We start from the raw sequence: 115,343 nt of genomic DNA on the forward strand, positions 1-115,343 counted from the left end.
GACGCCAAAACATCTATCGCTCAACTTCTCTCACTTTCATCAGGGCTTCTTCGCTTAACCGTACGCGTTGTGATACTTTCGGAGCAATGTTGATATGGAATGAGAGCCATTCAGCGAGGCTGGCACGAATTTTAAACTGACGACAATCAATGAATTTATTTTGAGGAAAGCTATGTCATCATATTTATTTACTTCTGAATCCGTATCAGAAGGACACCCAGATAAAATTGCCGATCAGATTTCTGACGCGGTGTTAGACGAAATTTTAAAACAAGATCCGAAAGCCCGCGTGGCCTGTGAAACCTATGTAAAAACAGGTATGGCGCTTGTGGGCGGTGAAATCACCACTTCAGCTTGGGTGGACATTGAAAATCTTACCCGCCAAGTAATTTGTGATATTGGTTATAAGCACTCTGATATGGGCTTTGATGGCCATTCTTGTGCGGTGTTAAACGCCATTGGCAAACAATCTTCCGACATTAATCAAGGGGTGGATCGCGAAAGCCCACTCGATCAAGGGGCAGGCGATCAAGGCATTATGTTCGGCTATGCAACTAACGAAACCGAAGTGCTAATGCCTGCGGCGATTACTTACGCGCACCGCTTAATGGAACGTCAAGCACAAGTGCGTAAAAACGGCACATTGCCTTGGTTGCGTCCTGATGCGAAAAGCCAAGTAACGCTAAAATATGAGAACGACAAAATTGTGGGCATTGATGCAGTGGTGCTTTCCACTCAGCACGCCGACAACGTAAGCCAGCAAGAGATTTATGAAGGCGTGATGGAAGAAATCATCAAGCCTGTGTTGCCAAGCGAATGGCTCGGTAAAGACACCAAATATTTCATCAATCCAACAGGACGTTTTGTGATTGGCGGCCCAATGGGCGATTGTGGCTTAACAGGACGTAAAATTATTGTGGACACCTACGGCGGTGCAGCACGCCACGGCGGTGGTGCGTTCTCGGGTAAAGATCCGTCAAAAGTGGATCGCTCAGCCGCCTACGCTGCTCGCTATGTGGCGAAAAATATTGTTGCCGCTGGCTTGGCAGATCGTTGCGAAATCCAACTTTCTTATGCTATCGGCGTGGCAGAACCTACTTCAATTATGGTGGAAACCTTTGGCACGGGCAAAGTGAGCAACGAATTATTGGTAAATTTAGTTCGAGAGTTTTTCGATTTACGCCCTTATGGCTTAATCAAAATGTTAGATTTAATCCAACCGATTTACCGCCAAACCGCCGCCTACGGACACTTTGGCCGCGAACAATTCCCGTGGGAAAAAACCGATCGTGCCGCAGAATTGCGTTCGGCTGCTGGGTTAAAATAATTCTCAAATTCTCGCACCAAGAGCAGTACCTTGTATAAGGTATTCGCCAAACTACACATTTCCGAGGTTGATGATTGAGTTCATCAACTTCTGCTTGGGTTTCCGCATTGTTCCATTGATTTCTCTTTTGTCGTTTTGAAGAGCATCTTCGTAACAACCTATTTATTTCTTTATTCCCCACGGCTAAAACTGATAGAGCAAAGGAAAATCAATAATTTAGTCGCATTAAGTTGTAAACAAAAAGCGGTTTAAAACCTTCGAGAAACTTAAGGAAACGCTACATAAATACATTCATTATTACAACCATAAACGTATTCAAGTAAAATTGAAAGGACTAAGCCCCGCAGAATACAGCACTCAGTCCTTGAATTAAAAAACATCTAATTTTTTGAAGTCAGAGGATTTTCATCGCTCTTTTCATAGGCTAACTAGAAATTAGGCATAATACATTTCAAATTCCACTGGATGCGGAGTCATATTTAAGCGTTCAACTTCTTTTCGTTTCATTGCAATAAAAGCATCCACAAAATCTTTACTGAACACGCCGCCTTTAGTTAAGAATTCATAATCTTGTTCTAAGGCATTTAAGGCTTCTTCTAATGAGCCTGCCACTGCTGGAATTTCTTTTAATTCTTCTGGTGGTAAATCATAGAGGTTTTTATCCATTGCATCACCTGGGTGAATTTTGTTGATAATACCGTCTAAGCCTGCCATTAATAATGCAGAGAAAGCTAAATATGGGTTTGCCAATGGATCTGGGAAGCGTGCTTCGATACGGATCGCTTTCGGGCTAGTTACCGCTGGAATACGGATAGATGCTGAGCGGTTACTTGCTGAATAAGCCAATAACACTGGTGCTTCAAAACCCGGAACTAAACGTTTATACGAGTTTGTTGATGGGTTGGTAAAGGCATTTAACGCTTTTGCGTGTTTGATAATTCCGCCGATGTAGTAAAGTGCGGTTTCTGAAAGTCCTGCGTATTTATCCCCTTGGAAGATATTTTTGCCGTCTTTACTTAACGACATATTACAGTGCATTCCAGAGCCGTTATCGCCTGTGATTGGTTTTGGCATAAAGCACGCGGTTTTACCGTGTTCTAAGGCAACATTTTGTACTACATATTTGTAAATTTGGGTTTCATCCGCTTTTAAGGTGAGCGAGTTAAATCTCGTGGCGATTTCGTTTTGCCCAGCCGTTGCCACTTCGTGGTGATGTGCTTCAACCACTAAGCCTAGCTCTTCTAAGATTAAGCACATTTCAGAACGAATGTCGTGTGCGGTGTCATTTGGAGCAACGGCACAGTATCCCCCTTTAGTTAATGGGCGATAACCATTATTGCCGCCTTCGTAGGCTTTGTTGGTGTTCCAAGAGGCTTCGATGTCATCAACCACATAAGAGTTACCATTCATTGCTGAGCCAAAACGCACGTCATCAAATAAGAAAAACTCTGGTTCTGGACCAAAGAAAACATCATCAGCGACGCCCGTTGAACGCATATAATTTTCCGCACGAATTGCGATCGAACGCGGGTCGCGATCATAGCTTTGCATTGTGGTTGGTTCATAGATACTGCAACGGAGCGATAAGGTAGGAATTTGTGCGAAAGGATCAACAACAGCGGTTTCGGCGATTGGCATTAAAAGCATATCGGCTTTATTAATGGCTTTCCAACCTTCCACTGATGATCCATCGAACATTTTACCATCTTCAAATAAGTCTTCATCAATTAAGCTTACTGGGATAGACACACCATGTTCTTTACCTTTGATGTCGGTAAAGCGAAGAAGAACAAATTTAATATCATTCTCTTCAATAAGTTTAAATACATTCGCTACGGCTTCATTTGACATAAGATAATCCTCTTAAAATAATGATTGTTAGAATTTAGATGTTGTGTATGATAAAGCACAGAGTTAAAATATCACATCACTTACAAATTTCAAGGGTATTTTAAAAATTTTAATTTATATCAAACAAAAGAAAAAAAAACCTCAATTTTTAACACCGCACTTTATAAAATTTTTAATATATCGACCCTTTGAGTAAATAATTTCTAATGCAAGCTTGTCTTCTTCTATAATCATTATTAGTAGCGACCATCAGTAAAACGTTGTATAATCTGCGACCTTTCGAGTAGTCTTCGCACAAATGTGCCGACAATTACATTTACACAAATCACAAATTGACAAACAAATGACAGAAACCATTGATATAAATAAATTGCGTAATATCGCAATTATCGCTCACGTTGACCACGGAAAAACCACCCTCGTTGATAAACTTTTACAACAATCTGGCACGCTAGAAGCCAGCCGCTCAGACGCAGACGAACGCGTAATGGATTCCAACGATCTAGAAAAAGAGCGTGGCATTACTATTCTTGCAAAAAATACTGCCATTAACTGGAATGATTACCGCATAAATATTGTAGATACCCCCGGACACGCCGACTTCGGCGGGGAAGTTGAACGCGTACTTTCAATGGTGGACAGTGTGCTATTAGTGGTTGATGCCTTTGATGGCCCAATGCCACAAACCCGTTTTGTAACACAAAAAGCCTTTGCACACGGATTAAAACCGATCGTCGTCATTAATAAAGTGGACAGACTAGGTGCACGCCCTGACTGGGTGGTGGATCAAGTTTTCGATCTTTTCGTCAATCTTGGTGCAACTGATGAACAATTAGATTTCCCGATTATCTATGCTTCCGCCTTAAACGGCGTGGCAGGGCTTGAACACGAAGATCTCGCTGAAGATATGACTCCATTATTTGAAGCCATCGTAAAATACGTCGAGCCACCAAAAGTGGAATTAGATGCCCCATTCCAAATGCAAATTTCACAGCTTGATTACAGCAATTATGTAGGCGTAATCGGCATTGGACGCATTAAACGTGGCACAGTAAAACCAAATCAAACCGTTACTATTATTGATAGCGAAGGTAAAACCCGCAACGGTAAAATTGGACAAGTATTGGGGCATTTAGGTTTGCAACGTTACGAAGAAGATCTCGCACAAGCGGGTGATATTGTGGCAATCACAGGCTTAGGTGAACTCAATATTTCCGATACCATTTGCGATATTAATAACGTGGAGGCCTTACCTGCCTTGAGTGTTGATGAACCAACCGTAACCATGTTCTTCTGCGTAAACACCTCGCCATTCTGCGGTAAAGAAGGGAAATTCGTCACTTCACGCCAAATTTTAGAGCGTTTAAACAAAGAACTCGTGCATAACGTGGCATTGCGTGTGGAAGAAACGCAAAACCCTGATGAATTCCGCGTTTCAGGACGTGGTGAGCTTCACCTTTCCGTATTAATTGAAAATATGCGTCGTGAAGGCTATGAATTGGCGGTTTCTCGTCCGAAAGTTATTTTTAAAGAAGAAAACGGGCATAAACAAGAGCCGTTCGAGCAAGTTACCATTGATATTGAAGAACAACATCAAGGGGCGGTAATGGAAGCCTTAGGTATCCGCAAAGGAGAAGTGAAAGATATGATCCCTGATGGCAAAGGGCGTACCCGTTTAGAATACGTTATCCCAAGCCGTGGATTAATTGGCTTCCGTAATGAATTTATGACGATGACTTCAGGTACAGGGCTACTTTACTCCACATTCAGCCATTATGATGACGTTAAACTAGGTGAAATCGGTCAGCGTAAAAATGGCGTGCTGATTTCAAACGGCACTGGCAAAGCACTTGCTTATGCCCTTTGGGGATTACAAGAGCGTGGTAAATTAATGATCGATCACGGTGTAGAAGTGTATGAAGGGCAAATTATTGGTATTCACAGCCGTTCAAACGATTTAACAGTAAACTGTTTACAAGGGAAAAAACTCACCAATATGCGTGCTTCAGGAAAAGACGATGCCATTGCATTAACTCCCCCTGTACGTTTCACCCTTGAACAAGCTATTGAATTTATTGATGACGATGAATTAGTGGAAGTAACCCCAACTTCAGTGCGTATTCGTAAGAAACTACTCACTGAAATGGAACGCAAACGTGCAAATCGCACAACAAGTAATATATAATATTTATATATTCAACGCACCTCGGAGATTTTCTGGGGTGTAACTTCGCTAAAGTTATTTTATTAGACTTATTTATTAATGAGCAAAATAATAGATTTAGACTAAAAAATATCGAAGATATAATATCGATAATAGGCTATAAAAGAATGAAAAACATTACTGAACAATTATCTGAGGCTATAGATGACATTCGGTTGTCCTTAAAAAATAATTATTTTTGGCGTGCTTTAGCTTGGAATGATATCCTTAACCGGTATCGAAGATCGACCTTAGGTCCTTTGTGGATTACGTTAAGTATGACCATTACTATTGGTGCAATGGCACCTTTGTACGCTTCATTTTTCGGAATGCCGATTAATGATTTCTTCCCTAGACTAGCTTTAGGAATCATTACGTGGGGGTTACTTGCTTCATCGATCAATGAGTTTACAAATACGTTCCAAGAAAGTGCAAATTACTTGAAACAAATAAAAATTTCATTTTCTATTTTTATTTTTAGGGTTATTTATCGACAACTGATTGTTTTCTGCCATAATCTGATTATTTATCCATTAGTAATGTTAATATTTTGGAAGCCTATTAATATTAACTTTCTATTTGTAATACTTGGCATTTTTCTAGTCACTCTAAATTTATTTTGGATTGGCTTATGCCTATCTATATTCTGTGCTAGATTTAGAGATATGTCTCCGATTATTAACAGCATTGTACAGTTGTTGTTTTTTATTACACCAGTTATTTGGGATCCTTCTATGTTATCAGCATCTAAGCAATTACTCGTTCATCTTAACTTCCTAGCTACGCTATTAGATCTAATTAGACAACCTCTATTAGGTGTAATACCATCAACTTTCTATTGGGTAAGTGCTTTATTAACAGCAATTATTGGAAATGGAATTGCTTTACTTATTTTTGCCAAAAAACTTAAACGAATTACTTATTGGTTATAATTAATAGGGGGTGATATGCATATTATTTTAGATAATGTTTCCGTTAGATTTCCTATTTATGATGCCAAACAACGTTCTTTTAAGCAAAGTCTAATAAAAGCAGCCACTGGTGGAAATATAAAAAGGGGAAAAGTACCAGAAGTAGAAGCCTTAAGAAATATTTCCTTCGCATTGAAAGAAGGGCATAGAGTTTCTCTCATCGGACACAATGGCTCTGGTAAGACGACTTTATTACGAGTACTTGCCGGAGTATATGCTCCAATAGAAGGAAAAATTCATATAAAAGGTAAAGTGACATCTCTATTAGACTCAATGCTTGGTATGGATCAAGAAGCTACAGGAATAGAAAACATTAAACTTAGAAGTTTATTTTTAGGGATACACCCAAAAAAAATAAATTCACTTATAGATGATATCATTGAGTTTAGTGAACTTGGTGAGTTTATCCATATGCCAGTTCGAACATATTCGAGTGGAATGATCTTAAGACTCGCATTTTCAATTACAACGAGTATCTCTCCCGAAATATTACTAATGGATGAATGGATTAGTGTTGGAGATGAAAAGTTTAAAATGAAAGCGGAAGAACGTTTAAATAAATTTATCAACCAAGCCGGTATTTTAGTTATGGCAACCCATGATAAAAAACTGGCTGAACGGACTTGTTCTACCCATATACATTTAGAACACGGTGAAATCATTAAATCAGACCTTCTTTAACTTATTTTAATTTAAGATAATGAAAAATATTCAATACAAAGGTTTTGTCTTATCCTTACAAAAAGATGAACTTAGAAGAAAAAATTTTTATCAACAAGTGTCGAGCTTAGATAGTAATCATATTCAATTTGAAACTTTCTATGCTATTGATGCTAAAAAAGATGAAGATAAAGCCTATATTGATGAGCATTTTGATTTCGCTAAAGCAAAAAAGTTATATGGTCGTGATGTTAGTTATGGTGAAGCTGCTTGTTCGCTATCTCATATAAAAATATATGAACAAGCACTATCTCAACAATCTTATTTAATTGTTTGTGAAGACGATGCAAAATTCAATAAAGATTTCCCTAAATTAGAAAGGATTCTGAAACAATCTGATTTTGATATTATTATTTTTGGAGAATCCAAAGCCCCATCTTTTAAAGGAAGCCGGAAATATCGATTAGCTTATCCTTTACAATTTAAACCTTATAGGTTCGAAAATTATAAGCTAGGTTGTATTTATGGCTTCTATACTCCTGGTACTGTTGGTTATGCAATTAATGTTAATGCATTGAAATATATCATCCAACTTGTTCAAAAAACTAAAGTTTACTGGCTTGCTGATGATTTTCAAGAAATCATCAATCAAGTTAATGATGAATATAACTACAAGATATCTATCGCACATCTTTTTCCTCGATTAGTAATAGAAGACTTGAGTATTCAGTCTCATTTGGAAACTGAAAGAGTTCAATTACAAAAACAAATAGCGAATAATAATTTATCCTTATTTGCTTATTTAAAACATAATATATCTCTACTGAAAGCATATCTAAAGAAAAGACATATAGCTTATAATGATGCAAGGAAAACAAAATGAAATTTTCGATTATTATTCCGTTTTATCAAGCTGAACATCATATTTTGGTATCATTGACATCCTGCTTAAACCAAACATACCAGAATTTTGAAGCTATCTTTATAGATGATGGCTCAACGGATAATACTTCATCGATTATTGAAAGCTATATGGCATCTGAGCCGCGTATAAAATTATTCAAACATCCTAAGAATATGGGAACTTTTTGGGCTAGAAAAACGGGTATAGAAGCTGCTACCGGAGAATATATCCTTTTTTTAGATTCCGATGATGAGTTAACAAAGGATGCCTTAGCTTCTTTATTTTCTCACCCTAAATCAGATATTGTTATGTTTCAATATTTAAAAAAAAATTGTTTACAATCTCCAAAAATGATAGGGGGGGGGGTAGAAGAAGCCTTACCTTATTTAACTTCTTCTCAAGAAATCACAGATTTCACCAATATTCAATCACATAATGCCCTCTTAACGGCTCTACTACAAAATCGAAATATCATAAATTGGTCCGCCGCTGGAAAACTGTACAATGCAACCTGTTTGAAAACCGCAATCAAAAAATTGGCTTTTATTAATCGTAAATTTATTCTTGCCGAAGATTTGCTTATTTATATGGCTATGTTAATGGAAACAAACAGTTTTTCATTTATAGATAACGTGTTTTATATTTATCATTTCAATCCTTTATCTAGCACTCACGAAGGTAATAGCATCAGCCTTAAAATTAAGCAACTTTCCCTTGCTCAAACCTATCTATTGACCTATCAAAAGCAATTCAAGAATGAAATTACCTCTCAAGATAATAGGCTTATCGAATACTTTCTAGAATGCTCTTTCGTGGAAATTTATACTTACCTTCAAACCACGATAAAAAACAAAGCTAAATTTATTTTCTATTTATCAAAATATTTTCTTTCAATAACTAACGATATGAAGAAACGATTCATTGTTTTTTCATATCGAAAATGTAAACTGTCTAGAAAATAAAAAAGATTATATAAATTTTTGGGGCTGTCCTAGATAACAACTAAAAAATCTATTTAGGTTAGAATGAACCAATGAGAAAAAGTCGTCTAAGTCAGCACAAACAAAATAAACTCATTGAGCTATTTGTTGCAGGTGTTACTGCAAGGACAGCAGCAGAGTTAGTCAATGTAAACAAAACGACTGCCGCATATTACTTTCATCGTTTACGCCAACTCATCTATCAAAACAGCCTTCACTTAGAGATGTTTGAAGGTGAAATTGAAGCCGATGAAAGTTATTTTGGCGGTGCTCGCAAAGGCAAACGTGGTCGTGGTGCGGCAGGGAAAATTGCGGTATTCGGGCTTCTCAAGCGCAATGGCAAGGTTTATACCGTTGCGGTTCCAAATACGCAATCTGCCACCTTGTTACCCATTATTCGGGAGCAGGTAAAGCCTGATAGTATTGTTTACACCGATAATTATCGTAGTTATGACGTGCTTGATGTGAGTGAATTTAGTCATTTTCGTATCAATCACAGCACACATTTTGCTGAAAATCATAACCACATTAACGGAATTGAGAATTTTTGAAGCCAAGCAAAACGCCATTTACGCAAATTTAATGGTATCCCAAAAGCGCATTTTGAGCTTTATTTAAAGGAATGTGAATGGCGTTTTAATTACAGCAACATAAAAAGTCAAATTTCTATTTTAAAACAATTGGTTAAAGGGAGTTTAGTCTAGTTATCTAGGACAGCCCCAAATTTTTTAAAAATTTTCTTGAATATATTATTTGAAGTTGGTTCTTTTATATTCTCAATTTCTTTTAAAAATATACCTACTCGTCCATATTTCGTACGAAAAACAGGCATTCCATTATCAATAATATTATTAAAGAAATTACTTATAATTTCCTCATAATCTAGATAAGGATATCTATTGAGTAAGTTAGCCTTAAGATAACTAGTATATAATTCAGGATCATTATCTACCTTGATAACATAATCAACAGCACGATCTAAGCTATCAAAATCACTAATATCAATAAACGCCTCTGGGTTAAAATCTTTAGCTACTAATCTATTTCCCCAATAGATAGGTACTGTATTCACAATACAAGGTTCTATAATTTTCTCTGTGGTGTACCCACTTACCATACTATTCTCAAAGGCAATATTGAATTTATATCCTTTAATGAATTCTAATTTATCTTTTACTGGTTCTCCTACATTATTTTTATAACCGCCTCCTGAGGCGATTTCTTTATACTGATTGAGTAAATTCCAAAATCGATCTCGAATAGGATCGGCATACAGACTATTACTTACAACGATGCTACAAAATTTTCGTTGAATAAATGACTCTAAATGGGAATCTATATCAGCTTTACTTCTTTCTGCTGCTAGCATTCTAGCCTTTTGTAAATTAAATAAAGGCAATCTCAAATGGCGATTAGAGAACTCTAAGTAATGCTATGAAATAGCATAGTCACAAAAATTAAAATTAGGCACATCATTTTCACCACTACAATATAACTTAGTATAATTATTAAACTCGAAATGTTTATTACCAAAGCAAGAATAGATTAATAGATCAGGTTCGCCATTTTCAATAATTTCGATATCTCCTCTTCTAGTCAATATATCAGTGATAATATTATCATAACAATTAAACCCATTCCAAAAATCAACAAATCTTACTTTTATACTCATTTTCTTTCCTGTTATTTTCTATAACTATCCTGATTTAATAAGAACCATTCATATGTTTTCTTTATGCCTACCTCCAATGGCGTTTTATATTTCCAACCTAAATTAGATAAACAAGTGACATCTAATAATTTTCTAGGTGTACCATCAGGTTTACTTGTATCCCAAACAATATCGCCTTGATAACCTATGATTTTTGCGACTAGCTCTGTTAGATCCCTAATCGAGCAATCTTGCCCTGTTCCTACATTAATATGACTTAACATAGGGCTAGTATGATTTTGATATAAAGACTTATCCAAATTCATCACGAAAATACTCGCCTCAGCCATATCTTCAACATAAAGAAACTCCCGCATTGGCGTTCCCGTTCCCCAAGCCTCTACTATTGGTTTTTTCTGAATCTTAGCTTCATGAAAACGTCGAATCAATGCGGGTAAAACGTGGCTACTTTCTAGATGAAAATTATCATAAGGTCCGTATAAATTCGTTGGCATAACGCTACGATAATCTCTACCATATTGCCGGTTATAACTTTCACATAATTTTATTCCTGCAATTTTCGCAATGGCGTAAGGTTCATTCGTTGGCTCTAATCCACCTGTCAATAATTCATTTTCCTTAATCGGTTGATGAGCAAACTTAGGGTAAATACAGCTAGAACCTAAAAATAATAATTTCTGCACACCACATAAATGAGCAGAATGAATAACATTCGCTTCAATCATTAAATTCTCATAAATAAAATCTGCAGGAAAATTATTATTAGCCTGAATTCCTCCTACTTTAGCTGCTGCAAGATAAATTTCATCAATATAATTATCAGAAAAGAATTCTCTAACTTGAAGTTGATTTGTAAAATCAACTTCATTACGTGTACACGTAATGACGCTAATCTCGTTATTCTGCCTAAGGCTCCTATATATTGCGGAACCAACCATTCCATTATGACCAGCAACAAAAACCTTTTTCATCATTACCTCATTAAAGCTCTAAAGATACCGGACATTCAAAACCATTCTTACGCAAAAACGCCACTTTTCTTGCTATTTTCAAATCTTCTTCAACCATTTCTAAACACATTTCTTTGGCACTAATTTGCGGTTCCCAGCCAAGCAGTTCTTTAGCTTTCGTAGCATCCCCCAACAAAGTATCTACTTCTGTAGGTCTAAAATATCTCGCATCTATTTTAATAATGACATCCCCTACATTCACGGCAGGAGATAAGCTAGAATCAACGCCAGAAACAATACCAATTTCATTCACCCCTTCGCCTTCAAACCTTAAAGCAATTCCTAATGCTTGTGCAGCCCATAAAATAAATTCTCTAACACTATATTGTTTTCCTGTTGCGATAACAAAATCTCTAGGCTTATCTTGTTGTAACATCATCCATTGCATCCTAACATAATCTTTTGCGTGTCCCCAATCTCGCAATGAATCTAAATTTCCCATATATAAACAAGAATCTAATCCTTGAGAAATTGCTGCTAGACCTCTTGTAATCTTTCTTGTCACAAAAGTTTCGCCTCTTCTAGGTGATTCATGATTAAATAAAATTCCATTACAAGCATATATACCATATGCTTCTCGATAATTAACTGTAATCCAATAAGCATAAAGTTTTGCAACAGCATAAGGAGAGCGGGGATAAAAAGGCGTGGTTTCTTTTTGTGGTATTTCTTGAACCAAACCATATAATTCAGATGTACTTGCTTGATAAAAGCGAACTTTTTTCTCAAGCCCTAAAAAACGAATTGCTTCAAGCAACCGCAATGTCCCTATAGCATCAACATCTGCCGTATATTTTGGCGATTCAAAACTCACCGCAACGTGGCTCTGGGCCCCTAAATTATAAATCTCATCTGGACATATTTCGGCAATAAGTCGAGTTAAATTAGATGTATCCGTTAAATCGCCATAGTGAAGCTGTAAATTAATATTCTCAATGTGAGGATCCTGATAAATATGATCTATTCTTTGAGTATTAAAGGTTGATGACCGCCGTTTTATTCCATGTACTTCATATCCTTTTTCAAGCAAAAATTCTGCTAAATAACTACCATCTTGTCCCGTAATACCTGTAATTAATGCTTTCTTTTTCATAGAGCCTCATATAATAAAAAGTATATCCTAATTATACACTATTCTTATTCTCCAAAAAGAGGTAAAATAAGGAGAAATATAAGAATAATGCTTTATTGAAGAAATAATTAGAATGGATAGAATGGAACATTCAATCACTCAGATTCAGCCCGTCATTTTATGTGGTGGTGAAGGGAAAAGATTATGGCCCTTATCTACTATGGAAGTGCCTAAGCAATTTCTAGCATTACATAACCAATACAAAATACATATTTACGTTTAGAAAATTTAGCACAATCTTCATTAGGTAATGTACTGCCATCTCTCATAATAACAAGTGAAAAACACAGCCCTTTAATTCTCCCGCAATTAATGGAATTAGGGGATTTCATTAAAAATAATCAAGTTATTTTAGAACCTATAGGAAAAAATACCGCACCTGCTCTAACGCTAGCCGCACTCAATGCTAAAGCTAAAAATAATGATCCTATTCTAATTATCTGCCCAGCCGATCATTTAATTATAAATAATGAGAATTTTATACAAGCAGTTAATCAAGCAATTGACTTAGCAAAAGATGATCATATAGTCACTTTAGGCATTCGACCAACTAAGCCGGAAACAGCCTATGGCTATATTCAAGTGCATAAAAAAGCCTCTTCTTACTTTGATGTTCAACAATTCGTAGAAAAACCAAATATTGAACGAGCAAGACAATATTTATCTGCTGGTAACTATTTTTGGAACTCTGGAGTTTTCATTTTAAAAACATCAATCTGGTTGAAAGCAATTCGTCAATTTTGTCTCGGAATATATCATTTTGTTCGTGCTGCATATCAAAATAGAGTCGAGAAAAGCATAGAAAACATTACCTTTATTTATCCAAATCAAGCGGATTTTGAAAAATCTGAATCTCAATCTATCGATTATGCCGTCATAGAAAAATGTATTGAAGCTAATTTTTCTATGAAAATGATCGAATTAACATCTCAATGGGATGATCTCGGATTATTTGAATCAATTTGGAAAATTAGGGATAAAAATAGAGATGGGAATGTGTTAGAAGGGAATATCTTAGTAAAGAATTGTCATAATAACCTTGTTTTATCACAAAACACGAATATTCTTATAGAAAATATTGATGACCTAATTATAGTAGAAACATCAAACGGCATATTAATAAAAAGAATGAATGAGAATAATACAAAATAAACTGTGAAACAAAATTAGCTAAAATCCCCATCCTATTCCTAATTTATTAATAATAAGTTGTAGAAGATCGGCTTGCTCTTCTACATAACCATAATTCAAAATAAATTTTCTATTTCTACTCTTCCATCACTACCACTTTCAAATATTGAAAAATCTCTCGATAAGCTTTGGCTGGTTTTTCTTGGGCTTTTTCTTTTTGTGCAGCACGGATCAAATTGCGTAGATGCTGGCGATCCACAGCGGGGTAATCATTAACCACCGTATTTAAGAGAGCATCGTCTTTGCTGATAAGTTCATCGCGTAAATGTTCTAATTTGTGCAACAAGGCTTGTTGCTGGCTGTGTTTATTTTCAATTTTGTCTAAGGCTTCTTGGATTGGCTCGACATCAATTTGACGTAGTAATTTGCCTATATACTGTAATTGACGGCGTTTGGCTTCTTTTTGTAAACGTTGTGCCAATGTCACCGCATCGAGAATATTTTCTGCGAGAGGGATTTTCTCTAATTTTGCTGGCGTTAAATTGACTAATTTTTCGCCAAGTTGTTTCAGGGCTTCGGCATCGCGTTTAATTTCGCTTTTGCTGACCCAAATAATTTCTTCTTGTTCTTCCTCTTCCCAGTCAAATTGTTCTTTTCTGCGTTTTGCCATTATTTTTGTCCTAAATCACCATTGAAAGCCTGTAGTTTAGCACAATTTTTGCTGAATTAGCGAGATGAGGAAAAATGGGATAAAATACCGCAAATTTTGATAAGAGGTTAAAAAAATGCAACAAAATCCGACCGCACTTTTAACACAGCAAGAACAAGAATTACGTGAAGCGGTGAGCTATGCCATTGATATTGCAACAAAAGCGGGGGCAAGTGCCGAAGTTGCCGTAACAAAAGTGAATGGGCTTTCTGTTTCTACCCGTTTGCAAGAAATTGAAAATGTGGAATTTAATAATGACGGAGCATTGGGCATTTCCGTTTATTTGGGGCAGCAGAAAGGTAATGCGTCCACCTCTGATCTTCGCCCTGAAGCGATTAAAAATGCTGTCGATGCTGCCTTAACGATTGCAAAATATACTTCACCTGATGATTGTACGGGGCTAGCTGATCGCGAGTTAATGGCGTTTGATGCGCCCGATCTTTCGTTGTATCACCCCGCTGAGATTGACGTGGATCAAGCTGCCGCACTGGCATTGAAAGCAGAAAAAAGTGCGTTAGATTATGATCAACGCATTGTGAATAGCGAGGGGACAGCGTTTAATTCGCACATCGGCGTGCGAGTGTATGGCAATAGTTATGGAATGTTACAGAGCTATTTGTCTAGCCGTTATTCTCTTTCTTGCTCAATGATCGCGGGAGAGGATAATCAGCTTGAACGCGATTATGAATATACCATTTCCCGCTATCCTGATCAGTTATCCACGCCTGAATGGGTGGGGGAAAATGCGGCGAAGAAAGCCTTATCGCGTTTAAATCCGCAAAAAATTGCCACACAAGAAGTCCCCGTAGTGTTTCTCAATGATGTGGCAACGGGATTGATTAGCCATTTAGCCGCGGCGATCAGCGGTGGCAGTTTGTATCGCAAAGCCAGTTTTTTATTGGATTCTTTGGGGCATAAGATTTTGCCTGATTGGTTTCATATTAGCGAACGCCCACATCTTATCGGCAAGCTCGCCTCTTCCCCCTTTGATAGTGAGGGTGTGCGAACAAGGGATATGGAAATCATCGAACAGGGGATTTTGCAAACCTACCTTTTAACCAGTTATAGCGGAAAGAAATTGGGAATGCCAAGCACGGGACACGCGGGCGGGATTCATAATTGGCTAGTTAAGCCAAATTTACAAGGCGGATTGACCGCACTTTTAGAAAAAATGGGAACGGGCTTACTCGTTACTGATCTAATGGGGCAAGGCGTGAATTTAGTTACGGGGGATTATTCTCGTGGTGCTTCGGGCTTTTGGGTGGAAAACGGGAAAATTCAGTATCCCGTGGCGGAAATTACCATTGCAGGGCAATTACCCGAAATGTTCCAACAAATTGTTGCGGTGGCTGATGATGTGGAGCATCGTTCTAATATTCAAACGGGATCGATTTTACTGGAACGAATGAAAGTATCGGGAAATTAATTTTTACAAATGAGAATAATTCTTATTGACATTTATTTTTGATTTGCTAGAATGAACGCGTTTGTTAAGTATTACAGAAATGAATCTTCATTTTGAGATGCTCCAAACAAGTAGAGTAGAAAGTAAATTCGTTAGGGTATTTAAAAAGCTGAGACTTAAATCTCAGCTTTTTTTTGTTACAATCTTGCCGTTTTAAACGAAAATCACACCGCACTTTGTAACGTGTGGCGAAAGGTAAATTAATGATGAAAAAACATTATGTTGATGTGCTTATTTCAGAGCAAGAAGTACGTTCAAGAATTCTTGAATTGGGGAACGAAATCACGGGCTATTACCAACAGCAAAACGTAGAAAAACTCATTGTGGTTGGGCTGTTGCGTGGTTCATTTATGTTTATGGCGGATCTTGTGCGTGCGATTAATTTGCCTGTGGAAGTGGAATTTATGACCACTGCAAGCTATGGCAGCGGAATGACGACAAATCACGATGTGAAGATCAGCAAAGATCTTGACGGCGATATTAAAAACGAACAGGTGTTGATCATAGAAGACATTATTGATACGGGATACACCTTGCAGAAAGTGCGTGAAATCCTCAAATTACGCGATCCTGCATCATTAAGGATCTGTACATTATTAGATAAGCCTTCTCGCCGTGAAGTTGAAGTTCCCGTTGATTGGGTTGGTTTTACGATTCCGGACGAATTTGTAGTAGGCTACGGCATTGATTACGCTCAACGTTATCGAAATTTAAGCTATATTGGTAAAGTCATCCTACAAGAATAGTGCTAAACCAGCTTGTGTTCACCTCACAAGCTGGTTTTACATATCCGTATTTTTATGACCAAGTAGCTTCTCTAGACCAATTTCACAACTTTTAGCCTGTAATTCTTCCCCCATTTCCAAAATCTCTTTTTTGCCTTGCTCAAATTTATTCCTAATTACTCCTAACTGCATATGAGTACTTGGCTGCTTTTCTGCTTCAGTAATAAGATCCTCAATTTCTTGAAAAAATTTTACACATTGTTGTATAGGAGAATGAAAGTGTCCTGATTGCTGTATAGCAAAAAGAGGTTCCCCCAAAAAAAACGACATAATTCCTATTGTTCCAATTAAAAAACGTTTCATATTCAAACGACCTAATTTAACCCAAACATATAAATGCAAATAATGGCAAAATTTTATCTTAAAATCTAGTTCTCAATATTTTTCATTCCAAGAACACATATAAAAATGTTTACTTATCAAAACCAAAGAAAACCATAATTTGATTATGATCAAAAAATAATACAGTAATCCTCTACTCCCATTTTTGATATAAATCTAAAAATGTGATCCATCTTGCATTATTCACTATTTTTTATCCTCACTTTTAGTAGTAGAATACATAGCGACCTTGAGTTATCTATAATAATTCGCTAACTAAGCAAAAACCGATGAAGATAATTCAATTTCAGTAATAACTTAAAGGAATACCTTTAAGAAAATTGGGGGATGATTACTTAGTAATCATTAATAAAAAACTTGTAGCATTTACAAGGAGTCGAGATGTTAGACGTTGTTGAACTCTCTAGATTGCAGTTTGCATTAACTGCACTCTATCACTTTTTGTTTGTGCCATTGACTTTAGGGCTATCCTTTATCCTTGTGATTATGGAAACCCTTTATGTGGCAACAGGCAAAGAAATTTATAAAGATATGACAAAATTTTGGGGGAAGTTATTCGGTATTAACTTTGCTCTAGGGGTAACGACTGGGATTACAATGGAATTCCAGTTTGGGACAAACTGGTCGTATTATTCACACTATGTGGGTGACATTTTCGGTGCCCCATTAGCGATTGAAGCCTTATTAGCATTCTTCCTAGAATCAACATTTGTTGGATTGTTCTTCTTTGGTTGGGATCGTTTATCAAAAGGAAAACATTTACTTACAACTTATTGCGTAGCATTTGGTTCAAATCTCTCTGCAATGTGGATTTTAGTAGCCAACGGTTGGATGCAAGCACCAGTGGGATCAGAGTTTAACTTTGAAACAATGCGAATGGAAATGACTAGCTTTATGGATCTTTGGTTAAATCCTGTGGCTCAAAGTAAATTTTTACATACCCTATCCGCTGGTTATGTTTCAGGAGCATTCTTTGTCTTAGCCATTAGTGCTTATTATATTTTGAAAGGTCGTGATATTGGCTTTGCTAAACGCTCTTTCTCTGTCGCTTCCGTATTCGGTATTATCGCTGTAGTTTCTGTGCTAATTATGGGAGATGAATCTGGTTATGAAATCGGTCAAAAACAACCAATGAAATTAGCGGCAATGGAAGGTGAATGGCATACTGAACCTGCACCAGCTAACTGGAATATGATTGTTGTGCCAAATCAAGCAGAAAGACATAATGATTTTGCCTTACAAATTCCTTACGCTGCAGGGATTATCGTAACCCGCTCATTGGATAAAACCTTTGCAGGGATCAACGATATTTTAGTGGTGAATGAACAACGTGTTCGTCAAGGTATGGTGGCTTATGGTTTGCTTGAGCAATTAAGAGCAGAGAAAAAAGCAGGTCAAGTCAATGAAGAAACCAAAGCACAATTTGATGCAGTGCGTGGTGATCTTGGTTATGGCTTACTATTAAAACGCTATACAGACAAAGTCGTTGATGCAACAGAATCACAAATTAAACAAGCAGTAGCCGATACAGTACCTAATGTCGGACCCACTTTCTGGTCATTCCGTATAATGATGGCTGCTGGCGGTTTAATCTTAATTTTAATGCTTGCTGCAGTAATTCAAAATGCACGTAAAACTGTAGGACGTAGTCGATTATTATTAAAAGCCTTATTATGGGGGCTTCCACTACCTTGGTTTGCAATTGAAAGTGGCTGGTTCTTAGCCGAATACGGCCGACAACCTTGGGCGATTTACGATACATTACCAGTTGGCGTAGCCGCATCAAATTTAACCACAGGAGATCTTTGGTTCTCTATTGGTTTAATCTGCACTCTTTATACCATTTTCTTAATAGTAGAAATGTATTTAATGTTTAAATATGGTCGTCTTGGTCCAAGTGCATTAAAAACAGGCCGTTACTATTTTGAACAATCATCTAAATAATCAGGAGCCTAACTATGATTGATTACGAATTTCTACGTTTTATTTGGTGGGTTCTCGTTGGTGTATTACTAATTGGCTTTGTAGTAACCGATGGATTTGATATGGGAGTTTTGACACTTTTACCATTTGCTGGGAAAAAAGAAGTGGAAAAACGCATTATGATTAACTCCATTGCTCCTCATTGGGATGGAAACCAAGTATGGTTACTCACTGCTGGAGGAGCAATGTTTGCCGCTTGGCCATCAGTATATGCCACTTCTTTTTCTGGCTTTTATATTGCAATGATCCTTGTTTTAGGTGCACTATTTTTCCGTCCAGTAGGTTTAGAATACCGTGCTAAAATTGATAACCCTACATGGCGTAAAGCTTGGGATTGGGGCTTATTTATTGGCGGATTTGTGCCATCAGTCGTATTCGGCGTGGCTTTTGGTAACTTATTACAAGGTGTACCATTCTATTTCAATGATATGCACCAAATTTTCTATACTGGCTCATTCTTTGAATTACTTAATCCATTTGCTTTACTTTGTGGATTAATCAGCTTATCAATGTTAGTGACACAAGGTGGTGCGTGGTTGCAATTAAAAACCACTTCCGAATTGCGTGAGCGTGCTCGTGTGATTACCCAAGTGGGTGCAATGGCAACTTTAATCACCTTCGTGTTGGCGGGCATTTGGCTTTATTTCAAAGATGGCTATGTAGTAACCAGCGTGGTTGATCACAATGCACCATCATCACCACTCAATAAACAAGTGGCGATTGAAGCAGGCGCTTGGTTCAAAAATTATTTTGATGCCCCAGTGTTATTCCTCTTCCCAGCTTTAGCCGTTGGCGGTGCGTTATTGAATGTGCTTGCTTCTAAAGCAAATCGCTGTGGTTTTGCCTTCTTATTTTCTTCATTGACAATGGCTGGCGTGATTTTAACTTGCGGTATCGCAATGTTCCCATTTGTAATGCCGTCAAGCTCTCACCCTGATATGAGCCTCTTAATGTGGGATTCAACATCCAGTAAATTAACTCTCACATTAATGTTAGGCCTTGCCTTAGTGTTTGTAGTAATTTTACTGTCTTACACCATTTGGTCATATATCAAAATGTTTGGTCGCTTAGATAGCGATTACATTGAAGAAAATAAAAACTCATTATACTAAGGAGCAACATTATGTTTTATGTTTTATGGGTAGTGGGCGTTTTATTTGCCATTATGCTAAGTGTGGTGGTTACCATCAGTATTGAAAAGACTGGCAAATTTGATGAGTAAAGAATGATCCATCAAGCGTATTCTTTTGTTAATAAGGGCTCGTGGCGAGCCCTTTCATTCATTTTAGCGATTGGCTTAACCCTTTGCTTTTTCTTTAATGTGAATGAGTTTGCCACCGCATTAAGAAGTGCTTCGCCTTACTGGGTAATATTAATTTTGTGGGCAACCGTTATTTTATGGATTCACGGCATAGGCTTTGAAATCAAAGCGACAATTTGGCAATGTCTTTTTTTTCCTTATCTTGGTTATGCCGTCGCCCTTATCACGTTTGGGCAAAATCTTCTTCATTAAAACAAATTCACCAAAACGAAAGTGCGGTCAATTTTTGCAAGGTTTTTTCGCAATGAGAAAGCCATCGTATAAAACAAAATTGCCTCTCGTAGATTGGACAATACCACCGCAGTGGGGATTGGGCGATTATTTTGCATAGACGAGTAAATATCATACCCTTTCTACGGCGTATCAATCGCCATTGGCAATTTCTACCCAAGAACGGTTTTCTACAACATCATTGACGAAGCGATAAAATCCTTTTCTTTTATGACCGCACTTTATTGCTTGCTAATCCACCACAAGCACTCTACAATACGCCAATTTTCAACCCTAAAAATCGTCGTTAAAATTCACGATAACGCGGAGTTATGTTGAAATCTAACGGCAATAATATTGAGCCATAATGCAAGACAATTTAATGCCCATTCGAGTGTATTATGAAGATACTGATGCAGGCGGTGTGGTGTATCACGCACGCTATTTGCATTTTTTTGAACGTGCAAGAACAGAATATTTACGACAACTCGGCTTTTCGCAACAGCATTTGCTGAATGAACGGAATTACGCCTTTGTTGTCAAAACAATGCAAATTGATTATCGTCTTGCTGCCAAGCTAGATGATTTATTAATGGTGGAAACGAAAGTCAGTGGCATCAAAGGGGCAACGATTTTGTTTTCACAACAAATCAAACGAGATAACGTAGTGATTTGCACGGCTGAAGTGAAAGTGGCTTGTGTGGATCTCAGCAAAATGAAACCCGCGGCAATCCCTGAGGAAACCAAAGCCGCATTTAAGGCATAAATTTATTTTCTTTAGTTTTCAAAATGATAGGGGATTTGCTTACCTTATTTTGAACGCTAACGAGGATATATCCGTGTTTTTGGGAGCGATTTAATGACCAGTGAATTAAACTTTTTGGAACTTTTTTTGAAAGCAAGCGTTGTTGTTCAACTTGTAATTGTGATTTTAATTGCCTTTTCGATTATCTCGTGGGCGATCATTATTCAACGTAGCCGTGTATTAAGTAAAGCGTTGAAAGATTCTGCCACCTTTGAAGATCGCTTTTGGTCTGGCGAAGATCTCAACAAATTATATGAAGGGCTGTCTAATCGTCGTGATGGCTTAACGGGCAGCGAGCAAATTTTTTATGTGGGCTTTAAAGAGTTTTCACGCTTGCAAAAAGCGAATCCATACGTGCCAGAAGCCATTATTCAAGGAAGCTCACGAGCAATGAATTTGGCAATGAACCGCGAAGTAGAAGAAGTCGAAAATCGCATTCCTTTCCTCGCCACCGTGGCTTCACTTAGCCCTTATATCGGCTTATTTGGTACAGTTTGGGGGATTATGCACGCCTTTATGGCATTAAGCGGTGCAAAACAAGCCACCTTGCAGATGGTCGCCCCAGGGATTGCAGAAGCCTTGATCGCAACAGCGATTGGCTTATTTGCTGCCATTCCTGCGGTAATGGCTTACAACCGTTTAAGTTTACGCGTGAATAAACTTGAGCAAAATTATGGCAACTTCATTGACGAATTTACCACAATTTTACACCGTCAAGTTTTTGGCAAACATCAATAAGTTTCGCCGTAAAAGTGCGGTCAGTTTTTAACAAGTTTTTTAGAGGCAATTATGTCATACCGTCGTAAACGTCGTAAACGTCGTGATATTAAATCAGAAATCAACATCGTCCCTTTCTTGGACGTTTTGCTGGTTTTAGTGCTTATTTTTATGGCAACCGCCCCCATCATCTCGCAAAGCGTGCAAGTGGAATTGCCCGATGCGGTAGAAAGCCAAAGTGTTTCCAATGAAGATAAAATCCCCGTTATTTTAGAAGTATCGGGCATCGGGCAATATAGCCTTTCCATTAACGGCGAGCGGAGCGAAAACCTCAGTGAAGAGGCAGTTACGCAAATGGCTAAGCAAGAATATGACAAAGACAGTAATACAATGTTCTTGGTTGGCGGAGCGAAAGATGTGCCTTATGAAGAAGTGATTAAAGCACTGAATTTACTTCATCTAGCAGGGATCAAATCTGTTGGATTAATGACAAACCCAATTTAAGGTAAGTAGGTCTATTGTGCGTAATCATCAACGAAAGAACGATATTGGCTCAATTACCCTTTCTCTTATTCTGCACATTATTTTATTTGGTTTGCTGATATTTGGCTCGCTTTATTACAAAATGGATATAATGGGTGGCGGCGAAGGTGATGGCGAAGCAATCAGTGCCGTAATGGTGAACACGGGGGCAGCGGCTCAAGAATGGGGGCGTTTGCAACAGCAGAAAAAAGGGCAAGCAGAGAAGCCAACTCAGCCGAAACAACAAGAACCCGATCCGCAAGCACAAAAGCAAGCCTTATTGGAAGAGCAGAAACGCCAACAAGAGCTTGCTCGCCAGAAGCACCTTGAGGAACAGCGACAAAAACAAATTGAGCAACAAAAACAGCTTGAAGCTCAGAAGCAACAAGAGCGTCTAGCTGAACAGCAAAAACAACGCGAAGAACAAGCTCGCATTGCTTTAGAAAAGCAGCAAGAAGCTAAAGCCAAACAAGAGACGGAAGCCGCAAGATTAAAAGCCGAAGCAGAGGCAAAACGCCTAGCCGCACAGGCAAAAAAAGCGGAAGAAGAAGCCAAAGCAAAAGCGGTGGAAGAAGCCAAAAAAGCTCAGCAGAAAGCCGAACAAGAAGCGAAGCTAAAAGCGGCGGCGGAGGCTGACGCAAAAGCGAAAGCCGAAAAAGCAGCCGCAGAGGCGAAAGCGAAAGCCAAAGCCGAGGCAGACGCAAAGGCAAAAGCCGAAGCGAAAGCTAAGGCAGAAAAAGCCAAAGCAGAAGCGAAGGCAAAAGTGGAGGCGGAAAAACGTAAAGCTCAGCAAGCGGCATTAGATGATTTTCTTAATGGCGGTGATATTGGCGGAAGTGCAACGGTTGGCAGTAATACGAATAATGCAGGCAGTCAAGGTAACGGTGCTGCGTCAGGTGCCGGTGATGGTGTCAAAATTGGTGATCGTTATGCAGGCGTGATCAAAAAAGAAATCCAGCGTCGCTTTTTGACAGATCCTAGCTTTAGAGGAAAAGTTTGTCGAATTCGCATTCAACTGGAACGCGATGGTACGATTTCTAACTACCAGCGTGTTTCTGGACCTGATGATATTTGTTCCGCAGCAATGATTGCTGTCGCCAGAACGAAAAAAGTCCCCGCTGCTCCTTCAGAAGCTATTTATAGTAAATATAAAGCACCAATTATTGATTTTGATTGGAAATAATTGGCGTGAATAAGTAAACCCAAGGTGAATTAAATGAAAGTGATCCATAAAATGACAAAATTCATAATGATGGCGTACTTATTATTAGCAAAGGTTGCCGTTGCTAATGATGAAGTTCGTATCGTTATTGATGAAGGAGTGGATGGTGCTCGTCCAATCGCAGTTGTACCATTTAAGTGGAATGGTGTGGATTCAATGCCAACCGATGTAGCTGACATTATTTCAGCAGATTTACGCAATAGCGGAAAATTCAATCCGATTTCTGTATCAAAAATGCCACAGCTGCCTACTTCGGCTTCAGAGGTCAATCCTGAAGCTTGGTCATCTTTGGGCATTGATGCCATTGTTGTTGGTCAAGTTACACCAAATAGTAATGGGTATAGTATTGCTTACCAGCTTGTTGATACGATTGGTGCTTCGGGCATTGCTGGAGCTGTTTTAGCTCAAAATCAATATGCTGTACCTGCAAGTGCAATCCGTTTTGGTGCTCATACAGTGAGCGATGAAGTATTTGAAAAGCTCACGGGCATTCGGGGAGCATTTAGGACAAAAATTGCCTATATTGTACAAAAAAATGGAGGTTCAAAGCCTTATCAAGTGCGAGTTGCGGATTACGATGGATATAATCAATTTATCGTAACACAAAGTTCACAACCATTAATGTCACCAGCTTGGTCGCCAGATGGCAATAAATTAGCCTATGTTTCTTTTGAAAATCGCAAATCTCAACTCGTGGTGCAAGATTTGCTTTCTGGATCTCGCCGCGTGGTGGCATCTTTCAAAGGGCATAATGGTGCACCTGCTTTCTCTCCTGATGGTTCAAAACTAGCTTTTGCATCCTCAAAAGATGGAACATTGAATATTTATGTAATGGATTTAGCTAGCGGGCAAATTTCGCAATTAACCCGTAGTTCGGGAAACAATACAGAACCTTCTTGGTCACCCGATGGGCAGTCTATCATTTTTACCTCAGATAGAAGCGGTTCTCCACAAGTATATCAAATGAGTGCTAATGGTAGTGAAGTAATAATATTGAGTGATGGTACACGAACTTATAATGGACAGATTTCTTCTGATGGAAACATATTAATTATGATCTCCGCTGATCATATTATGAAGAAAGACCTTAAAACAGGTGAAACAACAATGCTAAGTTCAACATTTTTAGATGAAACGCCAAGCTTATCGCCTAACGGAACTATGATTATTTATAGTTCTACACAAGGCCTAGGAAAGGTGCTACAATTAGTTTCGGCTGATGGGCGTTTTAAAGCACGTCTACTAGGAAGTGATGGGCAAGTTAAATTTCCAGCTTGGTCCCCATATTTACATAAAAACTAGGAGAAGTTTAATGAAAAACTTTAAAAAATTATTGATTGTAGCTGGTAGTGTTGCTGTATTAGCTGCTTGTAGTTCATCAAAACATACCGAAACTGTTGCTCAAACTTTCGGTGGTTACTCTGTTCAAGATTTACAACAACGTTACAATACCGTTTACTTTGGTTTTGATAAATACAATATCGAAGGCGAATATCAACAAATTTTAGATGCCCACGCCGCTTATTTAACAGCGACTCCAGCATCTAAAGTATTAGTTGAAGGTAATACTGACGAACGTGGTACCCCAGAGTACAACATTGCATTAGGTCAACGTCGTGCCGATGCGGTAGCTAACTACTTATCTGCAAAAGGCGTTCAAGCTACTCAGCTTTCAACTGTTTCTTACGGTGAAGAAAAACCTGCTGAGCTAGGTCACACCGAAGCAGCCTATGCGAAAAACCGTCGTGCGGTACTTGCATACTAATTTCTTATTTTTCCCAAAAACCGAGTTTTAACACTCGGTTTTTTTATATCCATCACCACAATTAGGCTCGAACAATCTCATTTGTTGTTTATTCGTTCAAATAAACAAAAAACTAAAAATTTTTATTGATTATTAAAATAAAAACAGTATCATAAGCCCCCGTTACGCAACAAGAATGTTGGGTCGTTAGCTCAGTCGGTAGAGCAGCGGACTTTTAATCCGTTGGTCGAAGGTTCGAATCCTTCACGACCCACCAATCAAATGTGACTTCCTAAAAAATTAGGGTCGTTAGCTCAGTCGGTAGAGCAGCGGACTTTTAATCCGTTGGTCGAAGGTTCGAATCCTTCACGACCCACCAAATACTCCTATCGTATTAGTCTAAGAGTTTTGATAAATTATCTTCGGTGAAATAATTATTTTTACAAATTGTTTTTGCGATCTGTATCGCAATAATAGTTTATTTTCATATTTAAAAATCCCCGCACTTGCTAAAGTAGAATATATAAAAGTGCGGTATAAAACATTAGTATTTTAGGTATGAATGTAAAAGGTTTTACATTGCTTGAATCATTGATTTCATTATTAATTTTAAGCATATTACTATTAATGGCATTGCCAATTTGGCAACAAAATCATAATGAAGCGGTGCTTGAAAAAGAGCAGCATAGGCTTTATCTTTTTTTACGTTATATTCAAAGTAGAGTCGAAAACTCTAATGACATATGGTTTTTAGTTGCAAATCGTGATCTCCTTAGTAAGAAATGGTGTATTTCTGCTCAAATAAAACAAGATAAAATCTGTAATTGTTTACAGCCCCAATATTGTTCCAATGAATTAATGGTTAATATTTATACGCCGATGTTCCCGCAAGAAACAATGATTATAAGTAAAAACTATTATCCTAAAGAAATGGCAAGACTGAGCGGTATTCGGAATACCGTGCAATCAGATTGTTTCCTTTTGCAAGCTGGGGATAAACGAACGCTTTTTTCATTTTTTAATGTAGGAAGTTTAAAATTAAAAGATATCTCTTCTTTGAGTGCTTGTGGAGATAAGTAAATGTATCGTCGTTATGTTAAAGGGCAGAGTTTATTGTCTTTAATGCTTTCTATTTCTTTATCTTCTTTCTTATTAATCATTATTTTTTCTTTTTATACCTATAGCCAAAAGCAAAACCAAGAAATGCGAATGCAATTATATTTACAAAATGAAATTGAACGCGTTCTTCAATTAATGGCGAAAGATTTACGGCGTTCTGGATTTCGGGCGGTTACAGAAAAACTGCAAGTTTCCAATTTTCCTTTTTTTGAATTGGATGACAAAGGAACAAGCGTATTGATTAGCCAAGTTTCAGGGGAGCCACTGGGAAGTTGTGTACTTTTTTTCTATGATTTAGATAGTTCTGGCTGTATTGGCTCAACTTATACCAAAGGGCTTTGCATTCAAGATGGAAAAAATCAAGTAAGAGAGATTGAACGTGAGTTATTTGGTTATCGCTTAAATAAAAAAATGTTAGAAACCCGTTTAACTTATAAAAATACGGTAAATCAGGAATGTTCTCAAGAACAATGTCGAACTTATACTCAGCAACCTGCATGCGAAAAAGGAGGATGGGTGGATTTATTTGATAACAAAGAAATTGCCATTTCTCAGTTTTTCTTACAATGGATAAAAGAAGGAGAATTAATTGAAGCCCATCTTATGGGATATTTAGTCAAACAACCGCATATCCAGTATAAAAGCCATATTGTTATTCCATTGCTTAATCAAGGTCGCTGATATGATTGTTCAAAAAGGGATTGCAACGCTTAGTTTACTAATTTTAATTAGCTCATTATTAATGATTACTATGTTCTTTAATCAAGAAATCTTGCATTTGTACTTAGCAATGAATGTACAAAAACAGCACTATTTCAAAAATGATTTAACTTTAATTGAGATGAGTAGAACGCAGGCGAGCCAAACCTGTGAACAATTACCCATTGATTATCCAAGCAGTATTTATCATCTTGTTTTCAAAAATACTGAAAAAAATGACCGCACTTCACATTTTTCTTGGTGCGAACGCATCTCACTATTTAGGAATATCCCGAATAAATCAATGAATGAAGGAGATTTTAATGTTTATTTCTCCCCCTCATCTCTTTCACTTTTTGCCGATAAGCTAAAGCAATTCGATAAAAACCACCATTCATTATATTGGTTTTCAACGCCTATGAAAGAATGGGATATCACAGGAAATATTAAAGCGGTTATTGTGTCAGAAGGTGATCTTATTATCCGCGGGCAAGGTGAAATTCGAGGGGCGGTGATTACAAAAGGGAAATTAATTATCAGCGATGAGATTAAGTTAATCTATAATAAAAACGTGATTAATGAGGTCGTAGAGCATTATCGTTTCTGGCGTTTAGCAAAACGGAGTTGGAATGATTTTGAAACCTTATAGATTGTTAAAATATAAAGGAATGAATTTGTTTTCTTTGCTGGTGACTTTAACGTTGTTTAGTGGTATTTTTCTTTCCGTTAATCAGTGGCTTTCACATCAGCGACAAAGTGCGGTGAGAATTTTCCAAGATTTACAAGCTTGGTCTATTGCAAATAATCAACAGCAGCGTCGGCTTATGGGGCTAGATTGCCAGTCTCAAATTGAACAGAACCACATTATTTTCCATATTTCTTGCGATGGAAATCAAGTTACAGTGCATTATCCCACTGGGAATGTACGTTTATAAAAGGATTGTCCGTGTTTACCGTTTATTATTCCAATTTGCTAGAAGTGCAAAAAGAAATTCTTTTACATTTAATGACTAGGGAACCTCTGGCAGATCACTTGCAATCAGAAGTTATTCTGGTACAAAGCCCTGGTATGGCTCAGTGGCTACAATGGCAGATTGCGGATAAACAGGGAATTTCAGCAAATTTGCAATTTCCTATGCCTTCTACCTTTATTTGGCAGCTTTATCGCGATAATTTACTGGATATTAGCCAACAAAATCAATTTTCTAAAGAGCAAATGGTATGGCGTTTAATGAGATTAATTCCACAACATTTATCGCAACAAGCGTTTTCCCCTTTGCGTCATTATTTACGAGCCGCTCCGCAATCGGTACAACAAAAACAGTATCAACTGGCTGAAAAGGTCGCCGATTTATTTGACCAATATTTAGTCTATCGCCCCGATTGGATCAATGCTTGGGAACAAGGTGATAACAATAAAATCATTCAACAAATTCTTTCACAACATAACGAAAATCAGGGGCAATTAGTTGAGCAAATTGAGCAGCATATTGAATGGCAAGGGATCTTATGGCGTGCGTTAATCGCCGAAATTCAGCAAGAAAATCAGAATGAAACACGCTGGCATCGTGCTTCTTTGCATCAACGCTTTTTGCAATTATTAGCACAAAAAGCGGTGGTAAAATTGCCGAAGCGAATTTTTGTTTTTGGTATTTCAGCATTACCCAAAGTCTATTTAGAAATACTCAAAGGCATTAGCGAGTTTTGTGAGGTGCATCTCTTTTTCACCAATCCTTGCCGTGAATATTGGGGAGATATTGTGGATCGCCAATATTGGCAAAAATTGCAGTTGCGTTCCCGCATTGATCATCAAAGCAAACAATCAAGCCCTTTATTTTCTAGCCAACAGCTCACTCAACTGAATAATGCACAATATGAGTACACCGCTGAACAGGAATTGTTACAGGTTGGAAATCCTTTACTCGCATCTTGGGGAAAGCAGGGCAGGGATTTTCTTTATCTTTTAACCGAACTGCAGGGGAATGAAATCAATGCCTATGTTGAACGGAGAGAAGACAGTCTTTTGCATCAAATTCAGCAACGAATTTTAACGCTAACGCCAACAGGAACAGAAAAATTAGCCCTTATTCCGCAAGACGCTTCTTTTTCTCTTCACGCCTGTTATAGTGCGATGCGAGAAGTCGAAGTATTGCAAGATTATTTGTTGCATTTATTTAATCAAGATTCTAGCCTCACACCAAAAGATGTTGTCGTGATGGTTGCTGATATTGATAAATATACGCCATATATCCGAGCCGTGTTTGGGCAAGGGGAGCCTCATATTCCGTATTCTATTTCCGATAATAAAATCGTTGAAAATAATGTCATAGTGTCTGCATTTCTGAAATTACTCGCCTTAAAAGAAAGCCTTTTTACCGCACAAGATGTGCTAGATTTCCTTGATATTCCAAGTATTCGATCTCGTTTTAATATTGAGCTGGAAGATTTACCTTACATTCATCATTGGGTAAAGAACTCAGGAATACGTTTTGGTTTAGAAAAATATGTTGGTACACAACAAGACAATTACAACGCTTGGAAAGCTGGGCTTGAACGTATGCTACTTGGTTATGCTATGCGAGAGGAAAATGGTATTTGGCAAGATAGTCTTGGTTTTGATAATAGTTATGGGCTAAAAGGGCAATTAGCGGGGTATTTGGCAGAGTTGATTGAGCAACTTTATCAATGGCACCAAACCCTTTGTATGGATCATCCTATTGAAAAATGGCAGCAAGCATTATCACAGTTAGTCGAAACATTTTTTCATTTTGATGAAACTAGCCAAGAGACGCAATGGTATTTAACCGATTGCATTGAACGCTTTATTGAGCCTTTAATGAACGTGAAATTTACACAACCGCTTTGTGCTGAAGTTGTTGTGGAAGCGTTGGCGGATTACTTGCAGGAAAATCCAAATAACTTGCGTTTTTTAGCAGGAAAAGTAAATTTTTGCACCTTATTACCTATGCGTTCAATTCCTTTTCGGGTGGTATGCTTATTAGGAATGAATGAAGGAGAATACCCACGCCAAACTACACCAAATAGTTTTGATTTAATGCAATATCATCACCAAAAAGGGGATCGTTTTAAACGTGATGACGATCGTTATTTATTCCTTGAAGCGTTGGTATCTGCACAAGATTACTTTTATCTCAGCTATGTTGGGCATTCAATTATTGATGACGCCCCCAAAGAACCTTCCGTATTGGTTAATCAGCTTATTGATTATATTGCAGAAAATCTTGTTTCAGATGAAGAGCCATCACAGCCGGATTCCAATGAGTATTGGCGAAACAAACTGATTACCCATCACCCAATGACGGCATTTAGCGAGAAAAACTTCGAAAAAAATCACCGCACTTTCTCTCATAAATGGTTGCCATTAGTCAATAAAACAATTCAAGACGAGCTGGGGTTTATCCAACCATTAAATAATTTAACTCAAATAAAAGACGTAGAATTAACCCAGTTAATCCGTTTTGTTCAGCACCCAGTAAAATTCTTCTTAGAACAGGTGCTTGGCGTTTATTTAAAAAATGATGAGCTAGCTTTAGCTGAAACAGAAAATTTTAGTTTAGATCATTTGGAATTATTTCATATCAATCAAACCTTATTGTATTTGGCTGATGATGAACTAGCGGATTTCTTTGCTCAATTGAAAATAAAAGGCATTATGCCAAGAGGAAATTTTGCTCAAGTGTATGAGCAACAAATTAGCCAAAATATTTTGGGAATTAAAGAGCAAGTCGCCGAATATTTAACAAAAGAAAGCATAAGCGTACCTATCGATCTCAGCTTTAACTTATCTACACAAACATTAATCTTAAACGGCGTATTAGATAAACTTTATCCTCTAGCTAATGGTTTGATGGAACGCGTTACTTGGCGTGTGGGTGGGAAAATCCGCGATAAAGATCTGATTGAAAACTGGATCTATTATTTAGTGCAATGTGCTACACAAGAAAATGTCGCCCCCTCCCATAGTTATGCAAAAGGTGAACAAGTGCGGTTTAAAATTCTGCCAAAAAGCACCGCACTTACCCAATTACAATGTTATCTTGAAGCCTATGTTCAAGCCCAACAATCCCCTTGCTTAGTGCTAACAACGAATCTTAGCCATTATTTCAAAGCACTCAAAAATGAAAAAGGCACAGATGATGAAGAAGCCATTCAACAAAAATGCTTTGCCATCTTGTACGAAAGCATTTACGGTAACGATTATGGCTTTAAGCAAGAAGATAAATACTGGCAACGCGTGCTAAGCGAACAAGAATTAGTGCAATTGGACTTAAACGCGATGAGCAAAACAATGCAAGATTGGTTTGGGTTAATGTTAGAAAGTTGCGAATAAAGAAAACCGCTGAAAATATTCAGCGGTTTTATTAACGTTAAGCGTTGAAATATTGTTGTAATAGCTGTGCGATCCCCGCTTCATCATTGCTCGTTGTGGTAAGCTTGGCTTGATGTTTGACTTCCTCTTCCGCATTACCCATTGCAACACCTAACCCTACGGTGGTGAGCATACTGATGTCGTTGTGATTATCACCAAAGGCGATGACCTGTTGTGGGGAAATTTTCCATTGGTGTAGCACCTCTAGTAATCTTGATCCTTTGGTGTTGCCCGCGTTGGCAATATCCACTCGATCCACCCACGACCATTCACAGCTAAATTGTTCTACGGGTAAATCCGCGATGACGTTTTCCATAATGGCTCGATTTGGTGCGCTGATGACGCATTTCCAAATTGGTGTATCGTGATTGATAACCTCTTGAATACTCTCTACTTTTCGCACAAGTGGGCGAACATTCTCAGGGCAACTCGCCACCCATTTTAGGAATTTTTCCATATGCGGATTGAGTTCCGCATAGTTCATCGCATTGCGGGAATACATCAATAAATGGCAATGATGTTTCGTTGCGGTATCCAAAATTTGCTGGGCTTGTTGCTGAGAAAGTGGATTAGCTGCCAACACTTCATCATTTTGCACATCATAAACATAAGTGCCGTTACAACAAATAATTGGCGTGTCTAGCCCTAGCTCCACATAATAGGGAATCACCACCGTGTGATGTCGCCCCGTGACCAACATTACTTTGATCCCCTGTTGTTTTAACTGAGCAATGGCTTGCTTATTTTCCGCTAAAATTTGCCCTTGCGAATTGAGCAATGTACCATCGAGATCAAAAGCCACAACTTGATAATTCATTTTTCTATCCTTTTCTTCAATGAGTTTTCATTGCCCATAATACGCATTTTTGCCGTGTTTACGCAAATAATGTTTGTCTAATAATTCCTGTTGCATTGGGGCGAGGTTTGGGTTGAGTTGACGGCTGAAAAGGTTCATATAAGCAATTTCTTCCAACACCACGGCATTATGCACCGCATTATCGGCATCCGTTCCCCAAGCAAAAGGCCCGTGCGAATTGACTAACACCGCTGGCACATCTTTCGCTTCGATTTGACGAGTGCGGAAGGTTTCCACAATCACTTTGCCCGTTTCCAGTTCATAGTCACCTGCGATTTCTTGTGGGGTCATTTGTCTGGTACAAGGAATGCTGCCGTAGAAATAATCGGCGTGGGTTGTGCCGAGAGGGAGCAAATCAAGTCCCGCTTGCGCCCATAGGGTGGCATGGCGAGAATGAGTATGCACAATGCCGCCGATTTCGGGGAATTGGCGATATAACTCAAGGTGGGTGGCTGTGTCGGAAGAGGGCTTTTTCGTTCCCCACACTCGCTCGCCCGTGTTCACGTCCACAATCACGATGTCGTCTGCAGTCATTGTTTCATAATCCACGCCAGAGGGCTTGATGGCGACCAGCCCTAAAGTGCGGTCAATTTCGCTCACATTTCCCCAAGTAAAGGTAACCAAATGATGTGTTGGCAAGGCTAAGTTGGCTTGCAAGACTTTTTCGCGTAATTCGGCTAACATTGAAATCCTCCTTCTAACATTTTTTGTTCTATCCAACGGCGTGCGTTGATAATTTCAGCAATCGGTTCATCGGCTTTTTCTGTCCACATTTCAATCAAAAATGCACCGCGATAATTCAGCTCTGCTAAGGTTTTAAAACAGGCGACAAAATCCACGCAGCCCTCGCCAAATGGCACATCACGGAACTGCCCTGCACAGCTTGGGGTAACTTTGAAGGTATCTTTCAAGTGAATAGCAGAAATTTTGTCAATGCCAAGTTTCAGCTCTTCTGCTACGTTGTCATTCCACGCACTGAGATTGCCAAGGTCGGGATAAACGGTGAACCAAGGGGAACGAAGCAAGTCGTCCCATTTTTTCCAACGGGTGATGGAACTCATAAATTGGGTGTCCATAATTTCCACAGCGAGGGTAACTTGATTGCTGGCGGCGAGTTCTACCGCCCATTCTAGCCCTTGTTGGAAGCGTTCGATTGTGCCGGCGTCTTGCTCTTCGTAATACACATCATAGCCCGCCAGTTGAATGGTGCGAATGCCTAAATCTACCGCCAACTGAATGGCTTTTTCCATGATTTCATAGGCTTTTTGCCGAGTGGCTTCATCGTGGCTGCCAAAAGGAAAACGGCGATGCCCCGAAAGGCACATTGAAGGAATGGTGATGCCTGTGTTGAGAACCGCTTGTACCAGCTCGAGGCGTTGGGCTTTCGTCCAATCAAGACGGCTTAGACGTTCATCGGTTTCATCAATGGACATCTCCACAAAATCAAAGCCACAGGCTTTCGCGATAGACAGCCTGTCTTGCCAGCTAAGATTTTTCGGTAAGGCTTTTTCATAAATGCCGAGTTTGTGTTTTCTCATTTGATTTCTATTCCTATTGGCTCTGGCAAAGGAAAAAATCAGATGAAATTAAGACCGCACTTTATGCGAGAATAATATCAAGCCCCGCTGCGGTTAATTGCTCAATGATTTGCGGATCTGCTTCTTTGCCAGTAATTAATAAATCAATGTTATGTAATTGGGTGAATAACATTCCTACTTGTTTGCCCAATTTTGAGCTATCAAGTAAAACAACATATTTTTCTGCTTTGGAAGAAAGCTGCTGTTCTGAGGTTGCAATAATCATATCGGTTTTGAATAAGCCATCACGGGTAAAGCCTTTACCGCTGGTGAACATAATATGAGCAGAATAGTTCGTTTCATTTTGTTGATTGAGCGATAAGGTGATGGATTTTTCTTTGTTATATTGCCCTCCCATAATGACGAGATCCGAATGCTGCTGTTCAATTAAATAATTGGCGAGAGGAATATAGTTGGTGATAATTTGCACCTTTTCTCCTGCTAATTGTTTGCCTAACAGCTGCATTGTTGAACCGCAAGTTAAAATAACGCTCTCACCGTTTTTGCACAGCTTTGCCGCAGCCTTGGCGATGCGTTGCTTCTCATCAAAATGATTAATGATATTTTCTTCTATCAAAGGGGTAATCATATTGATCGCTTCTGCACCATTGCGAATTTTTTTCAGCTTACCTTGCTGATCCAGCTTCGTAATATCTCGTCGAGCCGTTGCGGGAGAGATTGCAAGTAAATCCACAATCTCCGCCGTTGAAAGTGCTTTATGTTGTTCAAGTAAATTCAGCAGTTGCTTATGCCGATAAGTTTCGTTCATTATATTTTCCTTAATGCGTTCAGGCTGTTATTGCAATAATGAGCGAAATTCCCCAGTCCACACTGGGGATAACCAAAACTAAAGCATTGCTTTAAATTGAATATTTGGCTCTTGCTCAAAGCAATCATCAAAGCCTCTTGGATGATGGTATTCAATTAAATCTTTATCCCGTGGATAAACATATTTTCCGCCCACTTCCCAAATAAATGGGTGGAATTTATATTGTAAACGTTCTTTACGCATTTTCCACAAGGCAATGATCTCATCGGTACTTGCCATAAAGTTTGTCCAAATATCGTGATGCACTGGAATAATCACTTTACAGCGTAAACTTTCCGCCATACGGAGCAAATCGATTGAGGTCATTTTATCTGCGATCCCTACTGGGTTTTCACCGTAGTTGTTTAATGCTACATCAATATCAAACTCTTTACCGTGCTTCGCAAATTGGATTGAGAAGTGAGAATCTGCCCCGTGATAAATGTTTCCACCCGGTGTTTTGAACACATAGTTCACCGCTTTGCGGCCCATTTCTTCATCGCTTGGACAAAGTCCTTTTAATTCGCCCCCTTGTGCGTCCGCACCCTCCACTGGTAAAGTGACTAAACAAGTGCGGTCAAAAGAATCAAGGGCGTGGATTTCCACATCTTTAATTTTCACTACATCACCAGGTTTTACGGTGATTAGACGATCTTCAGGCACGCCCCATTTTTTCCACAATTCTGTACAATGCCAAGGGCCGACAAATTTAACGTGATCGAGTTTTGGATTATTCGCAATCGCCGCTGCCACGTTCACATCAATATGATCGCTGTGGTAATGGGAAGCCAAAATGAAATCCACTTCATTAATCGCAAAAGGATCAATCACCATTGGGGCAGCACGCAAGTTAGGTTGTAATTTACGCACTCCAGCCATATTTGCCATTTGGTGGCCTCTCACCATATCTTTCACTTTTTTGGTGGATTTCCCACGGCTACACCATAAATCCATACACAGATTTGCCCCGCCTGGGGTTTTGATCCACACGCCCACACAGCCAAGCCACCACATTGCAAAGTTTCCTTCAGGGACAACTTCTTGCTCAATTTCCTCATTTAGCCAAGTTCCCCATTCAGGAAAGGTTGAAAGAATCCAACTTTCACGCGTAATTTCATTCACATTTGCCATAATCGACTCCTTATTTCTTGAAATATTGATATTCGGGTTAGTAACAGATTTACGTTTTAAATCATTTTAAATCTTATTTAATCATAAATAATCAAAATAAATATGCAAAGAGAATTTTGTTGAATTTGTGATCTGTGTCATACTTTTCTGAAAAATAGTCGTCTTTCTGCTAGGGTTCTACTAGGGGAGAGGGGGTTTCTCCATTCAAACAGAAAATAAAGTGCGGTGTAAAAATGATTATTTTGATTTTTAAGATGAAAATAATTTGTGATCTTGTTCACAAATAATCAAATCCAATCTTTTTATTTGATTTTTATTGCGTATGATACGAACTAGGTTAGCTTGCGAAAGTAAGCCTTTTGATTAATGTAAAATGCGATAAGGTGGTAAATATATGGAAACCATAATGCACTATTTCGGGATTTTTAATACCCAAGTTTTATCTAAAGCCCCTTTCCTACTCGGGATTGTAGCGTGTTTGGGTTATATCCTATTGAAAAAAGACACCACAACCGTCATCAAAGGCACGATCAAAACCATTGTCGGCTTTATGATCGTGCAAGCGGGGGCGGGCTTTTTGGTCACCAACTTCAAACCAGTGATTGCTGGGCTTTCAAAATATCATAATCTCACCGGGGCAGTGATTGATCCTTACACCAGTATGCAAGCCACCATTCAAACAATGGCAGATAACTACGGCTGGGTAGGCTATGCGGTAATTGGGGCGTTATTCTTAAATATCCTGTTGGTGGTATTCCGCCGTTTCACAGGGATTCGCACCATTATGCTCACGGGGCATATTATGTTCCAGCAAGCGGGCTTGGTTGCTGTTTTCTATATGATCATCGGTGCGTCAATGTGGGAAACCGTGATCTACACCTCCGTGTTAATGGCATTATATTGGGGGATCTCTTCTAATATTATGTACAAACCAACCCAAGCGGTAACGGGCGGGGCGGGATTCTCCATCGGACACCAACAACAAATCGCCTCTTGGATTGCGACAAAATTAGCGCCAAAACTCGGCGATAAAACCGACAGCGTAGATCATATGAAATTGCCAAAATGGCTACATATTTTCCACGATAGCGTATCTGCTACCGCCTTGGTAATGACGGTTTTCTTCGGCATTATTTTGCTCTCCTTCGGCTTAGACAATTTGCAAGCAATGGCAGGCAAAACTCACTGGTCAATGTATATCCTTGAAATGGGGTTAAAATTTGCCGTAGCGATCCAAATTATCGTAACAGGCGTGCGTATGTTCGTGGCAGAGCTTTCCGAAGCCTTCAAAGGGATTTCTGAACGCTTGATTCCAAATTCTGTCCTAGCCATTGACTGTGCAGCGATTTACGCTTTCTCACCAAATGCAATGGTGTTCGGCTTTATTTGGGGGGCGATCGGTCAATTTGTTGCAGTAGGCTTATTGTTAGGCTTCCACTCGCCAATTCTCATTATCCTGGGCTTTATCCCAATGTTCTTCTCCAATGCCACCATCGGCGTTTTTGCTAACCAATTTGGCGGTTGGAAAGCGGTAATGAAAATCTGTTTCGTGATGGGGATCATCGAAGTTATGGGATCAGCCTGGGTCATTCATCTGTTAGCCACCCAAGGGGCAGAATTTAACGGCTGGATGGGAATGGCAGACTGGGCGTTATTCTTCCCACCGATTTTACAAGGTATCGTGAGCGTGCCAGGCTTCTTCTTTGTCATTCTCGCCCTCGCTCTTGTGTATATGTTCTTCGCCTCACGCCAGCTACGCGCTGACGAAGCCGCCGCGGCTGCCGCAGGGAAAACCCTCGAGCAAATGGACGGCTACGGCAATGATGAAGTCGAACAAGAGCTTGTAGCAGAAACCCAAGCCAACAGTGCAATGGGTGAAAAACCTGTGCGAATCCTTGCCGTCTGTGGCTCAGGACAAGGTTCATCAATGATGATGAAAATGAAAATTAAAGGCTACCTCGATAAACGCGGAATCCCAAATATTATGGATTCCTGTGCCGTTACCGATTACAAAGGCAAACTTGATGGCGTGGATATTATCGTCTGCTCCAAACACCTTGCCGATGAAATCAACGGCGGTGAACGCGTTGCGGTGCTTGGTGTGCAAAATATGCTAAATCCAAATTCCTTTGGCGATGAACTCCAAGCTTTAATTGAGAAATATCAACAAAAATAAGCGAAAAACTGACCGCACTTTTAAAAGTGCGGTATGATTTCAATAATGTTTTTTAAAGGAAATGCCTATGCTAAAAGAATCTTTAATCGAAAATCGTTCAGTCAAGCTCAACCAAACCGCCCAAAACTGGGAAGAGGCGATTAAAATCGGCACGGATATGCTGGTGGAATCAGGAGCGATCGAACCTCGTTATTATGATGCGATTGTCTCAATGGTCAAAGAAATGGGGCCTTATATTATCCTTGCTCCAGGGCTTGCAATGCCACACGCTCGCCCAGAAGAGGGCGTGAACCGCACCGCCTTCGCCCTTGTAACCCTCACCACACCCGTAGCGTTTGAAAGCGAAGAAGAGCCCGTTTCGGTGCTGATCACCCTCGCGGGTAGCGATTCCGATCAGCATATGCAAGGCATTATGGAAATCACCCAAGTGCTGGAAGATTCTGATCCAAACAGCCTCACAGGCGTTGATTTAGAAAAAATTCGCCGTTGTCAATCCGCCGAAGAAATCTATGCCGTGATTGATGCTGCCCTGAATAATCAATAAATTAAAGAGGAAATACTATGTCTAAACCTTTATTACAAATCGCCTTGGATTCCCTTTCCCTAGAAAAAGCCGTGGCAGATGCCAAACAAGCGGAAGAATTAGTGGATATTATCGAAGTGGGTACAATCCTCGCTTGTGCGGAGGGAATGAAAGCCGTCAGCACCTTGCGAGCCTTACACCCGAATCATATTTTAGTGTGCGATTTAAAAACCACCGATGGTGGTGCGATTTTAGCCAAAATGTCTTACGAAGCAGGGGCAGATTGGCTCACCGTTTCCGCCGCCGCTCACCCTGCTACCAAAGCGGCGTGTAAAAAAGTGGCAGATGAATTTAATGCTACCCACCCCGATCTCAAAGTGAAAAAAGAAATTCAAATTGAAATCTACGGCAACTGGACATTAGACGACGCGAAGCAATGGGTTGAACTCGGCGTAACTCAAGCCATTTACCACCGCTCCCGCGATGCCGAATTAGCTGGTAAAGGTTGGACAGAGGAAGACATTGAAAAAATGAAAGCCCTTGAAGCCTTAGGATTACAACTTTCCATTACCGGCGGTATCGTGCCTGAGGATATTCATTTATTCAAAGACATTAAAAACGCCAAGGCCTTTATCGCAGGGCGGGCTTTAGTCGGTGAAAAAGGCAAAGCCACCGCCCAAGCCATTCGAGCGGAAATTGAGAAATATTGGGTGTAGTTTCTAGTTACCAAAGCATTAAATATAGGGCTGCTTTCTAAATTCAGCCCTTTCATAAGCAAATTACACTTTGATTCCTTAAAATCTCAGAAAAAAATACCGCACTTTGATTTTAGAATAATTCTTTAAAATTGGAGTATTTTTTCAAAAAATACACTTACATATCTCTAATAGTACTGAACTAAACAGCCAAATCCTTTTCTAAAAGTTTTTCCGCCCTTTTTTCAATTCTGTGATATAACTCTCAGTAATGAAATATTACTTCATTTATCATATAAATATTAGGGGAATACCATTGCTTTGCACAGAGATTATCCTCCAAATCTCAATATTCCCCCTTTTAGGCGTTATATTCTATTTACTCTGCAAATCAATGAAAGGAGAATTGCAATGAAATTAAACAAACTTGCTCTTGCTACATTATGTTTAGGTCTATCTAGCTCGGTATTTGCCGCAGACTATAACTTAAAATTTGGTATGGTTGCTGGTACAAGCTCTAATGAATACAAAGCCGTTGAATTCTTCGCAAAAGAAGTGAAAGACAAATCTCAAGGTAAAATTGAAATTGCAATTTTCCCAAGCGCACAACTTGGTGATGACCGCGTAATGTTAAAACAGCTTAAAGATGGTGCATTAGACTTCACCCTTGCAGAATCTGCCCGTTTCCAAATTTTCTATCCAGAAGCGGAAGTGTTTGCACTGCCTTATATGTTAAAAAATTTTGATGTGGCGAAAAAAGCCGTGTTAGAAACAAACTTTGGTAAAAACTTATTCGCTAAAATCAATAAAGAATTAGACGTGAGCGTGCTTTCTATCGGTTATAACGGTACTCGCCAAACCACCTCAAACCGCCCAATTAACAGCATTGCGGATATGAAAGGCTTGAAACTTCGTTTGCCAAATGCGGCGACTAACCTTGCTTTCGCGAAATATGTCGGTGCAACCCCAACACCAATGGCGTTCTCTGAAGTGTATCTTGCGTTACAAACCAATGCGGTAGATGGCCAAGAAAACCCATTACCAACCATTCAAGCGCAAAAATTCTATGAAGTGCAAAAATACTTAGCATTAACCAACCACATTTTAAATGACCAACTTTACGTTATCAGTAATGAAACCCTTGATGAGTTACCAGATGATTTGAAAGCCGTGGTGAAAGAAGCCGCACTTAAAGCTGCAGATTATCACACAAAATTATTTGTGGACGGTGAAAATGAGTTAATCACTTTCTTCCAAGAAAAAGGCGTAACCGTAACAAAACCCGATCTTGCTCCGTTTAAAGCGGCGTTACAACCATACTACGATGAATACTTGAAAAAGAATGGTGAAGTTGGAAAACAAGCTGTAGCAGAAATCTCTGAGTTAGCTAAATAGCGGTTTGCTTACTCAATCTATTAAGCAATAACCTTAACGACAAGAGGTCAATATGAAAAAAACAGCATTACACAGTGCATTATTTGCTGCCATTGCAATGACAGCATTTGCTGCACAAGCAAGCCAATATCCAGATCTGCCTGTAGGGATTAAAAGCGGAACAGGGGCATTAATTGGAGATACCGTTTATGTGGGTTTAGGAACGGGTGGAGATAAATTTTATTCCCTTAATTTGAAAGAAAAAGATGCTAAATGGCAAGAACTGCCAGCATTCCCAGGTGGAAAACGTAATCAACCAGTTTCTGCTGGCGTAGATGGTAAGCTCTATGTGTTTGGCGGTTTCCAAGATACGGATGTGGCGAAAAATCAAGTGATTAATGATGCTTATCGCTATGATCCAGAAACAAACACTTGGACAAAATTGCAAACTCGCTCACCACGTTCAGCTGTGGGGGCAAGTGTAGCAGAAACGAACGGTAAAATTTATTTTGTAGGCGGAATTAACCAAGAAATTTGGAACGGACTTTTCCAAGACATCGCAGCCGCAGGTGGCGATAAAGACAAAGAAAAAGCCATTTTTGATCCTTATTTCAATTTACGCGTACAGGATTTCTTCTTCTCACCAGAAATTGTCAGCTACGAGCCAGCCACCAACACGTGGCGTAACGAAGGCATTTTCCCATACTCAGGACGAGCAGGGGCAGCTGTGGCAATTAAGGATAACAAGCTTCTTGTTGTAAACGGAGAAGTAAAAGCAGGATTGCGAACCCAAACCACGGAACTTGGTACAATCGGTAAAAATGGAGTTACTTGGAAAAAATTAGGTGATTTACCAACACCGAAAGGGCAAAAACAACAAGAAGGTATTGCAGGTGCAATGGGGGGCTACACCTACGGTAACTATATCGTAACCGGTGGGGCAAACTTCCCGGGGGGGTGCAAATTATCAAAATGGTATCACCGATGCACATCGCACTGGTGGGTTGAAAAAAACTTGGCATAGTGATGTTTATGCACTCAATGCCAAGAAAGGCACTTGGAAAATTATTGGTAACTTACCAGAGCCGATTGGTTATGGGGTAAGTGTCAGCTATGATAACAAAGTGCTATTAATCGGTGGTGAAGGTCAAGGAGGGAAAGCACTCACCGCAGTTCAAACAATGAGTTATGACGGAAAAAAACTGGTTGTTGAATAAAATGTACCGATAAACATAATCTAAAGCCTCGTCTAACGAGGCTTTTTTCATAAAATTCGCCAAAATTACACCGCACTTAAAAATATCCATTTATAGTCGTTTAAGTTCAAAATAAGACAAGGCAACAAGCCGCAAACAGTACAACTAGTACGGCAAGGCGAAGTAACGCAGTATTATTTTGAAATCAAACGACTATACTACAAATGTTACTCATTTCAAGGTAAACTATCGCTACGTTCAATTGACGAGAAAATTTATGCGTTTACTAATTTTTATTCTGATAGGCTTTGTCCTGCTGTTCCAATATGATTTTTGGTTTGGAAAAAATGGTTACTTCGATTATAAAAATATAGAAAAAGAAATCGCTCTTCACCAACAAGAAAGTGAAAAACTTTCCCAGCGTAATCAAATCATTGCGGCAGAAATTAAAGATCTTAAAGAAGGAGTGAATGCTATTGAAGAACGAGCCAGATTACAACACGAGATGGTAAAAAATAACGAAATCTTTTATCGTATTGTAAAAGAACATAAGTAAAGAGCATAAATAATGAAACATTCACTCCGTGAAATTATTGCAGTTGTCCCAGCAGCGGGTATTGGTAGCCGTATGCAGGCGGATAAACCGAAGCAATATTTAAAAATTCAGGGAAAAACCATTCTTGAGCATACCCTTGAAGTGCTAATTCACTACCCTGCCATTAGCCAAATTATTGTGGCGGTAACCTCTAGCGATCCTTATTTGGCGGAAATCAACTTACTCAATCATTCAAAAATTCAACTTGTTGAAGGGGGAAAAACACGAGCGGAATCCGTGCTAAATGGCTTACAACAAATTAAAAACAACGCGAACACTTGGGTTATGGTACACGATGCCGCACGTCCTTGTCTGACTCATCAAGATCTCGATAAATTATTACAAATCAACGACATCAATGGGGCAATTTTAGCCATTCCAGCCGTGGACACCATAAAACGCACAAATTCAAGCTTACAAATTCAACAAACAGAAGATCGCTCACAACTTTGGCTTGCTCAAACGCCCCAATTTTTCCCCGCTCAAACACTAAAACACGCCTTGCAACAAGCCTTAGCCAACAATTTCACCATCACAGATGAAGCCTCGGCAATGGAGTTAATGGGCTTTCACCCCTATCTTGTGGCAGGCAGAAGTGATAATCTCAAAATCACTCGCCCTGAAGATCTTGCCCTAGCGGAATTTTATCTTTCTCGGCTACCCACCTGACATAACACTTTTTATTGTATGAGAAATGTAATATTGCAATGGTAAGTGAAATAACTAAAAAGGTTTGGCTATTAATGCCAAACCTTTCGATGAGATAATCTTTAATGCGTTATGACGCAATTATAGCCAACCTAGATTTAACAAGAAATTCCACCAAGCGACCCCAATAGTACAATGAATGATTAGGCTTCCGAAGGCGACAATAGCACCAGCGATCCACCAAGATTTAATATCATTATAACCAGCACCAAAGGTAATTGGCCCCGGTCCACCACCATAGTGAGTAACGCTGCCGCCATAAGCATTCGCAAAGAGTAAACCAATGGTTAATAGCTCAACAGGAGCCCCCGCTACTTTACCGACGGTTGCAAATACGGGAACCATAGCTGCAACATAAGCACCGCCAGAAGCGAAAAGATAGCGAACTGCCACACTAGTAAATAAAATAGCAACAAGAGCTAATGTACTATTATCACCAAAATTAAGATATTGTTCGAAAACATTCGCTAACCATTTGAAAAAGCCTGCTTTATCAAGAATCGTTGACATACCAATAATGCCACCATACCAAATTAAGGTATTCCAACCAGCTTTATTTTTAAGAATGTCGTCCCAAGAAACAATGCTTAATACAACACATAGCACCATAACACTTAACGCGACAGTAGTTGCATTCACGCCTAGCGTATCAGCAAAAATCCAGCAGAGTAACGCTAACACAAATAAAATCGCTAATGCCTTTTCCCTAAAACTCATTGGCCCTAGTTCTGCTAATCCTTTGTCAGAGATTGCTTTATTATCCACTTGCTTTAATTCTGGTGGGGCGGTGAAATAACAAACTAAAGGAATTAAAAATAAACATAGCAATCCAGGAATAGAAGCGGCTAAGAACCATTGCAGCCAATCCATTTTAAAACCTAAAATCGGTGCCATCAAAGAAAGGGCTAACGCATTTGGAGCCATTGCTGTTAAGAAGATATAACTTGTTGATTTTACAACCATATATACATTCATTAAGAGGAAACGCCCCGCTCGTTTTGGACTTTCATTAGGCGTGGAACCTAAAGCAACAGCCACACTATTAATAATCGGGAAAATAATTCCTCCAGCACGAGCCGTGTTTGATGGTGTTGCCGGTGAAAGTAATAAATCCAGAAACATAGTAACGTAGCCTAAACGCAATGTAGTGTTTCCTAACCAACCAATAAGATGATAAGCAATGCGTTTTCCTAACCCCGTGATAACAAAAGCTGAACTTAATGTAAAGGCGGTAAAAATCAACCAAGTCGTACCTGATTGATAACCGCTCAATGCTTGAGATACCTTAACGAGTTTACTTGCACCTTCCGTATTCCCAATCACGATTGATGAGAGTGCTACCGCCGCTAACAAAATAACGGGTTCACCATAAGGTTTCAGTACAAGCCCAACAATCGTTGCGAGATAAATACCAAATAATCGCCACGCAATTAAAGGCAATCCGTCAGGGGCTGGTAAAATCCAAACCAGAATAGGAATGGCAGCCAATATTAATGTTTTATGAAGTTTTGTCATAATTTCCTCATTAATTAAAAAAAATAAAAAAGAAATAGGTCAGAGCAAGTAAATCAGCACAGCCACCTGCACTAATATTTTTTTCAACACATTCTTGATTGAAAGACGTTAATTCACGCACTAATCGTTCAGGGTACAGAGATAAATATGAAAGCGTTTGTTTAGCTCGGTCTTGAAACCAAGCAAGCCCTTCTATTCCACCACGATGAATAACATTACTATCCTGATTATTGGCAAATAACATTAATAATGTTTTCAATAACGCTTGATTTAAAGGAATGTGTTGATTTAACTGCTGTTGAAGATAAGGAAGAGAGCAATCACGAACAAGAGGAAAACCTAATTCCGCTTCGCCTCTTGCACCTTTTATACCATAACGCTGAAAAATTCTTACTCCAGCGGTAAGCTCATCACTTTCATTAAGTTCTTGGCTAATTCCACAACAAAAGTCAGCCACAATCATACAAATTTGCGTACTATTCATAGCTTGCTCTAATGTCCAACACCGCCCAATCGCCGCACAAGTTAAGCCAAATGCAAAAATACCACCTTTATGCGTGTTCACGCCTTGTGTTGCTTTAAACATAGCTTGTTCTGCCTCTAAGCCTAATTTTCTTAAGTGGGGAAGAACCTGCTGAGAGGGAAACGAAGCAGTGCGACAGCCTAGCCAAACAAACCGCTGCCAATACGATGTTAATGCGTTGATACTTTTAATAAAAGTATGTAAATCCATATCCTGATGGGATCCATTATTATCCCTATCAACAAGCCCTGGTTTTGGTGTCAAATTTGCTTCTTTCCATAAGGCTCGTCTTACTTTTTTGGCAGTAAAAAGACCTAATTGATGCTGTACCACACGTTGGAACATAGCGTTTTGCAATTCAGATAAGGAATGTTGTCTGCTTCTTGCACAAGATTTAGCATTCTCTCCGCAAATCAAGCAATCACGCGGTGGATAACCTAAATCATTACGAGCGATCAGATCGCCATTGGAATTAAAAATGTCAAAGTCCCATAATCGCCCAATGGGTGAAGTTTCTTCTAAAATGATCGTTTCTTGCTTTAAACGTTGAGCATCAATAGGTAAAACAAAAAAGGCTTCATCCCCACTTTCTATGCTACGAATAATAGATTTAGTCGGCTTTACATTAAGTTGTTTAAACAGGCTATTTAATCTACGCAATGCCTGTTTAAATACATAACTTAATAATGGATTACGCTTTACCGCACCAGGTGCTATCACCGTTACACTGAGTAATGTTTGGCGATACTGCTGGCACAATTCACGCTGTAATCTCGCACGTTGCTCTTTTCCATCAAGCAAAGCCATCAATGAAACAGAATCTCCTTGTTGGCTGAGTGCGTTTGTTAAGGAAGCGTGAAACCGACTAAACCCAGACATTATTCAGCCACCATCTCCGATTTAATTTGATAAACAACATCTATCACCGAACCATCCCGATAGCGGACAACCGCCACAGGCTTTTCGGTAAACTCAAGGGCTTTTGGTTTGCCTGTTAGCTGATAAGCTCTTTCACATAATTGCTCAATCGTAAAGAGCTGAATACCAAGTGCGGTCAATTTTTCGATTAAATCTGGTCGTTTAGGGTTTACTGCAACACCGTGATCGGTAACCAAAATATCAATATTTTCTCCCGGCGTAACGCAAGTAATCACATTTTCTACAACAGTTGGAATACGACCACGTACGAGCGGGGCTACAATAATTGCCACTTTTGCACAAGCTGCTGTATCGCAATGTCCGCCCGAAGCTCCGCGGATAATCCCATCAGAACCAGTTAAGACATTTACATTAAATTGAGTGTCAATCTCTAAAGCACTTAAGATCACAATATCAAGGCGTTCAACAGAGGCCCCTTTAGATCCAAAATTCGCATATTGATTCGCACTAATTTCAATATGATTTGGATTACGAGCAAGGGAATCAGCGGCATCTTTATCAAAACTTTGTACATCTAACAATGTTTTAATTAATCCCGCTTCGTGTAACGCCACCATACTGGAAGTGATTCCGCCTAAAGCGAAATCGGCACAAATATTTTTCCGCCGCATTTTATCTTCTAAGAATCGCGTTACTGCAAGCGACGCACCTCCACTTCCTGTTTGAAGCGAAAAGCCATCTTTAAAATAACCACTCGCGAAAATTACTTCTGCTGTTTTGCGTGCAATAAGAAGTTCGCGTGGATTTTTTGTCATTCTGGTCGCTCCGCCACCAATTTTCTTAGGATCACCAACTTGATCTACTTTAACGATAAAATCAACGCGATCTTGGGCGATACTAATAGGATGATGAGGATAATTTGCGATTTCTTCTGTCAATAATACAATCTTATCCGCATAATCAGCATCAACACGAGCATAACCCAGTGAACCGCAATTATTTTTTCCACTAAATCCATTTGCATTACCAAAATCATCACAAATCGGTACACCAAGAAAGGCAACATCAATGTGTAATTCACCACTTTGAATAAGGTGAACTCGGCCACCATGAGAATGAATAACAACAGGCTCTTCCATTAATCCATTAGAAATTTGATCGGCAAGTTCACCGCGTAATCCCGATGTATAAATTTTACGGATTACGCCATTTTTAATATGTTCAATAAGGGGAGAATGAATATCGGTTAAGGAACTAGAAGCAAGCGTCAGATTTTTAAACCCCATCTCAGCAATCTTGTTCATCACCATATTTACGATATAATCACCTGCTCGGAAAGCGTGATGAAACGATACCGTCATTCCATCTTGTAATCCACTGCGTGTAATCGCGGTTTCTAAACTATCACATAGCTTACGATCTCGCTGAATTCGTTCTAAGGCGGTTACTTTGGGTTCTTGCTGATAAATAGCCATTGTCTGATGTGAATGGAAATTTCCAATACGTTTTTCTCTATTATTCATAATTATTCCTCACGAATCCCTGATAAAGCTGCTCGCTGTAAAACAAGTTTTGCACGTTCAATAATCGGCGAATCTACCATTTTTCCATTCAAGGATACTACACCCAGTCCTTCTTTTTCGGCTTGTTCTGCCGCACTAATTACCCGTTTTGCAAAATCAACATCTTTCTGTGAAGGAGCATAGAGATTATGAATCAATTCAATTTGGCGTGGGTTAATTAAGGATTTTCCGTCAAAACCAAGCTGTTTAATCAATGAGGCTTCTCGCAAGAAACCTTCTTCATCATCAGCATTAGAGAATACCGTATCAAATGCCATAATTCCGGCAGCTCGGGCGGCTTGTAAAATCGTACAGCGGGCGAACAATAATTCCACACCATCAGGTGAACGTTCTGTTTTCAAATTCCGAACATAATCTTCCGCCCCTAATGCAATTCCAATCAAACGAGATGAGGCTTTTGCGATCTCATTTGCTTGTGTTACCCCTAATGGCGATTCAATCGCCGCTAATAGCTTCGTACTGCCAACAACTCGCCCACACTGCTTTTCAATTTCAGCAATCGCATTATCCATATCAACCACATCTTGAGCAGTATCCGTTTTAGGTAAGCGAACAATACCCACTCCAGCTCTAACTACCGCATTTAAATCATCAAGTCCAAATGCTGAATCTAAGGGATTTACCCGTACAACTGTTTCTATATCTTGATAAAATGGGTTTTTCAAAGCGTGTGCAACAAGCATTCTTGCACTATCTTTTTCTTTCAACACGACGGCATCTTCCAAGTCAAACATAATAGCATCGGGCTTATAAATAAAGCTATTACTTAACATTGCCGCGTTAGAACCCGGCACAAATAACATACTACGTCTTAATTTCATAATAACGCCTCCCATTGCACGGCTTCATCACTGCCTCGTAATAATGCCGTTTTCAATCTAGCTTGTAACACACAATCTAAAGCACCTTTATCATCAATAATTAACTGCACAGCATTAACACCAAGTTGCTTTAAAACAGTATGGATTGTTTCAAGAATTGCCTCACCAAATTGATTTGCCACCGAGCTATGTAATTCAATATCAATGGTTTCACTTGGTGCAACTCTGATCATTACATCGCTAGATTCCAATGTTCCAGCAACGGCTACCTTCGTTATACGCATAATTGCTCCTTAAAATAATTTTTGCATCTCAATAATAAATTAATCTTGTGTTTGAACGGCCAATCCTTGCAAAAAACTAAGTGTACTATCAGGCACAAAATGGGACAGTTCTTGCCAATTCTTCTGATCTGCAAGCTTACGAACAGTAGAGGCAGAAATGGCTTGCCCTTGATATGTTTTACGTTCAATTTCAACAACCTTAATTGGTGGTGCTGCCATTTCAGCTTCCTCTAGCCAGTAATGCATATTTTGATTATAGGCTGCCGTTAGCTGACAAAAAGGTTCTGTCCCGACAAATCGGTGGGTAATTCCAAGAGTTGGTGCGATATATCGACGGAACAGCTTCAAATCAATTTCCATATAACATTTATCAACTAATCCTTGATCTTTTAGAAAATAAGCTGGAAAGGTCGCACGCGAAATAATGTAACTTGAACTCGGGTGAATAATGGCGGTACGCAAATCGCCAATCCCCTTTTTTAATAAACGCAGGCGATCGGCATAAGCATAGCGGGAAGCATCTTCTTCCACGAGAAAAATATGAACATAATCACATTGCACCACGGCTTGTTCAATTAAATAGCGATGCCCCAACGTAAAAGGATTGGCATTCATTACAATAGCTCCTATCTTCTTACCCATTTTTCTTGCATTTCTTAATTGATTGCAATATTTCTGTAAACGCATCTTACTGTTTTCCATTAAAACGAGATGAGGATACGCAGTAGAAATGGTAAAAAAACCACATTGTGAAAATAAGAACTCATTTTCTGGTTTGGTATAAATGAAAAGGCGTGAATAACCAATATCGTAAGCTAGATTAATTAAATCTGTAGCAAGTTTTAATGCTAATCCTGTACCACGATATTCAGAAGAAATTGCAACACATTTAATAATATTGTGTGCAACACCACCACAAGCAATAATTTTATTATCTAATTCACTGTAATAAACTATAAAACGTAAAATTTGGTTATCTAACTCTAAATCATTATTTTCCAAAAATAAACGAATCTGTTCTATCTTTTGTGGTGAAGAAAATGAAACTTGTTCACTAAAATAAACATATTCAGGCATAACAACTCACAGTAAAACAATTTATTTAATGAACTAAGGGGAAAAGTCATTAATTACTTTGATGAAGTATACGGTAGATTTTCATAAAAAGGTATATATACAAATAAAAAAACCACTTATTCAACAATAAATTAACATAAATTAAAAGATTATTAACAAGCTTTTACACAATATTAAAATAGATAATATTATTCATATAAATATTTCTTTATACTATTATAAGTACATACGATTAAACTTATATTAAAATGCCAATAAAATAAGCTTTTATTTCAGCATTAAAACATTATTAATAATACCTTAACATAGTTAAGGTTATTCTATAAAATATATAACATTGCTAAAAGACAATATCTCTAGTAAATAAATATTTAAGTGAAGAAAAGAAATAGATTAAGAAATATACTTTACTCTATGTGTTTATTACCTAGTCCTGTTTTAATTAATTAAACTATTATTGGAAGGAATATGAAATGATATTCCATTTAGTTTTGTGAAGTTATTTAATCAATGGAGTTTATACTAAAACTGTACAAAAAATTATAATAATACTGCATTATTTCTAGAAGAAATAATGCCATAGTTTAAGCATTATCTAACGTCTATGTATAAAACTTTTATATAAGATAGAATAAAGAATTTATATGGCAGGGGCGGAGAGGCTCGAACTCCCAACACCCGGTTTTGGAGACCGGTGCTCTACCAATTGAACTACGCCCCTAAATGAAGTGGCGGAACGGACGGGACTCGAACCCGCGACCCCCTGCGTGACAGGCAGGTATTCTAACCAGCTGAACTACCGCTCCGCAAAATTGATAATTGGCAGTGACCTACTCTCACATGGGGATTCCCCACACTACCATCGGCGTTATAGCGTTTCACTTCTAAGTTCGGCATGGAATTAGGTGGGTCCGCTACACTATAGCTGCCAAAAAATTTTATTTTGTTAATTTACTTAAACAAAAATAAATTAACAAAATAAAACCTAGCGGTGTCCTACTCTCACATGGGAAATTCCCACACTACCATCGGCGTTACAGCGTTTCACTTCTAAGTTCGGCATGGATTTAGGTGGGTCCACTGCACTTTCGCCGCCAAGATAATTCTTTAAATTCTTTACATTCTTTATCTTTTCTATTCGTTCTTTACTTCTTTAACAAAAACAAGCCAAAACCCTTGAGCGTTGTATAGTTAAGCCTCTCGGGCAATTAGTACTGGTTAGCTCAACGGCTCACACCGCTTACACACCCAGCCTATCTACGTCGTCGTCTCCAACAACCCTTACTGACTTTAAGTCAGGGAGAACTCATCTTGAGGCAAGTTTCGTGCTTAGATGCTTTCAGCACTTATCTCTTCCGCATTTAGCTACCCAGCAGTGCCTCTGGCGAGACAACTGGTACACCAGTGATGCGTCCACTCCGGTCCTCTCGTACTAGGAGCAGCCCCTCTCAATTCTCCAACGCCCACGGCAGATAGGGACCGAACTGTCTCACGACGTTCTAAACCCAGCTCGCGTACCACTTTAAATGGCGAACAGCCATACCCTTGGGACCTACTTCAGCCCCAGGATGTGATGAGCCGACATCGAGGTGCCAAACACCGCCGTCGATATGAACTCTTGGGCGGTATCAGCCTGTTATCCCCGGAGTACCTTTTATCCGTTGAGCGATGGCCCTTCCATTCAGAACCACCGGATCACTATGACCTGCTTTCGCACCTGCTCGACTTGTCTGTCTCGCAGTTAAGCTTGCTTATACCATTGCACTAACCTGACGATGTCCGACCGTCATTAGCAAACCTTCGTGCTCCTCCGTTACTCTTTGGGAGGAGACCGCCCCAGTCAAACTACCCACCAGACACTGTCCGAGTACCCGTTTCAGGCACTTCGTTAGAACATCAAACGTTAAAGGGTGGTATTTCAACAACGACTCCACGATAACTGGCGTTACCGCTTCACAGTCTCCCACCTATCCTACACATCAAAATTCAAGGTTCAGTGTCAAGCTATAGTAAAGGTTCACGGGGTCTTTCCGTCTAGCCGCGGGTACACCGCATCTTCACGGCGATTTCAATTTCACTGAGTCTCGGGTGGAGACAGCCTGGCCATCATTATGCCATTCGTGCAGGTCGGAACTTACCCGACAAGGAATTTCGCTACCTTAGGACCGTTATAGTTACGGCCGCCGTTTACTGGGGCTTCGATCTGGAGCTTCTCTTTCGATTACACCATCAATTAACCTTCCAGCACCGGGCAGGCATCACACCCTATACGTCCACTTTCGTGTTTGCAGAGTGCTGTGTTTTTAATAAACAGTTGCAGCCAGCTGGTATCTTCGACCGGTTCAACCTTCGTGAGCAAGTCACTACAATCTACGCCGGCGCACCTTCTCCCGAAGTTACGGTGCTATTTTGCCTAGTTCCTTCACCCGAGTTCTCTCAAGCACCTGAGTATTCTCTACCTGACCACCTGTGTCGGTTTTCAGTACGGTTTAGTAAAGCCTGAAGCTTAGTGGCTTTTCCTGGAAGTGTGGTATCAGTTACTTCAGCACCTTAGTGCCTCGTCATCATCTCTCAGTGTTAACGGTGAGCCGGATTTGCCTAACTCACCCACCTACCAACTTAAACGACCATTTCCAACAGGTCGATAACCTAACCTTCTCCGTCCCCACATCGCAACTTTACCAAGTACGGGAATATTAACCCGTTTCCCATCGACTACGCTTTTCAGCCTCGCCTTAGGGGCCGACTCACCCTGCCCCGATTAACGTTGGACAGGAACCCTTGGTCTTCCGGCGAACGGGTTTTTCACCCGTTTTATCGTTACTTATGTCAGCATTCGCACTTGTGATACGTCCAGCAATCCTCTCGAACCACCTTCTTCCGCTTACACAACGCTCCCCTACCCAACAGACGTATCACTAATATCCCTCTTCGATTCTTTGCCATTACACTCAACGTGTTTTTCGCTTTACCCACTTGCTTCGCAAGTGGTTAATCGTTAAGGCGTATTAGTGATACGCCTGATGCCGCAGCTTCGGTACTATATTTTAGCCCCGTTACATCTTCCGTGCAGGCCGACTCGACTAGTGAGCTATTACGCTTTCTTTAAATGGTGGCTGCTTCTAAGCCAACATCCTAGCTGTCTAAGCCTTCCCACTTCGTTTCCCACTTAATATAGATTTTGGGACCTTAGCTGGCGGTCTGGGTTGTTTCCCTCTCCACGACGGACGTTAGCACCCGCCGTGTGTCTCCTGTGCATTACTCTTTGGTATTCGGAGTTTGCATCGGTTTGGTAACCCAGGATGGGCCCCTAGCCGAAACAGTGCTCTACCCCCAAAGGTATTCACACAAGGCTCTACCTAAATAGATTTCGGGGAGAACCAGCTATCTCCCGGTTTGATTGGCCTTTCACCCCCAGCCACAAGTCATCCGCTAATTTTTCAACATTAGTCGGTTCGGTCCTCCAGTTAGTGTTACCCAACCTTCAACCTGCCCATGGCTAGATCACCGGGTTTCGGGTCTATACCTTGCAACTCAACGCCCAGTTAAGACTCGGTTTCCCTTCGGCTCCCTTATTCAGTTAACCTCGCTACAAAATATAAGTCGCTGACCCATTATACAAAAGGTACGCAGTCACCCTTGCGGGCTCCCACTGCTTGTACGTACAGGGTTTCAGGTTCTATTTCACTCCCCTCACCGGGGTTCTTTTCGCCTTTCCTTCACAGTACTGGTTCACTATCGGTCAATCAGGAGTATTTAGCCTTGGAGGATGGTCCCCCCATCTTCAGACAGGATTCCTCGTGTCCCGCCCTACTTCTCGTAAGCTTAGTACCACAGCCTGGATTTTAAGTACGGGGCTATCACCCTGTGTCGCTTGCCTTCCCAGACAATTCCTCTATCTCTGCTGCTATTACTTACTGGCTCCTCCGCTTTCGCTCGCCGCTACTCACAGAATCTCGGTTGATTTCTTTTCCTCGGGGTACTTAGATGTTTCAGTTCTCCCGGTTCGCCTTACGAGGCTATTTTATTCACCTCGCAATGATAGGCTCTTCGCCTATCGGGTTTCCCCATTCGGACATCGTGGGTTAAACGCTTCTTATCAACTCACCCACGCTTTTCGCAGATTAGCACGTCCTTCTTCGCCTCTGATTGCCAAGGCATCCGCCCTGTACGCTTTCTCACTTAACTATACAACCTCAAGGATTTTTCCCCGAAGTTGTTCTCTCGCTGAGAACGCTTACTTGCTTTTGTTCAAGTAAGTCTTTTTACTCAGACTTTTTCAATTTAATCAGAAAGCAGTTCTATTACTCTCACCACTCCCTCATTAGCTTGAAAGTCTCTTCAGTTTTCAGCTTGTTTTTCTATTGTTAAAGAGCAAATTCGATAATTTTCATTATCATTGGTAAATATTCTCTCTTACTCGGTTATCTAATATGAGAATACTTAGCAATGATTTTATTAAATGGTATGATTTGGTGGAGATAAGCGGGATCGAACCGCTGACCTCCTGCGTGCAAGGCAGGCGCTCTCCCAGCTGAGCTATATCCCCAATTCTATTCCTAAACCGCCCCTCATTCACTCAATCATGGATATTGCCCAGCAATGAGTGGTGGGTCTGAGTGGACTTGAACCACCGACCTCACCCTTATCAGGGGTGCGCTCTAACCACCTGAGCTACAGACCCACAAGGGTACCGCAAGTGCGGTCTTTTTTTCGGTTTTTTTTTCGTTGCTTTCACAACGATACTGTCTATTTGCTATTTATTGTCTAACAACCATCACGACAATCTGTGTGAGCACTCATCTATTCTATTTGGTAAGGAGGTGATCCAACCGCAGGTTCCCCTACGGTTACCTTGTTACGACTTCACCCCAGTCATGAATCATACCGTGGTAAACGCCCTCCCGAAGGTTAAGCTATCTACTTCTGGTACAACCCACTCCCATGGTGTGACGGGCGGTGTGTACAAGGCCCGGGAACGTATTCACCGCAACATTCTGATTTGCGATTACTAGCGATTCCGACTTCATGGAGTCGAGTTGCAGACTCCAATCCGGACTTAGATGCACTTTCTGAGATTCGCTCCCCCTCGCAGGCTCGCTTCCCTCTGTATGCACCATTGTAGCACGTGTGTAGCCCTACTCGTAAGGGCCATGATGACTTGACGTCATCCCCACCTTCCTCCAGTTTATCACTGGCAGTCTCCTTTGAGTTCCCACCCGAAGTGCTGGCAACAAAGGATAAGGGTTGCGCTCGTTGCGGGACTTAACCCAACATTTCACAACACGAGCTGACGACAGCCATGCAGCACCTGTCTCTAAGCTCCCGAAGGCACTCCCGTATCTCTACAGGATTCTTAGGATGTCAAGAGTAGGTAAGGTTCTTCGCGTTGCATCGAATTAAACCACATGCTCCACCGCTTGTGCGGGCCCCCGTCAATTCATTTGAGTTTTAACCTTGCGGCCGTACTCCCCAGGCGGTCGATTTATCACGTTAGCTACGGGCACCAAGCCTAAAGCCCAATCCCCAAATCGACAGCGTTTACAGCGTGGACTACCAGGGTATCTAATCCTGTTTGCTCCCCACGCTTTCGCACATGAGCGTCAGTAGCTTCCCAAGGGGCTGCCTTCGCCTTCGGTATTCCTCCACATCTCTACGCATTTCACCGCTACACGTGGAATTCTACCCCTCCCTAAAGTACTCTAGTAAACCAGTCTGAAATGCAATTCCTAAGTTAAGCTCGGGGATTTCACATCTCACTTAATTTACCGCCTGCGTGCCCTTTAAGCCCAGTTATTCCGATTAACGCTCGCACCCTCCGTATTACCGCGGCTGCTGGCACGGAGTTAGCCGGTGCTTCTTCTGTGGCTAACGTCAAATCAGTGTGCTATTAACACACCAACCTTCCTCACCACCGAAAGAACTTTACAACCCGAAGGCCTTCTTCATTCACGCGGCATGGCTGCGTCAGGGTTCCCCCCATTGCGCAATATTCCCCACTGCTGCCTCCCGTAGGAGTCTGGGCCGTGTCTCAGTCCCAGTGTGGCTGGCCATCCTCTCAGACCAGCTAGAGATCGCAGGCTTGGTGAGCCTTCACCTCACCAACTACCTAATCCCACTTGGGCTCATCTTATGGCAGGTGGCAAAAAGTCCCACCCTTTAATCTTCCGATTCTATGCGGTATTAGCCATCGTTTCCAATGGTTATCCCCCTCCATAAGCCAGATTCCCAAGCATTACTCACCCGTCCGCCACTCGTCAGCATTGAAAGCAAGCTTTCAACCCGTTACCGTTCGACTTGCATGTGTTAAGCCTGCCGCCAGCGTTCAATCTGAGCCATGATCAAACTCTTCAGTTTAATCTTTCTCAATTCGTACACTAACAAAGCTCTGTGATTTCATTTAAAATCACGATGAATTTCAGTTACGCACTCATTGTTTATAAATCTTTAATTTTTTCAGAATTCAACAAGTGCCCACACAGATTGTCTGATTGATTGTTAAAGAGCAAAAAAGAACGACGCGAGGTGTACTTTCAAACTGTTTACAACGTCGCGTCGTTGTGTGCGGCATATTATAGGGATTTTTGAAATCGATGCAAGTCTTTTTTTGCAAAATTTTTTCATTTTTTTGTTGTTTGGTTATTCTTTCAACGCCTTGCAGTTTTATTAGCCGATTTTTGCTGGAGAAATGTAAAGTGCGGTCTAAATTTGGGGGGGGGTTGTACCGCACTTTTTATGCTATATAAAGTCATTGGGAAAATAGAAAAGAGCTTATGATGAAAATATGAAATATCCCATATTTTTTAGAAGAAATAAGCAATAATTTCAAGCTGGTATGAAAAAAGGTTTAGATTTTCTACCTAAACCTTTAATCAACTAGCAAAACTGCATCAACTCATTATAAAAATTAGTTATTTATTCCGCTTTTATGACGTTCTGCGACCTCTGCAAGTAGCGTTTGCAACTCGCCTTGTTGATACATTTCTAAAATAATATCGCAACCGCCAATTAGCTCGCCCTCAACCCATAATTGTGGGAAAGTTGGCCAATTTGCATAAGCGGGAAGTTCAGCACGAATGTCGGGATTTTGTAAAATATCCACATAACCAAAAGGCACCTTACAATTCATTAAGGCTTCTACCGCTCTTACAGAAAACCCACAAGAAGGGAATTTTGGTGAGCCTTTCATATAAATTAGAATAGGGTTTTCAGAAATTTGTTTTTTAATACGTTCTAAAGTTTCCATAATTATCCTCGTTTATCATTAAGTGGGCGAATTGTAGCATAAGCCCGTAGGGATACCAATAACTTGAGCAAAATAATCAACTATTACCAGCTTCCCCCTGCACCGCCTCCGCCGAAGCCACCTCCTCCGAAACCGCCACCAGAGCCGCCGAAACCTGAGCCTCCACCAAAACCGCTGAATCCTCCCCCACCATTGCGGCGGTTAAAGGTTGATGTGCGGCTAGGGCTGGCAGGGCTAATGTAAGGTGTTCGGCGACCACCTAATTCACCCAATAAAACAATCAACACAAATGCCGAGATCATTAATAATGGGATATATTGTGCCAGCCCCTCATCATCTTGTATTGCCGCTCCATATTCCCCTTTGCTTGCGGCAATAATGTAATCCAGCCCGCGATCAATGCCCAGCATATATTGCCCTTTTTTGAATGCGGGAGTAATGACATTACGGATAATTTGCGATAAAAACGCATCGGGCAATGCCCCCTCTAGCCCTTGCCCTGTGGCGATAAAAATTTTGCGATCCTTTACGGCAATTAGCATTAATACGCCATTATTCAACTGCTTACGACCAATGCCCCATTTATCACCAAGCTCAAAGCTGTATTGTGCAATGTCATAATTTCCCGTGCTAGGAATCAATACCACCGCAATTTGTGAGCTGGTTTCTTTCGAATAAGCAATCAGTTTATTTTCTAATAACTGCTTTTCCGATGGCATCAGTGTATTGGTGTAATCATTCACATAATGAAAAGGATTTGGTGGAGGGGGGAAATTCACTGCGTTGGCGGTTAAACTAAAAAAAATTAGCAAAAAAACCACCGCACTTTTCATTCGTTTAATCATTGATTATCACCTCATTATCGAGTTCATTACGATCATCGGGCTGAATTGGAAAATGCAAGGTTAAACGTTGTGCAATACGCTCAATCGTATTGACAACCCCTTGTGTATAGCGTTTCTGCTGGAAATCTTCCACCATCGCCACATATTGTTGCTGCCAAAACGCTTCCCCAACATATTGATGAATGCCCTCATCGCCAATAATAGCACATTGCTGATCTTTATAGGCGATATAAATCAGCACGCCATTACGAGCTTGGGTTTCGGTCATTGCAAGTTGCGTAAAAATCGACAATGCGTGCTGAATTGCGGAAAGTTGTGATTTGGGAAGATGCCGTTCAATGTAAACTCGCAATTCTGCGGAACTGCGTTGCTCGAGGCGGGCAATCGCCGCCTCAATTTGCTTTTTATCAAAAGGAAGTTTTGAAAAAATCGCCATAGAAATAACCGCACTTTAGTTAAAATTTACCACAGGTGCATTTTCTGCCCCAACTGTGGCTTTAAAATAAGGTTTTTCTTTGAAGCCAAAAATCATTGCCACCAATTTTGTTGGGAACTGACGAATTTTTTGATTATATTCGCGTGCTGCCTCATTGAATTTATCACGTGCAACATTAATACGGTTTTCAGTTCCCTCTAACTGTGCCTGTAAATTCATAAAGCCGTCGTGTGCTTTCAGCTCTGGGTATTTTTCCACCGTAACCAATAAACGAGATAATGCCGATCCCACAGAATTTTGCTCTTGTTGGAATTGTGCTAGCTGCTCTTGCGTCATATTAGCTGGATCAATTTTAATTTGGCTCGCTTTCGCACGGGCTTCAATCACGCCTGTAAGGGTTTCTTTTTCAAAATTAGCCTGCCCTTTTACGGTATTTACAATATTTGGAATTAAATCCGCACGGCGCTGGTATTGCGATTCTACATTTGCCCATACGGCATCAATTTTTTCTTCTGCTTGCACTAAGCCGTTGTAACTTCCCATTAACGTAAAGGCAACTACTACAGCCACCACCGCCGCGATTATCCATTTTTTCATTTGTTTTACCTCTCTATTTTCTAGATTGATGATATAACAAAAGACCTAAACTTTCGTTTAGGTCTTCTATATTATCAACGAATTAACGTGTTAAGAAATTACTCTTCACCTTTAACTGAGATTTCTACACGACGATCGTCTGCTAAACAAGCGATTAATGCTTTGCGACCTTTAACCGTATCACATTTCGCACCAGTTACTGGGTTCGCTTCACCATAACCTGTTGAAGAAATCACTTCTTGAGCAACACCTTTAGAAACTAAGTAGTTAGCCACAGTATCAGCACGACGTTGTGATAATTTCAAGTTGGCTGCTTCGCTACCAATACGGTCAGTATAACCAGCAACATCTACTTGTACTGATTTTAACTGTGCGATTTCACCATAAATACCGTCTAATACATTTTGTGCTTCTGGACGTAAATTTGCTTTACCAAATGCGAAAGTAACATCTGAATTTAATGCAAATGTTTTTGCAACAACCTTAGGTTCAACAACTGGTGCACTTTGACCAAAACGGTAAGATAAACCAGCAGTTACAGAACCGATGCTTGGTGTATAATCTACACGGCTACCATCTTTTTCCACACGTCCTACTTTATTTACCCATTGATATTCAACACGTAATGCAAGTTCTGGTAATGATGGTAAGTTATACTCTAAACCACCAGCGAATACTGGAGAAACTTTTAAGCTATGTTCGTGCGTCTGATTAGGAGCTGCTCTTTTAGTTGGTTTATAATCAGAACGAATCAACGCTGCTCCAACGCGAGCATAAACATCTAATCCTTCAAGCACTGGATAACTTGCTTTTAAGCTTAAGTGAGCTCCGTGATTTGTGTGTTTTATAACAGTTTCACCGCCTTGACGGCTTTTAGCACGCCCAAAGTCATCATAACCTAGCTCAACAGCGAAGTTATCAGTAATTTGGTAACCACCGAACACCCCATAAGTTACAGAATTACGCAATGTACCATCTGCATTTTGTGAGTTTTCAAATTGGTTTAAACCATCGTGGAAAGATGCCCAGCCCGCTTTTGCACCAGCATAGAAAGTGTTTGCTTGTGGTGCAGCTTGTGCTACTGACGCAGCAGTTAAACCAGCGATTGCTAATGCGATTGCAGTTTTTTTCATTTGGATGATCCTCTATGTTTTCATCAATAAATCTAAAATAAACGCTTTATTCAGCATAAACCTATACTTAAATAAATGCCAAACATACATAATATACTTCACTATATTACTTCGTTTAATCTTATCTACGGGGAAAGAATAATCCCATCCCCTATCATAGTTATACTTTTTTAGTTACCTCGACATTACAGGCTAAAACTAATCAAAGCGTGCGTATTATCGACCTGAAAAAACAGAAAATCAAACAATTTTTCTTCTTTTTGTTTATAATTTATACGAATACAATGCTAACTAGCATAATTTTTAAGCAAATTTTACCAAAATAAAAGGAAGCATTTATTGCAATGAAAGAATAATCACAATATGCTAGAATCCTGTTCATTATTCAATTAACCCTAATAGAGTAAGTAATAAGATGCTACCACGTTTAATAAATATTCCACAAATATCCCCTTTAGTATCTGACTATCTAGAAGAACTTAAACAACAACATTTTGAAGGCGATATTGCTTCAAATTATGCCGATCGCTTATCGCTTGCCACTGATAATAGTGTCTATCAACAACTCCCGCAGGCAATTTTATTCCCTAAAACCCTTGCTGATGTGGTTCGTTTAACCAAACTTGCCCAACGAGAGAAATATCAAAGTTTAACTTTTACCCCTCGCGGTGGTGGCACGGGGACAAACGGACAATCACTCAATAACAATATTATTGTGGATTTATCCCGTCATATGACACAAATTCTTGAACTCAACGTAAAAGAACGCTGGGTCAAAGTGCAAGCGGGCGTGGTGAAAGATCAACTTAATCAATTTCTTAAACCTTATGGCTTATTTTTCTCGCCTGAATTATCCACCAGCAACCGCGCTACCTTAGGCGGAATGATTAACACCGATGCCTCAGGACAAGGCTCGTTACGCTATGGAAAGACCTCCAATCACGTTTTAGGGTTACGTGCGGTACTAATAGATGGCGATGTGATTGACACTCAACCATTAAGCACAGAAAATTTTGCACAATCTCTCCAGCAACAGCCTCTATCAAAACGCAGCAAAACACTCCATCAGCAAATTTTTCAACGTTGTAAAGAAAAACGCGAAGTTATTTTGCGTGATTTGCCGCAGCTTAACCGCTTCTTAACGGGCTATGATCTAAAGAATGTCTTTAATAATGAAGAAACTGAGTTTAATTTATCTCGTATCCTCACGGGATCAGAGGGGTCGCTTGCCTTTATTTGCGAAGCTACATTAAACCTTACTCCCATTCCGCAATACCGCACGTTAATAAATATTAAATACCGCTCTTTCGATGCCGCGTTGAGAAACGCCCCTTTTATGCTGAAAGCTAACGCCCTTTCGGTGGAAACCGTAGATAGCAAAGTGCTAAACCTCGCCAAGCAAGATATTATTTGGCACTCTGTCCAAGATCTTTTAACTGAAGACGCGGAAAACCCAATTTTAGGCTTAAATATTGTGGAATATGCGGGCAATAGCAAATCAATGATTGAAAAACAAGTGGCTCGCCTTTGCACCCAGCTCGATGAAAAAATCGCTCAACAGCAAGATGACATCATCGGCTATCAAGTCTGCACCGATCTGCCTTCCATTGAACGCATTTATGCGATGCGAAAAAAATCGGTGGGCTTGCTTGGCAATGCCAAAGGGGCAGCGAAGCCGATTCCGTTTGTGGAAGATACTTGCGTCCCGCCTGAACATTTGGCGGATTACATCAGCGAGTTTCGAGCTTTGTTAGACGCTCACCAGTTAGAATACGGAATGTTCGGCCACGTTGATGCGGGCGTATTGCACGTTCGTCCTGCCCTTGATTTATGCGATATTGAACAAGTGAAATTATTCAAGCAAATTTCCGATCAAGTGGCAGAACTCACCCATAAATATGGCGGCTTAATTTGGGGCGAACACGGTAAGGGAATGCGTTCGCAATATGGCGAAACCTTTTTTACCCCCGAACTCTGGCAAGAATTGCGTTACATCAAAACCCTGTTTGATCCACAAAACCGCTTAAATCCGGGCAAAATTTGCACCGCACTTGAAAGTAGCCAATCGCTCTATTCTATCTTATCGCCAATGCGAGCAGATCAAGACAGACAAATCCCCGTACAAATGAAGCAGGAATTTGCAGGGGCGATGAACTGTAATGGTAATGGATTATGCTTTAATTTTGATGTGCATAGCACGATGTGTCCGTCAATGAAAGTAAGCAAAAATCGCCTTTTCTCACCGAAAGGACGGGCTGCGATGGTGCGTGAATGGTTGCGTTTACTCGCTAATCAAAAGGTTTCCCCTGAGCAACTGGATTTCCGCAAACAGAAAATGAAACTGTCTGATTTGGTTGAAAAATTTCGTGCCAGCGTAGGCAAATATCGTGGCGAGTATGATTTTTCTCACGAAGTGAAAGCGGCGATGGATACTTGCCTTTCGTGCAAAGCCTGTGCCAGTCAATGCCCGATTAAAATTGACGTGCCGAGTTTCCGTGCGAAATTTTTACATTTCTATCACCAACGCTACCCTCGCCCAATAAAAGATTATGTGGTATCGAATGTCGAACTGGTTGCCCCTTATATGGCAAAAGCCCCGCAATTTTTTAACTTTTTCACTGCGGCAAAAATCACACAACCCATCGCGAAAAAATGCTTGGGAATGGTGGATTTACCGCGATTAAGCCAGCCAAATTTGCAACAGCAGTTGGTTGAGCTGAATTATCAAGGGCTTTCCTTAGAGCAACTGGAACGCCTCAATGAGCGAGAAAAAGACAAAATGTTGCTGATCGTGCAAGATCCTTTCACCTCTTATTATGATGCCAAAGTGGTAGCAGATTTTGTCGCACTAACGCAAAAACTCGGCTATCGCCCTATTTTGTTGCCGTTCAAGCCCAATGGCAAAGCCCAACATATTAAAGGCTTCCTAAGTCGCTTTGCCAAAACTGCCAAGAATCAAGCGACATTTTTAAATCGAATGGCAAAACTTGGCTTGCCATTAGTGGGGGTTGATCCTGCCATTGTGCTTTCTTATCGTGATGAATATCGTGAGATTTTAGGCGATGAACGCGGTGATTTCCAAGTGCTAACCGCTCACCAATGGCTGAAAAATCAGCTTCCGTCCGAGCATTTCAGCCAAGCCGTAAAAAGTGCGGTGAAAAATGACCGCACTTTTTCTGATTGGTACCTTTTCCCTCACTGCACCGAAGCCACAGGTTTACCGAACAGCCCGAAAGAATGGCAAGAAATCTTCTCCCATTTTGGGCAAAGCTTACAGGTGGAAAACGTGGGCTGCTGCGGTATGGCAGGGACATTTGGACACGAAACGCAACACCTTGAGATGTCTAAGGCTATCTATGCCAGTTCTTGGGCAAAAAAACTTCACGGCAAAAACCCCGAACAATGTCTTGCCACAGGGTATTCTTGCCGTAGTCAAATAAAACGTTTTGCCAAATGGCAACCAAAACACCCCGTGCAGGCGTTACTCACCTTATTGAGCTAAAAATGATGAAAATTTGGAAAAAAACCTTTACTTTAGAACAACTTAATCAATTCAACGCCCAATGTGCTGTTGGACATTTAGGCATTCAATTTACCGCCCAAGGAGAAGATTGGCTAGAAGCCACAATGCCAGTGGATCACCGCACCACCCAACCAATGGGCTTTTTGCACGGCGGAATTTCCGCTGCACTGGCGGAAACCGTTGGCTCAATGGCAGGCTTTTGCTGTGTGGAAGAAAATCAAGTCGTTGTGGGGTTAGACATCAATGCCAGCCACCTCCGCCCTGTGCGTGAGGGGAGCGTTACCGCAAGAGCCACGCCAATTCGTCTTGGCAAAACTACCCAATTTTGGCAGATTGACATTAAAGATCAAGCCGATAGACTATGCTGTTTCGCAAAATTGACTTTAAGTGTGATTACTCAATGAAAATAAATAAAATTGGCGTTATTCTCGCCAACTTAGGCACGCCAGATGCCCCTGAGCCACAGGCAATTTCTCGCTATTTGTGGCAGTTTTTAACCGATCCCCGTGTGGTGGATCTGCCTCGTTGGAAATGGTGGCCCCTATTAAAAGGCGTGATTTTGCCCTGCCGATCCAAACGCGTCGCTGAAACCTATCGCAGTGTATGGACAAAACAGGGTTCGCCTTTGCTGGTGATCGCACAGCAACAAAAGCAAGCCTTGCAAAATTATTTTGATGAACGAGAACAAAATATTCTCGTAGAAATTGGAATGACTTATGGCAACCCTTCAATACAAAGTGCGGTGCAAAATTTACTCAAAAATCAAGTGGATAAAATCATTGTGCTACCACTCTACCCGCAATATAGCAGTACAACTACCGCTGCGGTGTTTGACAGTTTCGCCCACGCGTTAAAATCCGTTCGTGGCATCGTGCCGTTTGAATTTATTCATTCCTATCATCTGAATGAAAATTACCTTAACGCCCTTACTGCTTCCATTAAAGCCCAATGGCAAGACGATGAATTTTTACTGTTTTCTTACCACGGCATTCCGCTCCGTTATGAGCAAAATGGGGATTATTACCGTGAACATTGCAAACAAACCACCCTTGCTGTGGTAGATAAGCTAGGCTTAACGGAAAATCAATGGCAGCTTTGCTTTCAATCCCGTTTTGGACGTGAGGAATGGCTACAGCCTTATACCGATCATTTTTTACAAAATGCCACCAGAACTCAAGGCATTGAAAAAGTTGCTGTGATTTGCCCCGGCTTCTCCACCGATTGCTTAGAAACCCTTGAAGAAATTGAAGAAGAAAACCGCGAAATTTTTCTTGCTAATGGTGGGAAATCGTTCCGATATATCCCTGCTTTGAATGCTGAACCTCAGCATATTGAAATGGTAGCGAAGTTGGTTATAGAAAAAACAGCGTAATCTGCCACCCCATTACATTGCCTAAACGAATAAGAAACACGCCTATGAAAACATATCAGTGGGCGTGTTTCTTATATAAATGATTTATGAATTAAAATCTATACCCTAGTCCCATAAAGAACACAAATGGGTTTAATTTGATATCTACTTCATGATCTGCATTTAGTGCTTTAAATTTAGCTGTAGTTTTAATTTTTGTGTACCACATCGCTGTATTAAAATAGAGATTTTCTATCAGTTTAATATCAATCCCCAAATTCACTACAGGAGCAAACGAATGTTTTTTCACTTGTAAATTAGTGATTGCAGGATTTGTTGCTTTCGCTCCAAAGAATCTAGTGTAATTTACCCCCGCACCAACATAAGGGCGAGAACCCGCATCTTTATCTAAGAAATAATATTGCACATATAAACTTGGTGGAAGCTGTTTTAATTTCACCACCTCACCCAAATCTCGTTTTCCCGCCTCAAGTGAAGGCACATTTGCTCTAATCTTATGTGAAAATGGTGTTGCACCTAATAATTCCACACCAATATTATCGGTAATCATATAGGTCGCGGTCAGCCCTAGCTGAGCATTATCACTTACTTTTAAACCTACCTCTGTGGACGTTTTTGTTGTTGAATGAGAATTTGCACTTACAAATACGCCCCCAGATCTTAATAAGACGTCTCCCGCTTGATGTGCATTTGCTGATGCCCCAATAAAAATACTTGCCAAACCCAATGCTATAAGTGTTTTTTTCATAAAAAAATACCTCGACAATTAAATACCCTTACAAAATTTGTGCTTTTTGCACGTCGAAAATATATCACTTAGGCATTTATTTAGGGGCTGTCCTAGATAACAACTAAAAAATCTATTTAGGTTAGAATGAACCAATGAGAAAAAGTCGTCTAAGTCAGCACAAACAAAATAAACTCATTGAGCTATTTGTTGCAGGTGTTACTGCAAGGACAGCAGCAGAGTTAGTCAATGTAAACAAAACGACTGCCGCATATTACTTTCATCGTTTACGCCAACTCATCTATCAAAACAGCCTTCACTTAGAGATGTTTGAAGGTGAAATTGAAGCCGATGAAAGTTATTTTGGCGGTGCTCGCAAAGGCAAACGTGGTCGTGGTGCGGCAGGGAAAATTGCGGTATTCGGGCTTCTCAAGCGCAATGGCAAGGTTTATACCGTTGCGGTTCCAAATACGCAATCTGCCACCTTGTTACCCATTATTCGGGAGCAGGTAAAGCCTGATAGTATTGTTTACACCGATAATTATCGTAGTTATGACGTGCTTGATGTGAGTGAATTTAGTCATTTTCGTATCAATCACAGCACACATTTTGCTGAAAATCATAACCACATTAACGGAATTGAGAATTTTTGAAGCCAAGCAAAACGCCATTTACGCAAATTTAATGGTATCCCAAAAGCGCATTTTGAGCTTTATTTAAAGGAATGTGAATGGCGTTTTAATTACAGCAACATAAAAAGTCAAATTTCTATTTTAAAACAATTGGTTAAAGGGAGTTTAGTCTAGTTATCTAGGACAGCCCCTTTATTTTTTTGTGATACAGTTCAAATTTTTTAAAATTTTGTAAAAAAAAGTAAAAAAATTTATTTCCGCACTTTTCTTTTTGTTTCAAAATAGTGAAAATTTGATCTAGCACAAAAAATAGATTTCATATTTCTAAAAATAATAAACCGCACATTATGAATATAGAATATATGTAATCGCACAAGGTAATCCCTAGATAGTTATTGTATAATGCTCCTTTATTTTTAACAGGACAAAAGAATGAATATTAATTTCACTCAAATTTATCAAGATTGTCGAAATTTTATGCGTAATCAGCCAAGAACTACGCAACAATTTATAGTTTTATTTTTTATTAACTCTCTGCTGTTTTACTTCTTACTTTCAACATTTATGCCGATAATAAAGATGGAAAATGTAGCAGGAAAAGAATTACTACAGCTAAACAACATTGGTGTTGAATTTCTCGTTTTGGCTCTTGCACAACAATTAATTAGTCTATTTATCTCTTTTTGGGGAATCGCGACTTTTCATCATATTAGCACACAACAAACAGCCAATCTAAATCAAAGTGCCACACTCACTTTGCGTCGCTTTGCAGGCATTATTGCGATTAATCTCATTGCATTGATTCCTATAATGATCGGCTTTATAGAAATATTATTTTCAATACTTCAAAAACAATCCCCATCAATATTTTCTCTCATCGCAAGTGTGCTTGGCTTTGTTATTTTCGTACGTTTAAGCCTTGCTTCAACGGAATATTTAATTCACCCTGTAACCATTGTTCAAGCCTTAAAAAATTGTTGGTTCCGTGGCGTGAAACGTTCTTCACCTCTGTTTATTTACTGTTTATTCATTTATGTGGCGTTACCTTTTATTGTAAGACAAATTAGTTCGCTAAGTGATAACCTCATTTTTGAATTAATAACATTATTAATAAGTGCCATTATTAGCGTATTTAGCTTGCTCTTTACTTACCGTTTTTACACCTTATTTATGCAAAGGAATTAATAATGAAACAATTGTTAGAATTTATACCGCTCTTGGTTTTTTTTATTGTTTATAAATTAGTGGGAATCCGCGAAGCGGCGATTGCCTTAATTATCGCAACCTTAATTCAACTTACCCTGTTAAAACTGAAATACGGCAAAATTGAAAAACAACAGCTCATTATGGGAAGTGCGGTAGTTTTTTTTGGTGGTTTATCAGCTTATTTCAATGAATTAGAATTTTTAAAATGGAAAGTAACGGCGGTTTATGCCTTGTTTGCTTTGGCATTAATCATCAGCCAAGTGTTTTTTAAAAAACCGCTCATTCAGCAATTATTAGGTAAAGAAATTCAACTGCCTGATGCCGTTTGGAATAAATTAAATCTAGGCTGGGCAGGATTTTTTCTGTTTTGTATGATCCTAAATATCATCATCAGCCAATATTTTTCCGATGATCTTTGGGTGGATTTCAAAACCTTCGGCATTATTGGACTCAGCCTTATTGCAACAGTCGCAACAGGCGTTTATATTTATCGTTATCTTCCACAAACAGAGAATAAAGAACAATAGGAAAACATTATGTCTGCATTTATTGAAACCAAAACGGGACGCCAATCACAAGGCACATTGTTATTACGCACCCTTGCGATGCCTTCTGATACCAATGCCAACGGGGATATTTTCGGTGGTTGGATTATGTCGCAAATGGATATGGGCGGTGCAATTTTAGCCAAAGAAATTGCGCACGGCCGTGTGGTTACCGTGGCGGTGGATAGTATGACCTTTATCCGCCCGATTTCTGTGGGCGATGTGGTATGTTGCTACGGCCGCTGCGTGAAAGTGGGACGCACTTCATTGCAAATTAAAATTGAAGTGTGGGCGAAAAAAGTATCCAGCGAACCCATTGGTGAACGCTATTGCGTAACCGAAGCCGTATTCAGCTTTGTTGCGGTAGATAGCAACGGTCGACCGCGTGCAGTTCCAAGAGAAAATAACCCTGAGCTAGAAAAAGCCCTTGCGTTAATTGATGAAGCCTAAGAAAGGAGAAACTATGTATTACGCTATTTTTGCTCAAGACAAACCCAATACCCTTGCTCAACGCCTTGCGGTGCGTGAACAACATCTTGCACGTTTAAAACAATTACAAGCAGAAAACCGCCTTTTAACCGCAGGCCCAAATCCTGCCATTGATGACGAAAATCCCGGTGAAGCTGGATTTACTGGCTCAACAGTAATCGCCCAATTTGACAGCCTTGAAGCGGCACAACAATGGGCAAGCCAAGATCCTTATGTGGAAGCTGGCGTTTATGGCGAGATGATGATTAAGCCATTTAAGAAAGTTTTCTAAGCAAAAAATCGCAAAAATTCTCTCAAAAAACACCGCACTTTTCTTGTTTAGCGCAAGAAAGTGAAAACAAGAAAAGTGCTACCCCTAACGATAAAAGCAATAAGAGGAAACACAATGTCAAACTTTCTACAAAATTACCAAAAACATATTGATGAACGTGCGGCACAAGGTGTTGTACCAAAACCATTAGATGCCGAACAAACCGCACAGCTTATCGAATTATTAAAAAATCCCCCTGCTGAGCAAGCCGATTATCTCCTTGAGCTTTTTAAAACCCGCGTGCCAGCAGGGGTGGACGAAGCGGCTTATGTCAAAGCGTCCTTCCTTGCTGCAATTGTCAATGGCACGGCCCATTCGCCATTGATTAGCCCAGAAAGTGCGGTGCAAATTTTGGGTACAATGCAAGGCGGTTATAATATTGAACCCTTGCTGCAAGCCCTTGATAATGAAGTCCTCGCCCCTTATGCCGTCAGCGCCCTTTCTTCCACCCTTTTAATGTTCGATAATTTTTACGATGTAGAACAACGTGCCAAACAAGGCAACCCTTACGCGCAACAAATTCTTGAATCTTGGGCGAATGCAGACTGGTATTTATCACGTCCAAAACTAGATGAAAAGATCACCGTTACCGTATTTAAAGTGTCGGGTGAAACCAACACGGACGACCTTTCCCCTGCACAAGATGCGTGGTCGCGTCCCGATATTCCATTACACGCCTTAGCAATGCTAAAAAATGAACGAGAAGGCATTCAGCCTGATGACGCTGGCAACATTGGGCCAATTCAACAAATTAATGCGTTAAAAGAAAAAGGCTATCCACTTGCTTATGTGGGCGATGTGGTCGGCACAGGTTCATCACGCAAATCCGCCACTAACTCAGTGCTGTGGTTTATGGGAGAAGATATTCCTTACATTCCGAACAAACGTGCAGGCGGCGTGGTATTAGGCGGAAAAATTGCCCCTATTTTCTTCAACACCTTAGAAGACGCAGGCGCATTGCCGATTGAAGTGGACGTTAGCAAGCTCAATATGGGCGATGTGATTGATATTTACCCATACCAAGGCAAAATCTGCAAACACGATAGCGATGAAGTTTTGGCTGAATTTAGCTTAAAAACCAATGTGTTATTAGATGAAGTGCGGGCGGGCGGACGTATTCCACTAATTATTGGACGTGGGCTAACCCACAAAGCGCGCAAATCCCTTGGCTTACCTGATAATGATGTATTCGCCAAACCACAAGCCGTTGCGGATAACCACAAAGGCTTTACCCTTGCGCAGAAAATGGTCGGCCGCGCTTGTGGTGTAGAGGGCATTCGCCCGGGGCAATATTGCGAACCAAGAATGACTTCAGTCGGCTCGCAAGATACCACTGGCCCAATGACTCGTGATGAGCTAAAAGATCTCGCCTGCTTAGGTTTCTCATCAGATTTAGTGATGCAATCTTTCTGTCATACGGCTGCCTATCCAAAACCTGTGGACGTTGTTACCCATCATACCCTGCCAGATTTTATTATGAACCGTGGCGGTGTTTCCCTGCGCCCAGGGGACGGCGTGATCCACTCTTGGCTCAACCGTATGTTATTGCCTGATACCGTAGGCACTGGCGGCGATTCGCACACACGTTTCCCGATTGGTATCTCTTTCCCTGCGGGGTCAGGTTTGGTGGCATTCACTGCTGCCACTGGTGTAATGCCGTTAGATATGCCTGAAAGCGTGCTAGTGCGTTTCAAAGGGGAAATGCAACCAGGGATCACCTTGCGTGATTTAGTACACGCCATTCCATATTATGCGATCCAACAAGGCTTGCTCACCGTAGAAAAACAAGGCAAGAAAAATATTTTCTCGGGTCGTATTTTAGAAATTGAAGGGCTAGAACACCTGAAAGTGGAACAAGCCTTTGAGCTTTCCGATGCCTCTGCTGAACGCTCCGCGGCGGCTTGTACCATCAAATTAGATAAAGAACCGATCATTGAATATCTCAATTCCAATATCGTGTTGCTCAAATGGATGATTGCTGAAGGCTATGGCGATTCACGCACCCTTGAACGCCGTATCAAAGCAATGGAAAAATGGTTAGAAAACCCAGAATTGCTCAGTGCTGATCCTGATGCAGAATATGCTGCGGTGATCGAAATCGATCTCAATGAAATCAAAGAACCGATTTTATGCGCACCAAATGATCCTGATGACGCACGCCTACTTTCTGACGTGCAAGGGGATAAAATTGACGAAGTATTTATCGGCTCTTGTATGACCAACATCGGGCATTTTCGTGCTGCAGGGAAATTATTAGCCAAATTCAAAGACGTCATTCCTACTCGCCTTTGGATCGCACCGCCAACCAAAATGGACGCAAGCCTACTTACTGAAGAAGGCTATTACAGCATTTACGGCAAAAGTGGTGCACGTATTGAAATTCCGGGTTGTTCACTTTGTATGGGTAACCAAGCCCGCGTAGCAAACAACGCCACCGTGGTTTCTACCTCAACACGCAACTTTCCAAACCGTTTAGGACAAGGGGCGAATGTGTATTTGGCTTCTGCTGAACTGGCTGCCGTGGCGGCACTACTCGGCAAACTGCCAACGCCAGAAGAATATCAAGCCTATGTGGCGGATTTGCAACAAGATAAAGAAGATACTTATCGCTATATGAATTTTGATCAACTTAATCAATATACACAAAAAGCGGATAACCTAATTTTTAAAACACAGATATAACCACATCAAAGTGCTGTCATTATCTGACAGCACTAGCATTGGTCGTTATTGTGATACAACTAATCGCTGTGGATGAATAACACTATTTTTATCAAGCATTGCCACACCAATAAATTGCTCCTCAGCAGAATACAACCGCACTTGACCATAAATGCCTTGTGGATTATCAAACTTTATCCGTTGTCCAAACCCAACAGCTCGGCTTTGTTCGGCGGTTAAAGCCAACGCAGGCAAGGATTTCACCGCACTATCCATTGGCAATAAATGATGGTCGATCAAGCTTAAATCTTGCTGTTCGCTTAATGCTTGCAAGGCTTCTATGGTCATCATCGCTTGTTGTGGATAATCCGCGACAGCAAGGCGACGGAGCATTGTAACGTGTGCACCACAGCCTAGCACTTCGCCTAGATCGTCCACTAAGGTGCGGATATAAGTGCCTTTCGAACAATGCACTTCCAAGGTTAAATAAGGGGCTTGGTATTCGATAAATTTCAGCTCGAAAATGGTGATCGGGCGGGCTTCTCGCTCAACGGTAATGCCTGCTCGTGCGTATTCATACAAGGGTTTGCCCTGATGTTTTAAGGCGGAAAACATTGTCGGCACTTGCATTATATCGCCACGGAATTGTTCAAGTGCGGTCAAAATCTCTTCTATTTTTGACCGCACTTCTCGCGTTTCCGCCACTTGCCCGTCTGCGTCAGAGGTGTCCGTGCGTTCACCCAGTTTTGCGGTAACCAAGTAACGCTTATCGGAATCCAATAAATATTGCGAAAACTTGGTCGCTTCGCCTAAACAGATGGGCAACATTCCCGTTGCGAGCGGATCTAACGCCCCTGTATGCCCTGCTTTATTCGCCTGAAATAGTCGCTTCACCTGTTGCATAATTTGATTGGAACTCGCCCCTTGCGGCTTGTCCAATAAGAAGATGCCGTGAATGTCGCGACCTTTCTGTTTTCGATTACTCATTGTTTTCTTGACTGTTTTCTTGTGCTGGTTGGTGGCGTTTTTCATCATCACGAATCACTTCGCTCACCAAGTTAGACATTCTCATTCCTTCCACTAAGGATTGATCGTAGATAAAGCGTAGCTCTGGCACGATACGTAAGCGCATTGCTTTTGCCAAGAGCGAGCGGATATAAGGTGAGGCTTTTTCCAACCCTTTCATTCCACTTTCAATAATGCTTTCATCTTGATCAAACAAAAAGGTAACGAAAACTTTCGCATAAGCAAGATCGCGGGAAACTTCCACATCAGACACGGTTACCATTCCAATGCGAGGATCTTTCACTTCGCGTTGTAAAATCACCGCGATTTCTTTTTGTAATTCTTGTGCGACGCGATCGGAGCGTTTAAATTCTCTTGCCATTTTATTTTCCTATAAATAAAAACAGGATAATGATGTGATCGCGCGGCATTTAGCCTACGGCGAAAATCCTATCCTATTTACATTTGTGTGATTAATTTTTTATTAATAAGGAAAAGTGCGGTCAAAAAACACCGCACTTTTTGCCATTAAATTGAGCGTTTAATTTCAACCACTTCAAAGACTTCAATTTGGTCGCCGACTTTGACATCGTTGTAGTTTTTCACCCCGATACCACATTCCATTCCGTTACGCACTTCAGCAACGTCATCTTTGAAGCGGCGGAGAGATTCCAATTCACCTTCAAAGATTACCACGTTGTCGCGTAATACACGGATTGGGTTGTTACGTTTCACGACCCCTTCGGTTACCATACAACCTGCGATTGCACCGAATTTAGGGTGGCGGAAGACATCACGCACTTCAGCAAGCCCGATAATTTCTTGTTTAAATTCAGGTTGTAACATTCCGCTCATTGCCGCTTTGATTTCGTTAAGTAGTTCATAAATAATTGAATAATAACGTAAATCAATGTTTTCGTTTTCAATAATACGGCGTGCTGACGCATCGGCACGAACGTTAAAGCCGACAATAATCGCGTTTGAAGCCGCCGCAAGGGTGGCATCAGTTTCAGTAATTCCGCCCACACCTGAGCCAACCACGTTCACTTTCACTTCTGGTGTTGAAAGCTCTTGGAGGGCTTGAACGATCGCTTCAACCGAGCCTTGAACATCGGCTTTTACAATCACGTTCAATTCTGCCACATCGCCCTCAGCCATATTGCTAAACATATTTTCAAGTTTCGCTTTTTGCTGACGAGCGAGTTTCACTTCGCGGAATTTACCTTGACGATACAATGCCACTTCGCGGGCTTTTTTCTCATCACGCACCACCGTGGCTTCATCACCCGCTGACGGCACGCCCGATAAGCCTAGCACTTCCACAGGAATTGATGGGCCTGCTTCTGAAATTTCTTTACCGTTTTCATCACGCATTGCACGCACACGACCATATTCAAAGCCACAAAGTACAATGTCGCCTCGGCGTAATGTGCCTGATTGAACCAAAATGGTAGCAACTGGCCCACGCCCTTTATCGAGGTAAGATTCGATCACCACGCCCGTTGCCATTCCATCTTTCACTGCACTGAGTTCTAATACTTCAGATTGCAATAAAATCGCATCAAGCAATTCATCCACGCCCGTTCCTTTTTTCGCTGAAACATAAACGAATTGCGTATCCCCACCAAATTTCTCGGCGATCACTTCGTGTTGCAATAATTCTTGCTCAACGCGATCTGGGTTAGCTTCTGGTTTATCAATTTTATTTACTGCGACCACAATCGGCACGCCTGCTGCTTTTGCGTGTTGGATCGCTTCGATAGTTTGTGGCATCACACCGTCATCAGCGGCAACAACAAGCACTACGATGTCTGTCGCTTTCGCTCCACGTGCACGCATTGAGGTAAAGGCGGCGTGCCCCGGTGTATCTAGGAAGGTGATCATTTTGCCATCGTCTGTTTCAACGTGATACGCACCGATGTGCTGGGTAATTCCCCCCGCTTCGCCCGCTGCCACTTTGGCTTTACGAATGTAGTCAAGTAAAGAGGTTTTACCGTGGTCAACGTGTCCCATAATGGTAACTACTGGTGCACGGGTAACTTTCTCCGCATTGACATCGCGATCGCCTAATACGGATTCTTCAAGCTCGTTTTCTTTACGCAGGATTACTTTGTGTCCCATTTCTTCAGCGACAAGCTGTGCGGTTTCTTGGTCGATCACTTGGTTGATGGTTACCATTTCGCCCATTTTCATCATTGTTTTGATGATTTCAGTAGCTTTCACTGCCATTTTATTGGCAAGCTCTGCCACTGTAATAGTTTCTCCAATCACCACATCACGGTTTACTGGTGCGGCTGGTTTGGTGAAGCCTTGTTGTAGGCTGCTACCTTTTTTACCTTGTTTACCTTTCGCACCTTTACCCGCTTTAAAATCTTTGCCATTTTTGCGGTTAGCTTCACGATCGTTTTTGCTGCTTTCTTCTTCACGTCCGCCTTTTTTCGCTTTGGCAACTTTATTTTTACCACGTCCACGATTTTCATTACGGCGGATTTCTTCGTCTTCCGCTTCACGGGCATAGCTTGAGGTTAAATGTTCATCAGTATAATCATCAGCCGTATTTTCGCTGCTTTCCTCTGCGTCAGCCAAATCTGCATAACGTTTTGCTTCTTCTGCTGCTTTGCGAGCTTGTTCTTCCGCTTTTTGACGAGCAAGTTCATCAGCTTTACGGCGTAATTCCGCTTCTTCCGCTTTCAGACGTTCTTTTTCTTTGTCTTCTGCTTTCGTTGCTACTTTTTGCTCTTTTTTTGCATTTTCAGTAGCTTTTGCTTTTTCCGCTGCTGCCTTTTCTGCGGCAGCTTTTTCTTCCGCCGCTTTTCTTTCTGCTTCTTTCTTCTCAGCTTCTTTGCGTTCCGCCTCTTGCTGAGCTTTTAAGCGAGCCTCTTCTTCAGCACGCTTTGCCGCTTCCGTTGGAACAGTGCGTTTTTTACGCACTTCCACTTGAACCGCTTTACTTTTTCCGCTACTAGTTGTTGCACTCACGGTCGTTTTTGTACGACGCTGTAGGCTTAATTTTTTCGGTGTATCCGATTTTTTTACTTCATCTACCATAATTTTACACCTCTACTTATGCTTCTTCACTGAACCAACAAATTTCACGTGCAGCCATAATTAACGCTGCGGCTTGATCGGCATCGATTTCTTCAATATCCGTTAAATCATCGACACTTTGTTCAGCAAGATCTTCTAATGTGGTAATTTGTTTTTCAGCCAATTTCACTGCGATATGACGATTCATACCTTCGAGTTCTAACAATCTATCTTCAATTTTGGCTTGTTTTAATGCTTCTTCTTCTGCCAATGCCATTGCGGTCAGTACATTTTTCGCTCGGGTTTGCAATTCTTCAACCAGATCTTCATCTTCCAAACCGTCAATCGCGGTGAGTTCGTTCACTGGCACATAAGCCAATTCTTCTAAATTAGAGAAGCCTTCTTCAATCAGAATATGGGCGAACTCTTCATCGATCTCCAACGCCTCCATAAATAATTTCAGCACTTTATTATCTTCGGCTTGGTGCTTCTCATTTAACGCGGCAGTTGTCATCACATTTAGTGTCCACCCTGTTAATTGAATGGCTAAACGCACATTTTGCCCATTGCGTCCAATGGCTTGTGGTAAGTTTTCTTCTTCAACAGCAATATCCATTGAATGATTATCCTCATCAACCACAATCGAAGTTACGTCCGCTGGTGCCATTGCGTTAATCACAAACTGAGCTGGATTATCGTCCCATAACACAATATCCACACGCTCCCCACCAAGTTCATTGGTGATGGCTTGCACGCGTGAACCACGCATTCCCACACAAGCTCCCACAGGATCAATGCGTTTATCATTGCTTTTCACCGCGATTTTTGCTCTCGCCCCTAGATCACGAGCCGCACCTTTAATTTCGATCAGCTCTTCACCAATTTCAGGCACTTCAAGGCGGAACAGTTCGATTAACATTTCAGGTTTAGCACGGGTAACGAAAAGCTGAGCACCTTTGCTTTCAGGGCTCACTTTATATAGCACGCCACGCACGCGATCGCCCGGTCGGAAATTCTCACGCGGTAACATATCTTCACGCAAAATCACCGCTTCCGCTGATTGCCCTTCTTGTTTCAACTCTAAAATGATGTTATCACGGTTTACTTTTTTCACTGTACCCGTAACAATTTCACCTTCATTAGCACGGAACTGCTCAACCACTTTATTACGCTCTGCTTCACGAATTTTGCTACTGATAACTTGGCGTGCGGTTTGCATTGTGATGCGATCAAAAGCCACAGATTCAATTTGATCTTCAACATAATCACCAAGTTGAATCGCTGGATCTTCAAATTGTGCCGCTTCTAAAGTAATTTCTTTGGTTGGATTGGTTACTTCTTCTACCACTAACCAGCGGCGGAAAGTATCAAACTCGCCCGTTTTGGGATCAATCACAACGCGAACATCGATCTCTTGCTCATATTTTTTCTTGGTAGAAAGGGCGATGGCACTTTCTAAGGCTTCAAAAATTTTCTCACGCGGTAATAATTTTTCATTTGAAACTGCTTCAGCAGCCAATAAAATTTCTTTACTCATTCGTTTTTTCTTCCTGTTTCATCTTAAAATTTAGGAACAACGTTGGCTTTTTGGATATTGCCAAACACTAACACTTGTGGCTGACCTTCAACAATCAACGTCAGCATATCATTATCAATTTTCTCTAAAACGCCCTGCCATTTACGGCGATCCAACACTGGCATTCTGAGATGCACGAGGATCTCTTGCCCAATAAAACGTGCATATTGGTTTAAGGTAAATAATGGGCGATCTAACCCCGGCGATGACACTTCAAGGTTATATTTATCGGCGATCGGGTCTTCCACGTCTAAAATGGCACTCACTTGACGGCTCACGTCTGCACAGTCATCAACACTCACACCACCTTCTTTATCGATATAAATACGCACGGTTAAAAAACGGCCTGTGCGCTGACATTCAATGCCCCAAAGTTCACAGCCTAAATCTTCAATAGAACCTTTTAATAAATCTGATAATTTCTCTTCTAAAGTTGCCAAAACAACCTCCTAATACAAAATCAAGACGTAAAAAAAGGGCTAATCAGCCCAGTTCTACATCTAAATTGCTCGTACGAAAAAACCCCAAAATTGGGGTTCTTTTTACTGAACTTTCTATGAATTGGTTGCGGGGGCTGGATTTGAACCAACGACCTTCGGGTTATGAGCCCGACGAGCTACCAAGCTGCTCCACCCCGCGTCCGAAATATGTGGCGTATTATACGGATAAAAAGAAAAATAGCAAGGCTTTTCTCTAAAAGAATATGAAAAGGAACAACGCGAAAAAATCCCCCTCAAAAAGCACCGCACTTTTCCTTTAGGCTTTCGCCAACATTACATCAAACAAACGATAAATAGCGATCAAATCCATTCTTGCCACAGGCTTAAATGGCAACAGCAAATAATACAACCAGCGATTTTTTTGGATAAACGACAAGGTATGCTGCCATACTTCTGGATCACAATATTGCTGATATTTATCCACCACAAAACGCATTTCTTCTTGATCGATCACATCAGAACGCCCAAGGCTGTGAATAAAAACGAGGCTATCACGCACTTTTTTCCACATTAAATTGGTCGTTTTTGAACGGGCTTCAAAATCAATAAAACGCACACGCTCTTGCTCCCACGTCATATCGCGTAAGGCGGGGCGACCGTGGACTAAATTCTGCCGATGTAAATCTGCCAAGGCTTTTGCCCCATCAGCCAAAATCGCCAATTTTTGCTGTGCGGTTACGCTTTCCTCTTCTGCCCATTGTCTCAAGGTTTTCCCCGCATCTTGCAACACAAAAAAATCTTCCCCCGCTAGCACAACCTTTGGCACGGGAGCATTTTGTGCCATTAAATCTTGCAATGCGGCTAATTCATTAGCGAAAGCCCGCTTAGGCTGTGGCTTTAAAAATCGCCACACGCCTTTGACTTGTTCAGGTTGTTTCAGCCAGTAGCGCTGATTTGCATAGTCAAAACAACGGATACGCTGACCTTTATGCTGTTGCAAAAGATCTTGCACATATTGCACAAAATCCGCTTCTACGAAATCTGTCATTACCCTGCCTCAACCACAAAATTAACGCCAAACATCAGGATTTACACCACGTTTAAGCAATTCTGGATATTGCTCAATTTTAAATTCAGGCTCTTTCACGCCCGCTTTAATTTGACGCTGATAATCTTTCAGCAATGTCCAAACGATTGGCGAAAGCAACACGATAGACACCAAATTGATTAATGCCATTATCGCCATCACCGTATCCGCAAAGTTCCAAACCACATTGCCAGAATTGACCGCACCGAAATAAACGAAAAATAGCACGATTAAGCGGAAAATTAGCACCACCAACGGGCGATTTTTCAGGAAGCGGATATTGCTTTCAGCATAGGCATAGTTTCCAATAATAGAAGAAAAAGCGAACAGTAATAAAATGAACGCAAGAAAATGCAAGCCAAATTCCCCAACGTGATATTGCAAGGCATTTTGCGTTAAAGAAATGCTTTTGAGCGATTCGCCACCGTAATTATCCGATAATAAAATGATGATCGCCGTACAAGAACACACCACGATAGTATCCACAAACACGCCGAGCATTTGAATAAGCCCTTGACTGACGGGATGTTTCACATCGGCAGAAGCCGCCGCATTCGGGGCGGAACCCATACCCGCTTCATTCGAGAATAACCCACGTTTAATCCCCATTAACATTGCTTTCGAGAAAATCGCCCCGAACATTCCGCCTGCCATTGCATCAAAAGAGAAAGCACTATGGATAATATTGCTGATTACAGTTGGGATCATTTCAATATTCATTCCCATAATGATCACAGCCATAATTAAATAAAATAATGCCATTACAGGGACAACACGTGCTGATACTTTACCGATCCGCTTCACCCCACCAAAAATAATTGAGGCTGTTAAAATCACTAAGCCAATTCCTACATAGCTTGGTGTCCATTTCCACGCATTGCCTGTGGCTTCTACAATCGCATTAGATTGCACTGCATTAAAGGCAAAACCAAAAGTAAAAATTAACGCAATGGCAAAGCACGCCGCCAAGCTGCGAGAGCGAAGCCCTTGCACAATATAATAAGCAGGGCCACCACGACTTAAACCGTCTTTATCTTTCAGTTTGAAAAGCTGAGCGAGGGAAGATTCTGCAAAAGCACTCGACATTCCAATCAATGCCGTTACCCACATCCAGAACACCGCACCTTCGCCACCAATGGCGATCGCCGTCGCTACACCGCCAATATTCCCCACCCCAACACGGCTCGCCAGCCCTGTTGCAAAGGCTTGGAATGGCGTTAAAGATTGCCCGTCAGAAGAGCGTCCAAACCACATTTCACGCAAACTTTGCGGAAACAAACGTAGCTGCACAAGCCCTGTAGTCAGTGTGAAGAAAATCCCCACACCGAGCAATGTAATCACCGTAATATCCCATAACGGCCCGTCAAAATGTTCTACAAACCAGGTTAGCCCAGCTTCCACGTTACTAATAAGTTGATCAAACATCACTTCTCTCCTTATATCTTAGAAAGTACGCATTCTAATAGATTTTATATAAAGAGAGAACAATTAGGATAAAAAAGAGGATAAAAATTTAAAAAATAACAAAATGATAAAAACGCCTCTAGAAAACACCGCACTTTGTTAGATCATATTTAATCACATCACAAAAATGAAGTAGCGTGGAAAGAAAAAAGCAAGGTCACCACCTTGCTTTATATCTAATTATTAATGCTTATTTTTCTTCTAGCTCCATTTGCATGTAGCACCCCATATCTAATCCCGCTTCGCAGATAAGGATAATTTTGCTCGCATTTATTTTCCTTCATTCAACATACGATACACATCACACCCACTTTGATCTCCATTTTCACAAGCTTTACTAGCCCACATTTTGGCAAAATTTAAATCCTGTTTAACGCCTCGACCTAATCCATACATTATCCCTAAATTAGTTTGAGCCTCTGCAAATCCCTGCTCTGCCGCTTTTTGATACCATTTCACCGCAAGCTGATCATCTTGTTTTACCCCCTTGCCCTCGTGATAAGCATTCGCCAAACTAAACTGGGCTTCCGCTAGCCCTTGCTCAGCGGCTTTTGCATACCATTTAGCCGCTTGTTGGAAATCTTGCTTTACTCCCATTCCCTCGTTAAACATCGCCGCCAACATAAATTGTGCCCCCACATTGCCTTGTTCTGCCAATGGCGGAAATAATTTCGCTGCCTTGTGCCATTCACCACGATCCGCTGCATCAAAGGCTTGTTGCAACGGCTCACCGCCTGATAATATAGCTTGCTCAATTAAATCATCATTGAGTTGTGCAAACACAGGAGTTGCTCCCAACACAGTAAAAGACAACAACACCATAGCCAATAAATTTCTACTTAATTTCATCTCGTTTCCTAGTTAATTTTTCCAATGTCTTTCAACGCAATAATCCGCAGCCTTTTCGCCCACTTGCTCCATACTTTGCTCAAATTGCTTAATGGTCATCTCACCTTGATTTAAGCGTTGTTCCAACTGCATTTTATCAAATTCTGTTTGCATTTGTGAAAGCAAACAACCGCACCAAGTGGCTTTTGAAATATCCATCAATTTTGCAAGTGTACCTATTTTGCTTTCGTCATCGTTACATTTTTGATAAATGGAATAAGTCATTTCCGCTTTCATTTCCGATCCCCAATTCCCTGCTTGCACTAATGGGGTGAAAGCAAGGGTTAAAAGTGCGGTTGTTTTTTTCATTGTTTTTCCTTTTATTAAATATAAATTAAAAAGGCTTATTTTGATCTGCACCCCAAAAGTTGGACTAAATAACCAACTGATTAAGGTGCAGATTTTTTATGACTAAATATACTCAACGTTTCAAACAACAAGTGCTCGACTTTTATCATCAAAATGGAAAAAACCGTTCGCTTACTCGCCAGTATTTTCAGCTTCCCCAAAGCACGTTAGCACGTTGGATTGCGAAATTTAATCATAATGGAATCAATGGATTAGCTGTGTTAGGTAAAAAACGATGTTATTCTGTTGAGTTTAAATTAAAGGTTATTCAAGCTATCAAAAAAGGCCAGTGCTCCGCTGAAGCCGCCTGCTTTCGCTTTGATATCCCCAGTTCAGGGATAATTAGTCAATGGTTGCAACGCTTTGAAAAACAAGGTATAGATGGGTTATTACTCAAACCTAAAGGTCGTCCAAGTATGAAACTCAACTCACCTAAAATGCCACCAACGCCCAAAACAGAAGAAGAACGCTTGCGTTACCGAATTTTGGAATTAGAAGCGGAGAATGCAATGCTAAAAAAGTTGCAGGAACTCAACCAACAAAAAATGCAGAAAAAGCCGTCATCGTAAATGCCTTACGCTCGCGTTTCCCGTTGGAATTGTTACTCAGGCTAATCGGATTGGCACGCAGTTCGTTCTTTTATCATCTCAAGCCAAAGTCGGATAAAAATGTAGCGATTTCACAGAAAATAGAGGAAATTTATCGCAAAAATGACGAAAATTATGGTTATCGTCGAATTACCTTGGAATTAAGGAAATACTTGATTATCAACCACAAAAGGGGGCAAGCGATAATGCAACGTTTGGGGTTAAAAGGAAAAAGTAAGCAGAAAAAATATCGTTCTTACCAAGGCAAAGTGGGACACATTGCCGATAATCTGTTGCAACGGGATTTTACGGCAACGATGCCGAATGAGAAGTGGGTAACGGATATCACCGAGTTCAAATGTGCGGAAGGCAAAGTGTATTTATCGCCGATTAAAGACTTGTTTAATAACGAAATTATTGCTTATGATGTGGCGAGAAGTCCGAATTTTGAGCAGATAACCAGAATGTTGACCCAGGCGGTGAACCGATTAGCGGGGGAAAAACCGATACTGCATTCCGACCAAGGATGGCAGTATCAAATGATGGGTTATCAGGAGATATTGAAAAAATACGGTATTACGCAAAGTATGTCGAGAAAAGGTAATTGCCTTGATAATGGTGCGATGGAAAGCTTTTTCGGGCGATTGAAGACGGAATGTTACTTTGGCAAGCGGTTTGAAACCTTTGAACAGCTTGAAAAAGTGATTCACGAGTACATTCATTACTACAACAATGAGCGTATTCAAGTGAAGCTCAAAGGACTAAGCCCTGTGGAATACAGAACTCAGTCCTTGAATGAAATTAGAATATAGTCTAACTTTTTGGGGGCAGATCAATGATTATATTTCTCCTTCACCTTGGAATATTGCCTCATTAGCTTTTATTGTCGCATTAATGGGATGGATGCCTGCACCTATAGAACTTTCAGCAATTAATTCTATGTGGGTGGTAGCTAAACGTCGTTTGACAAAAGTTTCATATAAAGAAGGTATTTTTGATTTTAATGTTGGTTATATTAGTACAGCAATCCTCGCTTTAGTATTTCTTGCATTGGGAGCATTAGTTCAATTTGGTGCGGGTGAAAGTGTTCAAATGGTGGGCGGAAAATATATTGAACAACTCATCAATATGTATGCTTCTACGATTGGTGAATGGGCTAAAGAACTTATAGCGTTCATTGCGTTTATGTGTATTTTTGGTACGACGATTTCAATGCTAGATGGTTATTCTCGAGCTAATCTCGAGAGTTTGAGATTATTAATTGGCACTAAAGAAAGTCGTTTGAGTTTCTTGAACCTTTCAATTCTTTTTTCCACTATTTCGGTATTAATTGTTATTTTTGGTTTTAATGATGCTGTTGGACCAATGTTAAAATTGGCAATGATAGGTTCATTTGTTTCTACGCCAGTGTTTTCGTGGTTAAACTTATCTTTAGTGATGAAAGGTGAACACCGAGTGAAAGGGGGACTATTCTATTTATCTCTAATTGGATTAGTTTATCTTGCTGGGTTTACGCTCTTATTTATCGTTTCACAAATAGGTTGGCTGAAGTAAATGATTATGAAAAACACCGCACTTATAAAGTGTGGTGTTTGGCTTCTCAGCGATTTCTTATCTCTCATCTCTAAATGAAGACAACTATTTAGTATTGCTAGACATTTTTATAGTGAAGTAGCAGTTAAAGTTTAGTATTTTGTTTGAAGCTATGATGAATCCTTACATAGGCAGTTATCTATTTTTCATTGCTATTTACTCTATCGTCTTTTCTTACAATAATATAAAGTAAGTCATTGGTAAAACCTATTCTGAAATCAAATAGTGATACATCAAAATGGTAGATGTTTCTCTATACAAATGCCTATTTTATTTGTTAGACTTCAACCACTTATCAAGGTTTTAAAGGAGAAGAAAATGGAACTGCCTATTGTAACGCTTGTCTTTGTTTTATTAGTGATTGTGGTGTTGTTTTCCACATTGAAAACCGTGCCACAAGGCTATCATTGGACGATTGAACGTTTTGGTCGCTATACCCGCACTCTCACCCCAGGGCTAAATTTTGTTGTGCCTTTTGTTGATCGCGTTGGACGTAAGATCAATATGATGGAGCAAGTGCTAGACATTCCTTCACAAGAGGTCATCTCGAAAGATAACGCTAATGTGTCGATTGACGCAGTTTGTTTCGTGCAAGTGATTGACGCACGCCGCGCTGCTTATGAAGTGAATCATTTAGAGCAAGCTATCATTAATTTAACGATGACGAATATTCGCACCGTGTTAGGCTCAATGGAATTAGATGAAATGCTTTCCCAGCGTGATAGCATTAACGGACGTTTATTAGCCATTGTTGATGAAGCCACTAATCCTTGGGGGATCAAGGTTACGCGTATTGAAATCCGCGATGTTCGCCCACCGCACGAACTCATCGCCGCAATGAACGCACAAATGAAAGCGGAGCGAAATAAACGTGCTGAAATTTTAGAAGCAGAAGGGATTCGTCAAGCGGAAATCTTACGAGCAGAAGGGGAAAAGCAATCCCGTATTCTCAAAGCGGAAGGGGAACGTGCGGAAGCCTTTTTACAAGCGGAAGCCCGTGAGCGTGCCGCCGAAGCAGAAGCCAAAGCCACCCAAATGGTGTCGGAAGCCATTGCAGGTGGAAACACCAAAGCGATTAATTACTTTATCGCCCAAAAATATACCGAAGCCTTAAAAGAAATCGGCGGGGCAAACAACAGCAAAGTGGTGTTAATGCCACTTGAAGCAGGGAATTTAATCGGCTCTGTGGCAGGTATCGCCGAGCTACTAAAAGGCGAAAAACAATAAGTTTTGCCAATGAATATTGGGGCATTATGCCCCTTTTCTTATACCGCTCATTTTCATTACAAGTTTTTCATTATAAAGGAGGGATAAAATGGACTGGCTTTCAGCGTGGACGGCTTGGCATTGGCTCATTTTAGGGTTTGCTTTGCTTATTGCAGAGATTCTTATTCCAGGCGTTTTTCTGCTGTGGTGGGGATTAGCAGCCATTATTATTGCAGGCGTAATGGCATTATTCATCAGCTTATCCTTAACCATTCTCGTGATTGGTTATGCCATTTTAGCTCTGATACTAAGTTTTAGCTGGTGGAAATACCAACACAACAAAGATTTACAGGACCAATCGCACACCTCATTAAACCAGCGTGATCACGCAATGCTCGGCACAAAAGGCATTGTGCAAGAGATCAACGAAAACGGCATTGGACGCGGAGCGTTTGGGGATACCACTTGGCGTATTCAAGGCAACCACTTGCAAGTGGGGGATGCCGTTGAAGTGCATAAGGTGGACGGGATTACATTAATCGTCACTAAAATAGAATGATAACATTATGAAACATTTAATTATTTTTGCCCACCCAAATGGGCAGGGCAGTTTTAATCGCAGCGTATTAGAAGCGGTTGTTCGCAGTAGCCAAGAGCTTAATGTGGAGGCTCAAGTGCGGGATTTATATCAGCTCGATTTTGACCCTGTGATTTCTTGGGCAGAATTGCAAGGGGCAAATCAGGGCATTACCCCCGCAGAAATTCGCTATGAACATCATTTAATTCGTGAAGCGGATCTCATCACCTTAGTCTATCCCCTATGGTGGATGGGCTTTCCAGCCATTTTGAAAGGCTATTTAGATCGCGTGCTAAGCCACGGCTTCGCCTATAAAACCGAAGATGGACAGTCTGTCGGCTTATTACAAGGCAAAAAAATGCAACAATTTATCACCCTCGGCAGCAATGTCGAAAAATATCAACAGCTCGGCATTGATAAATCCTTGCGTGATTGCTTGGTTGATGGGCTGTTTAATTTCTGTGGCATTAGCGATATTCAGCATTGCTTCTTCGGCGATATTCATATTATTGACGATAACGCACGTCAGCAAATGCTTGATGACGCCGCGAAAATTACAATGCAAAATCTGACCGCACTTTGCAACGCTCACAACAATGTTCATAGCAACGATAAGGAAACACCATAATGAGCCAACAAAGTTTAAATCATTTTTCGTTGATCAGCCGCTTATTTGGAAATCTATTTTACCGCTCACCGCAAGATCCCACCTTGCAAAACATCTTTGTGTGGTTGCATCAACACCCGCTCAATGCTCTTTGGGCGTTGGAAACCGATAAGCAAAGCGAGCAAGCGTTAGCCGCATTGCAAATGAAGATCGACTTAGCCTTGCTCGATCAAGAATACCAACGCTTATTTGGTGGCGAAAATCCCTTAGTGAAAACCGATCTTGCAACTTATGGCATCGCTCCCGCGGATTTTCTTGCTTTTCGTCAAGAGCGAGGAATGCCTGAGGTAGAACAAAGTGCGGTGGATTTTCCCCTCGTTTTTCTCACCGCCTCTTGGATTGAAGACAATCTTGATTCCACAGAGGCCCAAAAAAACTTATTCGCCGAGTTTCTTCTACCTTGTGCAAGCAAATTTTTGTCCGCCGTGGAAACCCAAGCCAACTTACCTTTTTACCGCTCTCTTGCGATTCTTTCACGAGAAATCCTTTCCGCAATGGCTGATGAGTTGGAAGAGATTGCAGATAAATAATTATCTTCATATATGAAATGAGATGTTTCAAATGAGGATACTAGATAGCTTATTTAAAATTATAGTCGTTTGATTTTTTTAATAATGCCGTATTATGATCTGCCCCCAAAAAAGTTAGACTATATTCTAATTTCATTCAAGGACTGAGTTCTGTATTCCACAGGGCTTAGTCCTTTGAGCTTCACTTGAATACGCTCATTGTTGTAGTAATGAATGTACTCGTGAATCACTTTTTCAAGCTGTTCAAAGGTTTCAAACCGCTTGCCAAAGTAACATTCCGTCTTCAATCGCCCGAAAAAGCTTTCCATCGCACCATTATCAAGGCAATTGCCTTTTCTCGACATACTTTGCGTAATACCGTATTTTTTCAATATCTCCTGATAACCCATCATTTGATACTGCCATCCTTGGTCGGAATGCAGTATCGGTTTTTCCCCCGCTAATCGGTTCACCGCCTGGGTCAACATTCTGGTTATCTGCTCAAAATTCGGACTTCTCGCCACATCATAAGCAATAATTTCGTTATTAAACAAGTCTTTAATCGGCGATAAATACACTTTGCCTTCCGCACATTTGAACTCGGTGATATCCGTTACCCACTTCTCATTCGGCATCGTTGCCGTAAAATCCCGTTGCAACAGATTATCGGCAATGTGTCCCACTTTGCCTTGGTAAGAACGATATTTTTTCTGCTTACTTTTTCCTTTTAACCCCAAACGTTGCATTATCGCTTGCCCCCTTTTGTGGTTGATAATCAAGTATTTCCTTAATTCCAAGGTAATTCGACGATAACCATAATTTTCGTCATTTTTGCGATAAATTTCCTCTATTTTCTGTGAAATCGCTACATTTTTATCCGACTTTGGCTTGAGATGATAAAAGAACGAACTGCGTGCCAATCCGATTAGCCTGAGTAACAATTCCAACGGGAAACGCGAGCGTAAGGCATTTACGATGACGGCTTTTTCTGCATTTTTTGTTGGTTGAGTTCCTGCAACTTTTTTAGCATTGCATTCTCCGCTTCTAATTCCAAAATTCGGTAACGCAAGCGTTCTTCTTCTGTTTTGGGCGTTGGTGGCATTTTAGGTGAGTTGAGTTTCATACTTGGACGACCTTTAGGTTTGAGTAATAACCCATCTATACCTTGTTTTTCAAAGCGTTGCAACCATTGACTAATTATCCCTGAACTGGGGATATCAAAGCGAAAGCAGGCGGCTTCAGCGGAGCACTGGCCTTTTTTGATAGCTTGAATAACCTTTAATTTAAACTCAACAGAATAACATCGTTTTTTACCTAATACAGCTAATCCATTGATTCCATTATGATTAAATTTCGCAATCCAACGTGCTAACGTGCTTTGGGGAAGCTGAAAATACTGGCGAGTAAGCGAACGGTTTTTTCCATTTTGATGATAAAAGTCGAGCACTTGTTGTTTGAAACGTTGAGTATATTTAGTCATAAAAAATCTGCACCTTAATCAGTTGGTTATTTAGTCCAACTTTTGGGGTGCAGATCATTAGGCAATACAAAATTAAGAATCACCGCACTTAATAGAGAAATAGCAGTCATATTTATCACTGTCGAAAATATATTTAATAAGAAAAAAATCCATAAATATACTTTTCCCTTTTGCCGATAGCCATCTAACAGCGTATTACCCGTATCTAAGGTATATTGCACCCCAAAACGGAAAAAAGGATATTTGAATAAATTGGCTAAAATAATAATGATTGCCAACTGCCAGCCATAAATCGCTCCAGCTTGAGTTGAAGCAATAATGTGCGATCCACCAATTGCTGCAGATGCCATTAAGATGCCAAGTCCTAAAGCACTAAATTTGCTTTTCCAGCTTGATGTTGTTTCTGTTTGCATAGAAATTCCTTATATAAAGGGAGAAATTATAATTGATATAAAAAGAAAAAACAGATAGATAAATAAATTTTCATTCTGTTTCTACCTATTAATTCTAATGGTGAAATGCAATAGAAAAGAAATAATTGAAACGAAATGATATTGAGAAAAACTAATATGGCTGGGGTACTAGGATTCGAACCTAGGGATGCCGAGATCAAAACCCGGTGCCTTACCGCTTGGCGATACCCCATCCACTAAAGAATTGCAAGCTAATGAATGGTGCGGGACGAGGGACTTGAACCCACACACCTCGCGGCACCAGAACCTAAATCTGGTGCGTCTACCAATTTCGCCAGTCCCGCAAATATGGTGGCTATGACGGGATTCGAACCTGTGACCCCAACATTATGAGTGTTGTGCTCTAACCAACTGAGCTACATAGCCATTCATTTTTGCATTCACCTCATCGGCTTTGCGGGGCTAATTATGCTGATCTCGCCCCCCTTCGTCAACTCTTTTTTTTTGTTTTTTCTAAATTCTTTTTCGTTCGCATAGAGATTATACAAATTGATGGAAAAACCAACCGCACTTTACTCTGCAAGCAAATGTTGCAATAAACGCCCGTCAAGCAATGCTTGCTTAATCAAGGCAAATGCACCAATTACATCTTCATTTTTCAACTCTGAAACCACAAGTGGCGTATTTTTCACAAAAGCGGGCAAGGCAAGATGCTCTAGAGTGCGGCGAATAGCAGCAAAAAGCACATTCTTCGCTTGCGTAATTTCCCCTGAAATGACAATTTTCTCAGGGTTAAACATATTCACGCTCATCGCCAACACTCGCCCAATTTGCGTACCAACGTGTTCAATCAACTCCACCGCAATGGCATCCTGTTTATTGGTCGCTTTACAAATGGCTTCAATATCGTGGCTTTCTAGCGAAAGCCATTTGCTGGTATAACCCTCTTCCAGTAAGCGTTGCATTTTTTCTTCAATCGCCGCGTTGCTCACCACTGTTTCCAAGCAGCCCACATTGCCACATAAACAGCGTTTGCCGAGCGGATCAACCTGAATATGTCCGATTTCCCCCACATTATTTTTATAACCTAGAAACACTTCGTGATTAATCACAATTCCCGCCCCCACACCGCGATGAATCCTTAATAAGAGGGAATCATAGCAATCTTGAGTTACGCCAAAATAATGCTCCGCCAAAGCAAGACTTCGCACATCGTGTCCGATAAATGTCATTAATTGAAATTGTTGCGAAATATGAGCGGCAAGATCCCAAGGTTCATCGAGGGAAAAGTGCGGTAGGTGTTGAATTTGGTTGGTTTTGGCATCAACAAAGCCCGACACCGTAATGCCGATGGCGATAAATTCTGCATTGCGGCGTTGATTTTGCGTAATGAACTGAGATAAATGCTCGCACAAAAAGGCTTCCATTTCACTCACTTGATTGAACGCAGGCAGTGCGATCTCTTCTTTTTTCAGCAATTTTGTCGAGAGATCCATTATCGCTAAGGTCATACTCTCTTGCCCCAAGCGAATTAACAGCGTGCAAAAAGCTTTATATTCTGCCACAATAGAAGTCGGTCGCCGCCCGCCTGTGGATTCTTGTTGCTCCACTTCTTTAATTAAGCCACGCGATAATAAATTCCGCGTAATTTTCGTTACACTCGCGGGGGCAAGCTGGCTTAATTCTGAAATCTGAATACGAGAAATCGGTCCCTGCTGATCGATTAATTTATAAACCACCGCACTATTCATCTGTTTAACGAAATCAACATTTGCAATTTGATTATCTACTCGCATTCTTTTTCCCTCATTCATATCATCATTAAAATTTCAACATTCATTTTGCTGTATTTTCAACGATAATAACGCCAAACAATTAGCCTATTTTAAAATGAATTAGCAAAAAATCCTATAACTGGAAAACATTAAAAATGTGGGCTACGATCTGCATTCAAAAAATTATCCTTATCTTAGTTCAAAGTGCTAATTTTCACAGAGATGAGTCGTTCCAATTTCCGCTCATAATCCCCCTTATCTTTCCCATAAAAGCTTGTTTCATCTCTTTAACGTAGCAATTTTATCTTCTAATTCCAATATTGTTTTAACAATTTGAAAATATTAATAAATTAATGATCGATTTTATCATTTTAAAAATAAAACCTGATAACTTTCTGTTTGAAAGATTGTCGGTATTTAGGCATAAAAAATCTGCTCCTTACTCTGTTGATTTTTAATCCAACCTCTAGGGAGCAGACCAATTATTTTCCTTGTGAACTCTTTTTATTATGAAAAAGCCTATGCCGCAACCATTACCATTGCAGGGCGAATAACGCGTCCGTTTAATAAATAACCTTTTTGTAATACGGTAGTGATTTGATTGCTTTCAAAGCCTTCTGTTGGTTGCATTGAAATGGCTTGGTGTAGGTCAGGATTAAAGGTTTCCCCCACCACGCCCACCGCTTCCACGCCAAAGCGAGCGACGGTTGCGAGTAAGCCTTTTAAGGTTAATTCCACGCCATCAAGCACAGATTTCATTCCCTCATCTTCAGTGCTAACTTCCGTGGCTAAGGCACGTTCTAAATTATCAATAGTTTCCAATAAATCTTTGGCGAATTTTTCTAAGGCAAATTTATGAGCTTTTTCCACATCTTGCTCGGCACGACGGCGGATATTATCCATTTCCGCACGGCTGCGTAACAAAATATCTTGCTCTTTTTTCACTGTTTCAGCCAGTTGTTCTTCAAGTTCTTGAACGCGTGCAATGGCTTCTTCCAACGCATCGCCCTCTTCTACTGCAGGATTTTCCTGCTCTTCCGCCACAGTTTGTGCTTGTTCCGCTTGCGTTTCTTCGATTTTCACTTGTTCGACTTTCGCTTGTTCGGCTTGTTGTTCTTGTTCTGACATTGTTTTCTCCATCTATTCAAAATCTGAGGTATTGTAACAAAAAATAGAAAAATTGGCAGTGGTTAAACTTGGCTAGCCACTGGTAAGGTTTATGTGTAATATAGCTGCTAATTTTTTGAATTCAAGTGCGGTTCATTTTTCGCGAATTATGACTATGTCCCCAAATATCATTGATAATAACACCTTGCATCGTTCGTTTCAGACTATTGGATTAGTCGGGCGACCACGCAATGATGTGAATCTTCAAATGCACAAAAACCTTTTTCAATGGTTGTCAGAGAAAGGCTATCAAGTTTTAGTTGAAAAGCCTATTGGCGAACGGTTAGGTTTGCCCGCGGCACATCTGGCTGAATTAGAGGAAATTGGTCGCAATGCACAATTAGCCATTGTGATTGGCGGCGACGGTAATATGCTTGGGCGCGCAAGAATTTTAGCTAAATATGATATTGCTCTCATTGGCATAAACCGTGGCAATCTAGGTTTTTTAACCGATATTGATCCCAAAAATGCGTACGCACAGCTCGCAGCCTGCTTAGACAACGGTGAATTTTTTGTTGAAGAGCGTTTTTTGCTGGAAACGGCGATCGAACGAGAAAGGCAAATTATCGCCACCAGTAATGCGGTGAATGAGGTGGTGATCCACCCAGCCAAAATCGCACATATGATCGATTTTCACGTTTATATTAATGATAAACTGGCTTTTTCGCAGCGTTCTGACGGCTTGATTGTGTCCACGCCAACAGGCTCAACCGCCTATTCCCTTTCAGCAGGCGGGCCTATTCTTACCCCGCAACTCAATGCCATTGCACTTGTGCCGATGTTCCCGCACACTCTCTCTTCTCGCCCCTTAGTGATTGACGGCGAAAGTAAAATCTCCATTCGTTTTGCTGATTACAACACGGATCAACTGGAAGTGGGTTGCGATAGCCAAGTAGCACTGCCATTTACCCCTGATGATGTGGTGCATATTTATAAAAGCCAACATAAGCTTCGTTTATTGCATTTAAAAAATTACAATTATTACAATGTGTTAAGCACAAAATTAGGCTGGCTACGCAATTCTGCCTAAAAAATTTTAATAAACCTCTTTACTGTAAATAAAAACAGTTATAAACTGATAAACATACAGTTAAACGGGAGTTTATTATGCTTATTCAACTTACGATCAATAATTTCGCCATTGTTCATCATCTTGATATTGAATTTGCTCAGGGTATGTCTGTCATTACTGGGGAAACGGGGGCGGGGAAATCCATTGCGATTGACGCACTCGGCGTTTGTTTAGGACAACGTACAGAAAGTGCGATGCTACGTGAAGGACAAAACCGTGCGGATATTTGTGCGACATTCCAAATTGTGCCACAAAGCCCCGCTGCAGAATGGCTAAAATCGCAAGAATTGCACGATGAAGATAACCCCGAAAACTGTATTTTACGCCGTATCATCAATGCTGATGGGCGTTCTAAAGGCTTCATCAACAGTATTCCTGTGTCCGCAACCCAGCTCAAAGAACTTGGGCAACTTTTGGTTCAAGTGAATGGACAACATTGCTCCCAGCGGCTACTCAAAAACGATTATCAACTGACTTTACTCGATCAATACTGTGCCAATAATGAATTGCTTGCGAACGTGCAGAAACAATATCGTCAATGGAAAACGCTACAACGGCAGGTAAATACCTTTAAGCAACGCTGTGCGGAAAATGAAGCGAAAAAACAACTGTTGCAATATCAAGTGGAAGAACTGGATCAGTTCGCACTACAAGAAAATGAATATGCCGATCTCGAAGAAGAATATCACCGCCTAGCAAATAGCGAAGAACTCACAAACCTTTCGCAATCGGTTTTAAATACCCTCAGTGAAAACGATGAATTAAATGTTGATAGCTTGCTCTACCGCACAATCCAAAATTTGGAAGAGTTGCACAGTTTAGATCCGCACTATGAAGAAGCCTTAACGATGTTGCAAGAAGCCTTAATTCAGGTGCAAGAAGCCAGTTCCGAAATTCAGCATTTATCTGCCAATATTGAACAAGACCCTTATCGCTTACAAGAAGTTGAACAGCGTATGGGGCAGGCACTGCAATTAGCCCGCAAACATAATGTAAAAGCGGAAGAATTAGTGAGTTTGCACCAATCGCTCAAACAAGAACTTGAACAATTAATGGCATTCGCCGATAGCGAAGAAGCCCTTATCGAACAAGAAAAACAGGCTCATCAACAGCTACTTGAAGCTGCCAAACTCTTAAGTTTAAGCCGTCAAAAAGGGGCAGCAAAATTATCGACACAGGTAACCAAAGGCATTAAACAACTCGCTATGGAAAATGCGGTCTTTTCCATTAATCTAGACGCATCAGAAAGCAACCTTACCAGTAACGGAATGGATCAAATTCAATTCATTTTACAGGCGAATTTAGGGCAATCCGCCCAGCCACTCGCCAAAGTGACATCAGGTGGGGAACTTTCTCGTATCACTTTAGTTATGCAGGTGCTGACTTCAGACAAATCCGCAATCCCAACCCTAATTTTTGATGAAATTGATGTTGGGATCAGCGGTGCAACAGCAAGTGTTGTCGGCAAACTATTACGCAAACTCGGCAACAAATGCCAAGTCATTTGCGTAACCCACTTACCGCAAGTCGCCTGCTGCGGTCATCAACATTTCTCCGTTGAAAAACACACTGTTGCGGGAAAAACAGAAACAAAAATGACCGCACTTTCAAAACAACAACGTGTTAAAGCCCTAGCAAAATTATTAGGCTCAACAAAAATCACCGAAACAGCGATTGCTAATGCGGAGGAAATGCTTGGTTTAATTGCATAATTAAACTGTATACAGTTTGAATTTAACATCTAAATAGAAAAATATGAGCGTTTAGTTTCAAAATTACCCTATACCATTTCGTATCTAATGTATAATCCATCCTTTCCGGCTTATGGATGGCTCTGCCTTATGCTTAAGTCAAATATTGTATCTTTTGGACTATATTTTCTTCTATTACATCCAGCATTAGCAAACAAACTTTTTCCCCCATCTAATAACATTAAATACGATAATTTTCCTTGTATTCTTCTATTAATCCTGTATAATCGCACGCCTTACAGCTACATCATCATTTTCGTTCCTTGCTTCCGCAAGATTGGTAGCTGGTCTTACAGTCGGAGGCTGATTAACCCGTAAGGAGCAGTAATGCGTCACTACGAAATCGTGTTTATGGTTCATCCGGACCAAAGCGAACAAGTACCAGCGATGATTGAGCGCTATACCAATTCTATTAAAGAAGCGGGCGGTCAAATCCATCGTTTAGAAGATTGGGGTCGCCGTCAATTAGCTTACCCAATCAACAAATTACACAAAGCACATTATGTGCTAATGAATGTAGAAGTGCCTCAAGAAGTCATCGACGAGCTAGAAACAGCATTCCGTTACAACGACGCAGTTCTTCGTAACGCAATTATTCGTACTAAGCACGCCGTAACAGAAGCGTCCCCAATGGTTAAAGCACGCGAAGAGCGTAAACCTTTAGCTGAAGTTGAAAACAACGATTTTGAGGATGCTGAAGAGTAATTCAAAGGTTGATAATCGCTTCTCATTAATTGGGCGAGTTACTGACTTTCCCAAGCGAAGCAAAAGCCCTAACGGCATTGAACATTGTCGCTTTTATTTAGAACATCGTTCAGAGCAACAAGAAGCGGGTTTGCCCCGTCAAGCGTGGTGTAAAATCGCAGTTCAAGTTAGTGGCAATCAATTAATTGCAAAAACTCAAAGCATTACGGTCGGCAGTAATTTATTGATAGCGGGGTTTATCACCTCACACAAATCTGCAAATGGTTTAAGTCAATTAGTATTACACGCCGAGCAAATCGAATTTATAGATTAGGAGACTAGCCAAATGGCACGTTATTTCCGTCATCGTAAGTTCTGCCGCTTTACAGCGGAAAACGTTCAAGAAATCGATTACAAAGATATCGCAACGTTAAAGAACTATATTTCAGAGAGCGGCAAAATTGTTCCAAGCCGTATTACCGGTACTCGTGCGAAGTATCAACGTCAATTAGCTCGTGCAATCAAACGCGCGCGTTTCTTAGCGTTACTTCCATACACTGATAATCAGTAATTAAGGAGAATACGGTAATGCAAGTAATTCTTTTAGATAAAGTTGTTCACCTCGGTAACGTTGGTGATCAAGTAAACGTTAAATCTGGTTATGCACGTAACTTCTTAATCCCACAAGGGAAAGCGGTTATGGCAACCAAAGCTAACGTTGAATATTTTGAAGCACGTCGTGCTGAATTAGAAGAAAAAGCAGCGAAAGCACTTGTGGCAGCTATGGATCGTGCAGAACGTCTTGAAGCTCTTGAGTCTGTAACTATCGCAAGTAAAGCGGGTGATGAAGGCCGTCTATTCGGTTCTATCGGTACTCGTGATATTGCTGATGCTATCACAGCTCGTGGTGTTGAAGTAGCGAAAAGCGAAGTGCGTTTACCAAACGGTTTAATCCGTACCACTGGTGAACACGAAGTGCGTTTCCAACTTCACGGTGAAGTATTCGCAACATTAAACATTATTGTTGTTGCTGAATAATTTCATTCTTCACTGATAAAGATTAATCAAACCTACGATTTTATCGTAGGTTTTTTCTTTATCTCTATCCTAGAAAAAGGTACATAAAAATCAAATTTCTTAGCCAATAGCATTTAACCCAAAGGGTTAATCATCGCAATTGCTTCAAATAATCTACTTATTAGATAATATAAATAATTTATGTAGTATAAACTAATGACCCGTGACAATGAAAAATTTTACAACATAAAATAATTACCGTATTTCTTCTAACGTTTTTTCTAAATATTTTAATCCTTCCATCAACTCATCTTCAGAAATATTCAACGCAGGTGCAAAACGCAGGACATTTGGGCCAGCGACTAAAATCATCAGACCATTTTCGGCAGCTTTTTTAACAAATTCCATCGCTTTGCCGTGATATTCTTCTTTTAACTCTGCCCCAATGAGTAATCCCACTCCGCGAATTTCACTGAATAACTGAAATTTCTGGTTAATCTCGTTCAGTTTTTGCATCAAAAATTCAGAAGTGCGGTGTGTTTTTTGTAAGAATTTTGGGTCAGAAAGAATATCCAGCACTTTACTGGCTACGGCACAAGCCAGTGGGTTTCCGCCAAATGTCGTGCCGTGAACGCCTACCGAGAAACTTTGTGCGATGCGGTCTGTGGTAAGCATTGCTCCAATAGGAAAGCCGTTGCCCAAGGCTTTTGCGGAAGTGAGAATGTCGGGAATCACGCCGTATTTCATATAAGCATAGAGATAACCCGTGCGTGATAGCCCCGTTTGCACTTCATCAAAAATAAGCAAGGCATTATTTTCATCACAAAGTTGGCGTAGCCCTTGCAAAAATTCAGGATTTGCGGGCTTCACGCCACTTTCGCCCTGAATAGGTTCAACAATCACGGCACAAGTGTGATCATCAATCACCGCCTTAACGGCATCAAGATCATTGAAAGGAACGTGAATAATATCCGCTGGTTTCGGCCCGAAGCCATCAGAATATTTTGCTTGCCCCCCAACGCTTACGGTAAACAATGTCCGCCCGTGAAAGCTCTGTTTGAATGCAATGATTTTACTTTTTTGCGAACCAAAATGATCCACCGCATAACGGCGTGCTAGCTTCAACGCCGCTTCATTGGCTTCCGCACCAGAATTAACAAACATTACACGCTCAGCAAAGGTTTTTTCAACCAGTTTACTCGCCAATTCAAGGCTTGGCTCACTGGTAAACCAGTTACTGGAATGCCACAGCGTTTCCCCTTGTTGCTTCAGCACCTCAACAATTTCATCAGGACAATGCCCTAAGGCATTCACCGCAATTCCACTGGTAAAATCAATGTATTCACGCCCTTGGCTGTCCCAAACGCGGCTGCCTTTCCCTCTAACGGGAATAAAATCTGCAGGGGAATAATTTTGGATCATCACTTCATCAAAGGTTTTTCTCGTATAAGCGTTCATTTGCAATCCCTAAATGTGCGAAAAAGTGAAGCTAGCATAATTCAAACTGAATATTTAATCAATTATTTTGAATAAAAAAATCAATTTGTACCGCCAACGGTTATCTGCTCAATTTTTAATGCGGGCTGACCGACGCCAACAGGCACGCTTTGCCCCTCTTTACCACATACGCCGATGCCGTGATCAATTTCAACGCTGTCGGCAACCATTGAAATATTTTGCATTACTTCAATACCGCTTCCGATCAAGGTTGCACCTTTGACGGGCTGCGTGATTTTGCCATTCTCAATTAAATAGGCTTCCGATGTGGAGAACACGAATTTCCCCGAAGTAATGTCCACCTGCCCGCCACCAAAGTGCGGTGCAAAAATGCCACGATCTACAGAAGCAATCAGATCATCAAATTTGCTTTGTCCCGCTAACATATAGGTGTTCGTCATTCTTGGCATCGGCAAATGTGCATAACTTTCACGGCGACCATTTCCCGTTGGGGCAACCCCCATTAAGCGAGCGTTCATTTTATCCTGCATATAACCTTGCAAAATACCGTCTTTAATCAAGACATTACATTGACTTGGCACGCCCTCATCATCAATAGTGAGCGAGCCACGGCGGTTAGGCAATGTGCCGTCATCAACAATAGTGCAAAGGGGAGAAGTAACCAATTCCCCGATTTTTCCTGTGAATAATGAGCTTTCTTTACGGTTAAAATCCCCCTCCAAGCCGTGCCCCACCGCTTCGTGCAACAATACCCCTGGCCAGCCTGCCCCTAACACCACAGGCATTAACCCTGCGGGTGCAGGAATCGCGTTGAGGTTCACTAAGGCTTGGCGTACCGCTTCTTTGGTAAAAGCAACGGCTCGCATTTCACCATTTTCTACCTCAAAGAACCAATCTAACCCAAAGCGACCACCACAGCCCGCACTGCCCCGTTCACGCTTACCCTTTTCCTCCACTAAAATGGAAATGGAAAGGCGAACTAAGGGGCGAATATCAGCAGCAAGCGTGCCATCGGTCGCGGCGATCAGCACTTCCTCATAAATCGCACTAAGGCTTGCGGACACCTTAGTAACCCTTGGATCAGCGGATCGGGCTGTGCGATCCACCAAATAGAGCAATTCGATTTTTTGCTCTTTGCTAAAACTGTCTAACGGATTAATCGGCTGATAACGCAGAATAGGCTGCGTCGTAGAAAAGGAGCGAGGCTGGATAAAACTTTGCTGAGTTATTTGAGCAATGCCCTTGACCGCATTGGCACATTGCTGCAAGTTGGCAAGATCGATTTGATCCGCATAAGCAAACCCCGTTTTCTCACCACTCACGGCACGCACGCCAACTCCACGCTCAATATGGAAACCACCCTCTTTAATAATGCCATCTTCCAGCACCCAGCTTTCATCTTGGCTAAGCTGGAAATACAAATCCGCATAGTCAATATTGCGGTGATCCATTAGGTTGAAAACCTCAATTAACGCTTTGCGATCCAAATGATTTGGGCTAAGCAAAGACGCGGTTACTTTTTCTAACATTTTCTTTCTCGTTAATTAAAATGATTAAGGTAGTCTATTCGCCTACCTTGCTATTCGATAAAAAATCGCCATTTTATACCGCACTTCTCTTTATGCCAAAATAAAGTGCGGTCATTTTTTGTGATGATTTTACATCACCACCACATCAAACTGTTCTTGATGATAAAAGGCTTCTGTTTTGATTTGAATTTGTTTACCAACGAACACTTCTAGCTCCGCAACTAAGCCGTGGCTTTCTTCATTAATCAAGTATTCGGCGACGGCTCTGGAGGCGTAAACCACAAATTTTTCACTATCAAAAAGATGATGAACGCGGATAATTTCACGCATAATTTCGTAGCAAATGGTTTCCACCGTTTTCACCCGTCCACGCCCTTTGCATTCAGGGCATTCATCGCATAAAACGTGTTCCAAACTTTCACGCGTGCGTTTGCGCGTCATTTCCACCAAACCGAGCTGAGTAAAGCCGTTCACACTGGTTTTTACGCGATCTTTCGCCAGTGCTTCTTGTAAGGATTCCAGCACGCGGGTTTGATGCTCTTCTTTTTGCATATCAATAAAATCAATGATGATAATGCCACCGAGATTGCGTAGCTGAAGCTGTTGCGCAATGGCTTTGGTGGCTTCAATATTGGTATTGAAAATGGTTTCTTCAAGGTTACGATGCCCGACAAACGCCCCTGTGTTAATGTCGATGGTGGTCATTGCTTCGGTCTGCTCAATAATCAAATAGCCGCCTGATTTGAGGTTCACCCGTTTATCTAAGGCGGTATGAATGGCATTTTCCACCCCATATACATCAAATAATGGCTGATTTCCCGAATGTAGCACGAGCTTATTTGTTAAACTCGGGATAAATTCTTCGGTAAATTGTTTCACTTCGTTGAAGCAGAGATTGGAGTCAATCCGAATGCGTTCTAAATCCACGCCGATAAAATCGCGTAAAATTCGCTGAGGCAATGCCAATTCGCCATAAAGCATTGAACAGGTTGGATATTTCGCTCGGCGTTCCATTACTTTACGCCATAAGCGTTTTAAAAACTCGGCATCTTGTAACAGCTCTTCTTCACTTGCCCCCTCCGCGGCGGTGCGAATAATAAACCCACCTAGCTCATCACAAAGAGGCAGCACCAACTCTTTTAATCTCGCCCGTTCTTCTTCACTTTCAATCCGTTGAGATACGCCAACGTGGCTATTTTCTGGCATAAATACCAAATAGCGGGAGGGCAGAGTAATATCCGTGGTGAGCCTTGCCCCTTTTGTGCCAAGGGGATCTTTCACCACTTGCACCACAATATCTTGCCCCTCTCGCACAAGCTCGGCGATGTCTTTGACGATAAATTGCTTTTTCTCGTTTTCATCAACGCATTCGGTGTGAGAAACAATATCAGAGGCGTGCAAAAAAGCCGCTTTTTCCAACCCAATATCCACAAAAGCAGATTGCATACCGGGCAAAACTCGGGTAACGCGACCTTTATAAATGTTGCCGACAATGCCTCGCTTGGCTTGGCGTTCGATATGCACTTCTTTCAAAATGCCCGTATCAATCAGGGCGATACGGGTTTCACTCGGGGTTACATTGACTAATAATTCTACGGTTTCCATATATTATTTATGATTAATTGATCTATTGCCTAGTCTAACCAAAAGGAAAATAGAATAACAGAGGCAAATCAGGTAAAATGTGACCTTTCTCAACTTTTCACCTAGAAATGACAACAAGATGATCGACTTTCGCCCTTTTTATCAACAAATTGCCACCAGTCCGCTATCTGCGTGGCTAGAAACCCTGCCTGCACAACTTAAACAATGGGAAAAACAAGCCCACGGTGATTATGCGAAATGGGCAAAAATTGTGGATTTTTTGCCCGAGCTACAAGCAAGCCATATTGATTTAAAAAGTGCGGTGTTATCTCAAGGTGATTTTGAATTGAGTGCGGGCGAACGCCAACGCATTATCCATCATCTCAAACAATTAATGCCGTGGCGTAAAGGGCCTTATCATCTTTTTGGTATTCATATTGATTGCGAATGGCGTTCGGATTTTAAATGGGATCGCGTCCGTCCACACCTTGCTCCACTTAAAGATCGGCTAGTTTTAGATGTAGGCTGTGGCAGCGGCTATCATATGTGGCGAATGGTTGGCGAAGGGGCAAAAATGGTAGTGGGTATCGACCCAACAGAACTTTTCTTATGCCAGTTTGAAGCCGTCCGCAAACTGCTCAATAATGATCGCCGAGCCAATTTAATCCCGCTCGGTATTGAACAAATGCAGCCCTTAGGCGTGTTTGATACGGTGTTTTCAATGGGCGTGTTATACCATCGCAAATCTCCCTTTGAGCATTTCACCCAGTTGCGAAACCAACTGACGCAAGGGGGCGAGCTGGTTTTGGAAACCTTAGTGATTAACGGCGATGAAAATACCGTCCTTGTCCCACAAGATCGCTATGCCAAAATGAAAAATGTCTATTTCATTCCCTCCGTGAAAGCCCTGATTTTATGGCTTGAAAAGAGCGGTTTTCACAACGTCCGCTGTGTTGATGTTGAAATCACCAGCCTAGACGAACAACGTAAAACAGAATGGCTAGAAAATGAAAGCCTGATTGATTTCCTTGCTCCACAAGATCACAGCAAAACCATTGAAGGCTACCCCGCTCCGAAAAGAGCAGTGATTTTGGCAAATAAATAACTAGAAAAATACCGCACTTACAATAATGTGAAAATATAAATAAGAGTAAAATACTTTGCTCTTATTTATCGCTTCTTATAATGCTCTTTTTTAAAAGTATAAAACCAAAGTGCGGTGTAATTTTGTCAGATTTTTTCTGATATAAGTACATCTTATAATACTCATCTAAATGATATTTATAGCTACTAGAACTTTCTCAAAATCAACTGAGGTAAATCCCATTAGCCTATTTAAAGGATAAAATGCAATATCCAGTAAGCCCAAAAATACAAGAAAATATAAACATAAGAAACAACAAAAAACACCATCGAGTTCCCTCAATGGCGTTCTTCTTTCATTCAAAACCTGGCGGTGTCCTACTCTCACATGGGAAATTCCCACACTACCATCGGCGTTACAGCGTTTCACTTCTAAGTTCGGCATGGATTTAGGTGGGTCCACTGCACTTTCGCCGCCAAGATAATTCTTTAAATTCTTTACATTCTTTATCTTTTCTATTCGTTCTTTACTTCTTTAACAAAAACAAGCCAAAACCCTTGAGCGTTGTATAGTTAAGCCTCTCGGGCAATTAGTACTGGTTAGCTCAACGGCTCACACCGCTTACACACCCAGCCTATCTACGTCGTCGTCTCCAACAACCCTTACTGACTTTAAGTCAGGGAGAACTCATCTTGAGGCAAGTTTCGTGCTTAGATGCTTTCAGCACTTATCTCTTCCGCATTTAGCTACCCAGCAGTGCCTCTGGCGAGACAACTGGTACACCAGTGATGCGTCCACTCCGGTCCTCTCGTACTAGGAGCAGCCCCTCTCAATTCTCCAACGCCCACGGCAGATAGGGACCGAACTGTCTCACGACGTTCTAAACCCAGCTCGCGTACCACTTTAAATGGCGAACAGCCATACCCTTGGGACCTACTTCAGCCCCAGGATGTGATGAGCCGACATCGAGGTGCCAAACACCGCCGTCGATATGAACTCTTGGGCGGTATCAGCCTGTTATCCCCGGAGTACCTTTTATCCGTTGAGCGATGGCCCTTCCATTCAGAACCACCGGATCACTATGACCTGCTTTCGCACCTGCTCGACTTGTCTGTCTCGCAGTTAAGCTTGCTTATACCATTGCACTAACCTGACGATGTCCGACCGTCATTAGCAAACCTTCGTGCTCCTCCGTTACTCTTTGGGAGGAGACCGCCCCAGTCAAACTACCCACCAGACACTGTCCGAGTACCCGTTTCAGGCACTTCGTTAGAACATCAAACGTTAAAGGGTGGTATTTCAACAACGACTCCACGATAACTGGCGTTACCGCTTCACAGTCTCCCACCTATCCTACACATCAAAATTCAAGGTTCAGTGTCAAGCTATAGTAAAGGTTCACGGGGTCTTTCCGTCTAGCCGCGGGTACACCGCATCTTCACGGCGATTTCAATTTCACTGAGTCTCGGGTGGAGACAGCCTGGCCATCATTATGCCATTCGTGCAGGTCGGAACTTACCCGACAAGGAATTTCGCTACCTTAGGACCGTTATAGTTACGGCCGCCGTTTACTGGGGCTTCGATCTGGAGCTTCTCTTTCGATTACACCATCAATTAACCTTCCAGCACCGGGCAGGCATCACACCCTATACGTCCACTTTCGTGTTTGCAGAGTGCTGTGTTTTTAATAAACAGTTGCAGCCAGCTGGTATCTTCGACCGGTTCAACCTTCGTGAGCAAGTCACTACAATCTACGCCGGCGCACCTTCTCCCGAAGTTACGGTGCTATTTTGCCTAGTTCCTTCACCCGAGTTCTCTCAAGCACCTGAGTATTCTCTACCTGACCACCTGTGTCGGTTTTCAGTACGGTTTAGTAAAGCCTGAAGCTTAGTGGCTTTTCCTGGAAGTGTGGTATCAGTTACTTCAGCACCTTAGTGCCTCGTCATCATCTCTCAGTGTTAACGGTGAGCCGGATTTGCCTAACTCACCCACCTACCAACTTAAACGACCATTTCCAACAGGTCGATAACCTAACCTTCTCCGTCCCCACATCGCAACTTTACCAAGTACGGGAATATTAACCCGTTTCCCATCGACTACGCTTTTCAGCCTCGCCTTAGGGGCCGACTCACCCTGCCCCGATTAACGTTGGACAGGAACCCTTGGTCTTCCGGCGAACGGGTTTTTCACCCGTTTTATCGTTACTTATGTCAGCATTCGCACTTGTGATACGTCCAGCAATCCTCTCGAACCACCTTCTTCCGCTTACACAACGCTCCCCTACCCAACAGACGTATCACTAATATCCCTCTTCGATTCTTTGCCATTACACTCAACGTGTTTTTCGCTTTACCCACTTGCTTCGCAAGTGGTTAATCGTTAAGGCGTATTAGTGATACGCCTGATGCCGCAGCTTCGGTACTATATTTTAGCCCCGTTACATCTTCCGTGCAGGCCGACTCGACTAGTGAGCTATTACGCTTTCTTTAAATGGTGGCTGCTTCTAAGCCAACATCCTAGCTGTCTAAGCCTTCCCACTTCGTTTCCCACTTAATATAGATTTTGGGACCTTAGCTGGCGGTCTGGGTTGTTTCCCTCTCCACGACGGACGTTAGCACCCGCCGTGTGTCTCCTGTGCATTACTCTTTGGTATTCGGAGTTTGCATCGGTTTGGTAACCCAGGATGGGCCCCTAGCCGAAACAGTGCTCTACCCCCAAAGGTATTCACACAAGGCTCTACCTAAATAGATTTCGGGGAGAACCAGCTATCTCCCGGTTTGATTGGCCTTTCACCCCCAGCCACAAGTCATCCGCTAATTTTTCAACATTAGTCGGTTCGGTCCTCCAGTTAGTGTTACCCAACCTTCAACCTGCCCATGGCTAGATCACCGGGTTTCGGGTCTATACCTTGCAACTCAACGCCCAGTTAAGACTCGGTTTCCCTTCGGCTCCCTTATTCAGTTAACCTCGCTACAAAATATAAGTCGCTGACCCATTATACAAAAGGTACGCAGTCACCCTTGCGGGCTCCCACTGCTTGTACGTACAGGGTTTCAGGTTCTATTTCACTCCCCTCACCGGGGTTCTTTTCGCCTTTCCTTCACAGTACTGGTTCACTATCGGTCAATCAGGAGTATTTAGCCTTGGAGGATGGTCCCCCCATCTTCAGACAGGATTCCTCGTGTCCCGCCCTACTTCTCGTAAGCTTAGTACCACAGCCTGGATTTTAAGTACGGGGCTATCACCCTGTGTCGCTTGCCTTCCCAGACAATTCCTCTATCTCTGCTGCTATTACTTACTGGCTCCTCCGCTTTCGCTCGCCGCTACTCACAGAATCTCGGTTGATTTCTTTTCCTCGGGGTACTTAGATGTTTCAGTTCTCCCGGTTCGCCTTACGAGGCTATTTTATTCACCTCGCAATGATAGGCTCTTCGCCTATCGGGTTTCCCCATTCGGACATCGTGGGTTAAACGCTTCTTATCAACTCACCCACGCTTTTCGCAGATTAGCACGTCCTTCTTCGCCTCTGATTGCCAAGGCATCCGCCCTGTACGCTTTCTCACTTAACTATACAACCTCAAGGATTTTTCCCCGAAGTTGTTCTCTCGTTGAGAACGCTTACTTGCTTTTGTTCAAGTAAGTCTTTTTACTCAGACTTTTTCAATTTAATCAGAAAGCAGTTCTATTACTCTCACCACTCCCTCATTAGCTTGAAAGTCTCTTCAGTTTTCAGCTTGTTTTTACATTGTTAAAGAGCAAATCGCGAAAAATTCGCTTTCTATGGCGTCCCCTAGGGGATTCGAACCCCTGTTACCGCCGTGAAAGGGCGATGTCCTAGGCCTCTAGACGAAGGGGACAACATAGAAAGCGTCTCTCTGCTTTATTAACGTGCGGTGTGATTTTAAGCCATTTTCTCATATCGCTAGTTTCTTCAACACCATCACTATTCCTTTCTTTGCTTCTTATTGTCTAACAACCATCACGACAATCTGTGTGAGCACTCATCTATTCTATTTGGTAAGGAGGTGATCCAACCGCAGGTTCCCCTACGGTTACCTTGTTACGACTTCACCCCAGTCATGAATCATACCGTGGTAAACGCCCTCCCGAAGGTTAAGCTATCTACTTCTGGTACAACCCACTCCCATGGTGTGACGGGCGGTGTGTACAAGGCCCGGGAACGTATTCACCGCAACATTCTGATTTGCGATTACTAGCGATTCCGACTTCATGGAGTCGAGTTGCAGACTCCAATCCGGACTTAGATGCACTTTCTGAGATTCGCTCCCCCTCGCAGGCTCGCTTCCCTCTGTATGCACCATTGTAGCACGTGTGTAGCCCTACTCGTAAGGGCCATGATGACTTGACGTCATCCCCACCTTCCTCCAGTTTATCACTGGCAGTCTCCTTTGAGTTCCCACCCGAAGTGCTGGCAACAAAGGATAAGGGTTGCGCTCGTTGCGGGACTTAACCCAACATTTCACAACACGAGCTGACGACAGCCATGCAGCACCTGTCTCTAAGCTCCCGAAGGCACTCCCGTATCTCTACAGGATTCTTAGGATGTCAAGAGTAGGTAAGGTTCTTCGCGTTGCATCGAATTAAACCACATGCTCCACCGCTTGTGCGGGCCCCCGTCAATTCATTTGAGTTTTAACCTTGCGGCCGTACTCCCCAGGCGGTCGATTTATCACGTTAGCTACGGGCACCAAGCCTAAAGCCCAATCCCCAAATCGACAGCGTTTACAGCGTGGACTACCAGGGTATCTAATCCTGTTTGCTCCCCACGCTTTCGCACATGAGCGTCAGTAGCTTCCCAAGGGGCTGCCTTCGCCTTCGGTATTCCTCCACATCTCTACGCATTTCACCGCTACACGTGGAATTCTACCCCTCCCTAAAGTACTCTAGTAAACCAGTCTGAAATGCAATTCCTAAGTTAAGCTCGGGGATTTCACATCTCACTTAATTTACCGCCTGCGTGCCCTTTAAGCCCAGTTATTCCGATTAACGCTCGCACCCTCCGTATTACCGCGGCTGCTGGCACGGAGTTAGCCGGTGCTTCTTCTGTGGCTAACGTCAAATCAGTGTGCTATTAACACACCAACCTTCCTCACCACCGAAAGAACTTTACAACCCGAAGGCCTTCTTCATTCACGCGGCATGGCTGCGTCAGGGTTCCCCCCATTGCGCAATATTCCCCACTGCTGCCTCCCGTAGGAGTCTGGGCCGTGTCTCAGTCCCAGTGTGGCTGGCCATCCTCTCAGACCAGCTAGAGATCGCAGGCTTGGTGAGCCTTCACCTCACCAACTACCTAATCCCACTTGGGCTCATCTTATGGCAGGTGGCAAAAAGTCCCACCCTTTAATCTTCCGATTCTATGCGGTATTAGCCATCGTTTCCAATGGTTATCCCCCTCCATAAGCCAGATTCCCAAGCATTACTCACCCGTCCGCCACTCGTCAGCATTGAAAGCAAGCTTTCAACCCGTTACCGTTCGACTTGCATGTGTTAAGCCTGCCGCCAGCGTTCAATCTGAGCCATGATCAAACTCTTCAGTTTAATCTTTCTCAATTCGTACACTAACAAAGCTCTGTGATTTCATTTAAAATCACGATGAATTTCAGTTACGCACTCATTGTTTATAAATCTTTAATTTTTTCAGAATTCAACAAGTGCCCACACAGATTGTCTGATTGATTGTTAAAGAGCAAAAAAGAACGACGCGAGGTGTACTTTCAAACTGTTTACAACGTCGCGTCGTTGTGTGCGGCGTATTATAGGGATTTTTGAAATCGATGCAAGTCTTTTTTTGCAAAATTTTTTCATTTTTTTGTTGTTTGGTTATTCTTTCAACGCCTTGCAGTTTTATTAGCCGATTTTTGCTGGAGAAATGTAAAGTGCGGTCTAAATTTGGGGTACTTTTTGTACCGCACTTATTTGTGAGGCAAAATCCGCGACTTTTTTCCAATCCGTATATTCAATTTCTTTGCTTGTATCCGTTTCACCACCTGTGAGTTTCATAATAAAGCGGATCATCATTCGGTCAAACCAGCCGTAGCGAGGGTATAGCAATGCTCCCGCAAATACGGCGGAGAGCGTTGGCTGCCAGTGAATACGTTGTAAAAATTTGCGAACATACACGTTAGTTTCAGGCGTATCCTTGCCTGCTTTACGTGCAGTGAGGTTGACGCCAAAGAATGCTGTGCGTTTCTGATTTAAAAGTGCGGTATGTTTTTCAATAAATTTATAGAGCCGTTTATTGAAATGCCCGTATCGGATAGACGCACCAATGACAATGCAATCAAATTCAGTAAGAGAAAGGTTGTCATCTAAGGCTTCAACTTGAGCTTGTAATACCGTGCTAAGCACTTCGGCAATTTTTTTACTTTGTCCATCGTAACTTGAATATAAAATCAAGATTTTCATAAAGTTATGCTCTCCAAAATGCGGGACTAAATAATACTAAGAGGGAGAAAATTTCTAAACGCCCCGCAACCATTGCAAAAGAAAACACATATTTTGCATTATCGGGAACATTCGCAAAACTTGAACTCACCACGCCTAAGCCAGGTCCAGCATTGCTAAGCGTGGCAAAAACCGCACCCATTGCGTCAAATGCCCCCATTCCGCATAAAATTGCAGCAAAGACACACAGCCAATAAGTAAGAAAAAATGCGATGAGAAATGCCCAAATGCGTTCTATCACATTGATCGATAAAAGATTATCACCTAACTTGATAGGAACGACAAGATTAGGGTGAATGAGGTATTTTAATTCGCGTTTAAATTGTAACCAGATAACCAGCACGCGGATCATTTTTAATCCCCCCGAAGTTGAACCTGCACAGCCGCCTAGCACGGCAGAGATGACTAATAGCATACCCAAAAATGGCGGTAATTGGTTGATGTCAAACAGGGTGTAACCTGAAGTCATTGACATTGAAGAGAGCTGTGCCGAGCCTTGTGCGAAAGCATCAACTAAGGAAAGATCCTGATACGATAAATAAAGCCCAAAGGACATTATTAAAATGAATCCCCCTTGAATTAAACAGAAAAAGCGAAATTCAGGATCTTGCCAATACGTTTTTAATACACTTTGATGCTTAAAATGAGTAAATGCCATAATATGCAACCCAAAGTTACAACCTGCGGCAAGCATAAAAATCGCTGCGAGGAAATAAATTTTTGAATCTTTAAAATAGCCTAAGTTTGCGTCGTGCGTGGACATTCCGCCATTTGAAACCGTTGAAAAGCTATGGCACAAGGCATCAAAAAAGGACATTCCCGCCCACCAATAGCCGAGCGTACTGATCACCGTGAGCAAGCAATAAAGTAGCCACAACAGTTTCGCCACTTCCGCAATACGCGGGAGGTTCTTTTGATCTTTCAATGGACCTGAAGATTCAATGCGATAAAGCTGTGTGCCACCAATGCCTAAAATAGGAATAACCGCGACGACTAATACGATTAACCCCATTCCGCCGATCCATTGCAAAAACTGGCGATAGAATAAAATGGATTTCGGCAAATTATCCAGCCCCGACATCACCGTTGCCCCTGTCGTGGTAATTGCCGAAAATGCTTCAAACACCGCATCGGCAAAGCTCATCGAAAGTTCATCAAAGAGCAAAAATGGGATCACCGCAAGCAAGCTCAGCAAAACCCAGAAAACCACCACAATCAAAAAGCCCTCACGAGAACGGAGTTCCTGCTTATGTTGATGACAGGCTCGCCATAGCAATGTGCCAAATAAAAAACTGCTCAAAAACGCTTGCAAAAATGCCTTTCCGCCGCCATCGCCATAAATTAACGCGACAAACGCGGGAACGAGCATCGTTGCGGAAAAGCACATCACTAAAATACCGATAATACGAAAAATGGATAATATATGCACAATGTTCTCTCTTATTTTATCTCTTGCAATACAAGTTGCCCTGCGGAACGCTCGCTAAGTTGCCGCTCAAAGCTGGCTCGCTTATCAGGACGAAGGGCTAATTGAAAATGCACTTTTTCTTGAAAATCCTGCGATTCAATTAGCACATCTTGCTGCTCGCATAAATGCTGTATCAGGTTGATTTGGTCATAATCGCTGGTTAAAAGCACGTGTTCTCGCTCCACTTTAAGCTGAGTGGCTAACAATTTCAACGCTTGCTGAACGCCGTTACCATAAGCACGCACCAGCCCGCCCGTTCCCAATAAAATCCCGCCATAATAACGAACGACCACCGCACTAATCTCCCCAATCTGGCTGCCTTGCAAGGCATTTAACATCGGCTTCCCCGCCGTGCCTGCGGGTTCACCATCATCAGAAAAGCCTAGCGATTGCGAATCAAACGGCGTTCCTGCTACTGCTGCCCAACAATGATGCCGAGCATTCGGGTGTTGTTCTTTAATTTCTCGCCAAAATGCTTTCGCCTGTTCAATGCCTTCCGTATGCTGTAAATAGGTAATAAAGTGGCTTTTTTTAATTTCTTCTTCAAAAACCACCGCACTTTTCGGGATTAAATATTCCATAGTAAAGACTGACTTTGACCGACATTTAATTGATCGGTATTATACGCACAAAATCACTTCAGCCAAAAATAAACAATGAATGAAATAAAAATTCACCACCAATTAGACACCCAAGGGCTACGCTGCCCTGAACCCGTGATGCTCGTGCGGAAACAAATTCGCCATATGCAAGAGGGCGAAATTTTGCTTATCCTCGCCGATGACCCAGCCACAACAAGAGATATTCCGAGTTTTTGTCAATTTATGGAACACACTTTAATTCGAAGTGAAACAGAAAAACTGCCTTTGAAATATTGGATACAGAAAGGAAAATAGAAAAGGTGCGTACTACGCACCTTAACTTTTATTAAAGATAAAACTTCTCAACAAAATTTAATTTATCATCTAATTTTAATACTAAAGGCTGACCTGTTGGAATTTCAAAATCCATAATATCTTCATCAGAAATCCCTATAATGTGTTTAGCTAATGCACGTAATGAATTGCCGTGTGCTGTCACTAAAACGCGTTTTCCCGATAATAATGCTGGTGCAATTTGATCTTCCCAGAAAGGTAAAACACGTTCTAAGGTAACTTTTAAGTTTTCACCATCTGGCACAACATCCTGCGGAAGATTTGCATAGCGACGATCTTTATGTGCTGAATTTGGATCATTTGGATCAAGCAAAGGTGGCAACGTATCATAAGAACGACGCCAAATATGTACCTGTTCCTCACCATATTTTTCAGCCGTTGCTTTTTTATCCAAACCTTGTAACGCCCCATAATGACGCTCATTTAAACGCCAATTTTTAACTTGTGGAATCCAAAGTTGATTAGATTCTTCCAAAACGATATTACACGTTTTAATAGCCCTTGTTAATACAGAAGTAAATGCAATATCAAATTCATAACCTGCATCTAATAATTTTTTTCCAGCTGCTTTGGCTTCTTCTACACCACGTTCTGTTAAATTGACATCACGCCAGCCAGTAAATAAATTTTTTGCATTCCACTCACTAAAACCATGACGGATAAACACTAATTCCATAGAAAATCTCCTAATGTTAATCAAAAAATACTTGGCGTTTATAGCAAATATTTTGTCGTTTTAAAAGTAAAATGCACAAATTTCGTGATCTTTCGCAAAATTTGTGTGCTTATTATTATCTAAAATTCTCTCTTACTAAAATTTTAGGGGCTGTCCTAGATAACTAGACTAAACTCCCTTTAACCAATTGTTTTAAAATAGAAATTTGACTTTTTATGTTGCTGTAATTAAAACGCCATTCACATTCCTTTAAATAAAGCTCAAAATGCGCTTTTGGGATACCATTAAATTTGCGTAAATGGCGTTTTGCTTGGCTCCAAAAATTCTCAATTCCGTTAATGTGGTTATGATTTTCAGCAAAATGTGTGCTGTGATTGATACGAAAATGACTAAATTCACTCACATCAAGCACGTCATAACTACGATAATTATCGGTGTAAACAATACTATCAGGCTTTACCTGCTCCCGAATAATGGGTAACAAGGTGGCAGATTGCGTATTTGGAACCGCAACGGTATAAACCTTGCCATTGCGCTTGAGAAGCCCGAATACCGCAATTTTCCCTGCCGCACCACGACCACGTTTGCCTTTGCGAGCACCGCCAAAATAACTTTCATCGGCTTCAATTTCACCTTCAAACATCTCTAAGTGAAGGCTGTTTTGATAGATGAGTTGGCATAAACGATGAAAGTAATATGCGGCAGTCGTTTTGTTTACATTGACTAACTCTGCTGCTGTCCTTGCAGTAACACCTGCAACAAATAGCTCAATGAGTTTATTTTGTTTGTGCTGACTTAGACGACTTTTTCTCATTGGTTCATTCTAACCTAAATAGATTTTTTAGTTGTTATCTAGGACAGCCCCAAATTTTAATAAAAATTCACACTAAATGCTTAAAGCAAGCACTTAAATAATGATATAGTTATCCTCAGTTTAGATCAGCAGGGTTTCCTTTATGCTAATTTGGTTAAGAAAAATACTTATCGCTTTTTTATGTGTTAGCCCACTTACAATTCAATGTAAAGATCTATCTGATATTCAAAATCAAATTCAACAACAAGAAAAAAGAATAGCCGATAAAAAACGTGAACAAAATAAATTACAATCAACATTACAAGAACAGGAACTCAGAATTGATCATATCATTAATCAGCTAAATAAAACCTCTGAAGACCTTAAAATCATCAATAAAAAAATCGCTGAAACAGATACACAAATAAAACATCTAGAACAACAAGAAAAAGAACAAAAAGAAAAATTAGCAAAACAACTTGATGAAATGTATCGGTTAAATCACAATACATCAATTTTGGAAAAACTACTTTCTGAAAAAGCTCAGCAATCCGATAGATTAATGCGTTATTATCATTATATAAACCAAGCAAGAGTTGATTTAATTAAAGATTTAAAACAAACACAACATTATTTAATCGCTCATAAGAAAGATATTCAACAGCAATACAACGAACAGCAACACTACCTTAATGAACAAACAAAATACCAATTAAATTTGCAAAAAATACAGCAAGAACGAAGAACTACACTTGATAAACTAAATATCACGCTATCCCAAGCACAAAATAAATTAAATGAATTAAAAAATAATGAAGCTGCTCTACGGCTACAAATTCAACGTGCTGAGCAACAAACTAAAGAGCAAGAAAAACGTGAACGAGAAATTCTTGTGCTGGCTCAGCCTCATACAAATAATGCAAAACAAAAACCTTATGTTTCAACTAAAAAAGAAAAACAACTTGAGGTCAACCATTTAGGCTTAGGGAAACCCCAAAAACAATACCAATATCCAACAACTGGAAAAATATTAAACCAATTTGGTTCTACTCAAATGGGAGAATTAAAATGGAAAGGTATTGTGATTGAAGCAGACTCAGGAAAACCTGTCAAAGCGATAGCAAATGGTCGGGTTATTTTAGCAAATTGGTTACAAGGCTATGGATTAATGATAATAATTAAACACGGCGATCACGATTTAAGTTTATATGGTTATAATCAATCGATTTCAGTTAAAGAAGGAGAATTTGTTAGTGCCGGTCAAAAAATTGCGGAAGTTGGTGCTACTGGAGGACAAGCAAATTCTGGACTTTATTTTGAAATCCGTCGGAAAGGAATCCCTGTAAACCCAATAGGTTGGCTGAAATAATGAAAAAATTAATACATCAAAGTGCGGTTAAAATTTCCTTACTTTTTTCTATGCTGTGCTTCTCTCACATAAGCTTTTCACAATCTAAGCTTGCTATTATTATCGATGATATTGGATATCGTTCAAAGGAAGATGCTGCTATTTATGCAATGCCGAAGGAAATTTCAGTTGCAATTATTCCTTCAGCACCTTACGCAAAACAACGCAACGAACTTGCAAAACAGCAGCATCGAGATGTACTCATTCATTTACCAATGCAACCTTTAGGAAAGCACAAAATTGAGTCTGGTGCTTTAACACTTGGGATGACGCAAGAAAGCGTTCAAGAAAAAATACAAAATGCAAAAAAAATTATTTCTGCAGCAATTGGTTTAAATAATCATATGGGAAGTGCTGCAACTAGCGATAAAGATTTAATGAATAAGCTAATGATTGCATTAAAAGAGCAAAACCTATTCTTCTTAGATAGTAAAACGATTGGGCATTCTGTAGCTAACAAAATCGCTAAACAACAGGGTGTCAATACATTAGAACGCAATATTTTCTTAGACAATAGCGATAAACTTATTGATGTTCAAAACCAATTTCAACAGGCTATTCACTATGCTAGAAAACACGGCGTCGCTGTGGTTATCGGACACCCACGGAAAAATACCATTTTGGTTTTACAGCATCAGTTACATCATCTACCAGAAGATATTCAATTAGTTAATATAGGGAGTTTATGGAGAAAAGAAACGATTATTTCTCCATCCCCTTTCATTATGCTATTTAACACTATACCCGCACCGACATCCCAAGCCCCTTTTGAGAAAAAGCCTTTACTAAGAGGGATCCCTTATTAAGCCCCCCCTGTTACTATATGCCATCAAACATAGAGTAATCTTCTAAAAAAACGTATGATGAGCCTGAATATTGCTCAATATTTGTCCTTGAACTTTTATTATTTTGCGATCTAGATCGTAAAAATACATTGAAAAAATTTATTTTATCAAAAATTTGCTTACTATTATGATCAGCCAAGAGAGGATGTGCAGTTAAAAAATTTAATGAATTTTTTCGATTTTCGTTGTGTTCTATGCCAAAAAAACCTATTTATGGGAAACAATGGGATATGTTCACAATGTAACAAAGCAATTGAACGTTATACTTATTGTGGGTGTTGCGGAATGCCCACCCCAAATAATGTACAGTATTGCGGATATTGCTTAAATTCACCTCCGTACTGGGATCATATGATCATAATTGGTCATTATGCACCCCCTTTATCGAAACTAATTCAACAATTTAAATTTCACAACCTCTTTTGGCTCGATAAAACCTTAGCAAGATTATTGTTACTCTCTATATACGAAGCTCGAAGATTACATTTTATCAATTTCCCAGATGCTATTTTTCCGGTGCCTTTGAGCCATTTACGTCAATGGATGAGAGGATATAACCAAGCAGATTTAATTGCAGGTTACTTAGCTAAATGGTTAAATATCCCATATTATCCTCAACATATTCAAAGAATAAAGAATACACCTACTCAACTTGGATTAAACGCAAAAGAGCGAAAACAAAATTTAAAAGATGCCTTTGCATTATCCATTCAATCTTCAAAGTATCACTCAATAGCATTAGTTGATGATGTCATTACTACTGGTTCAACTTTAAATGAAGTTGCTAAGTGCTTTAAAACATTAGGCGTACAAAATATCCAAGTTTGGGGATTAGCAAGGGCTTATTC

Annotated in this window: 100 protein-coding genes, 11 tRNA genes, 7 rRNA genes and 6 pseudogenes (1 of these 124 running past the window's edge); 62 read left to right on the plus strand and 62 right to left on the minus strand. The window is 40.9% G+C overall.

All coding sequences use genetic code 11. The features are described 5' to 3' along the window. The first annotated feature begins 172 nt into the window (after positions 1-172). Positions 173-1,327: a methionine adenosyltransferase gene (metK, locus tag DXZ23_RS01025; RefSeq protein WP_017806924.1), complete on the plus strand. Its 1,155-nt coding sequence runs from the start codon at positions 173-175 to the stop codon at positions 1,325-1,327. Between the two features lie 241 nt (positions 1,328-1,568). Continuing rightward, positions 1,569-1,700: pseudogene (locus DXZ23_RS01030) on the plus strand (IS3 family transposase); the annotation flags it as partial. Positions 1,701-1,762: 62 nt separating this feature from the next. On the opposite strand, the gene glnA reads toward DXZ23_RS01030, so the two are convergent. Further along, positions 1,763-3,178: a glutamate--ammonia ligase gene (glnA, locus tag DXZ23_RS01035; protein ID WP_017806925.1), complete on the minus strand. Its 1,416-nt coding sequence runs from the start codon at positions 3,176-3,178 to the stop codon at positions 1,763-1,765. Positions 3,179-3,521: 343 nt separating this feature from the next. Here glnA and typA point away from each other — a divergent pair, with 343 nt between their 5' ends. The 6 genes and pseudogenes from typA to DXZ23_RS01065 all read left to right on the plus strand — a co-directional run bounded on the left by typA (position 3,522) and on the right by DXZ23_RS01065 (position 9,600). After that, complete coding sequence (typA, locus tag DXZ23_RS01040; protein ID WP_035695624.1) at positions 3,522-5,363, plus strand: translational GTPase TypA; 1,842 nt, start codon at positions 3,522-3,524, stop codon at positions 5,361-5,363. 146 nt (positions 5,364-5,509) lie between these two features. Then, the gene (locus DXZ23_RS01045) at positions 5,510-6,313 is read left to right on the plus strand and encodes an ABC transporter permease (RefSeq protein ID WP_017806926.1); all 804 of its coding nucleotides are present in this window, start codon (positions 5,510-5,512) and stop codon (positions 6,311-6,313) included. Positions 6,314-6,328: 15 nt separating this feature from the next. Then, positions 6,329-7,033, plus strand: coding sequence for an ABC transporter ATP-binding protein (locus DXZ23_RS01050; protein ID WP_021723793.1), 705 nt, complete (start codon positions 6,329-6,331; stop codon positions 7,031-7,033). Between the two features lie 19 nt (positions 7,034-7,052). Beyond that, positions 7,053-7,895: a glycosyltransferase family 25 protein gene (locus DXZ23_RS01055; protein ID WP_017806928.1), complete on the plus strand. Its 843-nt coding sequence runs from the start codon at positions 7,053-7,055 to the stop codon at positions 7,893-7,895. Beyond that, entirely contained in the window at positions 7,892-8,878 is a 987-nt protein-coding gene (locus DXZ23_RS01060) for a glycosyltransferase family 2 protein (protein WP_114995383.1), read from the plus strand. The genes DXZ23_RS01055 and DXZ23_RS01060 overlap by 4 nt, the downstream gene beginning before the upstream one ends. Positions 8,879-8,949: 71 nt before the next feature. Further along, a pseudogene (locus DXZ23_RS01065) lies at positions 8,950-9,600 on the plus strand (IS1595-like element ISHpa1 family transposase). Here the strand turns inward: DXZ23_RS01065 and DXZ23_RS01070 are convergent. The 4 genes from DXZ23_RS01070 to gmd form a co-directional block, all read right to left on the minus strand. Further along, entirely contained in the window at positions 9,597-10,265 is a 669-nt protein-coding gene (locus tag DXZ23_RS01070; RefSeq protein ID WP_021723795.1) for a glycosyltransferase family 10 domain-containing protein, read from the minus strand. The pseudogene DXZ23_RS01065 and the gene DXZ23_RS01070 overlap by 4 nt on opposite strands. Positions 10,266-10,328: 63 nt before the next feature. Further along, positions 10,329-10,568, minus strand: a complete 240-nt coding sequence (locus DXZ23_RS01075) for a hypothetical protein (RefSeq protein ID WP_017806931.1) — start codon at positions 10,566-10,568, stop codon at positions 10,329-10,331. Positions 10,569-10,579: 11 nt separating this feature from the next. Next, positions 10,580-11,542, minus strand: coding sequence for a GDP-L-fucose synthase (gene fcl, locus DXZ23_RS01080; protein WP_021723796.1), 963 nt, complete (start codon positions 11,540-11,542; stop codon positions 10,580-10,582). 7 nt (positions 11,543-11,549) lie between these two features. Beyond that, positions 11,550-12,671: a GDP-mannose 4,6-dehydratase gene (gene gmd, locus DXZ23_RS01085; RefSeq protein ID WP_017806933.1), complete on the minus strand. Its 1,122-nt coding sequence runs from the start codon at positions 12,669-12,671 to the stop codon at positions 11,550-11,552. A 121-nt stretch (positions 12,672-12,792) separates the two neighbouring features. On the opposite strand from gmd, the gene DXZ23_RS16095 reads away from it, so the two are divergent. After that, a complete protein-coding gene (locus DXZ23_RS16095) occupies positions 12,793-12,933 on the plus strand; it encodes a sugar phosphate nucleotidyltransferase (RefSeq protein WP_370444987.1) in 141 nt (46 codons plus the stop codon). 47 nt (positions 12,934-12,980) lie between these two features. After that, positions 12,981-13,862, plus strand: coding sequence for a mannose-1-phosphate guanylyltransferase (locus DXZ23_RS01095; protein WP_256593700.1), 882 nt, complete (start codon positions 12,981-12,983; stop codon positions 13,860-13,862). A 115-nt stretch (positions 13,863-13,977) separates the two neighbouring features. Here the strand turns inward: DXZ23_RS01095 and yjgA are convergent, their stop codons facing one another. Further along, on the minus strand, positions 13,978-14,511 hold the full coding sequence (yjgA, locus tag DXZ23_RS01100) for a ribosome biogenesis factor YjgA (RefSeq protein WP_017806935.1): 534 nt from the start codon (positions 14,509-14,511) through the stop codon (positions 13,978-13,980). Between the two features lie 115 nt (positions 14,512-14,626). Between yjgA and pmbA the strand changes: the two genes are divergently transcribed. Both pmbA and hpt read left to right on the plus strand, forming a co-directional pair. After that, positions 14,627-15,976 (plus strand): metalloprotease PmbA, encoded by a 1,350-nt coding sequence (gene pmbA / locus DXZ23_RS01105; protein ID WP_017806936.1) that lies wholly within the window; start codon positions 14,627-14,629, stop codon positions 15,974-15,976. 245 nt (positions 15,977-16,221) lie between these two features. Next, a complete protein-coding gene (hpt, locus tag DXZ23_RS01110; RefSeq protein WP_026138585.1) occupies positions 16,222-16,761 on the plus strand; it encodes a hypoxanthine phosphoribosyltransferase in 540 nt (179 codons plus the stop codon). Between the two features lie 36 nt (positions 16,762-16,797). On the opposite strand, the gene DXZ23_RS01115 is transcribed toward hpt, so the two are convergent. Then, positions 16,798-17,103 (minus strand): DUF5339 domain-containing protein, encoded by a 306-nt coding sequence (locus DXZ23_RS01115; RefSeq protein WP_026138586.1) that lies wholly within the window; start codon positions 17,101-17,103, stop codon positions 16,798-16,800. Positions 17,104-17,523: 420 nt separating this feature from the next. Between DXZ23_RS01115 and DXZ23_RS01120 the strand changes: the two genes are divergently transcribed. Genes DXZ23_RS01120 through ybgE form a run of 4 tightly spaced genes read left to right on the plus strand, consistent with a single transcriptional unit; the run spans position 17,524 to position 20,638 of the window. Then, a complete protein-coding gene (locus DXZ23_RS01120; RefSeq protein WP_017806939.1) occupies positions 17,524-19,086 on the plus strand; it encodes a cytochrome ubiquinol oxidase subunit I in 1,563 nt (520 codons plus the stop codon). Positions 19,087-19,100: 14 nt separating this feature from the next. Then, positions 19,101-20,237: a cytochrome d ubiquinol oxidase subunit II gene (gene cydB, locus DXZ23_RS01125; RefSeq protein ID WP_017806940.1), complete on the plus strand. Its 1,137-nt coding sequence runs from the start codon at positions 19,101-19,103 to the stop codon at positions 20,235-20,237. Between the two features lie 11 nt (positions 20,238-20,248). Further along, complete coding sequence (locus DXZ23_RS01130; RefSeq protein WP_017806941.1) at positions 20,249-20,347, plus strand: cytochrome bd oxidase small subunit, CydX/CbdX family; 99 nt, start codon at positions 20,249-20,251, stop codon at positions 20,345-20,347. A gap of 3 nt (positions 20,348-20,350) precedes the next feature. Next, positions 20,351-20,638, plus strand: a complete 288-nt coding sequence (ybgE, locus tag DXZ23_RS01135; protein WP_017806942.1) for a cyd operon protein YbgE — start codon at positions 20,351-20,353, stop codon at positions 20,636-20,638. On the opposite strand, the gene DXZ23_RS15310 is transcribed toward ybgE, so the two are convergent. Continuing rightward, positions 20,635-20,775, minus strand: coding sequence for a hypothetical protein (locus tag DXZ23_RS15310; protein WP_017806943.1), 141 nt, complete (start codon positions 20,773-20,775; stop codon positions 20,635-20,637). The two genes, ybgE and DXZ23_RS15310, sit on opposite strands and share 4 nt — an antisense overlap. 248 nt (positions 20,776-21,023) lie before the next feature. Between DXZ23_RS15310 and ybgC the strand changes: the two genes are divergently transcribed. From ybgC to recC, 13 genes are all read left to right on the plus strand, one after another. Then, positions 21,024-21,422 carry a tol-pal system-associated acyl-CoA thioesterase gene (gene ybgC / locus DXZ23_RS01140; RefSeq protein WP_017806944.1) on the plus strand — a complete coding sequence of 133 codons (399 nt, stop codon included), beginning with the start codon at positions 21,024-21,026 and terminating at the stop codon, positions 21,420-21,422. Positions 21,423-21,515: 93 nt separating this feature from the next. After that, positions 21,516-22,199, plus strand: a complete 684-nt coding sequence (tolQ, locus tag DXZ23_RS01145; RefSeq protein ID WP_017806945.1) for a protein TolQ — start codon at positions 21,516-21,518, stop codon at positions 22,197-22,199. Between the two features lie 51 nt (positions 22,200-22,250). Beyond that, positions 22,251-22,682, plus strand: coding sequence for a colicin uptake protein TolR (tolR, locus tag DXZ23_RS01150; RefSeq protein WP_017806946.1), 432 nt, complete (start codon positions 22,251-22,253; stop codon positions 22,680-22,682). A 16-nt stretch (positions 22,683-22,698) separates the two neighbouring features. Beyond that, positions 22,699-23,883 (plus strand): cell envelope integrity protein TolA, encoded by a 1,185-nt coding sequence (gene tolA, locus DXZ23_RS01155; protein ID WP_017806947.1) that lies wholly within the window; start codon positions 22,699-22,701, stop codon positions 23,881-23,883. Positions 23,884-23,934: 51 nt separating this feature from the next. Further along, positions 23,935-25,224: a Tol-Pal system beta propeller repeat protein TolB gene (tolB, locus tag DXZ23_RS01160; RefSeq protein WP_238544437.1), complete on the plus strand. Its 1,290-nt coding sequence runs from the start codon at positions 23,935-23,937 to the stop codon at positions 25,222-25,224. A 10-nt stretch (positions 25,225-25,234) separates the two neighbouring features. Further along, entirely contained in the window at positions 25,235-25,687 is a 453-nt protein-coding gene (gene pal / locus DXZ23_RS01165) for a peptidoglycan-associated lipoprotein Pal (protein ID WP_017806949.1), read from the plus strand. Between the two features lie 180 nt (positions 25,688-25,867). Then, positions 25,868-25,943, plus strand: a tRNA-Lys gene (locus DXZ23_RS01170). A gap of 26 nt (positions 25,944-25,969) precedes the next feature. After that, a tRNA-Lys gene (locus DXZ23_RS01175) sits at positions 25,970-26,045 on the plus strand. 179 nt (positions 26,046-26,224) lie between these two features. Continuing rightward, positions 26,225-26,746, plus strand: a complete 522-nt coding sequence (locus DXZ23_RS01180; protein ID WP_017806950.1) for a prepilin-type N-terminal cleavage/methylation domain-containing protein — start codon at positions 26,225-26,227, stop codon at positions 26,744-26,746. After that, complete coding sequence (locus DXZ23_RS01185) at positions 26,747-27,466, plus strand: type II secretion system protein J (protein WP_017806951.1); 720 nt, start codon at positions 26,747-26,749, stop codon at positions 27,464-27,466. It abuts the gene before it with no gap. A gap of 1 nt (position 27,467) precedes the next feature. After that, on the plus strand, positions 27,468-28,133 hold the full coding sequence (locus DXZ23_RS01190) for a DUF2572 family protein (protein WP_017806952.1): 666 nt from the start codon (positions 27,468-27,470) through the stop codon (positions 28,131-28,133). Next, the gene (locus DXZ23_RS01195) at positions 28,114-28,419 is read left to right on the plus strand and encodes a DUF5374 domain-containing protein (RefSeq protein WP_017806953.1); all 306 of its coding nucleotides are present in this window, start codon (positions 28,114-28,116) and stop codon (positions 28,417-28,419) included. Before DXZ23_RS01190 ends, DXZ23_RS01195 begins: the two co-directional genes overlap by 20 nt. A gap of 11 nt (positions 28,420-28,430) precedes the next feature. Further along, a complete protein-coding gene (gene recC / locus DXZ23_RS01200; protein ID WP_017806954.1) occupies positions 28,431-31,835 on the plus strand; it encodes an exodeoxyribonuclease V subunit gamma in 3,405 nt (1,134 codons plus the stop codon). Positions 31,836-31,872: 37 nt separating this feature from the next. On the opposite strand, the gene DXZ23_RS01205 is transcribed toward recC, so the two are convergent. The 5 genes from DXZ23_RS01205 to ulaG all read right to left on the minus strand — a co-directional run bounded on the left by DXZ23_RS01205 (position 31,873) and on the right by ulaG (position 36,246). Beyond that, positions 31,873-32,691 carry a pyridoxal phosphatase gene (locus tag DXZ23_RS01205; protein WP_017806955.1) on the minus strand — a complete coding sequence of 273 codons (819 nt, stop codon included), beginning with the start codon at positions 32,689-32,691 and terminating at the stop codon, positions 31,873-31,875. 27 nt (positions 32,692-32,718) lie between these two features. After that, positions 32,719-33,414: an L-ribulose-5-phosphate 4-epimerase gene (gene araD, locus DXZ23_RS01210; RefSeq protein ID WP_017806292.1), complete on the minus strand. Its 696-nt coding sequence runs from the start codon at positions 33,412-33,414 to the stop codon at positions 32,719-32,721. Then, positions 33,408-34,268 carry an L-ribulose-5-phosphate 3-epimerase gene (locus DXZ23_RS01215; protein ID WP_017806293.1) on the minus strand — a complete coding sequence of 287 codons (861 nt, stop codon included), beginning with the start codon at positions 34,266-34,268 and terminating at the stop codon, positions 33,408-33,410. The genes araD and DXZ23_RS01215 overlap by 7 nt, the downstream gene beginning before the upstream one ends. A 61-nt stretch (positions 34,269-34,329) precedes the next feature. Then, positions 34,330-35,076: an HTH-type transcriptional regulator UlaR gene (ulaR, locus tag DXZ23_RS01220; RefSeq protein ID WP_017806434.1), complete on the minus strand. Its 747-nt coding sequence runs from the start codon at positions 35,074-35,076 to the stop codon at positions 34,330-34,332. 78 nt (positions 35,077-35,154) lie between these two features. Continuing rightward, positions 35,155-36,246: an L-ascorbate 6-phosphate lactonase gene (gene ulaG / locus DXZ23_RS01225; RefSeq protein WP_017806433.1), complete on the minus strand. Its 1,092-nt coding sequence runs from the start codon at positions 36,244-36,246 to the stop codon at positions 35,155-35,157. 394 nt (positions 36,247-36,640) lie between these two features. On the opposite strand from ulaG, the gene DXZ23_RS01230 reads away from it, so the two are divergent. From DXZ23_RS01230 to ispD, 7 genes and pseudogenes are all read left to right on the plus strand, one after another. Continuing rightward, positions 36,641-38,422 carry a PTS ascorbate-specific subunit IIBC gene (locus DXZ23_RS01230; RefSeq protein WP_017806432.1) on the plus strand — a complete coding sequence of 594 codons (1,782 nt, stop codon included), beginning with the start codon at positions 36,641-36,643 and terminating at the stop codon, positions 38,420-38,422. A gap of 67 nt (positions 38,423-38,489) precedes the next feature. Then, entirely contained in the window at positions 38,490-38,966 is a 477-nt protein-coding gene (locus tag DXZ23_RS01235; protein ID WP_017806431.1) for a PTS sugar transporter subunit IIA, read from the plus strand. 17 nt (positions 38,967-38,983) lie between these two features. Then, positions 38,984-39,661, plus strand: coding sequence for a 3-keto-L-gulonate-6-phosphate decarboxylase UlaD (locus DXZ23_RS01240; RefSeq protein WP_017806430.1), 678 nt, complete (start codon positions 38,984-38,986; stop codon positions 39,659-39,661). Between the two features lie 390 nt (positions 39,662-40,051). Beyond that, entirely contained in the window at positions 40,052-41,035 is a 984-nt protein-coding gene (locus DXZ23_RS01245; RefSeq protein ID WP_017806429.1) for a sialic acid TRAP transporter substrate-binding protein SiaP, read from the plus strand. A 52-nt stretch (positions 41,036-41,087) separates the two neighbouring features. After that, positions 41,088-42,231, plus strand: a pseudogene (locus tag DXZ23_RS01250) (N-acetylneuraminate epimerase). Positions 42,232-42,487: 256 nt separating this feature from the next. Further along, a complete protein-coding gene (gene ftsB, locus DXZ23_RS01255; protein WP_017806428.1) occupies positions 42,488-42,766 on the plus strand; it encodes a cell division protein FtsB in 279 nt (92 codons plus the stop codon). A gap of 12 nt (positions 42,767-42,778) precedes the next feature. Continuing rightward, a complete protein-coding gene (ispD, locus tag DXZ23_RS01260; protein ID WP_017806427.1) occupies positions 42,779-43,474 on the plus strand; it encodes a 2-C-methyl-D-erythritol 4-phosphate cytidylyltransferase in 696 nt (231 codons plus the stop codon). A 120-nt stretch (positions 43,475-43,594) separates the two neighbouring features. On the opposite strand, the gene DXZ23_RS01265 is transcribed toward ispD, so the two are convergent. The 19 genes from DXZ23_RS01265 to ompA all read right to left on the minus strand — a co-directional run bounded on the left by DXZ23_RS01265 (position 43,595) and on the right by ompA (position 60,452). Continuing rightward, a complete protein-coding gene (locus DXZ23_RS01265) occupies positions 43,595-45,028 on the minus strand; it encodes an anion permease (protein ID WP_017806426.1) in 1,434 nt (477 codons plus the stop codon). A 10-nt stretch (positions 45,029-45,038) separates the two neighbouring features. After that, positions 45,039-46,430 (minus strand): triphosphoribosyl-dephospho-CoA synthase CitG, encoded by a 1,392-nt coding sequence (citG, locus tag DXZ23_RS01270; protein WP_017806425.1) that lies wholly within the window; start codon positions 46,428-46,430, stop codon positions 45,039-45,041. After that, a complete protein-coding gene (gene citF / locus DXZ23_RS01275; protein WP_021723984.1) occupies positions 46,430-47,905 on the minus strand; it encodes a citrate lyase subunit alpha in 1,476 nt (491 codons plus the stop codon). The genes citG and citF overlap by 1 nt, the downstream gene beginning before the upstream one ends. A 50-nt stretch (positions 47,906-47,955) precedes the next feature. Then, entirely contained in the window at positions 47,956-48,834 is an 879-nt protein-coding gene (gene citE, locus DXZ23_RS01280) for a citrate (pro-3S)-lyase subunit beta (RefSeq protein WP_017806423.1), read from the minus strand. Continuing rightward, positions 48,831-49,118 carry a citrate lyase acyl carrier protein gene (citD, locus tag DXZ23_RS01285; RefSeq protein WP_017806422.1) on the minus strand — a complete coding sequence of 96 codons (288 nt, stop codon included), beginning with the start codon at positions 49,116-49,118 and terminating at the stop codon, positions 48,831-48,833. The genes citE and citD overlap by 4 nt, the downstream gene beginning before the upstream one ends. A gap of 39 nt (positions 49,119-49,157) precedes the next feature. Next, entirely contained in the window at positions 49,158-50,195 is a 1,038-nt protein-coding gene (gene citC, locus DXZ23_RS01290) for a [citrate (pro-3S)-lyase] ligase (protein ID WP_017806421.1), read from the minus strand. 645 nt (positions 50,196-50,840) lie between these two features. After that, positions 50,841-50,916: transfer RNA gene (locus DXZ23_RS01295), tRNA-Trp, on the minus strand. An 8-nt stretch (positions 50,917-50,924) separates the two neighbouring features. Continuing rightward, positions 50,925-51,001: transfer RNA gene (locus DXZ23_RS01300), tRNA-Asp, on the minus strand. A gap of 11 nt (positions 51,002-51,012) precedes the next feature. Beyond that, a 5S ribosomal RNA gene (rrf, locus tag DXZ23_RS01305) occupies positions 51,013-51,128 on the minus strand. A gap of 50 nt (positions 51,129-51,178) precedes the next feature. Beyond that, positions 51,179-51,294 (minus strand): 5S ribosomal RNA (rrf, locus tag DXZ23_RS01310). Positions 51,295-51,382: 88 nt separating this feature from the next. Beyond that, positions 51,383-54,383, minus strand: a 23S ribosomal RNA gene (locus DXZ23_RS01315). A gap of 285 nt (positions 54,384-54,668) precedes the next feature. Further along, a tRNA-Ala gene (locus tag DXZ23_RS01320) sits at positions 54,669-54,744 on the minus strand. A 58-nt stretch (positions 54,745-54,802) separates the two neighbouring features. Continuing rightward, positions 54,803-54,879: transfer RNA gene (locus DXZ23_RS01325), tRNA-Ile, on the minus strand. Positions 54,880-55,011: 132 nt separating this feature from the next. Further along, positions 55,012-56,552: ribosomal RNA gene (locus DXZ23_RS01330) — 16S ribosomal RNA — on the minus strand. Together the 16S, 23S and 5S rRNA genes with 4 tRNA genes alongside form the textbook arrangement of a ribosomal RNA operon. A 550-nt stretch (positions 56,553-57,102) precedes the next feature. Next, positions 57,103-57,441 (minus strand): Grx4 family monothiol glutaredoxin, encoded by a 339-nt coding sequence (gene grxD / locus DXZ23_RS01335; protein ID WP_017806420.1) that lies wholly within the window; start codon positions 57,439-57,441, stop codon positions 57,103-57,105. Between the two features lie 83 nt (positions 57,442-57,524). Continuing rightward, entirely contained in the window at positions 57,525-58,286 is a 762-nt protein-coding gene (locus DXZ23_RS01340; protein ID WP_017806419.1) for a TPM domain-containing protein, read from the minus strand. After that, positions 58,279-58,722, minus strand: a complete 444-nt coding sequence (locus DXZ23_RS01345) for a TPM domain-containing protein (RefSeq protein ID WP_017806418.1) — start codon at positions 58,720-58,722, stop codon at positions 58,279-58,281. The genes DXZ23_RS01340 and DXZ23_RS01345 overlap by 8 nt, the downstream gene beginning before the upstream one ends. Positions 58,723-58,737: 15 nt before the next feature. Beyond that, on the minus strand, positions 58,738-59,319 hold the full coding sequence (locus tag DXZ23_RS01350; protein ID WP_017806417.1) for a LemA family protein: 582 nt from the start codon (positions 59,317-59,319) through the stop codon (positions 58,738-58,740). Positions 59,320-59,417: 98 nt separating this feature from the next. Continuing rightward, positions 59,418-60,452, minus strand: coding sequence for a porin OmpA (ompA, locus tag DXZ23_RS01355; RefSeq protein WP_021723705.1), 1,035 nt, complete (start codon positions 60,450-60,452; stop codon positions 59,418-59,420). A gap of 415 nt (positions 60,453-60,867) precedes the next feature. Between ompA and ydiJ the strand changes: the two genes are divergently transcribed. From ydiJ to hemH, 3 genes are read left to right on the plus strand one after another with little or no spacing between them, the layout of a single operon-like run. Next, positions 60,868-63,954 (plus strand): D-2-hydroxyglutarate dehydrogenase YdiJ, encoded by a 3,087-nt coding sequence (gene ydiJ, locus DXZ23_RS01360; RefSeq protein ID WP_017806415.1) that lies wholly within the window; start codon positions 60,868-60,870, stop codon positions 63,952-63,954. Positions 63,955-63,959: 5 nt separating this feature from the next. Then, positions 63,960-64,379, plus strand: a complete 420-nt coding sequence (locus tag DXZ23_RS01365) for a hotdog fold thioesterase (RefSeq protein WP_021723706.1) — start codon at positions 63,960-63,962, stop codon at positions 64,377-64,379. Continuing rightward, positions 64,376-65,347 (plus strand): ferrochelatase, encoded by a 972-nt coding sequence (hemH, locus tag DXZ23_RS01370; protein ID WP_017806413.1) that lies wholly within the window; start codon positions 64,376-64,378, stop codon positions 65,345-65,347. The genes DXZ23_RS01365 and hemH overlap by 4 nt, the downstream gene beginning before the upstream one ends. Before the next feature lie 91 nt (positions 65,348-65,438). Here the strand turns inward: hemH and DXZ23_RS01375 are convergent, their stop codons facing one another. Continuing rightward, positions 65,439-66,095 (minus strand): OmpW/AlkL family protein, encoded by a 657-nt coding sequence (locus DXZ23_RS01375; protein ID WP_017806412.1) that lies wholly within the window; start codon positions 66,093-66,095, stop codon positions 65,439-65,441. A gap of 134 nt (positions 66,096-66,229) precedes the next feature. Between DXZ23_RS01375 and DXZ23_RS01380 the strand changes: the two are divergent. From DXZ23_RS01380 to acnB, 6 genes and pseudogenes are all read left to right on the plus strand, one after another. Then, positions 66,230-66,880, plus strand: a pseudogene (locus DXZ23_RS01380) (IS1595-like element ISHpa1 family transposase). Between the two features lie 258 nt (positions 66,881-67,138). Continuing rightward, on the plus strand, positions 67,139-67,891 hold the full coding sequence (locus DXZ23_RS01385; protein ID WP_017806410.1) for a hypothetical protein: 753 nt from the start codon (positions 67,139-67,141) through the stop codon (positions 67,889-67,891). A 2-nt stretch (positions 67,892-67,893) separates the two neighbouring features. Further along, positions 67,894-68,439, plus strand: coding sequence for a septation protein A (locus DXZ23_RS01390; RefSeq protein ID WP_017806409.1), 546 nt, complete (start codon positions 67,894-67,896; stop codon positions 68,437-68,439). Positions 68,440-68,448: 9 nt separating this feature from the next. Next, complete coding sequence (gene yciA / locus DXZ23_RS01395) at positions 68,449-68,907, plus strand: acyl-CoA thioester hydrolase YciA (protein WP_017806408.1); 459 nt, start codon at positions 68,449-68,451, stop codon at positions 68,905-68,907. A 13-nt stretch (positions 68,908-68,920) separates the two neighbouring features. After that, on the plus strand, positions 68,921-69,217 hold the full coding sequence (locus DXZ23_RS01400; protein WP_017806407.1) for a YciI family protein: 297 nt from the start codon (positions 68,921-68,923) through the stop codon (positions 69,215-69,217). A 114-nt stretch (positions 69,218-69,331) separates the two neighbouring features. Continuing rightward, positions 69,332-71,938, plus strand: coding sequence for a bifunctional aconitate hydratase 2/2-methylisocitrate dehydratase (acnB, locus tag DXZ23_RS01405; protein WP_021723710.1), 2,607 nt, complete (start codon positions 69,332-69,334; stop codon positions 71,936-71,938). Between the two features lie 45 nt (positions 71,939-71,983). On the opposite strand, the gene truB is transcribed toward acnB, so the two are convergent. The 10 genes from truB to DXZ23_RS01455 form a co-directional block, all read right to left on the minus strand. Further along, positions 71,984-72,904, minus strand: coding sequence for a tRNA pseudouridine(55) synthase TruB (truB, locus tag DXZ23_RS01410; protein ID WP_017806404.1), 921 nt, complete (start codon positions 72,902-72,904; stop codon positions 71,984-71,986). Further along, entirely contained in the window at positions 72,897-73,304 is a 408-nt protein-coding gene (rbfA, locus tag DXZ23_RS01415; protein WP_017806403.1) for a 30S ribosome-binding factor RbfA, read from the minus strand. The genes truB and rbfA overlap by 8 nt, the downstream gene beginning before the upstream one ends. A gap of 146 nt (positions 73,305-73,450) precedes the next feature. Continuing rightward, a complete protein-coding gene (infB, locus tag DXZ23_RS01420; protein ID WP_017806402.1) occupies positions 73,451-75,970 on the minus strand; it encodes a translation initiation factor IF-2 in 2,520 nt (839 codons plus the stop codon). A gap of 16 nt (positions 75,971-75,986) precedes the next feature. After that, a complete protein-coding gene (nusA, locus tag DXZ23_RS01425; protein ID WP_017806401.1) occupies positions 75,987-77,486 on the minus strand; it encodes a transcription termination factor NusA in 1,500 nt (499 codons plus the stop codon). 23 nt (positions 77,487-77,509) lie between these two features. Further along, positions 77,510-77,965, minus strand: coding sequence for a ribosome maturation factor RimP (rimP, locus tag DXZ23_RS01430; protein ID WP_017806400.1), 456 nt, complete (start codon positions 77,963-77,965; stop codon positions 77,510-77,512). Positions 77,966-78,087: 122 nt separating this feature from the next. After that, a tRNA-Met gene (locus DXZ23_RS01435) sits at positions 78,088-78,164 on the minus strand. A 117-nt stretch (positions 78,165-78,281) separates the two neighbouring features. After that, positions 78,282-79,013, minus strand: a complete 732-nt coding sequence (locus DXZ23_RS01440; protein ID WP_017806399.1) for a BUD32 family EKC/KEOPS complex subunit — start codon at positions 79,011-79,013, stop codon at positions 78,282-78,284. A gap of 21 nt (positions 79,014-79,034) precedes the next feature. Then, a complete protein-coding gene (locus tag DXZ23_RS01445) occupies positions 79,035-80,477 on the minus strand; it encodes an alanine/glycine:cation symporter family protein (protein ID WP_017806398.1) in 1,443 nt (480 codons plus the stop codon). Between the two features lie 309 nt (positions 80,478-80,786). Next, positions 80,787-81,365 (minus strand): tetratricopeptide repeat protein, encoded by a 579-nt coding sequence (locus DXZ23_RS01450; protein WP_017806397.1) that lies wholly within the window; start codon positions 81,363-81,365, stop codon positions 80,787-80,789. Between the two features lie 12 nt (positions 81,366-81,377). Continuing rightward, on the minus strand, positions 81,378-81,713 hold the full coding sequence (locus DXZ23_RS01455; RefSeq protein ID WP_017806396.1) for a hypothetical protein: 336 nt from the start codon (positions 81,711-81,713) through the stop codon (positions 81,378-81,380). Positions 81,714-81,811: 98 nt separating this feature from the next. Here DXZ23_RS01455 and DXZ23_RS01460 point away from each other — a divergent pair. The 6 genes and pseudogenes from DXZ23_RS01460 (at position 81,812) to DXZ23_RS01485 (ending at position 86,912) form a co-directional block, all read left to right on the plus strand. Continuing rightward, positions 81,812-83,151 (plus strand): IS3 family transposase gene (locus DXZ23_RS01460; RefSeq protein WP_114995385.1). Its coding sequence is split into 2 segments (ribosomal slippage): positions 81,812-82,262 and positions 82,262-83,151, totalling 1,341 coding nucleotides; the frame shifts between segments, so codons are not numbered across the junction. A 25-nt stretch (positions 83,152-83,176) separates the two neighbouring features. Further along, positions 83,177-83,893 (plus strand): annotated as a pseudogene (locus tag DXZ23_RS01465) (divalent metal cation transporter); the annotation flags it as partial. Positions 83,894-84,250: 357 nt separating this feature from the next. Beyond that, positions 84,251-85,159 (plus strand): SPFH domain-containing protein, encoded by a 909-nt coding sequence (locus DXZ23_RS01470; RefSeq protein ID WP_017806393.1) that lies wholly within the window; start codon positions 84,251-84,253, stop codon positions 85,157-85,159. 88 nt (positions 85,160-85,247) lie between these two features. Continuing rightward, on the plus strand, positions 85,248-85,697 hold the full coding sequence (locus DXZ23_RS01475) for an NfeD family protein (RefSeq protein ID WP_017806392.1): 450 nt from the start codon (positions 85,248-85,250) through the stop codon (positions 85,695-85,697). Between the two features lie 7 nt (positions 85,698-85,704). Continuing rightward, positions 85,705-86,343: an NAD(P)H-dependent oxidoreductase gene (locus tag DXZ23_RS01480; protein WP_017806391.1), complete on the plus strand. Its 639-nt coding sequence runs from the start codon at positions 85,705-85,707 to the stop codon at positions 86,341-86,343. Further along, positions 86,343-86,912, plus strand: coding sequence for a TorD/DmsD family molecular chaperone (locus DXZ23_RS01485; RefSeq protein WP_017806390.1), 570 nt, complete (start codon positions 86,343-86,345; stop codon positions 86,910-86,912). Before DXZ23_RS01480 ends, DXZ23_RS01485 begins: the two co-directional genes overlap by 1 nt. A 119-nt stretch (positions 86,913-87,031) precedes the next feature. Here DXZ23_RS01485 and DXZ23_RS01490 read toward each other — a convergent pair. The 7 genes and pseudogenes from DXZ23_RS01490 to grpE form a co-directional block, all read right to left on the minus strand. Further along, a protein-coding gene (locus tag DXZ23_RS01490; RefSeq protein ID WP_114995385.1) for an IS3 family transposase occupies positions 87,032-88,371 on the minus strand; the annotation gives its coding sequence in 2 pieces (ribosomal slippage) (positions 87,032-87,921 and positions 87,921-88,371; 1,341 coding nt in all). Positions 88,372-88,430: 59 nt separating this feature from the next. Further along, positions 88,431-88,784 (minus strand): annotated as a pseudogene (locus DXZ23_RS01495) (divalent metal cation transporter); the annotation flags it as partial. A 157-nt stretch (positions 88,785-88,941) separates the two neighbouring features. After that, positions 88,942-89,016 (minus strand) — tRNA-Gln (locus tag DXZ23_RS01500). A gap of 27 nt (positions 89,017-89,043) precedes the next feature. After that, positions 89,044-89,128, minus strand: a tRNA-Leu gene (locus DXZ23_RS01505). A gap of 5 nt (positions 89,129-89,133) precedes the next feature. Beyond that, positions 89,134-89,210, minus strand: a tRNA-Met gene (locus tag DXZ23_RS01510). Positions 89,211-89,356: 146 nt separating this feature from the next. Beyond that, positions 89,357-90,580, minus strand: a complete 1,224-nt coding sequence (locus DXZ23_RS01515; protein WP_017806388.1) for an ROK family transcriptional regulator — start codon at positions 90,578-90,580, stop codon at positions 89,357-89,359. A gap of 498 nt (positions 90,581-91,078) precedes the next feature. Next, positions 91,079-91,687 (minus strand): nucleotide exchange factor GrpE, encoded by a 609-nt coding sequence (gene grpE, locus DXZ23_RS01520; RefSeq protein WP_017806387.1) that lies wholly within the window; start codon positions 91,685-91,687, stop codon positions 91,079-91,081. A 154-nt stretch (positions 91,688-91,841) separates the two neighbouring features. Between grpE and DXZ23_RS01525 the strand changes: the two genes are divergently transcribed. The 6 genes from DXZ23_RS01525 (at position 91,842) to rplI (ending at position 96,271) form a co-directional block, all read left to right on the plus strand. Next, positions 91,842-92,756: an NAD(+) kinase gene (locus DXZ23_RS01525; RefSeq protein WP_017806386.1), complete on the plus strand. Its 915-nt coding sequence runs from the start codon at positions 91,842-91,844 to the stop codon at positions 92,754-92,756. A 77-nt stretch (positions 92,757-92,833) separates the two neighbouring features. Further along, a complete protein-coding gene (gene recN, locus DXZ23_RS01530) occupies positions 92,834-94,510 on the plus strand; it encodes a DNA repair protein RecN (protein ID WP_017806385.1) in 1,677 nt (558 codons plus the stop codon). A 366-nt stretch (positions 94,511-94,876) separates the two neighbouring features. Beyond that, positions 94,877-95,254 carry a 30S ribosomal protein S6 gene (gene rpsF, locus DXZ23_RS01535; protein WP_017806384.1) on the plus strand — a complete coding sequence of 126 codons (378 nt, stop codon included), beginning with the start codon at positions 94,877-94,879 and terminating at the stop codon, positions 95,252-95,254. Further along, positions 95,241-95,567 carry a primosomal replication protein N gene (gene priB, locus DXZ23_RS01540; RefSeq protein ID WP_017806383.1) on the plus strand — a complete coding sequence of 109 codons (327 nt, stop codon included), beginning with the start codon at positions 95,241-95,243 and terminating at the stop codon, positions 95,565-95,567. The genes rpsF and priB overlap by 14 nt, the downstream gene beginning before the upstream one ends. Positions 95,568-95,579: 12 nt before the next feature. Beyond that, positions 95,580-95,804, plus strand: coding sequence for a 30S ribosomal protein S18 (gene rpsR / locus DXZ23_RS01545; RefSeq protein ID WP_017806382.1), 225 nt, complete (start codon positions 95,580-95,582; stop codon positions 95,802-95,804). A gap of 17 nt (positions 95,805-95,821) precedes the next feature. Continuing rightward, positions 95,822-96,271, plus strand: coding sequence for a 50S ribosomal protein L9 (gene rplI, locus DXZ23_RS01550; protein ID WP_021723721.1), 450 nt, complete (start codon positions 95,822-95,824; stop codon positions 96,269-96,271). A gap of 234 nt (positions 96,272-96,505) precedes the next feature. Here rplI and DXZ23_RS01555 read toward each other — a convergent pair whose 3' ends face one another. The 3 genes from DXZ23_RS01555 to rng form a co-directional block, all read right to left on the minus strand. Continuing rightward, the gene (locus tag DXZ23_RS01555) at positions 96,506-97,708 is read right to left on the minus strand and encodes an aspartate aminotransferase family protein (protein WP_017806380.1); all 1,203 of its coding nucleotides are present in this window, start codon (positions 97,706-97,708) and stop codon (positions 96,506-96,508) included. Positions 97,709-97,788: 80 nt separating this feature from the next. Then, positions 97,789-99,237: a metalloprotease TldD gene (gene tldD / locus DXZ23_RS01560; RefSeq protein WP_017806379.1), complete on the minus strand. Its 1,449-nt coding sequence runs from the start codon at positions 99,235-99,237 to the stop codon at positions 97,789-97,791. Positions 99,238-99,366: 129 nt separating this feature from the next. Beyond that, complete coding sequence (rng, locus tag DXZ23_RS01565; RefSeq protein ID WP_017806378.1) at positions 99,367-100,842, minus strand: ribonuclease G; 1,476 nt, start codon at positions 100,840-100,842, stop codon at positions 99,367-99,369. Between the two features lie 118 nt (positions 100,843-100,960). Here rng and cmoB point away from each other — a divergent pair, with 118 nt between their 5' ends. Further along, positions 100,961-101,926, plus strand: coding sequence for a tRNA 5-methoxyuridine(34)/uridine 5-oxyacetic acid(34) synthase CmoB (gene cmoB / locus DXZ23_RS01570; protein ID WP_017806377.1), 966 nt, complete (start codon positions 100,961-100,963; stop codon positions 101,924-101,926). A 343-nt stretch (positions 101,927-102,269) separates the two neighbouring features. Here cmoB and rrf (DXZ23_RS01575) read toward each other — a convergent pair. The 7 genes from rrf (DXZ23_RS01575) to DXZ23_RS01605 all read right to left on the minus strand — a co-directional run bounded on the left by rrf (DXZ23_RS01575) (position 102,270) and on the right by DXZ23_RS01605 (position 110,419). Next, positions 102,270-102,385, minus strand: a 5S ribosomal RNA gene (gene rrf / locus DXZ23_RS01575). Positions 102,386-102,473: 88 nt separating this feature from the next. Continuing rightward, positions 102,474-105,474: ribosomal RNA gene (locus tag DXZ23_RS01580) — 23S ribosomal RNA — on the minus strand. 212 nt (positions 105,475-105,686) lie between these two features. Then, positions 105,687-105,762, minus strand: a tRNA-Glu gene (locus DXZ23_RS01585). Between the two features lie 161 nt (positions 105,763-105,923). Then, a 16S ribosomal RNA gene (locus tag DXZ23_RS01590) occupies positions 105,924-107,464 on the minus strand. Between the two features lie 345 nt (positions 107,465-107,809). Beyond that, positions 107,810-108,331 carry a menaquinone-dependent protoporphyrinogen IX dehydrogenase gene (gene hemG, locus DXZ23_RS01595; RefSeq protein WP_017806376.1) on the minus strand — a complete coding sequence of 174 codons (522 nt, stop codon included), beginning with the start codon at positions 108,329-108,331 and terminating at the stop codon, positions 107,810-107,812. A 4-nt stretch (positions 108,332-108,335) separates the two neighbouring features. Next, positions 108,336-109,799 (minus strand): TrkH family potassium uptake protein, encoded by a 1,464-nt coding sequence (locus DXZ23_RS01600; protein WP_021723517.1) that lies wholly within the window; start codon positions 109,797-109,799, stop codon positions 108,336-108,338. Between the two features lie 11 nt (positions 109,800-109,810). Next, positions 109,811-110,419 carry a YigZ family protein gene (locus DXZ23_RS01605; RefSeq protein WP_021723516.1) on the minus strand — a complete coding sequence of 203 codons (609 nt, stop codon included), beginning with the start codon at positions 110,417-110,419 and terminating at the stop codon, positions 109,811-109,813. 75 nt (positions 110,420-110,494) lie between these two features. Here DXZ23_RS01605 and tusA point away from each other — a divergent pair, with 75 nt between their 5' ends. Continuing rightward, positions 110,495-110,734, plus strand: coding sequence for a sulfurtransferase TusA (tusA, locus tag DXZ23_RS01610; protein WP_017806373.1), 240 nt, complete (start codon positions 110,495-110,497; stop codon positions 110,732-110,734). A 31-nt stretch (positions 110,735-110,765) separates the two neighbouring features. Here the strand turns inward: tusA and DXZ23_RS01615 are convergent, their stop codons facing one another. Together DXZ23_RS01615 and DXZ23_RS01620 are read right to left on the minus strand one after the other, a co-directional pair. Further along, complete coding sequence (locus tag DXZ23_RS01615; RefSeq protein ID WP_017806372.1) at positions 110,766-111,449, minus strand: 2,3-diphosphoglycerate-dependent phosphoglycerate mutase; 684 nt, start codon at positions 111,447-111,449, stop codon at positions 110,766-110,768. Between the two features lie 163 nt (positions 111,450-111,612). Beyond that, entirely contained in the window at positions 111,613-112,263 is a 651-nt protein-coding gene (locus tag DXZ23_RS01620; protein WP_017805439.1) for an IS1595-like element ISHpa1 family transposase, read from the minus strand. Positions 112,264-112,405: 142 nt separating this feature from the next. On the opposite strand from DXZ23_RS01620, the gene envC reads away from it, so the two are divergent. From envC to DXZ23_RS01635, 3 genes are all read left to right on the plus strand, one after another. After that, positions 112,406-113,611 (plus strand): murein hydrolase activator EnvC, encoded by a 1,206-nt coding sequence (envC, locus tag DXZ23_RS01625; protein WP_017806371.1) that lies wholly within the window; start codon positions 112,406-112,408, stop codon positions 113,609-113,611. Beyond that, a complete protein-coding gene (locus DXZ23_RS01630) occupies positions 113,611-114,456 on the plus strand; it encodes a divergent polysaccharide deacetylase family protein (RefSeq protein ID WP_017806370.1) in 846 nt (281 codons plus the stop codon). Before envC ends, DXZ23_RS01630 begins: the two co-directional genes overlap by 1 nt. Positions 114,457-114,660: 204 nt before the next feature. Further along, positions 114,661-115,343 carry the 5' portion of a hypothetical protein gene (locus tag DXZ23_RS01635; protein ID WP_021723515.1) on the plus strand. The gene runs 10 nt beyond the window's last position, so the window shows 683 of its 693 coding nt (coding positions 1-683); the start codon lies at positions 114,661-114,663; its stop codon lies beyond the right edge, outside the window.

Origin of the sequence: Avibacterium paragallinarum, assembly GCF_900450705.1 — a bacterium.
Classification (GTDB): Bacteria; Pseudomonadota; Gammaproteobacteria; order Enterobacterales; family Pasteurellaceae; genus Avibacterium; species Avibacterium paragallinarum.

Coding starts and splice junctions, on each gene's coding strand:
- metK (WP_017806924.1), top strand. CDS start 173: ATGTCATCATATTTATTTACTTCTGAATCCGTATCAGAAGGACACCCA.
- glnA (WP_017806925.1), bottom strand. CDS start 3,178: ATGTCAAATGAAGCCGTAGCGAATGTATTTAAACTTATTGAAGAGAAT.
- typA (WP_035695624.1), top strand. CDS start 3,522: ATGACAGAAACCATTGATATAAATAAATTGCGTAATATCGCAATTATC.
- DXZ23_RS01045 (WP_017806926.1), top strand. CDS start 5,510: ATGAAAAACATTACTGAACAATTATCTGAGGCTATAGATGACATTCGG.
- DXZ23_RS01050 (WP_021723793.1), top strand. CDS start 6,329: ATGCATATTATTTTAGATAATGTTTCCGTTAGATTTCCTATTTATGAT.
- DXZ23_RS01055 (WP_017806928.1), top strand. CDS start 7,053: ATGAAAAATATTCAATACAAAGGTTTTGTCTTATCCTTACAAAAAGAT.
- DXZ23_RS01060 (WP_114995383.1), top strand. CDS start 7,892: ATGAAATTTTCGATTATTATTCCGTTTTATCAAGCTGAACATCATATT.
- DXZ23_RS01070 (WP_021723795.1), bottom strand. CDS start 10,265: ATGCTAGCAGCAGAAAGAAGTAAAGCTGATATAGATTCCCATTTAGAG.
- DXZ23_RS01075 (WP_017806931.1), bottom strand. CDS start 10,568: ATGAGTATAAAAGTAAGATTTGTTGATTTTTGGAATGGGTTTAATTGT.
- fcl (WP_021723796.1), bottom strand. CDS start 11,542: ATGATGAAAAAGGTTTTTGTTGCTGGTCATAATGGAATGGTTGGTTCC.
- gmd (WP_017806933.1), bottom strand. CDS start 12,671: ATGAAAAAGAAAGCATTAATTACAGGTATTACGGGACAAGATGGTAGT.
- DXZ23_RS16095 (WP_370444987.1), top strand. CDS start 12,793: ATGGAACATTCAATCACTCAGATTCAGCCCGTCATTTTATGTGGTGGT.
- yjgA (WP_017806935.1), bottom strand. CDS start 14,511: ATGGCAAAACGCAGAAAAGAACAATTTGACTGGGAAGAGGAAGAACAA.
- pmbA (WP_017806936.1), top strand. CDS start 14,627: ATGCAACAAAATCCGACCGCACTTTTAACACAGCAAGAACAAGAATTA.
- hpt (WP_026138585.1), top strand. CDS start 16,222: ATGAAAAAACATTATGTTGATGTGCTTATTTCAGAGCAAGAAGTACGT.
- DXZ23_RS01115 (WP_026138586.1), bottom strand. CDS start 17,103: ATGAAACGTTTTTTAATTGGAACAATAGGAATTATGTCGTTTTTTTTG.
- DXZ23_RS01120 (WP_017806939.1), top strand. CDS start 17,524: ATGTTAGACGTTGTTGAACTCTCTAGATTGCAGTTTGCATTAACTGCA.
- cydB (WP_017806940.1), top strand. CDS start 19,101: ATGATTGATTACGAATTTCTACGTTTTATTTGGTGGGTTCTCGTTGGT.
- DXZ23_RS01130 (WP_017806941.1), top strand. CDS start 20,249: ATGTTTTATGTTTTATGGGTAGTGGGCGTTTTATTTGCCATTATGCTA.
- ybgE (WP_017806942.1), top strand. CDS start 20,351: ATGATCCATCAAGCGTATTCTTTTGTTAATAAGGGCTCGTGGCGAGCC.
- DXZ23_RS15310 (WP_017806943.1), bottom strand. CDS start 20,775: ATGCAAAATAATCGCCCAATCCCCACTGCGGTGGTATTGTCCAATCTA.
- ybgC (WP_017806944.1), top strand. CDS start 21,024: ATGCAAGACAATTTAATGCCCATTCGAGTGTATTATGAAGATACTGAT.
- tolQ (WP_017806945.1), top strand. CDS start 21,516: ATGACCAGTGAATTAAACTTTTTGGAACTTTTTTTGAAAGCAAGCGTT.
- tolR (WP_017806946.1), top strand. CDS start 22,251: ATGTCATACCGTCGTAAACGTCGTAAACGTCGTGATATTAAATCAGAA.
- tolB (WP_238544437.1), top strand. CDS start 23,935: ATGACAAAATTCATAATGATGGCGTACTTATTATTAGCAAAGGTTGCC.
- pal (WP_017806949.1), top strand. CDS start 25,235: ATGAAAAACTTTAAAAAATTATTGATTGTAGCTGGTAGTGTTGCTGTA.
- DXZ23_RS01180 (WP_017806950.1), top strand. CDS start 26,225: ATGAATGTAAAAGGTTTTACATTGCTTGAATCATTGATTTCATTATTA.
- DXZ23_RS01185 (WP_017806951.1), top strand. CDS start 26,747: ATGTATCGTCGTTATGTTAAAGGGCAGAGTTTATTGTCTTTAATGCTT.
- DXZ23_RS01190 (WP_017806952.1), top strand. CDS start 27,468: ATGATTGTTCAAAAAGGGATTGCAACGCTTAGTTTACTAATTTTAATT.
- DXZ23_RS01195 (WP_017806953.1), top strand. CDS start 28,114: ATGATTTTGAAACCTTATAGATTGTTAAAATATAAAGGAATGAATTTG.
- DXZ23_RS01205 (WP_017806955.1), bottom strand. CDS start 32,691: ATGAATTATCAAGTTGTGGCTTTTGATCTCGATGGTACATTGCTCAAT.
- araD (WP_017806292.1), bottom strand. CDS start 33,414: ATGTTAGCCGAATTACGCGAAAAAGTCTTGCAAGCCAACTTAGCCTTG.
- DXZ23_RS01215 (WP_017806293.1), bottom strand. CDS start 34,268: ATGAGAAAACACAAACTCGGCATTTATGAAAAAGCCTTACCGAAAAAT.
- ulaR (WP_017806434.1), bottom strand. CDS start 35,076: ATGAACGAAACTTATCGGCATAAGCAACTGCTGAATTTACTTGAACAA.
- ulaG (WP_017806433.1), bottom strand. CDS start 36,246: ATGGCAAATGTGAATGAAATTACGCGTGAAAGTTGGATTCTTTCAACC.
- DXZ23_RS01230 (WP_017806432.1), top strand. CDS start 36,641: ATGGAAACCATAATGCACTATTTCGGGATTTTTAATACCCAAGTTTTA.
- DXZ23_RS01235 (WP_017806431.1), top strand. CDS start 38,490: ATGCTAAAAGAATCTTTAATCGAAAATCGTTCAGTCAAGCTCAACCAA.
- DXZ23_RS01240 (WP_017806430.1), top strand. CDS start 38,984: ATGTCTAAACCTTTATTACAAATCGCCTTGGATTCCCTTTCCCTAGAA.
- DXZ23_RS01245 (WP_017806429.1), top strand. CDS start 40,052: ATGAAATTAAACAAACTTGCTCTTGCTACATTATGTTTAGGTCTATCT.
- ftsB (WP_017806428.1), top strand. CDS start 42,488: ATGCGTTTACTAATTTTTATTCTGATAGGCTTTGTCCTGCTGTTCCAA.
- ispD (WP_017806427.1), top strand. CDS start 42,779: ATGAAACATTCACTCCGTGAAATTATTGCAGTTGTCCCAGCAGCGGGT.
- DXZ23_RS01265 (WP_017806426.1), bottom strand. CDS start 45,028: ATGACAAAACTTCATAAAACATTAATATTGGCTGCCATTCCTATTCTG.
- citG (WP_017806425.1), bottom strand. CDS start 46,430: ATGTCTGGGTTTAGTCGGTTTCACGCTTCCTTAACAAACGCACTCAGC.
- citF (WP_021723984.1), bottom strand. CDS start 47,905: ATGGCTATTTATCAGCAAGAACCCAAAGTAACCGCCTTAGAACGAATT.
- citE (WP_017806423.1), bottom strand. CDS start 48,834: ATGAAATTAAGACGTAGTATGTTATTTGTGCCGGGTTCTAACGCGGCA.
- citD (WP_017806422.1), bottom strand. CDS start 49,118: ATGCGTATAACGAAGGTAGCCGTTGCTGGAACATTGGAATCTAGCGAT.
- citC (WP_017806421.1), bottom strand. CDS start 50,195: ATGCCTGAATATGTTTATTTTAGTGAACAAGTTTCATTTTCTTCACCA.
- grxD (WP_017806420.1), bottom strand. CDS start 57,441: ATGGAAACTTTAGAACGTATTAAAAAACAAATTTCTGAAAACCCTATT.
- DXZ23_RS01340 (WP_017806419.1), bottom strand. CDS start 58,286: ATGATTAAACGAATGAAAAGTGCGGTGGTTTTTTTGCTAATTTTTTTT.
- DXZ23_RS01345 (WP_017806418.1), bottom strand. CDS start 58,722: ATGGCGATTTTTTCAAAACTTCCTTTTGATAAAAAGCAAATTGAGGCG.
- DXZ23_RS01350 (WP_017806417.1), bottom strand. CDS start 59,319: ATGAAAAAATGGATAATCGCGGCGGTGGTGGCTGTAGTAGTTGCCTTT.
- ompA (WP_021723705.1), bottom strand. CDS start 60,452: ATGAAAAAAACTGCAATCGCATTAGCAATCGCTGGTTTAACTGCTGCG.
- ydiJ (WP_017806415.1), top strand. CDS start 60,868: ATGCTACCACGTTTAATAAATATTCCACAAATATCCCCTTTAGTATCT.
- DXZ23_RS01365 (WP_021723706.1), top strand. CDS start 63,960: ATGAAAATTTGGAAAAAAACCTTTACTTTAGAACAACTTAATCAATTC.
- hemH (WP_017806413.1), top strand. CDS start 64,376: ATGAAAATAAATAAAATTGGCGTTATTCTCGCCAACTTAGGCACGCCA.
- DXZ23_RS01375 (WP_017806412.1), bottom strand. CDS start 66,095: ATGAAAAAAACACTTATAGCATTGGGTTTGGCAAGTATTTTTATTGGG.
- DXZ23_RS01385 (WP_017806410.1), top strand. CDS start 67,139: ATGAATATTAATTTCACTCAAATTTATCAAGATTGTCGAAATTTTATG.
- DXZ23_RS01390 (WP_017806409.1), top strand. CDS start 67,894: ATGAAACAATTGTTAGAATTTATACCGCTCTTGGTTTTTTTTATTGTT.
- yciA (WP_017806408.1), top strand. CDS start 68,449: ATGTCTGCATTTATTGAAACCAAAACGGGACGCCAATCACAAGGCACA.
- DXZ23_RS01400 (WP_017806407.1), top strand. CDS start 68,921: ATGTATTACGCTATTTTTGCTCAAGACAAACCCAATACCCTTGCTCAA.
- acnB (WP_021723710.1), top strand. CDS start 69,332: ATGTCAAACTTTCTACAAAATTACCAAAAACATATTGATGAACGTGCG.
- truB (WP_017806404.1), bottom strand. CDS start 72,904: ATGAGTAATCGAAAACAGAAAGGTCGCGACATTCACGGCATCTTCTTA.
- rbfA (WP_017806403.1), bottom strand. CDS start 73,304: ATGGCAAGAGAATTTAAACGCTCCGATCGCGTCGCACAAGAATTACAA.
- infB (WP_017806402.1), bottom strand. CDS start 75,970: ATGGTAGATGAAGTAAAAAAATCGGATACACCGAAAAAATTAAGCCTA.
- nusA (WP_017806401.1), bottom strand. CDS start 77,486: ATGAGTAAAGAAATTTTATTGGCTGCTGAAGCAGTTTCAAATGAAAAA.
- DXZ23_RS01440 (WP_017806399.1), bottom strand. CDS start 79,013: ATGACAGATTTCGTAGAAGCGGATTTTGTGCAATATGTGCAAGATCTT.
- DXZ23_RS01445 (WP_017806398.1), bottom strand. CDS start 80,477: ATGTTTGATCAACTTATTAGTAACGTGGAAGCTGGGCTAACCTGGTTT.
- DXZ23_RS01450 (WP_017806397.1), bottom strand. CDS start 81,365: ATGAAATTAAGTAGAAATTTATTGGCTATGGTGTTGTTGTCTTTTACT.
- DXZ23_RS01455 (WP_017806396.1), bottom strand. CDS start 81,713: ATGAAAAAAACAACCGCACTTTTAACCCTTGCTTTCACCCCATTAGTG.
- DXZ23_RS01470 (WP_017806393.1), top strand. CDS start 84,251: ATGGAACTGCCTATTGTAACGCTTGTCTTTGTTTTATTAGTGATTGTG.
- DXZ23_RS01475 (WP_017806392.1), top strand. CDS start 85,248: ATGGACTGGCTTTCAGCGTGGACGGCTTGGCATTGGCTCATTTTAGGG.
- DXZ23_RS01480 (WP_017806391.1), top strand. CDS start 85,705: ATGAAACATTTAATTATTTTTGCCCACCCAAATGGGCAGGGCAGTTTT.
- DXZ23_RS01485 (WP_017806390.1), top strand. CDS start 86,343: ATGAGCCAACAAAGTTTAAATCATTTTTCGTTGATCAGCCGCTTATTT.
- DXZ23_RS01515 (WP_017806388.1), bottom strand. CDS start 90,580: ATGCGAGTAGATAATCAAATTGCAAATGTTGATTTCGTTAAACAGATG.
- grpE (WP_017806387.1), bottom strand. CDS start 91,687: ATGTCAGAACAAGAACAACAAGCCGAACAAGCGAAAGTCGAACAAGTG.
- DXZ23_RS01525 (WP_017806386.1), top strand. CDS start 91,842: ATGTCCCCAAATATCATTGATAATAACACCTTGCATCGTTCGTTTCAG.
- recN (WP_017806385.1), top strand. CDS start 92,834: ATGCTTATTCAACTTACGATCAATAATTTCGCCATTGTTCATCATCTT.
- rpsF (WP_017806384.1), top strand. CDS start 94,877: ATGCGTCACTACGAAATCGTGTTTATGGTTCATCCGGACCAAAGCGAA.
- priB (WP_017806383.1), top strand. CDS start 95,241: ATGCTGAAGAGTAATTCAAAGGTTGATAATCGCTTCTCATTAATTGGG.
- rpsR (WP_017806382.1), top strand. CDS start 95,580: ATGGCACGTTATTTCCGTCATCGTAAGTTCTGCCGCTTTACAGCGGAA.
- rplI (WP_021723721.1), top strand. CDS start 95,822: ATGCAAGTAATTCTTTTAGATAAAGTTGTTCACCTCGGTAACGTTGGT.
- DXZ23_RS01555 (WP_017806380.1), bottom strand. CDS start 97,708: ATGAACGCTTATACGAGAAAAACCTTTGATGAAGTGATGATCCAAAAT.
- tldD (WP_017806379.1), bottom strand. CDS start 99,237: ATGTTAGAAAAAGTAACCGCGTCTTTGCTTAGCCCAAATCATTTGGAT.
- rng (WP_017806378.1), bottom strand. CDS start 100,842: ATGGAAACCGTAGAATTATTAGTCAATGTAACCCCGAGTGAAACCCGT.
- cmoB (WP_017806377.1), top strand. CDS start 100,961: ATGATCGACTTTCGCCCTTTTTATCAACAAATTGCCACCAGTCCGCTA.
- hemG (WP_017806376.1), bottom strand. CDS start 108,331: ATGAAAATCTTGATTTTATATTCAAGTTACGATGGACAAAGTAAAAAA.
- DXZ23_RS01605 (WP_021723516.1), bottom strand. CDS start 110,419: ATGGAATATTTAATCCCGAAAAGTGCGGTGGTTTTTGAAGAAGAAATT.
- tusA (WP_017806373.1), top strand. CDS start 110,495: ATGAATGAAATAAAAATTCACCACCAATTAGACACCCAAGGGCTACGC.
- DXZ23_RS01615 (WP_017806372.1), bottom strand. CDS start 111,449: ATGGAATTAGTGTTTATCCGTCATGGTTTTAGTGAGTGGAATGCAAAA.
- DXZ23_RS01620 (WP_017805439.1), bottom strand. CDS start 112,263: ATGAGAAAAAGTCGTCTAAGTCAGCACAAACAAAATAAACTCATTGAG.
- envC (WP_017806371.1), top strand. CDS start 112,406: ATGCTAATTTGGTTAAGAAAAATACTTATCGCTTTTTTATGTGTTAGC.
- DXZ23_RS01630 (WP_017806370.1), top strand. CDS start 113,611: ATGAAAAAATTAATACATCAAAGTGCGGTTAAAATTTCCTTACTTTTT.